Origin of the sequence: Halalkalicoccus paucihalophilus (assembly GCF_001593955.1) — an archaeon.
Lineage (GTDB): Archaea > Halobacteriota > Halobacteria > Halobacteriales > Halalkalicoccaceae > Halalkalicoccus > Halalkalicoccus paucihalophilus.
The window spans coordinates 115343-223249 of sequence record NZ_LTAZ01000012.1; the positions used below are offsets into that span (position 1 = coordinate 115343).

Sequence of the window (107907 nt, forward strand, 5' to 3'; positions counted from 1 at the left end):
AACTGCGGCACCGTAGGACCCGTCGGCCGCCACACCGAATGTCGACTGGTTCTGGAAGTCGAACCCGAGCGATGACACGTCGACGTAGGTCGTCCCGTCGAACGTCACCGTATACGTCGGCTGCCCATCGGCAAGGTCAACCGTTACTTCAATGCTCCCATCAGGCGACGCGACTGTCTGTACATTGTCGTCCTCGTCGTTCGCTATCTGTCCGGACACAGCCTCAGGTACACCTACCGTGTACGCTGCGGCAGCCATCAATCCGGTAACTCCACCTAAAAAACCCCGGCGGCCGAGTGCTGTGATTTCTCGCGCGTCCCTGTCTGCTCCTGCCTTCTCCATACTGCCTGAATCACGCGGCATGTATACAACAATCGATAATAGTCATAAATAATAGTTCCTACACTACTATTACAAAGGATTCGATTGCGTTCGAAACGGGGACTGAGACGATTGTTGTGCGACGCTGTTTTCAGACGGTGCTTTGCTACACTCACTCGAATATCCTCCTCTGCTTGTTGGCGTCCGTCCACTCCTACGGAGACTCTATGAGTAGGGAACCAGTTTAAGATACGCTCTCCATGGATAGCTATTGTCAAGAGTGGAACCTCCTAATCGGGTCTCTGGGTAGCGCCGTCACCAGCCGTTCACGGAATGTACCCACTAGTAATTGTACCGTATGAATAACCACGTTTGTGAGGTTTGGGTTGATTTTTGTTAGATGTCTAGCCAGTTCCCAGAGGGATTAGGGTCCGGGAACGTTACTTACTACCGACGTCAGCTGTCTCCGGGGCGTTCGTCTCAAACGGTGTCTCATCGGGAATCTCAGATTCCTCAGGAAGGACGATCCGACATTCCTTATACGAGATACCGTCCTTCCGATGATCCTTCTGTGTGACGTAGAGATGACCCTTCATGAGGTCTGTGAACGTGGCGATCGGCCGCCTAGCGCGCTTCTAGCTGTACTCCTTGTCATCTCCTGGTCCCTCGTGTCTGAACTACTGGGCGAACTCACTAACATCAACGTACTCCCAACAGATTCTTCGATCCAGTTGCACGCTCTCTACTCCGTTACTCCACTTGTACGCCAAGTTCGTCGGCTATCGCTTGCAACTCGTCTTTGAGAAACGGCTCACCGCTAGCGGCCTCTTGAGACTCACTCAGTCCCGTCTTCACCCGGATGCCCGCTCGCATCGTTGTCGTTGATGGCCGTGATTTCTTGTCGACAGCAAAGCCCACCTCATCCGCGATAGCAACGAGTTCCTCCTTGGTGAACGACGCACTCACCTCGCGCTCAAAGCGACCGACAGCTGTACGAATCGCGTTCTGCAGTTCGAGCACAGTTGGACTCATACCGAAGTCGACGGCGAATGCATCCGTATAGATTGGGATACCGTTCGATAACTGGTGTATCACAGCCCCACTGAGTGGGAGTGGTATCAGCGGGCTGTTGACGGGAACCGGCCTCAGGGCATTAGCAGGACTCTGTATTGGAGCCGTCAGCTGTGGTGCTGATGAAGGAGCTGATATATCGATTCTTGTCCAACAGTCCCTCCTAGAGAGCAACGATGTTGCACAAGGCACTGTCTGACCATTATATCGAGGTGGGAGGTACAATTACGAGTGAGACTTCGCTCCGAAAGGCTGCTTGGGTCGTTTCCAGTAGAAAATCTACGAAAACGGAGCTACAGTGGGAGTTCGTCTACACTACTTCGCTAGAGAATCGTCGGACTTAGAGGTCGCGGGGCTGAACGGTCTTGCGATCGTTGTCTGTGGCTCGTTGGGCTGCATCCTCGAGTAATTCTTCGACTTCCTCGTCGAGTGAGTCGTAGAAATCCGACGCGACGTTCTGATCATCGAGCGTCTCTTTGACCGCCGCCTGAATGATGAGATCTGCCATCAACTGCTGTTACAGAGGGTACTACTGTATGCTTTCTGTTGGGAGAGCATGAAGGGAGTGTCAGTAGAACTGTCCCGATAGGCGTGAATCATTGGAGCTGCCCACTCAAAACCGGCAGTACGTGCCCGCCGACTTCGACATCGATACCATCTGTTGAGTGGGATGCTCGGAGGCGAAGCAGTGAAGCACGATTCATCTCGTATCCTTATTCGACAGTCACCTCGATCTCATCTGACTTGAAATAGTCTTCTCGGACGAGGTAGGCGGCAAGACACCCGTTCGAGGAGCCAGTCGCAGGATCTTCCGGAACGCCTCCACAGTCGGCAAACACGCGGACGTTCAGGTCGTTGTCGTCGTACGTCTCGGGAGCGAATACGAGGAGGCTCACATTGCCGAGCGGATTGATCGACATGGCTCTTCTCTCTAACGAAAGTATTAGGGCCGATAGGAAGTTCGAACGGTCGGGAATAGTGGTCTGATCATACCGTGGTGTGATATGCGTTCGAAGGTAGAGCCAGCAAAATCGTTTCTACTACCTACACTACTACTGTACTTAACTAGGTTTGTTCGGAGTTGTTACTAGTACGGTCTTGCAGTCGTAGTTCGCTCTCGCGGACTATGTTGTTGTCCCGATGTTAGGACATCACGCCCTCTGTAGGGGGTTGCTCGAGATCCCGATCACAACGATCGTGATACCGGTCGGCTGCCTCTTCGTCAATGACGACGAGCTTCTTCCCGCGACGCTTGGTCTGTTCGACGTCGTCCTTCCCTAACTTCTCGAGGAAGTCCATGACACGAGCCACAGTTTGCGTGTGTGGCTTCGATCCTTCAGACGCGGTGAGAGCCTTCGTGATCATCTGGTTGTCGAGCACGAGGCCAGCAGGTGCCTTCTCGGTGTAATCACGCACGTCCGAAGGGTACTCGTCGTGGTCGTGGTTTCAGTCATCGGAAATGCGGTGTGTCGCGAGTGAGACGGTCGTGCCCGTTCCGTGGCTGGCGAACGATTCGACGGCGTGGCTATGTTGGTCGACTACACTCAGGACAAGGGATGCTAGAGGCGGGCTCTCAATAGGCGTGCGGCGCTGGCGTTATGCGAAAGCTCGCCCATAGATAGCGGGGGTTACTTCTGACGCTGATGGAGCGATGAGAACGAACACCGTCTGATATTTCTCGATAAAATCCAATATATAAGTTAGACGTCGATAGTATCGTTCTCAGTATCATCGGACGTAATACGAGACAGTCGCATTGCATTGCCCGTCACAGCAGTCGTCATCCCGGCATCGCCAGCGAGCACGGCCAGCCAGATCGGTACATAGCCGAAGGGCACCCCGAGCGCCAGCGCAGCTTTGATACCGAGACTGGCATAGATATTCTGTCGAATGACGCTATTGGCGTCGTTCGCGAGTTCGTACAGATAGGGGAGCTTCGACAGATCGTCAGCCATGAGTGCAATATCCGCTGTTTCAAGGGCCGTGTCAGTTCCTGCGGCCCCCATCACAACGCCAACAGTTGCCGACGCGAGAGCAGGTGCGTCGTTGATGCCGTCACCAACCATTGCCACACCCTCATGCTCCGCGACAAGTTCGTCAATTACCGCAACTTTGTCCTCGGGCAGCAGTTCCGCTTGATACTCATCAACACCAACTTGTTCGGCAATCGCGCGGGCGGTCCGTTCGTTGTCGCCGGTGAGCATAACGGTCTGCTTCACGCCGAGTTCCTTGAGTCGGGCGACTGTCGCCGTGGCTTCAGGCCGAATCTCGTCGGCAACACCGATGACGCCTTCGAGTTCGTCTTCAGTGCCAACTAGAACGACGGTCTTCCCCTCTGCTTGAAGCTGTGGAACCGTATCTTCAAGAAGGTCAAGACAATTGTTTCGTTCACACAGCTGGCGTGCGGTCTGCGTGACGACGCCACCGTCCGTCGTCGCGTGGACGTGCGAGAGTTCGAATCCGAGGTCTTCGAACAGACCTGGCTTGCCCGCGAAGTGGGGCGTCCCATCAAGGTCAGCACGGACACCTTTGCCAGTGATACTTTCGAAGTCGTCGATGTCACGCTCTGCGATCTGCTGTTGCTCTGCATGGGCGACGATTGCCTCACCAATCGGGTGCTCGCTGCGTCGTTCGAGCCCCCGTGCGCACCGAAGAACACCCTCTTCGGAATTGTTATTCAACGGGATGACATCGGTGACAGTGAGTTCTCCCTTTGTGAACGTCCCCGTCTTGTCAAATGCGACGGCGTCAACTTCGCCCATCGCTTCGAGATAGTTGCCACCCTTGATCAGCACACCATTCTTCGCAGCACTCGTGATTCCAGAGACGACCGAGACGGGCGTCGAAATCACGAACGCACATGGACAGGCCAGTACGAGCAAAGTGAGTCCATAGACGACGGCCGTTGGCCAGGTCGTCCCGAGTAGAGCAGGACTGCCTAGTGTGACAAGGACGGCGAACGCGACGACAACTGGCGTATAGTACGCCGAGAAGCGTTCGACGAACTGCTCACGCTCGGTCTTGTTCGATTGGGCGTCTTCGACCATTTCGACGATACGAGAGAGAGTGTTATCGCCTGCTTCAGAGGTGACCTCCACTTCGAGATAACCTCCCTCGTTGATTGTCCCCGCATATACCTCGTCACCGACAGTCTTGTCAATAGGGACCGATTCGCCAGTGATCGGCGCCTGATTGACCGCACTCTCTCCGTCCATGACCTCTCCATCCATCGGAATCTTCTCCCCGGGCTTCACGATCACAATATCGCCTACTGTGATTTCGTCAACCGGAACCGTCACTTCGTCACCGTCCTGCTTGACTGTGGCCTCGTCCGGTGAGAGATCCATTAGTTCGCGCAATGAGTTACGTGCGCGGTCCATCGAGTATCGCTCGAGGAGCTCGGCGATACTGAAAAGGAACGCAAGCGTGGCAGCCTCGAAGTAGAGCGCTTCCCCAAACGCCAGGCTCGCGACCAGTGCGCCGAGGATAGCAATCGACATCAGGAAATCGATGTCAAGATTCAGGTTCCGCGCTGAGTAGTACCCGTTCCGGATGATTTCTTGGCCGCCAATAGCAATGGCGATGAGGAACGTGATATCTGCAATGAATAGCTCGCGACCGACAATACTCGCTACCTGCGCATTCTGAGTGGCCAAGAAGAATTCAAGGAGAAGACCAAACGCGACAAAGACGCCACTAACCCATGTTTTGAGTGCACGAGGGCTCGTCCAGATATTGTCCTGAGAGTCGTTGCGGTCACCACCCTTAGTATTTCTAGCGGTAGTTTCGGTGACCTCATAGCCAGCACTCTCGATGGCAGCGGTGATATCTGTCGGAGTGATTGTACTCGGATGATACGTGACCGTCACCTTGCTAGTAGTTGGCTGCGTGTCGAATGTCGAGATGCCAGCAAGCCCGTCAAGTGCATTTTCGATCTTGCCCGCACATGAGGGACAGTCCATCTCGGGGACCTCGAACTTCGTCGTTTCTTCGCCGGTTGTTTCAACACGATAGCCTGCTTTCTCGATGCGACCGGTGATCTCGGATACCGTCGTCTGATTGCTGTCGTATGAGACAGTTAGTGTTCCGGACGTTACCTGTGAATCGACATCGTTGATACCGTCCAGTTTCTGGACGCTGTTTTCAACTTTTCCTGCACATGAGGGACAATCCATCTCGGGGACAGTAAACTGGGCAACGTCACCTTGGTCTATCGACATTCCACCTGACCCCTCATTTGGAGGCTCGTCGTGGTTGTGCGAGCGGGATTCATCGCCAGAGTTCTGTGAATCCCGATGAGACGAAGTCATTACCAGGAACTAGGCTATCCAGTTTTATTAAACTAGCTGCTAAAGGAGACCCCTATTTACGCTCTTCTTAACAATTTTTTCGAGATGAATTATTAACTCGTTCGATACCCACACGAATGATTATTTTTAAGAGATATGGTTGCTGATATCGTGCCGTTGAAGACGGCAATTCGCGGTCATCACTCCGATATCGATCCTCACTAGAAGCTGAAGGTCAGGAGAATCTCAAGATAGCTGTCAAGAAGGATTGATGCCACCTAAAGGCCGATGGAGACCCGTTGATAGTCAAGGCTGAGGTCATCCTCAGAAAGCCCATGTCCGTAACTCGGTCCAGGGCTCCTACAATTCTGCAGTAGAGAGAGAGATTGTGAGTCCTTCTAAAGTGACTATACCCTGGCTACAGCTAGCTAAGCTAGTTGAGACGACCACCGAGCACCTTCGCTGCGGTCAGCACGGGATCCCAGGTCGTGTTAAATGGCGGCGCATAGGCGAGGTCGTAGTCGGAGAACTCGTCGACGGTTACCCCTTCGGTCACGGCGGCAACGAGCGCATGACTTCGATGGACGGCTCCTTCACCGTATTCTGATACGAGGCTCCCACCTAAGACGCGTCCGGAGTCGCGATCAGCGGTGAGGGTTACCCGAACCGTCCCGCCTTCGGGGTAGTAGCCAGCCCGAGAGTTTGCGTCGATCGTCTCCGTAATCGGATCGAATCCGGCTTTCTGAGCCTCATCATGGTCGATGATGCCAGTTCGAGCTGCCTCGATGTCGAAGGCCTTGACTGCGGCCGTCCCCGCGACACCGCCGCCTTCAGTCGGAGTCCCAGCGATTGTCTGGCCGACCGCACGTCCGTGTCGATTCGCGGTCAACGCCAGCGGGACATAGGCCGGTTCGCCGGTGACGACGTGTTCGGCCTCCGCACAATCTCCTGCCGCGTACACATCCGCCAGATTCGTCTCCCGATATGAGTCGGTCGCGATGGCACCGGTTTCTCCGAGCGTGATCCCAGCAGCCTCCGCTAGCCCCGTTCGAGGACGGACGCCTGTTCCGACGAGGACCATCTCGACCGGCACGCAGTCATCGGTTGTCACAACCGCTTCGACCGCATCCTCACCGTCAAGCACTTCGACCTGTGCATTGAGGTAGACCGCTACGCCCTGTTCGCGGAGGTGTTCGACGACGGTTTCGCTCGTCGCTTCGCTGAACGTCTTGAGGATGTGGTTTCCACGCTGAAAGAGATATACCTCAAAGTCGTTCGCCGCGAGCGCTTCGGCCATCTCAACGCCGATATAGCCGCCACCGACGATTCCGACGGGTCCATTGCATGTTTCGAGGAACTGGCAGGCGGGTCCCCGATCGGGCTGTTGTAGTTCCCCTTCAGATCGCGCCCGGCCGACGTACTCGCGGAGCTCCTTTCCATCCGACATCGACCCGAGCGTGTAGACTCCTTCGCGATCGAGTCCGTCAATGGATGGCGTGACGGCTTCAGCTCCGGTTGCGATAAGAACAGAGTCGTAGTCCTGAACGGTCTCGCCGTCGGCACTGCGAGCGGTCACTACTCGTTCGTCGGGATCAATGTCGATTACTTTGTGACCGGTTCGCAGGTCGATATCTCGCTCCTCGCGAAACTCTTCTGGTGTCACAGAGACCAGATTCTCCAATGATTGAATCTCACCTTTGATGTAGTACGGTAAGCCACATGCACCGTACGAGACCCACTTGCCCTGCTCGAAGACGATGACGTCGAGATCCGGGTCGTCCCGTTTTGCTTTACTTGCGGCCGACATGCCAGCAGCATCACCGCCGATAACGACGAACGTATTCATAGGGAGAGATGGTTCGCGGCGGTAAAAAACCTGAACTTAGTGTAAGCTGCACGATAACATCGCCCAGGTGGATTCGCGGACGATTCGATATACATATGCTTCATGTGATATGAGAAAACTTGTGATTTCTCAGAACGAATCCGCGCGCGATGGCGGATATGCGTGAGTGGTCGAACTGTGGTGTTTTGACCGAGAAACCGCTTCAGGTTCGAGGTGACCTCGGAATCTCAATTCTAAAACGGATCGAAACGGGTACTCAGTCCGTCTCTTCGCTCATTTAGGTGTAGTCCGGTAGCCATCCTGCAGGAACTACAATCTTGTCAGAGACACCGTCTACAGCGTATCTGTTATTACCAGAAATTATAGATTTTCTGTACTGGTATCGTGGTTGCTTTGGCGGAGGATTGAGCAGGGTAACTCCTTGTATGACCTTAATTTCATATAGGTGTAGGATGCCAAGCGTTTTCCGTGTCTGTATGAATAATCATGTTAAATACGATGACCCCACCAGAACGGACGGATCGAACACGAGAACAGGGAATCGAGTTCGGGACTCTTGCAGAGGACCTCACCACAGTAGAGTACCCAGCAGCTTGTACGGAGTTGATCGATACGTATGGTGATGAGACTCTACTGCTTCCAAATGGTTCTCAATCGTTGCGAAACGTGCTTGAGCCACTTCAGAACGAACAGTTTGATTCATCCGCGGACGTCCGACAGGCCATTATCGGGTTAGTGAATAAGAAGGCGATCGGCCGCGAAGGGTACAGCGATCGAACACCGCCAGCACCCGGAATCGAAGATAATCGAGAGCCAGACTCTTTCTGAAGGGGCAGTAGTGGTAAAGGAGTGAAGCGGTATAAGCACCCGAGAGGCGTCAAAGCTCTCCTGACGTGTTGACGACGACTGGATATAAGAATTAGAGCGGCACGAAAACATCAAACAGTTACCCCGGTTACGTGTGAGCATGCGTCTCGAGGATTATTGGGGTATCGGACCCAAAACGCGAACTCTGTTGGCGGACACTATAGGTGTCGAGCGCGCGATTACAGCCATCGAAGCAGGCGAGGTCGGCACTCTCGTTGCGGCCGGTGTGTCTCGTGGGCGGGCTACACAGATTCTCCGCCGAGCCCACGGCAACGCAGGGTTAGCTACCCTCGTTTCTAGTGATGCACGCTCAGTCTATGATGACCTATTATCGCTTGCTGCGGAGTACGCCGTTACCGATGGGGCTGCCGACAGAATTCGTGTGCTGACGCCGTTGACCGATCCAACGGCAGCTACGGATCGGCTCGACGAAATACTTGCTGCACGCGATACCTGGGAATCACTCGATCAATCAGCTCGTGAGCAGATCCAAGAGTCGTTCACGACCTATGATGCGGCCAACGGGACAGATCGCGCAGCGGTCGAGACAGCAGTAGCGTTACAGGAGGCAGGACTGGGAGATGCATTCGACGTGCTTGCTGATCTGGACGTCGCTGAGCTTCAGGATGCCGCTGGTGCGCTTGGCTATTTCCGTGAAACCGATACCGGGGTCGAAGTTCTTGAGGGAGCGGACACGGAGCTCGATCGTCTCCGCGCCCAACTTGTAGCACTCAGAAATGAGGAGGGATCCGCGCTGGATATCATCGAATCGATCCGAGCGGCCGGTACACGTGATATCGAGGAGTTTCAAAGCGCCGTTATCGATTACATAGCCAACGAGACCGATATTGACCACGGCACGATCCGAACTGCGGCCATCAAGGATGCAGTCGACACCGCTGATTTCGTCTCTGGAACGCTCCGGAATCTGGGGGCAAAGCTTGAGGCCGACGTTGAGTCCCGTGAGAAGGCAGTAGCGAGTCAACTCCAATCAACTATCGACACCGCTGAGAACGATGTCACAACCGCTGTTGAGGCGGTTTCGGATATCGCGTTTGCCCTCTCACTGGGTCGATTTGCTGCCGAATACGATCTCCGGCGCCCCGAGCTCGGTGGCGACGGATTGGCCGTGCGAAACGCACGGAATCTATTCTTGTCGGGTGATGTCCAGCCGATTACATACGCGATTGGAGCTCACGAGATGCCGGCATCAGAGTCGGTCCAGCCACCGACAGACGATCGGGTCGCGGTGTTGACGGGGGCGAACTCCGGGGGAAAGACAACCCTCTTGGAGACGCTGTGTACGATTGTAATTCTCGCATCGATGGGACTACCAGTACCCGCCGACGACGCCCATGTCGGTTCGTTCGATCATATCGTCTTTCACCGGCGACATGCATCGTTCAACGCGGGGGTATTGGAGTCAACACTCCAGTCGGTTGTGCCCCCACTGGTCAAAGATGGGCGGACGCTGATGCTTGTCGATGAGTTCGAAGCGATCACCGAACCCGGTCGTGCTGCCGATCTACTGAACGGCCTTGTTGGCTTGACGGTCGAACGGGACGCACTAGGAGTATACGTGACCCACCTCGCAGAGGATCTCGCCCCGTTGCCAGCAGCCACGCGGATCGATGGTATCTTCGCGGAGGGGCTTACACCCGATTTGGAATTGCAGGTGGATTATCAGCCCCGATTTGGAACACTCGGTCGGTCGACGCCAGAGTTCATCGTCTCTCGGTTGGTAGCTAATGCTGAGAATCGGACGGTGCGCCAGGGCTTCGAAGAGCTTGCTTCTGCGGTCGGCCAAGAGGCAGTTCAGCGAACGCTGTCGGACGTTCGGTGGGCGCCGGAGTGAATCGGTTTCGAGATGTCTTACAGAAGAGTTCCAAGGTCGTCAATATCGACGAGCAGCCAATCGTCATTGAGCTCGTCATGCCGGTCGTAGAAAGTCATACTTTACATAATGATTACTATAATACTGATTTATCTGTCTGGTCCGAGGGGAGTGATCTCAACGGGATGACGAGACACCGAAGGCGGCTCGAACCACTTAGCCCCGAAGTAGTTCACTGACTGATATCTATGACGTCATACAGCGCACGCTCGGTGTCGATCGTCAACAAGTGCTCGCGGTACTCGGCGCTCGCCTGCACGTCCGAAACGAACGCTCCGTCGTCGACTGTTATACCGGCTTTGGCCGATGCCGCGGTGATCGTATCCTCGGTAATCGCTTCCCCCTCGAGCTCGTCCTCGACAGCCGGCAGTCTCGCGGGAGTCGTCGTCGCACCGGTGACGGCGACTCGAGCCTCCTCGATCGTCTCACCATCGGTTCGAAGCCAGACGCCGACACCGACCAATGCGTAGCCCGAGAGCGGATCTCGACGTTTGCGGTAGCCGCTTACTGCATCGTCGATGGTCGGTATCCGAATGCCAGTGACGATCTCGTCATCAGCGACCGCCGTCTCGAACGGCCCCTCGAAAAGGTCGGTCGCGTCGATCGTTCGCTTGTCATCTAACCCGCGAACCTCGAGCGAACCGTCGAGCGCGAGCAAGGCGGCCGGCGGATCTGAACGCGCATCGCCGTGGGCGAGATTGCCGCCGATCGTCCCACCGTTTCGAACCTGTGGGTCACCCAACTCGGCCGCAGCGTCGGCGAGTACGCTCGCACGCTGACGGACAGTCTCGGAGTCGGCAATTTCGGCGTGTGTAGCGAGTGCGCCGATCGAGAGGTCAGTTCCATCGTCATCCTCTTCGATCATATCGAGCCCACGCAGTTGGCCGATATCGACGAGCGCTGGCGGCGATTCGTCCCCCGTCTTCATTCGCGGTAACAGCCCGTGTGCGCCGGCGACCAGTTCAGCACCAGCGTGGTCACTGAGCAGTGTGAGTGCGTCGTCGACGCTATCTGCTCGGTAGTACTCGAAGTCGTTCGTGTACATTACTGATCACCCTCCGTGGCCCGCCAGACCGACTCCGGTGTGAGAGGCATGTCGAGGTGGTCGACGCCGAACGGCTCGAGCGCGTCCACGACAGCCGACACCATCGTTGGTGTCGCCGCAATGGTAGCCGACTCGCCGACGCCTTTCACCCCGATCGGGTTGTGCGGACTCGGCGTTACCGTGTTGTCCGTCTTGAATTCCGGTAGTTGCGTCGAGTGGGGGACGGCGTACTCATCCATTCGACGAGTCTGAAGGTGTCCATTGTCGTCGTAAACCGCTCCCTCATAGAGCGCGGCCCCGATCCCCTGTGCGATTCCGCCGTGGACCTGTCCCTCGACGATCATCGGGTTAATGATCTCGCCGCAGTCGTCCACCGCAATGTAGCGTTCGATCTCGATTTCGCCCGTTTCGGGATCGACTTCGACGACCGCGACGTGGGTTCCGAAAGGGTAGGTGAAGTTCTCCGGGTCGTAGAAGTTAGTTTCCTCGAGACCGGGATCCATTCCCTCAGGCAGGTCGTGACCGAGGTATGCCTCGTGTGCAATCGTCTGAATGTGAAGCGATCGATCCGGCGCGCCGGTGACGCGGAACTCACCGTCCTCGAACTCAAGGTCGTCTACGCTCGTCTCGAGCTGGTGGGCGGCGATCCGACGAGCTTTCTCCCGAACTTCGCGAGCACCGCGAGCGATGGAGCCGCCGCCGACCGAGGCGCTTCGGCTGCCGTAGGTCCCCATCCCCTGCGGAATCCTATCGGTGTCGCCTTCGACGACGTCGACGTCGTCAACGGAGAGTCCCAGTTCCTCGGCCGCGATCTGGGCGTAGGTCGTTCGATGTCCCTGTCCCTGGTCGGCGGTTCCAGCGAGGACTGTTACCGATCCCGTCGAATCGAAGCGGACGATCGAACTCTCCCAGCCGCCGGCCTGTGCGCCGAGATCTCCGGCGAGTCCGGACGGCGAGAGCCCCGCGGATTCGACGAAGTTACCGATCCCGATTCCGATGTACCGATCTTCGTCTCGAAGCTCGCGTTGGCGTTCGCGTAGTTCGTCGTAGTCGATGTGATCGAGCGCCAGATCCATCGCACGTTCGTACTCGCCGCTGTCGTAGACGAGCGCCGCCGCCGATTCGTAGGGGAACTCGTCGGGTGGGACGAGATTGCGCCGGCGCAGTTCGGCCGGATCTATCCCAAGTTCCCGTGCACCGACGTCAACGAGTCGCTCGATCACGTAGATCCCCTCGGCCCGACCCGCACCGCGATAGGCGTCGACGGGTGTCGTGTTCGTAAACGCGCCGATGACACGACAGTGAATCGCCGGGATGGTGTACTGGCCGGAGAGGACCGTAGTGTAGAGGTACGACGGTGTCGCCGTGCCGAACTGCGAGAGCTGTGCGCCGAGGCCAGCGTGCGTTTCGACTCGAACTCCACGGATCGTTCCGTCGTCGTCCAGAGCGATCTCGCCGGTCGTCACGTGATCTCGGCCGTGGCAGTCGGTCAGATAACTCTCCGAACGCGTCGCCTGCCATTTCACCGGTCGACCGAGTTGCATCGAACACCAAGCCGTCACGGCCTCATCCGGATAGTGGTAGATCTTGCTTCCGAAGCCGCCGCCGACTTCAGGAGCGATTACCTGAATCTTGTTCTCCGGAAGCCCCAGTGTGCCCGCTGAGAGCAGCATTCGGTGGAGATGGGGGTTCTGACTCGTCATCCAGAGACGAAGTTTTCCGGTTGCATTCTCCCAGTCTGCGAGGGCCGCACGCGGTTCCATCGCGTTCGGAATGATTCGTGGCTGTCGGAGATCAACGCTCGCAACCCGGTCGGCGTCGGCGAACGCCTCGTCGGTAGCGTCCACCTCGCCGAGTTCGAAGTCGAAGGCGACGTTGTCTGCTGCCTCGTCGTGAACCGGGGGCACGTCGCGTTCGACGGCCTCGACCGGATCGGTGACGTGCTCGAGTGGCTCGTACTCGACCGTGATCCGCTCGAGTGCGTCGTGGGCCGCGTGCGGCGTCTCCGCGATGACGGCGGCGATACCCGTTCCCTCGTAACGGACTTTGTCCGTGGCGAGCATGCGATACTGTGGTTGGACGAGACCGGGAAGGTCCCACGCGGTCGGAATCGTATTCGGAACGCCGCTTTCGACGACGTCTTCGCCGGTGTACACCGCGATAACGCCGTCCATAGCCGCTGCGTCGCTGGTATCTATACTCTCGATTCGTGCGTGGGCGTGATCGGACCGGCAAATAGCCAGATGAGTCATTCCACGAAGGGAGATATCGTCGGTGTACTCCCCGTCACCGGTTAGCAGTGGAACGTCCTCGCCGCGTTTGATGGCAGAGCCAAAAGTGCCACCGCTGCCGTCCCCGTCGGGTTCGGTAGCTGACTCCGTCGCTTCATTCGTATCCGCGTCGCTCATCGTTGTCCACCCAACTGGTCAGCTGTGGCCTCGATGGCATCCACAATGTTCTGGTAGCCGGTACACCGACAGAGGTTCCCCTCGATCGCCTCTCGAATTTCCTCACGGGTTGGATCGTCGTTCTCACGGAGGAACGTGTCGGCGGTCATGAGCATCCCCGGTGTACAGTAGCCACACTGGAGTCCGTGTTGTTCCTGAAACTGCTCTTGTAGGGTCGTGAGATCGCCGTTGTCGGCGATCCCCTCGACCGTTTCGATCTCCGATCCGTCGGCCTGGACGGCCAGGCGAGTACAGGACTTGATCGTTTTACTATTCTCTCTGACGGTACAGGCACCGCATCGTCCCGTTTCACAGCCGACGTTCGCCCCGGTATAGCCGAGTTCATCTCGAAGTGCCGATACGAGCAACGTTCGCGGCTCGACGGTCAGCTCGTGTTGTTCACCGTTAACTATTATCGATATATTGCATTCTGACATTCATAATCCTCGCAGTATGTGTTTTACTCATTCATGTGTATTGTTTCCAACGTTCGTGTTAGATGCCTACACTCCACACACACCATATCGAGGTAAATAGATTTGCAACAAAAATATTAGTTTTCAACGGTCAATGTTGCAAAATATTTCGCACAGCTCTATTTCTCAGTATCTGTTTCTCAGGGGAGGTCAGCAGGAGTATCGATGTCACGGACGACACCTGGATCGTCGGTCGCAACGAGAGCTGATCGGTCCCCTTCGAGCAATACCGCACATCCACCAGTGTCTCCTGAGACGTCGGCAAGTCGTTCGAAGTGGCACCTATCGAACAGCACTGGATTCCCGCGAGAGCCGTCGTATGCCGCCGCAAGCGCTGTCTCGGGTCCTGTTCGATATGTCGCGACGAGAGTATCGACGGTTTCTGGGCTAACGAACGGCATATCTCCGAGTGCAAACACCGCCGCAGCCACGTCAGACGTCTCGAGTGCATTGATTCCGACACAGACTGACGTGGCCTGGCCGCGAGCGTACTCGTCATTTTGAACGAGTGTGATCGGCTTCTCCGCGAGTGCGTCTGCAACTCGGTCAGCGTCGTGTCCGACGACGACGATTATCGGATCGACCTCGCTCGCAACCATCGTCTCGACGGCGTGAGCGACGATCGGTTGTCCCTCGAGGTCGGCTAAGAGTTTGTTCGCCGCACCGAACCGTGAACTCGTTCCGGCGGCGAGGACAACGCCAGCAATCTCGTTGGATCCGTCGCTTGGATCCTGATCGCCGGTTTGATTCGTCCGATGGTTTGTCGCCGGCTGACTACCTGAGAGCGGTGTAATGATTGGAATTCCGTTGTTACCCATACTGGCCTCCCTGCCGGTTTAGTCGGTTGCAGGGGATGCTTCCTCGGGTGACATCCTCCCCGCCGTGAACGGCGAGGCTTCCCACAGGATCGGTCCTGCTGAGTTGGGAGATTTACGGTTTGCATCCCGTCGTGATATGGGCCGTGCCACGCGGCCGTTACCTCTATCCGGAGAGGACTCGGGGTTACTTGGTTGTTTATTGACGGTATCCCACTGCGGTCGCCGAGGGGAATACCTTCGACCAACCGAGGGGAACCCCGGTACTGTCTCATTAGGGTGGGCGGCACGGCCGCCTCGGTTGGTATCACAGACAGACTGTATCCTCGTGAATCTACCGATGCGGCGATTCATCCCCACCCTAAAGGACGGGATTTTCTCGCCTAATTCAGATAACCACCGTCCATATGTTCATGCTATGGCTCCGGTATGACGGGCTGTAATCCATAGCAGTCTGTGTGTGATGCACTACCAAATGTGTCCCGACTCGAGTACTTGGCAACTGATTCGGATTATCAACATTTTTCTCCGAGTGAAGGTTTAGCGTCTGGAGCACTTCGGATGAGACAGACTCCGAATGGATGCGAGAATTATTGACCGTCGTTCGACCATGGCGCGACGATGGCTTCCCATAGCGGTGAGCGATGACTGAGCCGACCACTCTCTCGTTCGCGGCGTTTACCGAGTCGGATCTCAGAGAGCTCTTCGATCAGCAGGAGTACGTCGCGGCGGACGATATCGTCGTTCCAGTACTGCTTGCACTTCGGCTCGGGAAACCGCTACTCATCGAAGGAGAACCCGGAAGCGGGAAGACAGAGTTAGGAAAGGTCCTGGCGGCGGGACTCGAGACCGAACTCATTCGTCTACAATGCTATGAGGGGTTAGCGGCCGAGAACACTCTCTACGAGTGGAACTACACGAAACAGTTGCTTTCGGTGCAGGCCGGTGAACGCGGCGTCACCGACGATAGCACGGTATTCGACGAAGAATATTTGCTCGAACGACCGCTGCTCCGGGCGCTGTCGGACGATCACGAGCAACCAGCCGTCCTCCTCATCGACGAAATAGACCGTGCCGATCGGGAGTTTGAAGCACTGCTACTCGAGTTCCTCTCCGAGTTTCAGGTTACGGTGCCAGAACTGGGAACGGTCGAAGCATCAGTGCCGCCGATCGTCCTCCTCACATCGAACCGAACACGAGGGCTGGGCGACGCGCTCAAACGGCGTTGCTTGTATCTCCACCTAGATCCACCGTCGTTCGAGAAAGAACATGAAATCGTCCAACGAAAAGCACCGGGATTGGACGGGCCGACGGCCGCGGAGATCTGCGGTGTCGTCCAGCGGTTGCGCGAGGAACCGCTGTTGAAACAGCCCGGAATCGCGGAGACGCTCGACTGGTCCTGTGCACTCCTCAAGCTTCGATTCGGGACCGAGGCCGGCAGTACTGAACCCGATGATGAGAAATCCACCACCGCGCTTTCTCCCCAACTGATCGACCGCACGCTATCGTGTCTGCTGAAGGAGATCGAGGACGTATCTCGAATCGACGACGCCCTGCTCGAAACCCTCGTCCGTGCGGGCCGAGATGCGCGAGAGCGGACGGAGGACGCCGAAGCGTGACCGACCCGGTGTTATCCGGCGGACTCGAGACTGTCCGCGACCACGTTATTAGCGAGGTCGTGAGGTTTGCCGATGCGCTCCGCGACGAGGGTGTGGCCGTTTCATCGACGGCGAGCATAACAGCTGTTCAGGCCATTTCGGAACTCCCCGAACCCGATGAGTCGACCATCCGTGTCGCCCTCCGCACTGCTCTCATCTGCCAATACCCGGATATCTCCGTGTTCGAACGGCTCTTTCCACGCTTCTGGGTCAGACTCACAGAAGGCGATACCGACATCACATCGCTAGCCGCCAATAACACAACCCAGCCCTTTGCAGTGCCCCAAGCGGGTAAATCAGACTCGGAGGCTGGAGAGAACGACGATGCTGCGGAGTCGATCGAGCGGACTGAGCACGCGCAGTCACCTGTAGTAGAACCAAACGCACCCGCAGACAGAGATGACGAACGGAACACCGAGCCGGACGTGGGATACGTCTTTCATGCCCTGTCGACGCGAACAGGACGCTCGGAACCAGTTACCGTCGACGACGTTACGATACCCGAAACGGACGTTCGCGAGCCACTCAATCGAATCGGTCGATTACTGGGACAGAAGCGGGGACGACGCTTCGAAGACGCACGGACAGGAGACAGACTGAACGTCCGTCGGACCCTCCGACGAAGTTTCGGGACCGGTGGAACCGTCCTCGAGTTTGAGCGACGCAGCTACGATCGGACGGCGGCGAACGCCGTCGTTCTCGCCGACGTGAGCCGGTCGGTCCTCGACAGTATCGACCGCGGATTTTTGCTACGTGTCCTTCGACAGCTGTACGCCGACTGGCGATCCGTTCGAGTATTCTTCTTTGACACCAGCCTCCGGGAGGTGACGGCGCAGTTCGACGAACCGTCGTCCGATCGTGCCATTGCAGCCCTCGAGCGCGCCGAAACTGAGTGGGGCGGTGGGACCCGGATCGGAGAGGCGATTTTGACCCTTCGGACCGACTATCCGGATGCCGTCGACCGAGAAACTGCCGTGCTCGTGATCAGCGACGGCCTCGAGGTCGGGGAACTCGATCTGCTCGAACGAGGGATAACGTGGCTTTCGACACGAGCTGATTCCGTTCTCTGGCTCAATCCGCTGGCGATCGATAGCGAATACGAACCGACCTGTCGGGGAATGACGATTGCCTCTCCGTTCGTCGACGGTCTGTTCGGATTCGCTCGACCATCGGATCTCGAAGAAATCGCGAGACAGCTCTCGCTTCGTGGTGTTCACGGTCGAATCGGCTACGAGTATACCGGTAGCCAAACGTCGTTTGGAAGTCGATCACAGTCGATCGAACAGTGACACGGACCGTGAATTCCCCTCTGACAAGAAGGTATAATTGTGTAAGTGACCAACACACGGTATGTCCTCTCAAGAGTGGAGTATTCCCGAAACCGACGTTCTCGGGGCAATCCACGACGCTTGCCGATCGGATCGGCAAGCGGTCCTCGCGACGATCGTCCGGGTGAAGGGAAGTGCGTATCGCCGACCGGGAACGAAGATGCTCATCGATAGCGACGGCAACGGCGTCGGGAGTCTCACGGCAGGCTGTCTCGAGAATGAAGTTCGCTCGCTAGCGACGGCCGTCCTCGAATCAGGAGAGTCCCGCGTCGAACGATTCGACCTGAGTGGCGATGATGATGTGTGGGGGCTCGGCATCGGCTGTAACGGTGTGATCGATATCCTCCTTGAGCCGCTTACCGACACGTTCGAGCCCGCACTGAGAGCGTTCGAGGACGGCGAAAACGGGACGGTAATCACGGTTCTCGATAGCGAGACCGAGACGTTCGCCCGCGGTGACCGTACGTACTACCACGATGATACCAGCGAGTTCCACGATCTAGTTGGGGCGTGGCCCGACGACGTACTGAATCATCTCAAGGACCCGGCATCGACGCTCGCAACAGCCGGAAACGCGGAACCGGTCACCATCGACATTTCGGGATCAGCGGTTACGCTCTTCTGTAATGGTATCGCCGCGCCGCCGGAGCTCGTGGTCTTCGGGACGGGACACGACGTTACACCCGTCGTCAAACTGGCGAGGCTGGCCGACTTTCGAGTGACTGTCGTCGGATTTCGGAGCGCCGCCACAACGGGCGATCAGTTTCCGGATGCGAACCGTGTCATCTCGTCGTCTCCTGCACAAATCCGCAATGCACTCGAGTTGGATGAGCGGACCTACGCTGTCGTGATGAGCCACAACTTCGTCGACGACCGGCTTGCCCTCGAGGAACTCGTGCAGTCACCTGTTCCATATATTGGCCTAATGGGGCCGCACAAACGCTTCGAGGAGATGCTCGAGGCGTTCGCCGACGAGGGTCGAACGTTTACCGAGACGGAATTATCGAACGTCTACACACCGATTGGGCTGGATATAGGGAGTGGTGCACCGTATCAAATCGCGATGAGTATCGTGTCCGAGGTGCTCGCCGTGCACAATGACCGCTCTCCGGATCATCTCAGGAATCGAGATGCAGCACTCCATGACCGAATTGACATTGAACTCGATAAGCAATCACAGTAGTAACCACTACACCGCTGAGAGCGGCGAAACCTACTGTAGTCTCAGCTTCTGTCGTAGCCGCTGGGCGGGTGTGGCTCTCGACTCAGTTCGTCTGTGACGATTTCCACAGAGTGCAGAACCCGCGGTTAATAACTGACGGCTACTTCGATCTGGTGCTGAAGAAATACGACGAGTCAGTAGATCACCAAATCGATGACGAGCAAGAAGGAGAGCAGTAGACGAACCGTCTGTTTCTAATCACACCGTGGTGTGATATACGTCCAAAGTAGAACCAGCAAAACCGTTTCTACTCTCTCTACTACAATATTGGAAGAAGGCTGCTCGGAGTTGTGACTAGGTGAGGAGGGCTTGCCCGGGGTAGTTGTCGTCGACTATGCTCCTTGTTGTTGTCCCGTTGTTAGGACATCACGCTCTCTGTAGGGGGTTGCTCAATATCCCGATCACAACGATCGTGATAGCGGTCGGCTGCTTCCTCGTCGATAACGACGAGTTTCTTCCCACGTTGTTTCGTCTGCTCAACCTCGTCTTTCCCAAGTTTGTCGAGGAAGTCCATGACGCGGGCCACAGTTTGCGTATGTGGCTTCGACCCTTCGGCGGCGGTGATGACCTTCGCGATCGTCTGGCTATCAAGCACGAGCCCAGCAGGTGCCTTCTCGGCGTAGTCCTGTACGTCCCGAGCAATGAACCGAGCGCGTTGCTGATTCGTCGTAAGCTCCCGGTCGGCGATATGCTCGGGGAACGTACAGATCCGCTCTAATGGCGTCTCTGTGGTCGTGGTCTGGGAGGCTCCGTTCTCCTCGGCGGCGGTGGTCTCTGTGGGCGTTTCCTGAAGCGTTGTCTCGAGCTCCTGGGTCTGGTCTTCGACGTCGGTAATCCGCCCGCGAACGTCGGCGAACTCCGAGCCAGCAAAACGCTTGTACTCGGTGAGCTTCGCTTCGAGTTCGTCGATCCGGTCGTCCTTGCGTTCGACTTTGGCCTGGAGTTCTGCGACGCGATCGGTGAGCGCTTCGAGTTGTTCGGAAACGGATTCGAGGGTTGGGTTGTCGGTCGTCGCAGGCTGGTCAGTGGCGGTGCTCTCGGTCGTTGTAGTGTCGCTCATTGGAAACAGGATGATGGTGAGACGATCACAGGGCCCGTCTCGTGGCTGGCAAGCGTTTCGACGGCGTGGCTCGGCGGCGTACCTACACTCGGGATAAAGGGTGCTAGAGGCAGGCCTCTCGGTAGGCGTGTGTCGCTGGCGCTGTGCGAAAGCCCGCCCATTGCTGGCGCGGGTTACTCCTGGTGCTGGTGGAGCGGTGTACGAGCGCCCGTGCGGGTAGCCGGGCTCGTGGCGCGCTGAGTATCGGTATTGGTGATCGCGGGGTCGCCGTCGGGATCGGTCTCCTCGGCGGCGTCGGTCGGATCACCTGTACAGGCCCGGACGTGTTGGGGCCACGCGCTCATCCCAACCGGCGCGTTACAGTGCGGGCAGGGCTTGGTGGCCTGTTCGCCTTGGCGGGCGATCTGGCAGTTCTCACAACGTCGGGCCGTACTCGCCTCGGCTTCGGCGAGTGGGACCGGCGTGTATTGGGCGTTCGTTTGGCAGTTGCACAGTGGGTGGCCCTCGCCGTTATCGATGTGATAGACGGCACTGGCGGGGTTCTGAATGTGGGTGTCTCGGAGAAGCGCTGTCGGGGGTTCTTCGCTGTGGGCTTCGGTGCTGCCCTGGCTCGGGGCGCTTGCGTCGAGCGTCTGGATGGCGCCGAGTGTCTGGAACTCCCGTTGGGTGCGAACGTCCAGCGTTCGGCTGAGTCGACTCCGGAGGAGGTGTTCGCTCAAGCCCCGCGTCGGGTTGGTGAGTTCCTCGTGGGTGCACTCTCGACAATGCAGGCGTTCGATCGCGAACGAGGGGACGTCTTCTTCGCGGGCGGCGTAGATTGTGACCTGTTCGCCTTCTCTGAGCGTTCGGTTGCAGGCGGTGCAATCGGGATTGGTTTTCGAGAGTCGCGCGCCGGCGAATAGTTGGGTAACGTTGGTGCTGATTTCGGTCAGCATCGGTCGGCCACCTCACACTCGTCGGCGTGGAAGGCCTCGCGGTGGAGATCCTGCTCGCGGATGGATTCGCGTTCGCAGGCTTCGCAGCGCCAGTAGGTGGTGGCGTTGGAGACCGTTGGGGGTTCCCGGTAGGGGCCGGTGATTTGGTTTGGTTGTTCGGAGGCGATACTGTTTTCTGGGGGTGAGTTGCTAGTGCTCATTGCTTCTCACGGGTTGAGAAGCGCGGTCCGGTGCTCCACCACCGGGCCAATTCTCCTCATTGGCGATACCGTGCTTCCTACTTAGACATGAGTAGATAGCTTCTTAACTTTTACTATTGGTCAATGCTATTAGCATGGTCTAATAGTAGAATAAGAATATAGATGCGTTATCACTATGCAGAAGGTCGTGAATATGGGTAGTATAAATGAATGCAGAGGATCTTCAACAGAGTGATCGAGAAATTTTAGAAGAGCTTCGTAAAGGCCGTTGCACACCTGCTGCACTTACAGATTGGACGAGTATATCAAAACAAACTGTCCATAATCGTCTTAACATCCTTGTTGCCGCGGGTCATGTTGAAAAAATCCACGGGAGTGGCTTGTATCAGCTCGTCGATGACCCAGAGAAGTCAAACTGAGATTGAGACTACAGAGCGGATCGAACACATATATGAAACCCCAGTGTTTTGTCTGAGTCCATGCTAGACTAATCCTGTTTGAACGGCAAGCTGTTGTTTCTATAAACATTTGGACTTTATTCGAATGAGATTGATAGCCAAGAATTGATAATGGCCCAAACTCTCTTCACGGTTCAATTGAATATTTCAGTTGGACGCTGCCTGCGTCCCAGGAGGGGGAGGGTGCCTCTGACACATCACCACTTCCCCCTCCTTGCAAGGCATGAAACCTTGCAGTCACAACTAGGTCAGAACAATTTGTAGGCTTTCCCTTTTTACATGGAGCGCGTATTTCGAGCACTCGGCCGGAATTTGGTATCTGGGGGACTATGCACCTACTGTCCGTACATAGACTATAGTATGGCCGTTTTGCCGAGAATCCGAATTCAAAATTCCACAGAAAAATTCTGCACCCAGCTTTTGCCGCTGTCGAGAAATAAAAAAGAGGTTGGCGACGATTCGTTGATTACTCTCTATTCGTCCGGACAGTCGTTCTCAGGCTCCGGCTCAGGTTCTTTCTCAGGACAGTCATCCTCCGGCTCGGGTTCTGGTTCCTCTTCCGGGCAGTCGTCATCCACCGACTCGTCTTCTTCGTCATTCGATTGCTCATCCGAATTATCACTTGTTCCATCATCGGACTCATCAGAGTCATCCGAATCGTTGTCCTCGCTTTCATCCGCATCCGGTGGATACACCGTTAGTGATACGGTTTCGTCTTCACCATCAATCTCGACTTCTTCCTCGTCGGATTCCCACGTTTCGTCCGGGACATCATACGTTGCTGAGGCCGTATACGTCCCATTTTCGAGTTCGAAGGTCGCAAGAGTTTTGCTGTTATCGTCCTTGCCCTGGGGTGATGTTGTCTTCGTTTCACCATCAACTGTTACATCAGCACTGATGATTCCATTGTCTTCGGATTCGATGACAGAAGCAGTCAGTGTATACGTCTCTTTCTCCTCATTGTCATCTCCGCCTTCATTATCATCATCGTCCGAGTCCCCGCTCTCATCTGAACGGGCAACTTCTTCGTCCTCCGGCGAGAGCAGTGCCACCACGTCCGGGTTCTCATTATTCAGCACCTCACCCTCATATGGGTCCTCCAGAGAGACATCACCGCTCTCACCACCACCCGCTGCAACTGTCACAGACTCTCCAGCTCCAATAACAACCTCGCCGGACAGCGTTCGAATCTGATTGACCTCGCTATCCGTACCCGCTTCGAAGTTGATTTGATAACCAGTTAGGTCGACCTCACTCTCCCCATTGTTCGTAATCGTGACTGTCTCTGCCTCAGCATCCACCTCAAGAGACAGGTCCATCTCAGATTGAGCTAACCCAATTCCCGACGATGAAATCCCCACAGCAGCTGCTGAGACCGCAAGCCCCGTTTTCAGTACCGTTCGTCGGGTTGGTTTCCTCTCCTCTGACTTGTTCCTATTGCGTTGTGTCATATGACGTGACTGTTCCCACTCACTAACCACCATTAAAGATAGTGTTATCGGAACTTACCGCAAAAAATTAAACTTTCTGCTTCATTTTGTTCGGAATTATAAAATAATTTTTCATCAGCTATTCATCATCGCTATTTCTCAGAAACTCCTTAGTGGTACTGTCCCATTGTTTGCCTTCTCTGGCCTCTCACTGGCACGTCAATGGATACTCGTCCATCTCATGTCCTTTTCTATCATGGCGAACTAATTCTTCTTGTAGGGCCAACTGTTGGCTCTATGAGGAGGAATATAATTGCCTCCCAGTATCTAAACCCAATGGCTACATCGAACTCGGTAAAAAAGGGGTTGTATTATCAACCCTTCTTCTTTCACACATCAATTGATTACTGCCACTGGGCGTTGATAGCGCCCAAAGGGGAGGTGCCTCTGACACACCACAGCCTTCCCTTCCGCTCATGGTCATGCAAGGTTCAGGGGTTACCTTGCGGTCCTAGCTAGGGAGAAAAGGTTTGTAGTCTTTTCTATCGATAGACCCAGGACCATCGATAAAGAAATAATGATCTCTCAAGACCGCAAACCAATTCCTATCCTTAAGTAGGCTCTATACGGCTTGCTGTGTGGTCCTTTCACTCCATGATTGGGTTTTGTCTCAGAGAACTGCCGCAGCTCCTCACAACCCAAGCTCTTCCCGAACGTCGGCCTCAGTAAGAACTCCGCTCTCGACAAAGAAATCCTGCAATCCAACACCCTGATACCCACCAGGACCAAGCCGAAACTCTGGATCTCGAAGGGAGTTTTCAAGCAGCTCAATAACGGCGTTAGCCTCGCGCAACCGACCTTGCGAATCGGCGTCCGGATCTTCAGCCCACGATTGCTTCACGAGTCTCATCAATGAACGACCCCGAGATAACGGCGAAATAGTGTTATCGAAGCCTCGCCGTTGAAGCTCACCGATATGCTGATGGATGGAATCCTCGAATTGCCGTTCAGCTCCCGACCGTAATCGATAGGGCTCAGCACTCGATTTAGCATTGTAGATAACAGCGTAACTGCTGTCGTTCCCCCGGTAGGTGAAAATCCCATCCGGATTGCGCCCACTTCCTTGCTCAAGGTCCTCGACAGTGTAGCCAAGAATTCGGAAACACACTGCAAGCCGATTCTCGAACAATGACTCAACGGTCGTTCCGTTTTGCTCTGCCAGCGTCTTCTTCTGGTCCGTCCGAATCGCCAAGGCGGGAAGAATCGAGAAGATCGGTAAACCGAGATGGCATACTGTTCAGAGCAGCACCACACGACCGAATGGCGAAACAATCGAATCCGGTGACGTCGGTGACGATTCGTATGGTCAAGGTCGAGAAACGGGGTAACAGCAATGACTGAGAAGAGTGATCAGCAGGAACTTGCCGATACGCAAACTCCTTTGCCATCGTGGGTTTCGGATCGATACCTATGACAGATGACTCAAAGTACCGCCAGCTCGTGGCGGACATGATTGGTGGTATTGGGTGGCGCGACCTACGCAAGACGGATCAGCGCCGCGCGCCCGAACGCGACGTGGAGATCACGGATATCAAAACTGCAGTCGTAGAGGGCAACTTCCCGTGGGTACTCATGAAGGTCGAAACCGACGCCGATGTCTATGGGTTGGGGGAGGCGTTTCCTGGTCCGGCCGGCGAGTACGTCGAGTTCCTCAAACCTGGCCTCGTCGGACAGAACCCGTTCGATATCGACCGCTTGGTGGAGCACATGACACAACTGCTCTCGGGCTTGGGCGGATCGACTGGGTATTCCCAAGCGGCAGTATCAGGAATCGAAATCGCACTCTGGGACATTGCAGGTAAGCTCACCGGACTTCCAGTGTACCAGCTGCTCGGTGGGAAGTATCGCGACGAGGTCCAGATCTACGCTGACTGCCACGCCGGCGAGAACCTGGCGGAAGCCACATCAGTGGACCCACGCGACGTGTACTCGCCTGAGTCATACGCTCAGGCAGCGCGCGAGGTCGTCAACGAGGGATTCGATGCACTGAAGTTCGACCTTGATGTGAAAGTCGAGGAAGCCGACACCGCGACGCGACGGCTGTCCCGCCCTGCGATTCAACACAAGGTCGACATCGTGCGCGCGGTGCGCGAGGAGATCGGTTACGAGCCCACCCTTGGATTTGACCTCCACTGGAACTTCTCGGTGGAGACTGCGACCAAGGTTGCTCAAGAGGTCGAGGAGTACGACCTCGACTGGCTTGAGGACCCGGTACCGCCGGAGAGCGCCGAGACCCACCACAAGGTGGTCAAGAGCACGTCGACGCCCATCCTAGCAGGCGAGAACCTCACCCGTGTCGAGGACTTTCTTCCCTTTTTCACTCAGCAGGCGCTCGATATCGCCGCGCCAGATATCCAAAAGTGCGGCGGGCTGCTTGAGTTCCGGAAGATCGCGGCCGTGGCTGATGCATTCGATGTGCCTATCGCGCCGCACAACATATCGAGCCCCATTGGAACGATGGCGAGCGTCCACGTCTGTGCCACCGTTCCTAACGCATTCGCGCTTGAGTGGCACGCCCGTGAAGTGCCATGGTGGGACGACATACATACCGAGGACGAAGACGTTATCCAAGACGGCGTGATCCAAGTGCCTGAGAAGCCTGGTATCGGCGTCACGCTTGATCCCGATACGGTCGGGGAACATCTCGCGCCTGGCGAGGAGTTGTTCGAACTGTAACCTTGAAGGAAGTTCATCATCGATAACCTGAATAAATGTGTCAATTATTCGGTAATATATAATTTTATAAATAATAGTAAAATATTTAATATCCTAGTATGGGTATTGTTCTCATGAGGCGGAGACAGCTTCTGAAATCGATTGGGATCGGAACAGCCGGAATCGCGAGTAGTGGCGCCGTCGGTGCTGAGCCGAATCGGCTCTATTCAGAAGCAGATGGAGACATCGACTACGACGACACGTTCGCGAAAAAAGAATGGGGATACGTCCGCCACGATTGGAACCCACCGACTGGTACGGGTCGGCCTGTCGTATACTCGCACGATGGATATGTGGGTGCAAGTTTCGCAGCCAATGGCCCGACCCACTATATTCGAATGCCAGACGACACACTCATCGCGACGAGCGTTGGCGTCTATAGTGCTATTCCATCGCCGGATCTCGGCGGTGAGTACGTCCACGTCCAATCGAGCGTCCGAGCAACAGCACAATCATAGCGCCGAAGATCGTCATTACGATCGCTTTCGTGTTCCATGTGAAGATATTTCGATTCTCCATCAGAGAAGAAGAGGAGCCATGTCTCCTCGGGTTTAACGCCGAGCATGCACCCTACATTTATCTCTGGCTATAATATCACACCCTGTATGATCGCGGCAACAGTGCTTCATTTTGGACTACAATGCGAGCTGGACCGAATAGTACGACCGAGGACGTGAAGAGTGACGATGATGAGATATATAACCGTCGTCATATCCTTAGAAGACTACATACGATCAAACAACGATCAACAGATGCAAAGAGGTATCAGTGATCCAAGAGAGGTCTGGATTAATGACACACTCGTAGCGACACAGGAAGCGATACAGTATATCAATCTTCTTGATGACGAATCTGTTGTTGGAGTCGCACAGTTTAGAGGCGATGCTGATCAGCTCGCAACGATAGAAGACGAGATTCCGGAGATCATCTCGTGCACTGTAACAGGTGGTGAGACATGGCTGGCATATATGCACTACGAGCCTACCAACGTCGAAAAGACCCTTCTCAAGCGTATTGATACCGAAGCTATCAGCATCGACTGGCCGATGAGAGAGACCACTGACGGACTAGAAGTCACGCTCTTTGGTGAAAACACAGCCCTTCAGCAACTGATCGCTGGTTTCCCTGATGAGATAGATATCACTCTTGAACGCGCAGGAGAGTATCAGCTGAACATAGGTGACCCAGTAGGGCAACTCACTGATCGGCAAAAAGAAATCCTCCAGATAGCACTCGCCGCAGGATACTATGATATCCCTCGCCGTGTTACGCAGCGTGATTTAGCTACCGAACTTGGGCTTTCACGAGGGACGATTGGGAATCATCTTCGCCGGGCAGAAGCGAAGATCATCCGGTCGATAATTGTGTGAAATAGGCATTGTTTGTCAATAGTTGGCAATTTCTAGTAGAAGTGTTAGCGGCGTACCTACTGTCGGTTGAGATAATGATCGGCTCCTTCCAGGCTGATTCCTCACCCTAAAAAGAGTGTACGTAAGATCCCATCAGAGGGGTCTGTCATCCGTTGGCTGAATGGGTAGGACGGTACTCCAACCTGCCTAAGAGTTTATATCAGAAGACGGATTCACTAGGGCGTATGCCCGCCGGAGCCCCTGACGAATGGCTGTTCGAAGATTGGCTACTGATCGTTCGCGCACTCACGAATGCAAAACACGAAGACTGTCGGTGCTACGAGTGTGATACCATTGATGCCTTGCTCGGCGACATCGCTCACTACTGGGACCTCGACGACCGCGAATTAACCGAAGCAATGTGCTGAAGGCAAATTCACCTCCGGTATTGGGCCTGCGATTGCAACAGTCGTTCTCGCGTTTCACGATCCGATGAACTACGCAATCGGTGATCAATACATGATTGCAGCTCTCTTTGGTGAGGACCGAGCACTACGACTTTCTGACTAGCCGCGACTCCTCACTGCACTCTGTGAACGGAATCCAGGTGGGTTCGATCTCCGGACTGTCGAGACGGCGTCCTACCAGCAGTATCGACCAATAGACGATGTCGGTCGTCGATGAAGAGCGTATCCGTTGAGTAGAGCTAATAGAGAGTGCTCGCTCCTCAAAGACAGTCTCCCTTGTGCAACACGACGTCCTTGGATGCGAGGTGTTGCACAAGGCTGACCACGTCAAGAGAGGAGAGTCTTTCCACACAGCTGCAGCTGGTACAATCAGTACTCTGTTGCAATTCGCAGATCATGATAGGAATAGGGTGCTGCATACAGAGGATGAACTCAGGACAGCGACTCTGCTAGTTTCACGCCGAAGCCGATGAACCAGTTGCTCAGTAGACCGGCTTATTCTTTAATTTCAAATTGTGGATTCCACACGACTTCCCATACGTGATCATCTGGGTCCAAGAAGTGACCCGAATACCCGCCCCACTCACGGTCACGCGGTGGGTCAGTGACATCTGCCCCTGCTTCGTCCGCTGTTTTTAGTACGGAATCGACTGCTTCTTTCGACTTAACGTTATGACCCAGGGTAAACTCCGCAGGACTGGGCGCAGTTTCCTCCACGTTCGCATCTTCCGCGATTTGTCGTTTTGGGTAGAGAGCGAGCTGCAGGCCGTTCGATAACGGGAAGAAGGCAACGGCTCCTCCTTCAAATTCTGTGCCGATGATTCCTTCCGTCGACCAACCTAAGCCATCGCGGTAAAATTCGAGTGACGTTTCGAGGTCGCTGACCCCTAGCGTAATCACAGTAATTCGTGGGTCCATGGTGGGGTGAAGGACTGGTAGCAAGATATAGTCGCCCCGGCGATGTGGATATCGTCTGTCGTCTCGGCTGTCCGGAACGATTCGAGGTTCGTCTACCGCAACCCGTATGGAACACACGTTGCCAGCAAAATTAGAGCGGACAGCACAGTGAACGATTCAGGCTCAAACACAATGACACGGTTGTTCTGATGAAACGTTGCCTGATCGCCCGTATAGGACGCAAGTGAGCGTGACAATGTCGCTTCGCTCGCCGGCACGATCTATTTGACGCGTGCAACGTACGTGACGGCCCATTATCACCGGTGATATACAGTCCAGCATACTCTGGATTCTGCCCAACAGCGACGAATTCCCGGCAGTGTTCTCCTCGAGAAAGGGACTGCTATTCTCTCGGCAGAGAAAGATTGCAACCGTTGGGTTAGCAGCTCCAGCAAACTCGCGTCGAGAAATCCCGACGAACCAGCGTCCGGATCCTCAAGCCACGGATCACCACCGATTATAGAGATTGCAGGCGAAAATACCACGCCGTTTACGGCGTGGCTGAATCGCCGTCATCATCCGTTCAAACGCCCGAATGGGGAGGCTTAGGTGCCCTACGGACGTATATCCATCCGTCGACGAAACGACTTCCCGTTTGGTCTCGACATCCCGAAAATTGGGAGTTGACTCGGTGTTTGCCCCATCAAATAAGTAAGCCCTCGGGAACGCAGGCCGACAGAAAACAACCACGTAACTCCGAATCCTGTGCAGGATAGGAGTAACGGCGGTGTGGCACCGCCTCCGGTTCGTCGGACCGGTAACCGTAAACATCTCAATGAACCGCCCTTTTGGCGGACGTGGGAGGCCCGCGCCTTTAGGGACGGGAGGATGTCACACGGTAATAGTGGCTTCAGGAATTCTGACATGAAGACAGGAGCACAAAAACAATCGGAACTGCTGATACCCTCGGATATCCCCGTCACCAGGCTCCATTCGATAAATTACCCGAGCTGCTCAAGCACTGTCTCCAAGACATGGACTGTCGCTTCAGTGTGTAAATACTGGTTTTGATTCCTGCATTGAGAATCCATGATACATGCCGGACACCCGTTCGTCCCGGTACACTCACAGGAAGCGACCCGTTCGCGAGTTCGCTCAGCGATCGTGCCGAACTGGTCGTAAATTCGTTTACTGAACCCGAGACCTCCCTCAACGGCATCATGAATGAACCAGGTTGGAACGTCGGTCACGGCGTGCCTCGGCGTACTCAATCCACCGAGATCCGATTTGTCCATTCGGAGTTCCAACGGAGTGAGTTTGATCATGCCGTGTTCCGCTCCGTGCAACCCACCGCCGAACACCTCCATACGCTCTCCGTCCGACAGCGACGCTGGATCCATGTTGGTAGCCTCTTCAAGGATGGTCGTCTCGATCGATGGCGGTAATTCGATCCAAACAAGATGCGTATTGAGTTCAAGCGGCGGAAGGCCAGTCGGCTGTAACGAAGTCGTCGTTTCGCCGGTCCGAATGTCCTTACGCTGATGATGTGTGTAGTGTATTTCGATTATACCCGTCCCCCACGATAACTGATACCCATCACCGAGATCGCGTGTCGCCTCGGACTCTAAATCACGAATCGTCTTCTCGGAGCTCGTTTCCGTATACTCATTCGTTTGCACTTCTCGAACAGCGATATATGGGTTCGGACGGTCCTCTTCGAACTCGATGACTTCGTACTGTGCACCGCTATGGAGGAACAGCGCCCCTTCATGATGATCGCGATACGCTCGCTCTCGATCGACCGGCTCCATGTCGATCTCGCCGTCGGGACACCGCACATCGAACTGTGTGTTCGACGTGGCATACATCGATATCTCCGATTGCGGGCGTGGCGACCCCATATACCGCACACTCCGAGAGAGGTCACCGGTAAGCTTCCCAGCATCCGACCACATCCCGACAGCCCGATCGAGGCGCTCTCCATCGAACCATTCTCGATCAGCATCCTCTAGCGGCTGCTCGTGTGCAGCACACAGAACGTGTTGTGCGTACACGGGATTGTTCTCTAAACCGATCACAGCCTCCTCGACACCGTCCTTGAGAACGTACTCTGGGTGGTCGAGAATGTACTGATCGATAGCATCGGCTCGAGCAATGAACACCGAAAGTGCATCACTATCACCCCGACCCGAACGTCCGACTTGTTGCCAGAACGACTGACGCGTTCCTGGATACCCCGTGAGAACTGTCGTATCCATCGACCCGATATCGATCCCTAACTCCAGTGCATTCGTCGATGTCAACCCGTCTAACTGCCCGTTTTTGAACTGATACTCCGTGTTACGACGCGTCTCTTTGCCCAGCCCCGCGTGGTACGGTTTTGCTCGTAGCTGTCCAGACCGGGGGTGGGTACCTGCAGCATCAGTCGCGTATTTCGCACCCAGCTCCGCGTTCTTCCGGCTTCTGGTGAAAACAAGCGACTGGAGACCATGCAGCCCGAAATGAGCGAGCAGAGAGCCTGCCTCACGTACAGGGTTCGTCTGTGCGTTCCGGAAATCCTCGAAGGTCGCGTCCGCCTCAAGTACCGCCTCATCAAGCGGTGGTTTCCAGAATACGATCTCGCGTTTGCCCCGCGGTGACCCGTCTTCGTCGACGACCGTGAACGGTTTTCCGGTGAGCCGTTCGGCGTGTTCAGTGGGATTACCGATCGTCGCGGAGGTACAGACCAGTTGTGGATCACTTCCATAATGGGCGAGAATTCTTCGAAGCCGGCGGATCGTCCACGCGACGTGCATCCCGTGGACACCAGTGTATGTATGGGACTCGTCTATCGCGATGGTAGCACAGCTCGAGAAGAACGATGACCAGCGAGTATGGTGCCCGAGGTAGGCGTTGACGCCGGAGAAGTTCGTGATAATGACGTCGGCCGTCTCGCGGATATGCCTGCGGCGGTCTTGTGGAGTGTCTCCATCATACACTGCCACGGCGAGATCCAGTCCGAGCACAGCGAAGAACTCGGTGAGGGCTTGTTCCTGATCGCGTGAGAGTGCTTTCGTCGGATAGAGTAATAATGCCGTCGACCCCGGATCAGAAAGGTAGTTCCGAGCGATCTGGAGTGCATAGACGTACGTTTTCCCGGATGCAGTAGCGGTCGTGACACAGACATTGTTCCCGGCCGCGAGCTGGTCAAGAGCCCGTGCCTGGTGTGTAAACAGGTCCCCGATCGCTTCGCTGAACCGGACAGCGAGGTCACCCCGGAGGACCGTTCGTGAATCGACGTACTTGCCATCTTCCGCTGAGATAATCTCGGCGTGCTTTAGTTGTCCCTCGTAGCGAGGGACTGTTCGTTCGAGCGCCTGTGCTGTGATCGGTGAATCCGAGGTGTTTGAATCCGAGCTCATACTAACGTCGTCACCAGTCAGACAGTTGCCCCTGAGTCGTTGAGGCTCCAGTATCGCGTGAGGGTGCGTCAGTAGAAACAATCCGACTACTCGCCTTGAGTGCCTCATAAACTGTCGCAAGCCCTCGAACATCGTCCTCACAATAGATTTCGAACGTATTCCATTCGGGTTCAGTGGCCGACGATTGATTCGTCATCCACTGCTGGTAGATCCGAGCGACCATTTCACCGGTTATCTCTTCGGCCATGGGCTCATATCCAAGCGCGGTCGCCACGTCCTCTAGCTTGTTTGTACGACCGGGAAGGATCGCGTTACCGTCCTTGACGGCCCACTGATAAGGGTCAAACCGATAAATGCTGGTCCAATCGGTCTCGTACTGTGGACAGTACTCGATGATGTGATCCTGAATGACATCGAAGTCGAACTGCCACCCGTTATACGCAACGAGGGGGCGATGGCTCGCAGTCGTTGTATACCAGTGCATGAATTCCTCGAGTGCACCTGCCGGTTCATCCGGGTCCGTCTGCAGGAACGAGAGGTACTCTCCGTCGGCAGAGGATCCGTCGAGAACACCGATCAGCCACGTGATTGTGGGCGACAGGCCATCAGTTTCGATGTCGATATACACGGGCTTGCCACTCGGAAGAGGTTTCTCGGTGGTACGAACGACCTCGTTGTTGGCGATAGCTTGCGCACTCTGCTGGACGCGTTCTGCAGTCAACCGTCCGAAGCCACGAACCGCTGCAAGCGTGGCGATATCGGTTGTAGCGATCCGCTCTCGTGATGTGAATCCAGCATCGCGAAGTTGCCGTGCCCGCGTGCGACCGACGCCAGTGAGTGCCTGTAGTCCGAGACTGGTCGGCTGAAGTCGTTCGGTAAGCACCTGCCCATCAGTCCGGCACGAGAGCGTAACTAGTGGCGATCCTGCATAGCCGGCTTCGACACCGCCGCCGATGATTTCGAGGCCACCCCACTCACGGCGATACCCAGTTGGTAGCTGCGAGGAGATATGACAATATGTCCGAGCGACATCATCGTGTGCGAATTGACTACTGTAGGCGTCGTACCCGAGAAGTGTCGTCGAAAGCGTCGTCGTATCGACGTTCAGCTCCAGCAAATTACTGAGAACGTATGTCGGCGTACTCGGGTCGAGAGTGTTGCTTTCATACATGGAAAGGTCGTCAAGGGAAGTCCATGTCGGCGCTAAGAGGAACTGAACACCGTTGACTCGACAGGGACCGTTCGAGGGAGCGCGCCCAGCAGGATGAAAGACTACTGTATTCGACCCGGTACAGCGCCGGAGCGTGCTTGCGGCGCGGGGTGATGATGATGAGCCGGTGAGGAGAATGAGGTGGGGATCGACGTACGAAAGCCAATCGTCGAGCTCGCCCGGAGTCGCTTGCTCAACGAACGGTGGTGATGCACACGCGATCCGAGCGGTCGAAGACGATGACATGAGCAGAGTGAGTACCGGTTGCGGGTATGGTAGCTACGACCTTGAATGTGCAGTTAGAGGAGGAAATCCCACAGGTTGATCGACGGTGATATTCTTTCACTCCGATTGGCACCGGTATAACTCTCCCCGGAGTGAATAGATACCTGTTCAATGGCTCGGTCATCATTTCGACCCACCAGTGAAAAGAGAGACAGCACTGGTGGTACCATGAGATAGACAATAATGTCGTGATCGTGCCTAAAGACAATTCCACTGAAGACGGCTACGGACGTTGTAAGTAAATATAGCCCTCCTCGGTAACGACCGAGCACTGCGACGTTCTGACTAACCCGCGACTCCTCACTGTACTTCGTGACCGAAATCCAGGTGAGTTCAATCTCCGAACTGTGGAGAAGGCCTGCTACCAGCAGTATCAAGAGAGACACGATATCAGCTGATGGTAAGGGATGTATCCGTTGAACAAACAGAGAGTGGTTACTCCTCAAAAAGATCTGCCTTGTGCAATATCCTGTATCCAAGAAGCAATTTGTTGCACAAGGCTGACCGCGTCAAGAGAGAGAGACACGATCACAGAGAGTACTTCGAATCCATAGAACTGGCTTCCATAGACTGTGTAAACCGGTTCAACTGTCTCGAGCATGATTCGAGACGATGCGCACTGTTGGAACTCGATGTCTCTCTGCAAAACGTAATTGCAGGTCGGTGCGGATCGATCTGTGGTGGTGGTATTAGCTGATCAATGCCTGAATGTCCGCAGCGCGCTCCTCATCTGTGACGAGTTTCGAAAACTGCCAGTCTAAGTCGCCCAGGAGAAGTTCATAGCCCTCCTCGGTCAATTCGTATTGGTTCGTGCGCTTATCGAGCTCACTTTTTTCGAGCAATCCGTCCGTGATGAGGTCGTCGAGATTCGGGTACAATCGCCCGTGATTGATCTCGCTGTTGTAATACTCTTCGAGTTCGCGTTTGATCGCGAGCCCATACATCGGTTCCTCGCTGAGGATCGTGAGGATGTTCTGCTGGAAGGCGGTCAACTCGTGTGCGGTACGCTGGTTAATCGCCGGGGCTGCTTGTGCCTCTGACATGGCGGGTTATACTTCACGAAGCATCGTGTTAAGTTTGTGTGTGATTACATCATCTAGAAATTAGACAAAGGAATGACAATACAAGTGTTGATACATTCTATCGGCTATTCTTGAACTCACGCAATCTGCCCACTAGAGCCCGTCAGCTCATGAATAGATAGTGAGAAGAGAGTAGCAATTGAATAAGTCGTATATCTATTATCATTATTAATCCTAAAGAATTTGAAAATAGTTGACCGTAGTCTGAAGGGAAAAGAGGTGTTTGTAAACTATTTGTCGAATGATTCTGAGTGCGCAACATGCTCAGCATATTCTTCACGCAGTAGCTGGTAAGGATCACAGACGAGCTGCGCTCGCGAGTCGTAGTCGAATACGTGAAGGTGTGCTACCTGTGGAATTGCTCTTCAAATCAGATTGTTTGTTCTGAGCTATAAGGTGAGTACGTTTGGCGCATCTGGTAGGCTGAACAAACGACGAACGGACTGAGAGAGTGACGTCTGGTTCTCGACGTGGCTACCAGTCGAGTTTGTTTTCTTTAAACGCTGCATGCTCAACCCATTCCTCAAGCGACGGGTTTTGCCAGTAATGAACGGCATTCGTTCGCGGATCGTAGTTGATGACGTTTGCGTCAGCGAGTGTTGGAAGACACTGCTCTTGCAGATAGGGTTCGACAGGCTCGGTAGACGACTGATCGTCTGGCGCTTCTAACTGTGCGACGTGAGAGGCGGGTTCATCGAGATAAATACCGTCATTTTCTGTCTCGTAGAGGGCGTAGAGTGTGTATCGTCTTCGGCGCTCACTCAGAAGCTCGAAGATCGTCTCAAGCGAGAGCGTTATTGGACTAACAGGGTTCCTCTCCGTCACTGCTGCCTCCAAATTGGATCCAGTCTTACTGGCGATTCTGCAATCTTATTAGGCATATTTCTTCCTCCGGTGTATATTGAGCGACACGAAAGGATAAAAATGGGTACTAGTATCAGCTCGTACCTACATCGATGGACGTCTCTCCTTACGCCTGATCGGGAGTAGGTGGGGGTAAGCGCCTAGTGATCCATGAAGGTGGTCTCGTCAGGAGGCGCTTTCTCAAGGACAGTATGTCCGGTTTCACAGTGATGGCTGATGACTTGGAAATTACGCTCGTCTTGGGTGAGGTCGCTATCACGGTCAGTGCGTGGTCGCCAGTCGCAATCTGCACAGTAATGCATATCGGACTCCTTTACAAGTAGCCTCCATCGTCAGCAAGTGCTTATCTGTTTCTCCCTTTTTGTGAGCTAGAGAGTCTAATCCGTACAAGACTGGTTTCTGTCCTGAATAAAAGCAGAGGAGAAGGGCACGATGGAGAAGTTTGGTACACTCGAGTATTGGGTCAGACGGGACGATCGAACACCGTCGAATGGTTGTCTAATGGCGAGAACTCACGAAGAATGAGTTCGTGACAACAATCGCGAACCAAAAGTCTATCTGCGGTTTCAAAGAAAGAACAGGCCGTTCTCCCCGGGTCACTCGACCGGGGAGAACGGCCGTCATCTGCTGATTAGCCGGCAGATTTTCGTTCGGCGGTCCCTACAAATAGACAGGGCTCGGAAGCCAACAGTTGTCTCCGGGTACGGACCTCCGTCAACAGGCCCCAAAAGACGGATCGCCGACCCGTGAACACCCACCATGCGAGGTGGGCACGCCGCGGTGAGGTCGCGTCTAAGCCATGGGTCACTGACCCGTGGCAGTTGACGAACGTCGTCTGCCGTCTTTCGTCAGTCAGTATTCGAAGACCTCGTATCGGGGGTTTCCATCTATATTGAGACCATCGACATCAACTGAACCTGCGCCTTCCGTCACCGCGATACCGTCCCGGACTTGATTGCTCAAGTCCATCGAGACGTTCGAGATCGTCGCCGACTCCACATCCGGCAGTACACGAATCGCCTCCGTAACGGACGCATCCATCTCGATATCGACATTACGAACCTCGAGGTTCGAGCCTTCATCGAGTCGAATCGGTCGCTGCGAACCGAACCCATCGATCGATTCATCGACAATGAATTGTGCGCCATCAATAGTGCTGCCATCACCTTCCAGACGAACGCCCGCAACATTCGCATTCTTGAACGTGCCGCCTTCGACGTTGACCTGTCCTCCGCTACCCGAAACGTACAGACCGTTATCGGGGAACGGACCGATCTGTGCGTTGCGGATCGTTACTGTGCCTTGATGATACGTGCTCACGAGGAGTCCCGTCCCACCATTGCCGCCACTCGCATCTACTCCGCCGTCAGATAGATCGATATTCTCGACGATACCACTCCCAACGTTCGTGTGGAGACCCACGAGCATCGGCCCTTTGCTCGGCGTATCGTGTTGGCCAACAAAAGCGATATTACGCGCCTCGAGTCGGTCGTTCGCTTGAAGCTCTAAAGCTCGTCCACCAGTATTCGAACCGGAAATATCGAACGTGAGTCCTTCGACATGAAGATCGTCGATCGGACTTTGATACGTTCCGAGTTTGAACACATAGGAGTCGGTCGGTGCAACATCAATCGTCGCCTCACTTCCGGTCATTCCGAACTTACTGTAATCAGTAATCCGTAAGGTCCCGTCGACAAGATACGTTCCTTCTGGGAATTGGATCAGCGTATCATCATCTGCAACGTCATTGAGAACGGATGTAATCGAGGTGTTACCACTGTTATCAGCGCCGGCCTCAACGATATCGACGACAGTTGAATAGTCCGGGGAACTCTCACTTTCCTCAGTATTTTCGTCTCCTTCAGCTCCGCTTTCTCCCTCCGTTTTATCTACCTCATCTGATTCCTCGTCTTCGACTGATTTCCTCGGACAATCCACCTCTTCGTCTGCGCTTGCGGTTGCAGCAAGTACTGGTGTAAGAGCTACGCCAGCAATTGTTCCGAGATATGTTCGTCGGCTCGCATGAGATCTCCTGCGCTCTGGCATGTGAATCCAGATAAGAGCGCTAGTTCCACTACCATCTATTTGCTGATATATAACTCGACAGATTGAGAGATATGATTTAATTATGTGATATGTAATGATATAAAACACGAAAAATGAATCAGATAGAGAAAGTAGTGTACAGCTGTAAAATACTTTCTTGTCGGTGGGTACGTCTCTCTGGAGCCAGAAGATGTATTCTTCGTCATTTAATTTCGTATTCTTACTATTATTGTGTTTATTACTAATATTCTTCAGATATTTATTTAAATTGTGAGAATCTATTCTGACTACACATATAATAGACAGCTATGACGTTGTGAGCAATCAGTCTCCCTACAAAAAGTCGGGAAGAGAGCCATGACTTTAGCTAAATGCAGGCGCTATACCCCCTTCCTCAACGGCCGAGCGAAGCGAGTGAGTAGAGAGGGATACAGCGTCCCCAGAAATTGGATATTTCTGATGAATGACCGGGATACAAAGGATCTTGTTACCGCCGTCATCATCTGTCTTTCGTACTATGTTGTTGGCCCAAGGCCCACGTTATTGGTAGTATTTTAGCGATATCGTGAATGGATTGATGGGTCGCTTGCGGAACGCCTGCGGAGTATCGTCGTCACATCCTGATTAGAAATCGCCGACCTTGTCGATTAGGTGGCGCCACAGATCGCGCTCCTGGTCGTACATCTCGGATTCAGTATAGTTCCGCATTGATAATTTATGATTCACGAGGTGAACCAATCGTCAAGAAAGGCTACTTACTCGGCGGCTTCGATGGTCTCGGCAGCGACGTCCTCAACGGTATCCTGAGTCGCCTGAACGCCCTCGATGGTCTGCTGCTCGGCATTAGACTGAGCGTCGAGGAACGCCTCAACGGATTGCTCGACGAGGTCCTTCTGTTGCTCGCTCAGCTCCTCGAAGCTGGCGGCGAACTCGGACTCGAACTCGTTCCAGGTTTCAGTCTGGAGGTCGTTGAACGCCTCGAACTGGTTCTCGATAGTCGCACGGAACTGTTCGTCATCGAGCGCGGAGGTGAAAGCGTCGAACTGGGCGTCGAACAGCTGTTGGGTGAGTGCAGTGCCCTGCTCGTACTGAGCATTGAGCAACTTCTGGGTCTGCTCTGCGTTCTGTTCGAACTGCTGATCAGCTGCCTCTTTGATCTTCTCGGCATCGAGCGTGGACTGGAAGACCTCGAGTTGTGCGTTAAAGAGGTTCTGAGCGAATTCAGTGCCCTGTTGCTGGGCCGAGCGCTGGGCGCTGATACCGTTCTGGAGGAACGTTTCGAGCGAATTCTGCTGGAATTCGAGACTTTGTTTGACGAGCTGTCGGCTCTGTTCAATCGACTGGCGCTGAAACTCGAAGGCTGCTTCGATGGGTGCGGTTGTGTTCGTCATAGTTGTATTGAGTGGCGTAGTGAGCATCGAGCGATATCCCACAACGGATATGGGACCGTGCGATGCTTGATTCGCATATAGGGGAACGCCCCCGACAAGGATAAGCTTTGGCACCAAATGGATCTAGATACCATTAGATACCATTGAATACCAAAGTAATCGTAACCAGAATTCACCGATACCGGCTGTAGGGGTTGCTAGCAGCCGAAATTACTGTGTGTGCATTACGTCACTGTGCCCGTGCCCATCGCCGCCACCCGTCGACGGTCGCCTCCACATCGACGTCAATATGGGCCATATGCAAGCGATGCCGCCGCTCGTCCGTGACGTCTGACTGACCTACACCGGGAACGCGCTCTCCGCCATCGATCTTGGCGCTTCCCTCAGCAACCCTCCTGCGATCGACGCCGCCCATATCCGTCCATCTCTGGGCGAACGGCCAGTACGCAGTCGAGGCGATCAACCGAGCGATTGCAGTCGCCCTCGAACGCAGCGATCTTGGCGAACACGAGGGTGGGTACGCCCCTGCCGAGCCGGATACCTACCGTACGTACCTCTAGAGGCATTCATGGCCCGACAAGAATCCATTCGAAAACAGGAGCAACCGCATTCACGCATAGTCAACTGCCTTGTGCAACAAACCTTTCAGTACCCACCGATGTTGCACAAGGTGACGACATAGGCAGTTGCCTAGCTCATAGAGACGCTTCCCGACGATAATGAGATTTGCTCGTGTATTCATTGCAACCGGCTCCATCTCAGTAGCACTATGAAGGCAGAGACTGTAAAGGACTTATCGTGTAATCCGGGTTAATACACGGTTGTATGAAGCTCACTGATCGAATTCTGGACCGGATGTTCGGCCATCCAGAAGGGCTGTTGGGAGTGCTGGGCGGTCGGATTTTAGCCCGAGGAAAAGAGAATACAACTGAGTGGGTGCTCTCGCTGATTGGGCTGGAGCCCGATGACCATGTACTCGAAGTCGGGATCGGTCCGGGCGTCAGTATCCAGCACGCAGCGAGAAGTGTTCCCGATGGGTTCGTTGTCGGGGTGGATACGTCGGAAGTGATGCTCGCACAAGCGCGTGATCGGAATCAGCAAGCGATCGAAGCCGGGCAGGTTACCCTCGCTCACGAATCAGCTTCCTCGCTCCCCTATGGGGATGATGCATTCGATGCGGCGTTCACGATCAACTCGATGCAAGTGTGGTCTGACAAGCATGCTGGTGCTCGTGAACTGTGCCGCGTCGTAAAGGTCGATGGGACGATCGCAATTGCGTTCACAAAGCAGGCCCGAGCAGAGCAGCTCGCGGCTGACCTTCCTGACGTACTTGCAGAATTAGGCGTTAGTCGAGTTCGTAGCGAAATCCGAGAGTCGGATACCTGTGTAATTGCCACTGTGTAGACGGAACGGTCTCAACCAGTCAGCAGCGAACATCAATTATGCAAAATACGTTATGAGTTCTTGGTGACTTGGTATCGTCACAATTCCAAGGAACCAAGATGATACCCGAAGTGACCGATACGCGCTCTGTGTTCAGCACGACTTCTGAAACCTATCACCGCTTGAGGAGTTCCAATAATGCCAAATCGTCGTATGGCCCTGAACAAACCAACTCGCTCAACGAAAGAATGGCCAGCTCACAGAATATCGTCTGTCGTCTCGGCCATCCGGAATGACTCTAGATCGGTATACCGCAGCCCGTACGGAACACGCGTTGCCAGCGAAATTGGATCGGCCAACGCAGACACCGACTCGGACTCAAACACGATCATAGATGTCTTCAGCATCTATTTCGGCATTGTTGCCGAGGTCAAGAGCAACTTTCTCGCCAAGCGAGTTGACGAGAAAGTTAAGAAGCTGGTCCTCATGGATTTCACCGTCTGCTTGGTCGTAAACACACCTTCAGCAAGTGGACGTTTCAAATAATCGGCTTTGTGATGTATTGAGACTACATTTATCCAGATCTTGTGGTGGCAATACGGAACCAGATTCGGATCCTGATAGCGCGAACGCCGAGTTGATTTAAGCACGTATCACCAACCCCGCTGCACAAATGGCTTGTGTCGTCTACTATCACCATCCCCAAGCCGAGAACTTCTCGCTGAAGTATAGCTCGGCCTCTCAATCTGAGATTCTTTCCCGTCGTAAAGATTCGGACGGCGCGACGAAGCTTATCGGCTATCCGTTTGATACCCCCGTCTACAGATAGGCAAGGCGAGTGTCTCGGGGCATGACCCCGAGGCGGTTCACGTCCTCTATGCGAGCGACACGGAGATCAAAGATACAAACGAGATTGACTTCGACCAGAAGTGGCTCAGCGACCGAATCGCCGAGCTTCCCCGTGAGGGGCAGGTCGTCGCGTTTCGATTAGTGGAATTGCTCGAAGCGGCTGTAGACGTGAGAGAAGAAGAAGAGTTCCGCCTCTACAAGGAGTTTGAACCACAGAAGGTTCGGCAGGCACTCGACCACATCTCGTGGAGAGCACCACTTCCACAGGTCGCCGGCGAGATGATGTCGAATCTCATTCTCCGGCATTCGCTGCCGAATGCGAGCCATCGAACGGGGATTGCGATGCTGCAGTTCTGTATCGAGAGTGTGAATCCAGACTTCGAGATGCCTCGCACTCACTTCAATGATGAAACCTGGCAGAGTGGGTTGATCCCTATATCGTCGAGTCGAAGCGCCTCATCACTGTTCGCCGAAACATCATTCGAGTCAAGCAGCTGCAAGAGCTGGGTGTCGATCGCGTGGAGCGAAAAGATGGGATTCAAATTCAGTTAGACGAATTCGAGCTGGATATGCACTGTCGACGTACGCCACTCGGCATACATCATGGCTGAGTATGCCGCTGATGGTCGATTAGCAGAATATCCTGCGGCGTTACACAAGACAATGCGCCCTGAGTACTTGCTTGCACATATGGTTCGGGGGGTTCTTGAATCGAACCGACCATACCTGCTTGGCGAGATATTGGCTGCAGTTTCTGGCCTCGATATTGAGGATGTAGACTGAGCACCGAAGCACGTCCTTTTTCGACTACTTTGCCAACCCGTTGTGTTCGCTCGGTTGCTCTCAACTCCGTCGATACTTCCCCGCGTATACGACGCCTACACGAATGACTGGGAATATCGTATCCGAAAGTCCAGTTGATCAAGGAACTGTGGATGTTTATAGTTACGGTCTAAACTAGACGTCAATCGTATCATCAAGGACTCGTTGGGCGCTGCATCCTTTTTTAGGTTCCAAGCCGTATTCTCGCTCATGACGGGACCTCTAGTGTGTCTTCCGTCACTCATCATAGATGCTCCAGACACTGATTTCAGATAAACTATCAGAGGTTGGAGGCCAATGGTACTCTTAGAATCAGAAGCCTTGTTCTTCATCGGATTCGGATTCCTTGTGGGGATTCTCTTCGGATTCTTTGGGCTGGGTGGGAGTTTCTTTGTTACACCGGCGCTCCTCGTGCTCGGCCATCCCGCCGAAGCCGCTGTGGGCTCCGGTCTTGTGTTCGTCTTTGGAACATCGCTTGCTGCAGCCGTAACCCACCAGTCTGCCGGACACATCGATTACAAGCTCGGTGGTTTCCTTGTCCTCGGGATGGCAGCTGGCATCGAGGTCGGCAGGCGGATACTCTTCTGGCTCGCTGAGAGAGGACTTGCAGACGTCGTTATCAGCATCGCCTACGTCGTATTGCTGGCAGTGGTCGGCGTGATCATTCTCCGTCGAGTTCACAATGAACGACTCGTTGACTCCGTTGAACGACGTATTCCACCAGTGTTCGAGAAGTATGCTCTCAATCGACTGCCACCACTGATCGAGTTACGGTCTACCGTGCAGGTCTCCATGTGGCTCGTCCTCGTTGTCGGCATTGCTATCGGAACGCTCTCTGGCTTTCTCGGGGTCGGCGGTGGATTTCTGATGGTTCCGAGTCTCGTCTATGGAATGGGCATCTCGAAATCGGTAGCGGTTGGTACCGATATCTTTCAAATTGCGGGATCGAGTGCGTTCGGATCTGTTCGCTACTTCCAGGAAGGAGCCGTCCATCTCTCGGTTGTACTCCCACTGTTGGGAGGAAGCATCTTCGGGTCCTATATCGGGTCACGGCTAACAGATATCGTCGACGAGAGCACGCTGATGAGCTATTTCGCAGTGATGCTACTTCTCGATAGTGTCGCAGTGGCGAGCAAGACTATTAGTCACACGTACGATATTCAAATCCTCCATGATCTTAGTCTCACGCTCCTCTTCGGGACCGCGCTCGGCGTCGCCGCTCTCATCGTCTACCGGGGAGGACGAACTGCCTACCGTGACTCAATCGGATAATCGTATGTTCGAATACATTCGAATAAGTAGGGAATTGGTCAGATATTCAAGAGTTTGGATGGCAGAATAATCATCGTATCCCCACGTTAGATGTACGTATGAACAAAAATAAGAGGATAAGTACGACGACCATTCCAAGTAGCGAGTATGTAGAGTCCACTGAGACAAGAAGTGCGCTTCCGATGAGCGACGCTGCTGCTAGAATCGCATACCCGAGTGAATGTGACCCGTGTTGCTGAGTCGGGACCATGGCTTGCATCCGCTTCTCCTCTTGTGCATTCAGCTCTCGTTCGAGCTTCATGGGGAGTCGAAGGAGTGCCCAGAGCGAGACGATCTCCTCGAGAAAACGGGACCGACAAAGCAGGAGTTCATCGACTATCTGGAGTCTGGGCTCGTCGAACGGGATTTCAGAGAACTGTTTTGATCAGTCGCGGAGCTCTGCGACCGACTGACCGACCTCTCGGACGTGATCACTTCGCTCGAGGTCGAGTTCCTCTGCGAGGTAATCAACCCTCTCTTTGAGGCTCATACATGAAGGAAGCGCTCCGAGCGGTATAGACCTAGTGCTGTACCATAACACGGAAGAGGTGACCAGACTGCCTAAGGTCGTGAATATTGTTCTCGCCTAGTGAGCATCGGCTGCTAATTGCAATCAACTGGATGGAGTTATGGAACTACCGCTGCGAGAATCCGATCGCCAACTGGGGCGTATCCCGCCCTGAAGGGCGAGGCTTTGTGCCTGTTTTCACGTAATTTCTCTCCTCTCATTACCGGTAGAACAAGTCCAACGTGCTTTTATCAGCTGTCGTGGTATGCGAGGTAATGATTACTGACGGCCAATCCGTTGATGGCGCTCAGTGGTGGAAAGAAAGCGTCGTCTACCAAGTGTATCCCAAGAGTTTCAACGATACAAATGGCGACGGGATCGGTGACCTCCCAGGAATCATTGAGAAGGTCGACTACCTTGCTGATCTCGGGGTGGACGTTATCTGGCTCAACCCTGTCTATGCATCGCCTATGGCCGACAACGGCTACGATATCGCCGATTATCGGGCGATTCATCCGGCATTTGGAACGATGGACGACTGGGAACGACTGCTTGAGGAACTTCATGACCGAGATATGCGTTTGATCATGGATCTGGTGGTGAACCACACATCCGACGAACACGAATGGTTCATCCGATCGCGCGAAGGTGATCCTGAGTATGATGAGTACTACTATTGGCAGGATACTGATGAGCGCCCAAACAACTGGGAGTCGTTTTTTGGAGGCTCTGCGTGGAGCTATGACGAAACGCGGGACGAATACTATCTTCACTTATTTGATGAGAAACAGCCTGATCTGAACTGGCGAAACGAGGCCGTTCGTCAGGATGTCTTCGAGATGATGCGGTGGTGGCTTGAGAAGGGAATTGATGGCTTTCGGATGGATGTCATCAATCTCATTTCGAAGACTGAAGGATTGCCTGACGATACAGTAGATGGTGAGATGACTGGCGCAGAACACTTCGTTAGCGGGCCGAAGTTCAAGGCGTATCTCACTGAATTGGTGACCGAAACCGTCGGAAACTATGATGTGATGACTGTCGGAGAAATGATCGGAGTCGATGCCGAGGAAGCACAAGAGTACGTCGGTGAGGATGGTCTCTCGATGCTCATTCATTTTGAGCATATGGGTGTCGATACTGGTGACGATGGGAAGTGGGATGTCGCGACGCTTGATCTACTCGGACTTAAACGGATCATCACCGACTGGCAAGAGACCCTCGCAGACAGTGGGTGGAACTGCCTCTATCTAAGTAATCACGATCAGCCACGTGCAGTCTCACGGTTCGGTCACGACGAAGAATTCCGTCGTGAGTCTGCGAAAATGCTCGCTACGTTTCTCTTTACACTGCAGGGGACACCATTCATTTACCAAGGCCAGGAGATCGGGATGACGAACACCTCGTTTGCAGAGTCGTCACAGATCCGTGATGTTGAAGCGCGGAACTTCGTCGAGAATGCCTTAGATTCCGATGCGTACGAGTCATATGAAGAAGTTCGTCCGATCGTTGAATCTCGCAGCCGGGACAATACGCGAACGCCGATGCAGTGGTCCGATACTCGGAACGCAGGATTCAGTGAGGGTGAGCCCTGGATCGGCGTTAACGAAGATTACGAGACTGTTAACGTCGAGGCCGCCCGCGACGATCCTGAGTCTGTTTGGCATTACTACCGCGATCTGATCGACCTCCGTGAGGCTCTCGATGTGTTTGTCTACGGTGAGTACGACCTCTTGCTTCCTGATCACACAGAGGTATTCGCGTATCGACGCACACTCGCTGACGATGAACTCATCGTGGTCTGTAACTTCTTCGACAGTGAACTCTCCATCGACCTTCCCCAATTGACTGGTGATGAGACGCCCGAACTGCTGATTGGAAACTACGAGGATACTGATGCTCCTGCGGGGGACATTGATCTGCGGCCCTATGAAGCGCGTATTTACAAACGATAGCCGGATCGACTACGACCCCTCCATTCGTTCATACGTCGCTCGTTCACAGACAGGGCAATACCGACGATCTCCCTACTTCAATCTTATAGGTCGTCTCGGACTCCAAGTGCAAGCGTCACTTACAGTGAAGGATGAACCCGCCGTTGGCAGGTACATCGATCGAGAGTTCGATAGTCGACTCACAGACCACGGTTTCGCGAATTAGTTCCTCGCCAGTCCGTCCTTAACAAGCGTCACATCGAAGTCGTCGTCAAGGAAATCAAGTGGGAGTGTGACCGTGCATGGCGCACCAGCAGTGATACAGCCAATAAACCATTCGTCATCGCATCGGCGGGCGAACGTTGCTTCCGAACCGGGGTATCCACGCAGAAGCCGTGTCTCATCCCATGCAGCAGGGACTCGTTCGAGAAAACGCTCAGCGATAGGCTATTCGGCGTACGAATCGATACTGTCGGCGAAGTGCTGAAGCCCGGACTCACAGATCACCGATAGCGCGAGTTCGTGGCCGACCGTTGTGTGTCGCGTCTCGGCCGAGAACGTCACGGCGTATAGTCCATCGGTCCAACGACGTTGCGCGTGAACGGGATCGTGACGTTATTTTCCGGAGTGATCGTTCCGAACTTCAGATGCTCGGCACCGAGGACACCCTCGTAGGTGAGGACGTGGGGCCAGCGCCGACGAAGGCCAGTCGGGACGACGGAGCCATGGAAGTTGATCAGCAGTTCCCGCTCCGCCGTATCAGCCATCAACATATCATAGAACTGTAATCGACCCTGTTCATGTAAACTACCCCACCCTACTCCCTCGGCGCACACGCGCCTCGGTCCTTGAGGGTGGGGCTTTGATGTGGACTCCCGGCAATCAGTCGCCAGCAATAGGCTGGTGACTCTTGCCGTTCAACGTCCCACCATTCACACGCACGTCTACTGGTGCGTCTCCGCTCCCCGACGTGGGCGAGGAACGGAGTCTGTGGTGTCGCTTCCGAGCGTATCGTAGCCCGATATTCTTCGCGGCGTTGTAATCCGCGTTGACCTCGTAGCCGCACTTCTGGCAATGAAAGTGCTCACCGTCACGGTTCGCTTCGTGCGTGAACCCACAGTCCGTCCGAGAACAGCGTTGGGACGTGTGGTTCGGCGCAACCTGCTTCGCCATGACGCCGCGTTCCCGGGCCTTGTACTCGACGTATTCATACAGGCGTCGGAACGCCCAGATGTGGTGCCACTTCGCCTGCGAAAGCCGCTCGCGGATGTCTGTGAGGTCCTCGAACGCGATTACGTCGCACCCGTTCTCGACGGCTTCCGTGACGATTTCGTTGGCGACGATATGGATGTACTGCTTTCGCCACGCTTCTTCTCGCTTGCCGAGGCGAAGGAGCGCGTTGTGCGCGGCTTGCGTTCCGCGCTGTTGCATCTCTCCCCGTCGTTTCTCGAACTCGCGGCACCAATGGTCGTACCCGTCACCCTGCCAGAACGTGCCGGTCGAAGCCACTGTGAGGCTGTTGACGCCGAGGTCGATACCGAGGACTGTTTGTTTTTGGTGCTCGGTATCTTCCGAAACCACGGATTCATCAGAATCGTCCTTCCGCGTCGTGATGTGGAAGTAGAACTCGTCGGTCGCCTTGTCGTATTGCAGTGTACTCGCCCGGAACTCGTAGTCCTCCGAGAGAACGTATCTTTCGTAGGGGGTCGGACTGTCTGCCGGAAGTTCGAAGTCACACTCGACGCGCCCGTTGACGGTCGAGAGGGACACACGGTCGCGGTAGAAGGTCGCGCTCCGCTTGTCGTAGACCATGCTCCATGACGTGAACTCCGGCTGGCTCACCCGTTTACCTTGTTTCCACCGTTCGACGCACCCTTTCGTCGCTTGGACGGCGCGTCGGATGGCTTCTTGAACGAGGTTCGCGGTGAGGTCCGTTTCCTCTCGTAGTTCCGTGTAGAGCGTGCCCCGTGCTGTCGTGTTCGCCGTAACGCAATTCGTGTAGGAGTCGTCGCCCCAACAGAACTCGGCGGCGCGGTTCGCACAGTGAAGGAACTGTCGAGCGGATTCGTGGAGGTCATCGCGGTGCTCATCGGGAACGATTAGTTTGACCGGCGCGGTTCGACGCACCTCCAGGTTTCAGATTACCGCCCAACGGCATTTAAAGAAACTGATTGTATAGTGCGGAACAGACGTATGTGCCCAGCTTCGCAACGCGCTCCTCCCCTCCCTACTCACTCGCTCCGCTCGTTTGTTGAGGAAGGGGACTCCGCGCTTTCTGCTTTAGTCCATGAAGTCGACCTTGATGCCATCAATGTCCCACTCAGCCCATCGATTCAGTTTCTCGTGGCGTTCATCAGCGGGATGGAGATCACTCCAGTGTGCCCAGAGGAAGACGCCGACATCCCGATCGTGAGCCTACTTGACGAGCTCACGCATCAGTCGACGGATCGTACTCCTGCGCGTCATCGACCGAGGGTGCACCGATAGCGAGGACACGAACCGGTCCGTCTGCAGATTCGGGATTGAATGCCCGCTGTGGACTTCCAGGATCGACAAACAGCGCTTGATCAGCTTCAACGACGTACTCTTCGTCCGGTGTCTCGACGTGCAGCGTCCCATTAAGCACATAGAACGCTTCGATCTGTTCATCGTGATAGTGATAGCTCAATCCTGATTGCTCACCGGGAGAGAGTTCATAGACGCGAAGACCGAGTTTCGAATCCTGGTAGTCGTATCCAGCTGCGACGCTCAATGAACGGACGTCTGTCGGGCGGTCGTCCCATTGGTCGAGATCGGCAGCATCGATGAGATGATATCCCATATACTCCTCAACCGATAGTAGCTACTAAACTACTGGCATGAGGTATTGATGAACAACCAGACACGTATAGTACATATATTGACGGACTTAGCAGCAGTTGAGAGAAAGCTTGTAAATTTAAAACGCATGACGAACGTTCACTGAAGAAGTGCGCAACTACACAATGCTCTCCGATCGTATTTCTCAGTAGCCCTGAGCGTTCCCATCCTTGCGCGGCTCGGTCGCACCCGAAAGGACGCCTTGCTCGTTGCGGGCGATCTGGGCGCCGCCGAACATACCGGGTGAAAGGATACAGATGTCGTGCTCTTTCCGTACGAGCTTCGCAACCACGCTGGTGTCGAAATGCGGCTCAACTGCAAGTTGGCCGTCCTCTCGGTAGCGCCACCGGGGCTCGTCTAAGGCACGTTGTAGGGGCATGCCATAATCAACAATATTGCTGATCAGCTGGACGTGGCCCTGTGGCTGCATGTACCCACCCATCACACCAAAACCGGCCCAATCGTCTTCTCCGAACTGGACGAGACCGGGAATAAGCGTGTGAAACGGACGCTTACCCGGTTCGAGGCCATTAGGATGGTCCGGATCAAGCGAAAACGACGACCCACGGTTCTGTAGTGCGATCCCCGTCTCGCCGGCGACGACTCCCGACCCGAAGCCGGCGAACCGCGAGTTGATGTACGAAACCACGTTGCCCTCCTCGTCGGCAGCGGTCAGCAGGACTGTATCGGCGTCCTCCACGTTGGCATTCGGAATCCCGACCGAAACGTCGTTGTTTGCGGTCTCACCAACGGACTGAGCGCGACGTTTAGCCCAATTTTTCGACCCGAGCGGGGGATGGTCGGCGTACTCGGGATCCGTGATGTAGTGATGCCCGTCGTGGAATGCGAGTTTCATCGCCTCGACGAGGGCATGGATACGCTCCGGAGAGTTTCGCTTGTGTTCGCCTGCACCGAGCTCCTCGGCGATGTTGAGCGCTTCCAGTGCGATCAGTCCCTGATTATTCGGCGGGAGTTCGAATACTTCCGCCCCGTTGTACGTCGTCGAGACGGGTTCTGGCCACTCGACTTCGAAGGCCGCGAGATCATCAACAGTCAAGAAGCCACCTTCTTTTTGGACTTCTGTCGCGATCTCCTCAGCGATTTCGCCGTCATAAACAACGTCGGCACTCTCCTCAGCGATCAACTCCAGTGACGCGCCGAGCTTCGGGAGCGTAACGTGCTGACCGGTTTCCGGGGCGGAACCGTCGAACAGGAACGCCTCGCGAGCGTGGTCAGTCTCAAATAAGTCCTCTCCGTGTTGCCATTGAGCCGAGACAACCTCCGAAACTGGATATCCGTCCGTTGCGTACCGGATTGCGGGCTGGAGCAACCGACCAAGATCGAAGGTCCCGAAGCGATCCGCAGTGGCCTCCCAACCACGGGCGGTCCCGGGAACAGTCACCGCGTGCGCACCCGTTTCAGGCATCTCGACGCTCGCAGGATCCATAACCTCCGAGGAATCATCGTCGGCGACTGCCTCGCGAACGGCCTCGATCGTCGCTCCAGCAGGAGCGCCGCCACAGGCACGCATCGCACCGATATTACCATCGGCAGTTCGGTAGAGCGCGAACACGTCGCCACCTAATCCAGTCGAGGTTGGTTCGACAACGTTGAGTGCTGCAGCGGTCGCGACCGCTGCGTCAAAGGCATTGCCACCGTCACGCATGATGGCGATTCCTGCTTCTGCGGCGAGAGGTTGGCTTGTTGAGACGACACCACGCTGTCCGTAGACGGTCGACCGACGGGAGGAAAAACGATCCAGATCGGGATCCATAACCTGCTTTCTCGAACGCTCATAGTAAATCATAGTGATCGAAGCCCTTGCCCAGAAAGGGCTGATAGAACTTCTGTCGAACAGTCGCAACCGGGTATCAGCGTCATGGGAGTGTTCCTCCGGATGCCCAAATACAAGTGCGAACGCAAAAACGCACTTCGTCGCCGTTGATCCACGAGAAACGACTACAGAGTGTTCTGCCTCTGGCATCGAAATCGAGAAGTCACATCCCGGTGAGTTCGATCTCCGGACTGTCGAGAAGCCGTACTACCAGCAGTATCGAGAGACATACGATGGCGGCCGGTGGTGAGGAGCGTATCCGTTGATTAGCACTAACAGAGGGTAGTCGTTCCTCAAAAGGAGTTTGCCTTGTGCAACACCTCGCATTCGGGGTCGTTTCGTTGCACAAGGTTGACCGCGTCACGAGAGGAGTCCGTACGCACAGTCGCAGATGGGACAATCAGTACTCTATTCCTCAAAACGTGCTAGAGACGGGATACTGCATACAAGGGTGTATTCAGCGATCCTCTCCCGAAATTTTGCCACCTACTCGGTCTACAGTCGAGACCGTTACTCGAATCGGTCGGGCTTGATGCCGGCCAATCGGAGCGCGTTCGTCGTCACGCCGAGGCTCATCCCCATATCGCCGACGATGATTGCTACCGCGACGTTCACCAGCCCGAACGGCACCCCGACCGCGAGTAGCGCCTTCACACCGATGCTGGCCCAGATGTTCTGCCGGATAACCCCGTTCGCCGTCCCCGACAGCGCGTAGAGGTAGGGGAGTTTCGACAGGTCGTCGGCCATCAGCGCGACATCCGCTGACTCGACCGCCGTGTCGGTACCCGCCGCACCCATCGCGACCCCAACCGTTGCCGTCGCGAGGGCCGGCGCGTCGTTTACCCCGTCGCCGACCATCAGTACGCCGCCGTACTCTTTATCGAGCGTAGTCACCACCTCGGCCTTGTCCTCGGGCAGTAACTCGGCACGTACCTCGTCGACGCCCGCCGCCTCCCCGACCGCTCGGGCGGTCACCTCGTTGTCCCCGGTGAGCATTACGACGCGTTCGACGCCGAGGTCATGGAGTCGTTCGATCATCCGCTTTGCCTCCGGGCGTATCTCGTCGGCCACTGCCACGGCACCGACGAGTCGCTCCTCGGTGCCGACGAGGACGACTGTCTTCCCCTCGGACTGGAGTGATTCGACTGTCTCACCACTGACGGTCGAACCGCCACTGCTGTCGGACGGCTCGACGGCGACGCCACCATCTGAGGCAATGTGGCCGTCGAACGAGACCCCCAATTCCTCGAACAGTGCGGGTTTCCCGACGAAGTACGCCTCACCTTCTACGTCGGCTCGCACCCCCTTCCCGGTCAGGCTCTCGAATCCAGAAACGGTACCCGAGTCGATGCCCTCCGCCTCGGCAGTCCCCACGATAGCCTCCCCGATGGGGTGTTCGCTACGAGCCTCCAGACTCGACGCCACGGCCAGCACCGATTTGCGGGTCTCACCCTCCGCGGGGACGACGTCGGTGACGGTTAATTCGCCGTGTGTGAGTGTCCCCGTCTTATCGAATGCGACTGCACCGACCATCCCAACCGATTCGAGGTGCGTCCCGCCCTTGATAAGGACGCCGTTCTTCGCGGCGCTCGTAATGCCGGAGACGACGCTGACGGGCGTGCTGATGACCAATGCACACGGACACGAGAGGACGAGCAACGCGAGGCCACGCTTGAACCATGTCGCCCACTCGCCCGTAAATACGACCGACTGGCCGGCGAGGTTCAATGAGATGGCGCCGTCGATGATTAACGGTGGCACCACGGTGATGAGGACGGCCAGCGTGACGATCACCGGTGTGTACTGGCCGGCGAACCGATCGACGAACCGCTCGTGTTCGGTCTTGTCCCGCTGGGCGTCCTCAACGAGTTTGACGATACGGGCCAGCGTACTGTCCTCGGCTGCCGCCGTCACCTCGATTTCGAGGTACCCCTCTTCGTTGATAGTGCCGGCGTACACCTCGTCACCATCGGTCTTGTCCACGGGGACACTCTCACCGGTGATGGGTGCCTGATTGACCGCACTCTCGCCGTCGACGACAGTGCCATCGGCGGGAATGCGATCGCCCGGACGGGCGATAACGGAATCGCCGACACGTAGCTCTTCTACCGGGACGGTTATTTCCTCGCCGTCGCGTCGCACGGTTGCGGTCGTGGGCGAAAGGTCGACCAATTCGCGGAGAGAAGACCGAGCACGATCCATTGCGTACTCCTCCATCAACTCGGCAATGCTGAACAACACGGCAAGCATACCGGCTTCGAGGTAGAGTGCTTCACCGAAGACGACGCTCGCGGTCAGTGCGCCGATGATGCCAAGGCTCATCAACAGGTCGATGTCAAGCGAGCGGGTACGTGCCGAGTAATAGCCGTTGCGGAGAATCTGCTCGCCGCTGATGACCGCACCGGCGAAGTAGAGTCCCTCGGTGGTACCGAACCCGCGCCCGAGGACGGAGACAAGCGTCACGTCAAGGCCCGATAGCAAGAACTGGACGGCGAGGCCAACAAGCAAGAGGCTACCACCGACCCACGTCTTGAGCGCGCGTGGACTCAGCCATACGTCTCGCGCACGGCTCTCCTCGACGAGGGCGTCCTCCGCTGCGTCCGGTCCAGTTTCTTCGATCTCATATCCTGCACTTTCGATGGCAGCAACGAGGTTGGCCCGAGAGGTCTGCTCCGGGTCATAGGTCACAATGACGGTGCCGGTCGTCGGGAGCGTCTCACGGTCCTGAATCCCGGCGGTGGAATCGAGTGCGTTCTCGATTTTTCCAGCGCAAGATGCGCAGTCCATCGTCGGGACGTCGAATCGTTCGGTCTCCATGTCGTCGCGTGACTCGACATCGTAGCCGGCGGTCTGCACGCGTTCGATGACGGCATCGACACCGACCGTCTCAGGGAGGTACTCGACGTGGACGGTGCCGGTCATTACCTGCGGTTCGACGGTGACAATACCGTCGAGTTTCGAGACACTGTTAACGATCTTCTCCGCGCAAGAGGGACAATCCATCCCCGGCACCTCAAGCCTCACGGTTCGAGATATAAGATCGTCCGAACCGGGTGCGTTCGTATTCATTGTGTATACAGACACCTCCGTAGGACAAGCCCCTTCGTTTGGTGTGTACCAACTCCGATTAGGTGTCGGGGGAAGAGAGACGTGCAGACGAGGAATGGTCAGTCACGTAGGCTGCGGCCAGTCGCGCTTCGGCACGGCGGAGCCGATAGGAGAACGTCGAGCCGGGAATACCGAGCTCCTCGGCGAGTTCGTAGGTTTCGATCTTGCGGGGTGTCTGGTAGTAGCCGTGTTCGACGGCCGCTCGCACGGCAGCATCCTGTTCGGGCGTAAGCGAGGGTTCGCCGTCGTCCGGGGTGGCGTCGTTCGCGTCACCGATCCGAACGAAGGTGACACCGGTGGTATCGTCGATTTCATTCTCGATGGCGCTGCGGAAGGAGGTGTAGGTAGTAGTGTCGGGAGCGATGATGCGCCATTCATACCGGCGACCGACCCACGTCGTCTGGAAGATAAGGCCATCGCCAAAGTGGTCGAGTGCAAGGTGGGGGATAGAGGTACAAGAGGGAGTACGCGACCAATAGGAGTAGAGGACGAGTGCATCGTCGGTGCGGTCAAGAACTTGGGTTTCCCAGTCTGCTTCGCAGTCGCGGCGTGCCAGACAGTCGGTATAGTACTCGGTGTCGGCGACAGTATCGGCGAGTTCGTTGAGTGTGCTCCGGCCCCCAGTAACGTGGTCGACGCGCCAGAGATGGTCGGGTGAGACGTGACAGGAGAGCGAATGAATCGTCGTCTCTGGGTTGGCCGCGAGGATATCGGCGACCGCGTTGGTACTCGGGGCGTATTCGAGGGCAAAGACGAGTTCACGCATACGCCCGTGTAGCGCGGAGATGAATATGAACTCGTTGCCGACGACCGATGCCAAAGAGAATTCACCTTGTGCAACATCTCGCACCTAAGGACGTTTTGTTGCACAAGGCCGACCAAGTCAAGAGAGAGGAGTCCTTGTACACAGCCGCAGATGGGACAATCAGTACTCTGGTGAGACACTCAGAACGTGATAGGAATGAGGTGCTGCATACAAAGAATGGATGCAGCAGACGGACTTCGTTAGTTCCACTTGAACTGTGCTGAATCAACCGAGTAATAGACCTACATACGTACCGCTACGAACTCTATTGAATGGTGATACTGGCGAGTCAATCCCCTCGATGCTGACACGCTCTTCACTATCTGATCTGCGAAAATAGCAGATTTCGGCTGCATAAATGAGGTTTAAGTAATGGTATGTCGTAGTCAGTACTGCTTCGCTATCTCTCTGCAGGAGTAAGAGGGGTAGCGAGGGTGTCAGAGGCACCTTATTCTTCCTTTCCCAGCTTCCCCTGCAGAGAGATTGCGGTAATACTTCAACGTCAAGCACAATCAGTGTTATGAATGACCACGTTTTCCTGCGAATTCCGCGCTACCGGTAGATAAAACCGTAACTCGTCGGGTTCTATTGAGCGTTCGTTGAGGGCGGTTTCTTCGAGTTTTGCTCTCGGCTGACTCTCCTCGAAATAGTTTCGCTGTAGAGACCGATTACTCACCTTCACAGATCCCGTCTCAGTTTGGTCTGGAGGTGCGACGCAGCAGTCTTCGTCTAAGCCCCCGAATGCCCAGAAATTCCTGAATACGCTCTATTACAACGTACTTGCCGGCTGATTCGTCGTGCAGAGATACTGCTATTGTCTGCTCTCACGTTAGTGGGGATGTATGAGCGATAACCACACAGATGAAGTAAGCGGTACGCTCGTCATTGGAACGTTTCTTACCCTTGATGGCGTGATGCAGGCACCGGGTGGTCCTAACGAGGACCGCGACGGAGGATTCGAACATGGAGGGTGGTTGGTCAACTACTATGATGAGAGGATGGGCGAGATTCTGGATAGCCAGTTCGCCGAAGTCGATGCACTACTGCTCGGCAGGAAGACGTACGAGATCTTCGCCTCATACTGGCCCAACGTCGATACGGAGAACGATTACCTAGCGACGAAACTGAACAGCATGCCCAAGTACGTCGCATCCAGAACCCTCAACGCGGTGGAGTGGAATAACTCGACACTTCTCTCGGGCGACATTGCAAAGGCCATCGAGGACCTCAAGAAGGAACGCAGGGACACCATCCTAGTGCAGGGGAGCGCGAACCTGATCCAGACGCTGCTCGCACACGACCTCGTTGACGAGTTCCGACTTTGGGTCTTCCCGCTGGTCTTGGGTGAGGGGAAGCGCTTGTTCGGGGACGGAACTGTCCCCGCAAACCTCGAACTGACGGCTGCCGAGACGTCGAGCACCGGGGTCCAGATGCTCCACTACGACCGAGCAGGCGAGATTGAGTATGGTTTGGTCGGGTCGGATGATGAAACGGAGTGATTAGTGATATTTTCGCGAGTCTACCTTACGACGAGATCGGGACTGTGTGACCTGCAAGATACGCGCTCTGTATCCAACACGACTTCTGAAACCCATCACCGCTTGAGAGGTCCAACACGGCCAAATTATTCTACGACCCGAATCCAACCAACTCGCTCAACGAAAGAACGGCCAGCTCACAGAATATCGTCTGTCGTCTCAGCTGTCCGGAGCGACTTGAGGTCCGTCTACCGGAGCCCGTACGGAACACGCGTTGCCAGCGGAATGGGATCGGACAACTCATGCAACGACTCGGGTTCAAACACGGAGACACGCCTGCTCTGATCGACCGGTGCCTGATCACTAGTAGAGGACGCAAGCGGGCGTGACAACGTCGCTTCGCTCGCCGATACGATTTCTTCTATTCGTGCAACATACATGACGGCCCACCAGCACCGATAATATCCAGTCCAGCAGACTCCGGATTCTGCCCGATACGAACGAACTCCCAGATAGTGTTCTCCTCACAAAATGGAATGCTGTCTTCTCGAGACGAGAAAATTGCAACCATTGCGTCAACAGCTTCAGCAAGCTCGCACCAAGAGATCTCGCCGGCCACAGCGTTGCGCTTGCGTCTGGTGTCCACTCGCCTAAGTCTTATTCTTGTCTTGACTAAACCCCCAGCTGTGGCTCACGGGACTCTATTCTGTCTTAAACGCACCAGTGAGTAATCCCATCTAATTGTATCGAGTGCCAACAGCAGAGTGAGGATATACACGCCCAAACGGTTCTAGATCGGATTTCGACAGTATATCGTTGCCTTTGCAAGGGCCGCTGTTCATAAGGGACGTGTGAATACCAGCTAAGAGAGACAATGGCATGCAAGTGGAGAAGTACGTATCAAGGTGAAGACTCTCGTGGCCATAACCGCTCACTACTACCAATTCTAAGCCAAAAAAGAAGACCCGAGATGAGAGCTAGATGAACGCAATCGACTCTGCTCTCAATGCTGACCGCGAGCATGGGACCTTTGTATACGTCGTTGCCTTCATCGCTGCACTCAACGGATTGCTGTTTGGCTTCGACATCGGCGTTATTTCCGGAGCGTTGTTATATATCAACGAGACGTTTACCCTGACACCGTTTCTCGAAGGCGTAGTCACCAGCAGTATGCTCATCGGTGCAATGATCGGCGCGGCGATTGGGGGCCGATTATCCGACAGATACGGCCGGCGCCGAGTGACGCTTGGGGGCGCTGTTGTGTTCTTCGTCGGTTCGTTCGGCATGGCTCTCGCGCCAACGCTCGAGTGGCTTATCGCTTGGCGCGTGATCGAAGGTGTCGCCGTTGGCGTCGCGTCCATGGTCGGGCCTCTCTTGATCGCTGAGATGGCCCCGCCGGACATTCGAGGCGCACTCGGATTCCTTCAACAACTAATGATCACGCTCGGTATTCTACTGGCATATATCACTAATTATCTGTTCGCTCCCGAATTCTTGGGGATCATCGGGTGGCGTTGGATGCTGTTATTCGGAGCTGCACCAGCGGCCGTTTTAGCAGCTGGAACATACTTTTTGCCCGAAACACCACGATGGCTTATTGAGAAGGGACGAACTGAGGAGGCTCGTAACGTCTTATCACGCATCCGAGCGAAAGCTGACGTCAATGACGAACTCGATGAGATTCGCGAGATCAGCGAGATCGAATCGGAGGGAGGGTTATCCGAACTCTTAGAACCATGGGTTCGCCCGGCGCTCATCGTCGGGGTGGGGCTGGCAATCATTCAGCAGTTCGCTGGCATCAACACGATCCTCTATTACGCACCGACGATCCTCACTAACGTCGGGTTCGGTGATATTGCGTCACTGGTTGGAACAGTCGGAATCGGCATCGTCAACGTCCTCTTGACGCTCGTCGCTCTCCTCTTAGTGGATCGTGTCGGACGACGACCTCTGTTGCTTGTCGGAACCGGTGGAATGGCTGTTATGTTGGGTATTCTCGGCCTCGGATTCTTTCTACCCGGTCTCTCGGGGATCGTCGGCTACGTCACATTGGGAAGTATGTTCCTATACGTTGGGTTCTTCGCGATCAGCCTTGGACCGGTATTCTGGCTCATGATTTCGGAGATTTATCCGCTCCATATCCGTGGCACCGCGGAGGGCACTGCTAGTGTCGTCAATTGGGGTGCGAACTTTACCGTCGCACTGACATTCCTCCCATTGGTCGACCGAATCGGCGAAGGCTATTCGTTCTGGATCCTCGGTGGATTTTGTGTCCTGTCGTTCGTCTTCATCTACACGCGTGTCCCAGAGACGATGGATCGTTCACTTGAGGAGATTGAAGATGATCTCCGCTCAAGCACCGTCGTTGGCGCTGATACAGATCCTTCTGATTGAACACATTACGTAGTGAAGATGACGGCCAGTGCCTCTATTCCGAATTCGGCTCAAAGTAAATACTCTCCCTCCTCTTGGAAGACGTTAATGTAAAATCAGTCAGCCTGAGTCGTTGGTACCACTGTCCAGCGAATAAACGAAGCACCCTTTCTGAACAACGATTCTTGCTGTATTCTGCAGTAGCACTACGAACAGAGAGCGTCTTGTTCAAGTGCAATGGGAGAACTCACCAACGACGATAACGAGCTAGCGGAACCGAAAGAGAGTGCCCAGAAAGCATTCGACCCGATGTCGGAACCGGTAGTGCTTGCGGCGGTCGCATCGGTTGCTTTCTCCTGGTATCAGTTCTGTCTTAAAGAAGACAAAGTACAGGGCCTCTTCGTTGGCCTCTGGGCATCAACCCTTCTTGGTGCTGCAAGTTATCTCAAGAACCTCAGAATTACCAAAAAGATCGACAGTGGCCTCTCGTTCGAATAACAAATCTCGGGCAGCCTAAACAGTGGTTATCAGTCGATGGACTCCACATTAATCGCTGATGCTGTCTCATCGGCAAGCAGCAGTACGAGCTGATCCATCCGCGCCGAATCGTACGCAGTGAGATCGTATCGATTGTGATTGCTTCGATGGGTATAGATCCGTAGAATCTCGAGACCCGCGGCAGTACTCAGGAGCTGGCCGAAGAGCTGTGGTTCGAACGGCGGATCGTCCCATATGGAATACAGCTGTTTTGCCGATGCGTAGTTCCTTGCTGACTGTTCGAGAGCTTGCCTGAGGTCTTCTGCATAGCGTTCTAGTAGACTATAGCGTTGAGGCGCAGTATCGTGAAGCGCCTGAAGCTGCTCAGCAAGCGAAGAGTCTGCAGATTGCTCCAACGACATCGTATCGAGTGAAATATCGGAGACACGCAGCAAAGAACATACTTTAGCAGACATATTTGCCGAAAAAAGTTATATGGAGTGACGTACATGCGATTACTCACAATACGTACCAATGGTTTCAATCCCAGATCGTCTCCAAGCGCTCATTACGTCTCGTCTGACAGAGGAGAAAGGAGGACTGCAGCTCGAGATTCCACGAGAGGTGGTCGAACAAATGACGGTTGATCCAGGAGCAGTCTATCAGGTCGCCGTGCTTCCGACTGAGACTGAGGACACAGCAGACAATGGCCATGATACAGCTGATTCTGATGCATCGGCGTCTTCCTCCGCTGCAGAGGGTCCGGAGCCACCGGTCACCGAGGGTGAGGTCCGAACAGTAACGATCGACACTCGTGGTAATCGGGGAGATGGGATTACTCGTGTTGAACGAGGCTTTGTTGTAATTGTCCCGGATGCCGAACCCGATGAGGAGGTAACCGTTGAAATCGAGACCGTCCAGTCGAACGTCGCCTTTGCGAGCGTCCTCGAACGACAAGAGTAACGAACCATCGAGTGCCTACTTCTCGGGAAGTATCTCTTCAAAAGTACACAATCGACCAAGAGAGTGCTCAGCAACGCTCCCAGTCGACACCAATTGTAACCGCGAGTTCCTCGATCAAGGGTTCGGTGAGCGTGACTGGATCAGGAGCATCAGTCACAGAATAATCCGGCGAGACATCGAAGACCTCAACAGTAACGAGTCGTGCGTCCGCTAAGCCCCCGTCGTCGACTTCGAAATCGAAGATGGTGCGACTGTAGATCACGATCGTCCGTTCATTCGAGACTTCCAAGTGTTCGATCCGCGCTTGCTCAAAGGCCGTGAGCAAATCAACAGACTCATCAAATCGATAGTGGACTGCTGACTGTGTCTCATCACTCATCATACAAGATAATTACTAACTAATGGTATATAATTAGGTGCTCAGAGAGGAACGCATCGGATCGGTCAACTATTGGTTTCGAGTTCATCGCGAACGATCTCACGAATCTCCGATTCCGAATACCCTGTTTCATTTCGGGCTTTGGCCACCTCCTCACTCAGCGTCCCGACTACCTCTCGGAGGTGCTCAATCTGCTTGCGAACGTCTGTCGAAGATCCCTCGACGCGTTCAGGTGAGAGCACTGGGGTCGCTACCTCCGCATTTCGTGTCACTGGAATCGGCGTAAGCAATCGTGATCGGGTGACCTGCTCGACGTTTTCGACGTTGCGCGCGAAATGCTCGGCGAGTTGCGTCTGAGCGTAGTCCGGCCCGTGAATCAGCACGATCGTTTCGGGACCCACGTGGCGGGCATACTCGAGGAGTCGATCTTGGGATGCATGCGCGCTGAATCCGTGGATCGTCTGTAGCCACTCAGCAGGAATCGTTGCTCGCGTTACGCGATTGGGCCCATCGTCGGTTTCGACCGTCGTCCAGACAACGTTCTCGGCGGCTGGCCAATCAGTGCCAAATGGACTCGTTTCAGTCGTGTACGTGAGTTCCTCCTCGTTTGCTTTGACTTGATTCTGCAGTGTTCGTCCAATCGTGTTTTTCGCTTGGTAGCCAGTTAACAGGAGTTTCGCCCGATCGAAGCGAGCCGCGAACTCGGTGAGATAGCGCGGGGAATTCCCGCCGGTAAGCATTCCCGATGGAGCGATGACGATCGGAACGGTTCCAGTCGCACCACTCTCCTCAAGAATCGCTCGACGATCCGCATCGGTCGCGGGGAACTCAGCGACTGCCGGTCTGAATGGCGCCTCATGGCCGCTTTCAATGACGCGGTTAGCCATCGCCTCGTCCATAAACGTGGTATCGCGAACGTACTCGTGGTAGAGTTCGGTCGCCTCTTGAGCCATCCCATCGACAACGAGTCGAACCTTTTGTCGTAACTCTTCAGGAAGCGTGTGAAGGCGATCAGCGAACAGCAGCTGCAGGATCTGAGCCCGACCAACAGCGAACGTCGGGATCAATACTGGAGCCCCCTCACGGATAGCCTGTTCGACCGCCTCGAAAAGCGTCGTCTGGGCGTTCTTTACCGATTGATGGCTATGGGTCGCACCATAGGTCGATTCACAGAACAAAAGATCCGCTTGTGGCGGCGTCTCAATCGTGGGAAGGTGAGCGGCCCGTCCACCAAGGTCACCCGAGAAGACGGCCGTATAGCCACTCGTCTGGAGTGAAAGCCACGCTGAGCCAAGTAGGTGGGCCGCATTGCCGAACCGAAAGACGAGCGACTCGTGTTCGGGGACGTCAGCCACGCCGGCGACGAGCCCACCGCCGTAGTTGACCGGCTCGAACCGTTCGAAGATCGCTTGGACGTCGCGCCCGGTGAACTGTTGATCACGACTCGTTGTTTCGAGCTGGTGGATCTTCAGTGAATCCTCAAGCAAGAGCTTCGCGAGGTCGATCGTTGGGGGTGTCGCGACAATCGAGGCATCATCATCTAAGAGTCCGCGCGCTTCCAAGACCGGGAGGCCGCCGCAATGGTCGATATGTGCATGCGTGAGGAAGACTGCATCAATGTCCTCGGGTCCGAGACCACGCAGATCAGGAAACTGCTCACCACTTCCTTGATTGAGGCCACAATCAACGAGGTAGGTTGCATGGGCAGTATCGACTTGGTAGCAGCTTCGCCCGACCTGTTGTGCGCCACCACGAGGAGTTACGACAAGGGGAGTATCGGCGTCAGGTATGACATCGGCATGCTCAAGCGGGTCAAACGTTTCATCGATGGCGGCTGGTAACCATGGCTGCTCGGTGTTAATCGGCATCGGTATCAGTAGCAGTCTCAGTTGCTTTCCCAAGATACTCGCGTCGAACGGTATCGTCGTCGCGATAGGCCCGATACTTGTATGGGCCGTGTTTTGCACCGCCGCTCATACATGAGCAGCTCTCATCACCGCAGGTCCGATATTCGAGATAGACGGTGTCACTTGAGTCGTTTCCAAGAACCTTAGCATCCTCCGGTAGTTCATCTTCGGTAACTGGCTCGCTTCGACGCTGTTCGCGAGCTGCAAGCAGCTCGTCGATATACTTACGTGCATCCCTAAGGGCCTCGTCGTCTTGTTTGGGGAGCCCGTCAGTGAGGTAGTCCGGAAGCGAGGAAGGTGCAGTCGGTGGCATTTTCCTTGTGCAACATTCGTTCTCAAACCAATTAAGATTGTTGCACAAGGTGAGCTTTGAACAACGAGAGAGACTTGGGACTGGTTGTGAGCGGACCAACAGCCAGCGACCGTTAAGCTGTACCCCCTCCCTACAACCTCGCGCCTTCGGCATTCGTTGAGGAAGGGGCCTTAGCGCCTCAATTAAGCTAAACGGAGCTGAGTATCGTGGTAAAATCTATCATCGAGAAAACCCCTCAGTCGACTCGTGATGGCATCAGTCACGGGCCTTGAGCAACTCGTTGCTCTCAGATCAAATCATCTTTCGACGATTTTAATCAGGCGCTGGCGGGTACCCGCATCAATCGGAATGTTTGAGCAACGATCGTCTAACCCAATCGATTGAAGAAGGAGCCCTGCCTCATCCAACAACGATACCTCGAGATACGTCCCTTCTCTGTAGCCGTCACTAGTTCTCTTCATGTCGATGATTTTTAGTGTCTCGTATTCACGAAGTTGGTCCGTAATTCGCTTTTGACCGAGTACATTGACGTTGATCGCTTCTGCAAATTCCCGGTAGACACGGTACATCTCAGTTGCCTTGAAATGGGAATGGCCAGTGAATTCATCCATTGCGGCAAGGGCAGCAATCGCAATCTTCGCCTGTGTCGGGCAGCCACGAATCAAATCCTGAATCCGGGTGACTTCAGCATCGTCATTCGCAGCACGAACATGCTCTTCATAGACTTGGTCAGCATCACTATCACGAGCGACTTCCCCAGCGAGTCGAAAGAGATCGATCGCACGGCGTGCATCACCATGCTCCTGGGCGGAAAACGCCGAGCACAGGGGAATGACGTCATCAGTGAGAACACCCTCGTTGTAAGCATCACGGCGACGTTCAAGGATATCGCCGAGCTGGTTTGCATCGTATGCCGGGAAAACAATTTCGTCCGGCGCAAATGAGCTCTCGACACGGGTATCGAGACGGTCGCCATATTTGAGATCATTGCTGATACCAATGACTGTAATGCTGGCGTCGACATCGTTCTCCTCACCCGCTCGAGAGAGCTGCATGAGGAGTTTACTGTCATCTGCCTCCTCTGGTGGAACGTTTTGAGCGTCATTAGGTGGAGCAAGACGGTCGATCTCGTCGAGAACGACGATCACAGCATCATAGAGCTCGTCGATGACCGTCCAGAGTCGATCGTAGTAGGCGCCTGTCGCGATTCCCGAATGCGGAATCGTAACCCCCGTCTCCTGTGGATCATTCAGGCTTTTCGCGAGGTGTATAACCGTTTGAACCTCTGAGCGGCGCTGAGCACAGTCAATAATTGCCCGTCCGATACGACTGTCATTGTTGGCTCCGCGCTGCTCAACTTCACGGCTGACATATCGAGTAACGAGCGTTTTTCCGGATCCGGATTTCCCTAGGAGAAGAGTTCCTTTTCCCGAGCCACCAGTAATCGTTGGTTTGAGTCGCCGTGCAACGGTCTCAATCTGATCATTGCGGCCGACGATCTTGTCGTGGTTCGGAATATGATCAATTCGGAGGAGATCCTCGTTAGCGAAGATCGGATCTTCTTCATCAAGAACAGAGAGAGGGTCATCACGAGATACAGACCGAGAGTGGGCAACAGCCCCCTTACTGGCTGCGTACTCCCCAAGTGTTTGAACCACTTCCGTACTCGAAGCCATACACCGGATTTCAAATGAAATCGACTTAGTTCTTTCCCCACTATTTATACTCCTCTACCAAAGGTCGAGAAACGGCACTAGAGACCTACAACGAATACTCACTGCTACTATAGCGAAATCAGAACTGTCGGTAGTAGCTACCCGCACTAACACCGGATTTCAAATGATCTGACGAGCAGCCAGCTCCGTAGCGATTTCCCCCCACACCGAATTTCAAATGAAATGACGCTGTATGATCACAGTCATCTCGAATAGATAGACACCCACACCGGATTTCAAATGAATTCCTACGAAGATAGGCGTACTACAAAGTGCCCAAGACTAGTCCGGACGTGTGTGAGATGGTCCAAATCATGAGGAAGAGCGGTCGTACAGCCAATATCATTTGAAATTCGGTGTTCCGAGAGATCTACTGTGGCAACTCCGAGAAGATAATAAAACGACCTTACAAACCACCATCAAAGGCAGCATCGCTTATAATAGCAAGAGAATCGCGGAAGTACACTTCAGCGAAACTGTCTCTAATAGCTCAAAGGGAAGGATTCGTACTACTACTACTACTACTAGCTTACCGGTATAGTAATATATATAATAGAAATCAAGGAGAAGCGGTTTCCATCCGAAGTCAAGCCTCAACAAAACACGGAGTATGACCCTTCTATCCTTAGGGAAGCAGTTCTATCCCATTCTTATTGCGAAGATGCCTCAAGACCGTCGCCTTCACTTGGAACGGAATTCATTTGAAATCCGGGGTGGGGGTGTTGGCGCTATAATAGTGCTTATCATCTTACCACTCTCGCCACCTTGTACAATAGCTTCGTCCCATTCCTATATTGTTGCACAAGGTGGTGGTTAACTTCGCTCTCTTGGAAGCAGAAATCCCCTTTTCTGGACGTCTACGAATACATCTATAGAAGGCCCTGACTTTCTTACCAGCCAAAAGGGTGACCTGCTAGGCCTCGAGATCATATCCCCATTCTCTGAGGACTTCAGCGATAAGATCTGGATTCCGCTGTGCAACGATCATTGCTGCTTCCCTATAATCGGATTTGTAGACGGTTCCGCCCAGCATTTCCTCCAGAGTATCTTTGAGCTCATCTTCAGCGTTGATGACGTCTTCTCGAAGGAAGAACGGTACCTGTTCACGCCCTTCGTTTACCTTCTCTCGGCGTAGTTTGTAGGGAATCGAACTCATTGATGGGCGTTGTCTCCCTCGTTCCGAGTTAGAATCCGAACCTGATGCTGTGTCGGCTGTGGTACTATCTTCTGGTCCCGTAGTCGGTTCTTGATCGTGGCTCCCAGTATCTAACGTTGCTGTACTCGTACTGGTTGACTGCTGTTCGGTCGGTTGCTTATCGTCGTTTTCTGTCTCGGGGTTGTCTTCCGCTTCGGTTTCGTCAAGCCCCGCGTCACGTGATCCGGATTTAAGTCCCATTACGCGGTCACCTCCGGTATTTTGAGTCCTGCTTCCCGCTCTAGGTGGCGAGCAAGCTCGTCGAACTGCTCGAGTGTATCGATCTCATACTCTCGCTTTCGATTCCGGTGGTCCTCAACGTAGGTATATGGACTACACTGCTGTTTCCAACAGCCCTCCATCAACGACCCCCGTTCGCCGATGATAACTGGTACTGAGAAGCCACTCTCGCGAAGCTCACCGAGAATTTCTCGCTGGTCACGTGTATCTTTGTAGCCGATCGGAACAACAGCGAGAACACCGACATCAACTCCAATGCTCTCCTCAAGTCCATCGACAAGATCGTCAAGCCCTTCGATCGATTCTTGTCCTTTTGCTGTAGCCTCAAACGGAATCACGACGTTGCGAACGGCAACTAACGCATTATAGAGGATCGGGCCCGCTTTCCCAGCCGAATCAACAATGATGACGTCATAGTGATCACGGACATTTGCCTCCTGAAGCACACGATGGAGTTGGTGGTACATACTATAGGATTCACCCAAATTCTCGGCCTGGTTTTTTTCATTCAAGAGGAATTCATGGATATCCTCTAGCATATTGTGGGATGGGATCAGATCGACGCCGTCTTCGACTTCATGAGTGAGATCATGGAAATCACCCTTTGGCCGGCCAACCAAATGACGAACTAAATTATCGATTTGAGGATCTCCGCGGTTATACTCGGGCCCAAAAAAGTACGTCAGACTACCATTCTGTGTATCCATATCGATTGCCAGCACGTTATGTCCTGCTTGAGCATGACTGACGGCAAGTGTTGCTGCAGTCGTCGTTTTACCCACTCCACCTGCTTCTGAAACCGGGGTATAGGTCAGCATATTCCGAATAGTAATAGGCCATGACTATAAATTTGAGTCAGACGCTATAGTTATGGGGTATAGCTATACGATATATTTTTAGAGTATAGCTGTACTACAAAACTATACTATACAGCTATATTCTACAGTTCTACTATCGGCTTTCTATTTCAGCTTTATCTCACAACTATAGCCTATACCTATACTCTCTAACTATATCTATTAGTTATAGTATAGTCGTACTCAGCCGCCGGGACTCTTCTGAACCGATCTCGCTTACTCTTCCTATGAATGGACATACTCAAACGATTACACCAGCGCTTATCGCTGCGGTCGCTCGGCGTGAATCGGATGAGGATGTCGATGTCTATTCGAGCATCACGGTTTAGCTGAATTGAGGCGCTAAGCCCCCTTCCTCAGCGAGCGCCGACCGAAGGGAAGGCGCTAGCAGGGAGGGGATACAGCGACGCACGGTTTTCATACACTCTACGGTTACAGGCCCACAGACCCACGCAGTCGTAACGTTTTTTCAGTAGGGTAGCATAGTAATGACCGAACCCAATGGAATACGACCTCGACTCGGGAGCGCACTCGACGTTTTCCCTGCACTACCACCTGATACTCACCACAAAGTATCGGCGCGGAGTGCTAACCGAGGAGCGAACCCAATTCATTCGCGAGGTCATCAGCGGGTTCACTGACAACTACGGTGTCGAACTGACGAACCTCGACGGAAAGGACGACCACGTTCACATCCTGTTCCGAGCAAAACCAACCACAGACCTCGTGAAGTTCATCAACACAGTCAAGGGCGCAACCGCCCGCCGTATCCGCAACGAGTACGCGGACGTACTGAAGACCGACCTGTGGGGCGACTCGTTCTGGAACGACTCGTACTGCCTCATCTCGACGGGGCAGGTGTCGCTGGATGTGCTGCACCAGTACGTCGAGAACCAACGCGAGTAGAATGTACTACGCCTACAAGTACCGTCTCAAGCCGTCCGACGCCCACCATGAGGAGTTGGACCGCCACCGAGACATTTGTAGGCAACTCTACAACCACACGCTTTACCGCCTCAACGAGTACCAAGACGAACACGGCGAACTGCCGTCCATGACCTCCCTGCGGTCGGAACTACCCGACCTCAAGACGTGGTGGGACGGCCTCTCCGACGTGTATTCGAAGGTTCTCCAAACAGTCGTGGAACGCCTGTTCGACAATCTCAAAGGACTCTCCAAACTCAAGAAGAATGGCTACGGCGTCGGGATGCTCAAGTGGAAGCCACCACGAGAGTTCCGCAGTTTCACGTACAGTCAGTCTGGCTTCAAGCTTGACAAGAAGGGCGGTCAGACTGTGCTGTCGCTCTCGAAACTTGCGGACGTTCCGATTCGGCTCCACCGTGACATCCCTGACGACGCAAAGCTCAAGCAAGTCACGCTCAAGAAGGAACCGACGGGCGAGTGGTTCGCCACCTTCGGCGTTCAAATGGACCGAGAACCGCCTGAGCCGCCTGAGAATCCCGAGAAGTGTGTCGGTATCGACGTGGGGATTCTCAAGTACGCCCACGACACCGACGGCACGGCGGTCAGGTCGCTTGACCTCTCGAACGAACGTGAACGCTTGGAGCGCGAGCAACGGAAGCTCTCGCGGAAGCAACACGGGTCGAACAACTACGAGAAGCAACGTCGGCGAGTTGCGGAGTGTTATGCCGACCTCCGTCGGAAGCGCCGCGACTTCTTGCACAAACTCTCGGCGTACTACGCACGGGAGTACGACCTCGTGGCGGTCGAAGACTTGAACGTGAAGGGGATGCTGGAATCGCCGTCGAACAGTCGCAATACGGCGTCTGCGGCGTGGCGAACGTTCCTCTCGGTGCTCGAATACAAGTGCAAGCGAGAGGGGACGCACTGCGTGGCGGTCAACCCGAGAGGGACGACCAAAGAGTGCGCGTCCTGCGGCGTCTCAACGGAGAAATCGTTGTGGGTCCGTGAACACTCCTGTCCTGCCTGCGGGTTCGAGGCGGACAGGGACGCGAACGCGGCGTGGAACATTCTTTCTCGCGGCCTCGAAGATATAGGAGTGGGATACTCCGAATCAACGTCACCAGAACGCGAAGCGCTCTGGTTGGCGAACGAATCGCTTAGCGATTCGTCAACGCCTGTGGAGACTGCGCTCCCTGTGGATACACCTGTATCTGCAAAGCGCGTCGTGGAAGCAGGAAGCCCTACCCTCAAGGAGCGAACGGCTGATGCCGTGAGCGAGTAGGGTAGTTCACACGGCCTTGCTACCTCACTCGAATACGCAGATGAGTACGTCAAGAGGACAGTCAACCATCGAATCGCTGCCAGGCAACTCAACCTTTCGCCGCTTGAGGCTGAAATCATTCTACAGGCACTTGAGCTGGTCATTGCAGAGTACGCTCTTGAGGAGTAAGCTACCACTCCCTGAAGGACGTGGCATTCCGCGTGGACTCCCGTTCTAACCTGCTAGAGGGATAGGCGACTACTCACCATTCACGTTCATCATCCTACTGTTCAAGCGCACGCCTACGGGTGCGCCTCTACAACCAGACTTTTGCTGGTCGCGGAGATACTTCAGGCCGATATTCTTCGCGGCGTTGTAATTTCTATAGTAGATACTGAACGTTTCTTAGAATACGTTTTGTTCATGCTACGCAAAAATGAAGAAAGCACTTTACAGGCATGCTTGTCCTCGCCGTATCGACATCGCTTTCCAAAGTCACTATAAAGACTCATAGAACGATGATAAACACCTCTCCACGACACGAGTGGTCCATGCTCAACCTAGATGACCGATGAAAACACACGTCGATTATCGTGCCAGTTCCAGCCTCGTCGGCACCGTCCTCAAGTACATCGCCCTCGCGTTGCTGTTCCCCATCGCCGTCGCGATCTTCTATCGCGAGAGCGTTCTGCCGTTCGTCACGACGATCCTCGTGGCGATCGCCGTCGGCACCGCGCTCGAACGCCTCGACTCTGAACCCGATCTGGGCCATCGTGAAGGATTCCTGTTCATCGGTCTCGTCTGGCTTGCGGTGCCGCTCCTTGGGACCCTTCCCTACCTCATCGCCGGCGAGGGGACGGTCGCCCACCCGGTGAACGCGCTGTTCGAGTCGATGAGCGGCTTTACGACGACCGGGGCGACCGTCCTGGGCGATATCTCCTTCGAGACGCATTCCCGATCGATGTTGATGTGGCGCCAGCTCACTCAGTGGCTCGGCGGGATGGGGATCGTCGTGCTCATGGTCGCCATCCTGCCCCAACTCTCGGTGGGTGGAGCACAGCTCGTCAAAAACGAGGCACCGGGCTTCGGAATCGACAAACTCACGCCGCATATCAATCAGACGGCACGCGCGCTCTGGGGAGTCTATATCGCCTTTACCGCCCTCGCTTGCCTCCTCTACTACGGGCTTCATCTCACGGGAATGGCCCCACAGATGGACTTCTATAACGCGATCGCTCACGCGCTCACCACGATGCCGACCGGCGGTTTTTCGCCAGAAGCGAGGAGCATCGAGGCGTTCTCGCCGGCCGTCCAATGGATGGTCATGCCCTTCATGATTATCGCCGGTACTAATTTCGCCCTCCTCTGGCACGCCCTTCATGGCCGGCCCAACAGGCTGGTCGAGAACGCCGAATTCCGGACCTATCTCGCCGCAATGGGTGTCCTCGGCGCGCTCGTCGCGACCCTCCTGTTCGTCGGGGTTGGGCTCGCAGAGATCCCCGTCGAGATCCCTCCCCTTTCGGGTAACGTCGAACACTCGGCACGACAGGCGCTGTTCCAGATACTCTCTATCGTCACTACCACGGGTTATGCCAGCATGGACTTCAACACGTGGAGCCCGGTCACACAGTCGATCCTCCTGTTCGCCATGTTTCTCGGGGGGTCGGCAGGATCGGCTGCCGGTTCAATTAAGATCATCCGGTGGTACGTGATCGGCCGCTCGGCCGGTCGGGAGCTGTTTACGACCGTCCATCCTGAGGCGATACGACCGATTCGATTCGGTGATAAGTCGCTTGACGAAAATACGATTCGTGGCATCTACGTGCTCGCGCTTTCGTTCTTCGCGGCCTTCGCCCTATCGACACTCGTGATATTCCTCGATGCAATTCGAACCGGAATTCCGCTCTCGAGCCTCGAGGCGATGAGCGTTGCGATGGCCACGCTCGGGAACATCGGACCGGGATTCGGGGTTGTCGGTCCGATGGACAGCTATCTCCCGTTTTCTGCAGCGGCGAAGGTCTATATGGTGTTTCTCATGTGGATCGGCCGACTGGAGATCCTCTCGGTGCTAGTATTGCTGACGCCGTCGTACTGGCGGAGCTGACGGCGAATCTAGTTACTGGGTCTAGTCGATCTTCTCGTATCGTGCTGAGTCGTATCCCATTCAGGAAGGGAAATCTCTTCAGCAGTGTCGCGTTTCAGGTTGATTTCTTGAGGACGTGCAACGCTGCCCAGAGTACCCAGAGAACGACAACGATCCCGATGACAACGAGTTCCTGGCGAACGATCAAGTCACCCGTTATCTGGAGGACGATATACTCTACGAGGAGGTAGGCAATCAATGCCGCGAGAATATCCCACATCGATATCGGATCTCTAATGCGCGGTCGTCTCATTTTTTTCATTATTCGATTTGTGTTGCTTCTGTGGGGCGCGGAAGAACGAGTATTGGATGCTGGGTTTTGTTAATGAGCTTCCACCCGGGATCGCCCGATAGTAACGCGACCAATCGGCCCTTTGGGCGCGGGACGAATACGATACAGTCAACATCGCAGTCCTCTGCAGCTGCGAAAATCGTTGCGATGAGGTCGACTCCTTCCCGTAGTTCTGTTTCGACGGTGACTGTCGACCCAGCAAATTCCTCTTCGACAATCGCCAGTGTGTTTCGTCCGTGTTCTTCTAGCTGTTCAAGTGACGCTGCTGCTGGGCCTCCTTCTCGCCTCTCAACAACATACAGTGCGACTATCTCTGCGTTGTCTTCGCTTAGATGGGGACGTACAGCAGTACACGTCCTCTTGGCATCGTCTTCGTTCGCGACTGGAAGCAGTATTCGGTCAACGGTTGGGCGGGTTGTCTGGGTCATGATATCACTGAAAGGTTGAGGGGTGGTAGCTGGCAATCGATGTGCTACCGCACTGTGGACACTCCTCAGGCTTCGTGGCAAACCATGTACCACAGCGGCGACATTCATAGAGCATCGGATCATCCGCGGCTACAACTCGAATCAGCACGGAGAGCCGCTTTCGCAGTGGATCCAGTGTCATAATAGGATGGTTGACTATGGTTGGCTACGACGTTTCGTCGCCAAGAAACGCGTCGAGTGTTCCATCTTCGATGCCAGCCTGGGCGAAGACTGTCACGACGTCATCCGCCCAAATCTCCGTCTCGCCATGGGGCGTAAGGACAGTCCCATCACGCTCGATAGTAATAATGAGGATGTCGTCGTCAAGGAGATCCTGTTGACCGGCCTCTTGGAGTGTAAGACCGGCTATCGGTGCGTCAGTGCGGACGGTAACCTCGGTGACTTCGGAATCCCCGGCGAGACTAATGAAGTCTGTCGGTGGCTTGCGCGGTTGGTCGTCGGGTCCGAATGGCGCGTAGGGAACGTCCGATTCGTTTTGGACGAGTACCTCATCTTCGATCTCGACCCCTAGCTCCGTGATTGATCGCCCGATCCGATGGAGATCGTCCGTATCCCGTCCGACCGCAAGTATGTGAAGGTTCATCCGCCCTCCCATCAGCTCACGGACATTGATGACACCGGGAAGTGTCTGTACTTGCTGGGCGATTATTTCGCGTTTCTCAAATGGTGCATTACACATGAACAAATGCGTGAATCGGCCACCAATGCGTTCGAAATCGACCTGTGTGTGATAGCCTGTGAGAATATCGTTGTCTTCGAGGCGATGGATTCGATTCCGGATGGTGCCAGCGGAGACGTTGACTTCCTCTGCAATCATCGGAGCGGACGTATCCCGCGCGTTAGTCATCAACGCATAGATGATCCGCCGGTCAATTTCGTCGACCCGATACGCTGTATCTGTTTGTAATTCGTGAGCCTGCTTGTTCATACCTCACGGAGGCGATCCAGCAATAAATAGGTACTTGATTCATGAATCACCAACCACATACTAAAATATTGTGTATCCACTATTCAAATCGTCGTATTTATGCTTCTGTACTCACTCGACACGATTGTGACGGTCGTTGTCCCGCAGGGGACTACCCGTCTCATTGTATTGGTGTTGATATAATGTCTGACAATAATCAGGAACTCGCAAAAGACCTTGGACTGTTGTCCGCAATGACGATCGGTATCGGGACGATGATCGGCGCTGGGATCTTCGTGCTACCCGGTGTCGCCGCTCAAGAGGCAGGACCTATTGTCGTCGTTTCGTTCGTTGTTGGCGGACTAGTCGCACTCGTTAATGCCTTTTCCGTCGCCGAACTCGGCACTGCAATGCCGAAAGCCGGCGGTGCCTACTACTGGATCAACCGCGCGCTCGGCCCCGTATTCGGGTCGATTGCCGGTATGGGTGACTGGATGGGGCTTGCCTTTGCGTCGGCATTTTATTGTATTGGCTTCGGTGGCTATCTCACCACGTTCGTTCCGTTACCGACTGTCTTCTTTCTTAACGAGGTCCAACTCGGTGCGTTGCTTGCGGGGGCGACGTTCGTCGGTGTCAACTACATTGGCGCGAAGGAGACCGGCGGTGTCCAGAGCGTTATCGTCTTGGTTCTATTGGGGATTCTCGCTGTGTTCTCCATCGGTGGGTTCCTCACCTTCGATTACGCGACGCTCATCAGCGATGGCGGATTGGCACCCTTCGGATCGAGTGCGATCCTTCCAGCGACCGCGCTCGTGTTCGTCTCCTTTCTGGGGTACGCGAAGATCGCCACCGTTGCCGAGGAACTCAAGAATCCCGGGAGAAATCTTCCGATCGCAGTCATTGGTAGCGTTGCGATCGTCACTGTGATCTATGCCGTACTCGTGACAGTGATGGTCGGAGTAGTGCCATGGCCTGAACTCAGCCTTGAAACGCCGATCTCGCAAGCTGCGGATATCGCCTTCGCCGATGTCGGTCTTCCCGCCGCGATCGTCGCTGGAGTCGCCTCAATGATGACCCTCGGGGCGCTGCTTGCAACGGCCTCTTCAGCGAACGCCTCGATCCTCGCGTCGGCCCGAATCAACTTCGCGATGGGCCGTGATAAGCTGATCAGTGACGCACTCAACGAGATTCATCCGAGATTCGCTACACCGTACCGCTCGATCCTCGTCACTGGTGCGATCATTATTGTCCTTATTGCTGGACTCGGTAACGACCTTGAGATACTGGCGAAAGCAGCGAGCGTCCTTCATCTCATAGTCTATGCGCTAATGAACGTTGCACTGATCGTCTTTCGCCGGGCTGATATCCCCGACTACGAGCCTGACTTTACCGTACCGCTCTACCCGATCACACCGATTGTCGGGGCGCTCCTCTCGCTTGCGCTGATCGGTTTCATGGCTCCCGTCGAGATCGCGCTTTCGGCACTCTTTGTCGTCGTCGCGGTTGCGTGGTACTTCCTATATGCCCGAGCAGAGACTGAACATCAGGGGCTTCTCGGTCAGTACATCCTCTCTCAGTCGGAGGAAGTGCCCGGTATCGCAGTCTCCGCTGCTGAGGCGGTACGACCCGACACTGCGGACTACCGGGTGATGGTACCGCTTGCGAACCCCCGCACTGAGAGTAACCTGATCTCGCTTGCAAGCACGCTCGCGAAGGCAAACGATGGGATCGTTCATGCTGTTCACATCGTCCAAGTTCCCGATCAGACGCCACTTCAGCAGGGTTCGAAGCACATTGAGCGGATCGATGCCGAATCCAACAAGTTACTTGCTGCTGCCCGCGAGGACGCCAAAACGTTCGGCGCGCCCGTCGAAACGACGACGGTCGTCTCTCACGAGTCCTTCGAGGAAGTGTTCAACTCCGCTCGACGGACTGGGGCCGACACCGTCGTCATGGGTTGGAGTGAGGATCGCCCGTGGGCTGCTGGCCGCGCTGAGAGTGCCCTCGACGAGCTCACGCACAACCTGCCGTGTGACTTCCTCGTTCTGAAGGATCGCGACCTCAGTGTTGATCGAGTTCTCGTCCCCACGGCAGGCGGTCCCGATTCCGATTTGAGTGCCGAGGTCGCCCGCACGCTGCGCGATCAGGTCGGCTCGAAGATCGCGCTGTTGTACGTCGTCGACGGCGAGGACGAACGTGCCAAGGGCGAGGCGTTTCTCACGGAGTGGGCGGTCAGTCATGATTTATCGGACACGGAGGTCCTCATCGACGAGTCGGGTAATGTCGAAAGAGCGATCGACCGGGCCGCAGCGGAGCGCGACCTTGTGATTATTGGAGCGACCGAGCGGGGCCTGCTTTCGCGATTGCTCAGTGCCTCACTCGTCTTCAATGTCGTCGACGAGGTCGAATGTTCCGTGCTGCTCGCTGAGCGCCCCTCGAAGCGTTCACTCCGCGAACGGCTATTCGGCTCCAAGTAGACGACCGCGGCGGATCTTGAGGACTACTCGTTTTAGTTCACTCTAATCCTCTTTAATCGTGACACTCGGTCAGGAGAGAACAAGAGAAGAAAGGACTGAATGGGTACCGCAATAAGAGACGGCTATGCAAGCACGACTCGATGATATTGATCGACGTATTCTCTATTATCTTCGTGTCGACGCACGAAACACGACGGCTCCGATGATCGCAGAGGAGGTTGACGTGTCAGCGGCGACCATTCGAAATCGCATCGACCAGCTCGAAGAAAAGGGGGTTATCCAAGGGTATCACGCCGACATCGATTATGAGATTGCCGACGGAAAACTGATGAATATCTTTCTCTGTAACGCCCCGACGAATGTCGACGATATTGTCGCTCGTGTGCTACAGGTGCCCGGCGTAGTCCACGTCCGCTCGACGATGACTGGCCGTGAGAACCTCCACGTCCAGGCAATCGGCGACAATACGCAGGACCTGACCAGAATCAAACAGGAACTCGCAGAGCTCAAACTTGAGATTGAGGATGAGGGGTTGGTCAACGGTGAGTACTACCGACCCTACGATCAGTATGGCCCGGCCGAAACCCACGATCTGAGCCCGTTGATGGATTTCATGCGCCTATCAGGCGGAGCGGAGGTAATCGAAATCCCGGTCATAGAAGATACACCCATCGCTGACAAAATGATTAAGGATGCCGTTGCCGACGGAATCCTTGGTGAGGACGTCCTCGTAATTGCCGTCGAACGTGAGGACGAGGTCATTACACCCCGTGGCGAGACCTCCCTCCAAATTGGAGACGTCGTCACAGTGTTTTCGCGACAAGGGGTTCAAGATGAATTGCTTGAGGCGTTCACTGGGATTTCAAGTGCACGCTAATCAGATTTCTTCGAAAAACAAAATACAGGCCGAATATATTTTCGCTAGTTGATAGTGACTGCAGTGGATTTTTGAATCCGGATCTGGATTTTCACGCGTGGTAGAGAAAACCCGTACTCTTGACTTCAAGATCGCGTTCGCGCTCGGTCTCGGGACCATGATCGCCGCCGGTATCTTCTCGCTGTCGGGGCGAGCGGTCTACGAGATCGGCTCCAGCGCCGTCATCGCGTTCGTCATCGCCGCGCTCATCGCCAGCATCACCGCCGCCAGTTACTCCGAATTCGCCTCGATCTACTCCGAGAACGGCGGCGGGTACCTCTTTTCGTCACGTACCTTCGAAAACGAGCACCTCCTGTTCGGGATCGGCGCCTCGCTGTTTATGGGCTACTGTGCGACGACCGCCTTCTATCTCGGGACGATGGACCACTGGGTCGAGCAGTTCGTCTTCGCACCAGCCCTCGGACTACTAGGATTGGGGGAAATCCACCTCCCTGGCGGAGTGTGGGGAATCCTCACCGCGCTCTTGCTCGGTGGCCTCAACGCGCAGGGAACCGAAGAGAGCGGTACCTTCCAATTGATGGTCACCGGTGCGAAAGTGGCTGTTCTCTTCGCCTTCATCGGCGGCGCGGTCGCCTACGCTGGTCCTACCCAAGCGACGACCACGTTCGCTACCGGATTCGAGTTCGGCGACCCCGCTGGAATCGTCTCGATCGCCGCGCTGGCCTTTATCACCTTCTTCGGGTTCTCGGCGATCGCCGCAAGCGCTGGCGAGATTATCGAGCCCCGGAAAACCGTCCCGACGGCGATCGCCGCCTCGATCGTCACGGTCACGGTCCTCTATACGTTCGTCATCGTCGCGATGGTCAACGCCCCGGTCGATGACTCGGTGCTGCGGGCCGGCGAAACGGCGATGGGGACCGTCGCCGCTTCCTTCATGGGTCCAGCCGGCCAGGCGCTCATCGTCGCGGGCGCGATCTTCTCGATGGTCTCGGCCTCGAACGCTTCAATTCTCGCTGCCTCAAGTATCGGTGACCTAATGGGTCGACAGGGTCAAGGGCCGCGTTCGTTCTCGCGCATCCATCAGGAGTACAACACGCCCTTCTGGAGCATCACGGCTGTCACCGCGACCATTGTAACGTTGATTGCAGTGTTCGTCGGGCTGTTCCCCGCCGAAGGCGGGCTTTCGGGGACAGTTCCATTCACGCTCGGACTCGAAGGACTAACCGGCTTTGCGAACATGAACTTGCTCGCGCCGCTCGCGGTCGTCAATGTCGCGCTCATTGTCAGCCGGCGGCGCTTTCCCGACATCGATCGGCCGTTTTCGGTCCCGGCGTCGCCGTGGCTCCCGATCGTTGGTGTTCTCGCGAACCTCGCGCTGATCACCAACCTGCCGCCGATCGGCATCGTCGTCGCCGCGATCGTCGAGGCGACGCTGGTCGGTGCGTATCTCGTCTGGGGCGGCGCACCTGATCGCGAGGAACTGATCGAGAAGACTGTCACCGCCCGGCAGGTCACCGCGAATGGCAGCGGTCAAGCTCGTCGGATTGAAACGACCGACGCGCCGTCGATTGGCGTCGAAGGGACTGCAACATCGGAGGAGATCGATGGATCGATCACTGAGGCCGAGTCGGCCGACGAGGACCGATATGAGATTCTCGTCCCAGTCGAACGGCCCGATCGGGCGGCACACTACGCCCGTCTGGCGGCCGACGTCGGCCACCTGTACGGTGATGACCCGGTCGTTCGCCTACTCAACGTCACCGAGATCCCTGAACAGACCGAGAGCACCGCCATCGCGGAGACGGCAACTAAGCGCGTCGATCGAATCGAAGACGAACTGGGCGACATTCGGGAGGACCTTGATGTCACTGTCCTCGTTGAGGGCCACATCAGTCGTGACGTCGCGTTCGACATCCTCACGACTGCCCGCGAGGAGTCCGTCAATCGGATCGTTATGGGCTACCCGGAGAAGAGGCCCGATATCACCGAGAGTGTTGAGTACAAGGCGCCCTGTGACGTGATTTTCGCGAGCGCAATGGACGACGCGCTCGATCTCTCGACCATCACCATCGGGGTCGGTGGCGGCCCCCATCACGATCACCTGCTCGACGTCGCGAGCCTGCTTGCTCATCGTGGAACGACGGTTCACGTTGTCAACGTCGAACCGACCGGCACGAGCGGCACTGCAGAAGACGTCGAACGGACGCTCGAGCGCTTCGACGATCGGGATCGCGTCAAGGTACATACAACCGAATCCGAAGAGATCGCTGACGCACTGATCGATGTTGCAACGGCAGTTGACGGACCGCTGCTGGTGGGCGCATCGCGTAATCGGGTGTTCCGTCGGTTCGTCTTCGGGAGCAATGCTGACAAGGTCGTTCAGAGAGCGTCTGATCTGGACTTTCCGGTACTGGTTTACGCCAGTGAAACCGGACTGCGCGGTCAGCTGCAGTCCGCACTGTTCACTCCCTACAGGTACTTCCTGAAGCTTCAACGCAACTGAGACGGGACGAGTACAGAAACCGACAATGAGACGACTACGTATTAGAAACCCACAATCGATTTGGGATATTCTTACCGTGCTCGGTCTCTATCTCCTCTTGGAGTATATCGTGCTTCAGATAACGGGTGAGATGATAGTTCGCCAGGAACTCGTTATCATCGGGATTATCGTCGTTCTCTGGGTGATATGGGCCGTGTTTCAGATACTAAAAAAAGCAACTTAAAGTGAGAGACTAACGGATTCTGTCTATCTAATAATTTGATCGATGAGTACCATCTGAATATCGATGGTTTCATGCTCAAAGATGGAAGAGAGCTCTGAAAATCGTGGATTCTGGAAATAATATCCTAAATAATATAATTATGGATCATTGCTATATACTATAATTCTTTTAGTAGAAATATTGAAAGAGGTTGTGATCAATCTTAGTTATGAGATCAAGATCACTGATCGGATTCAGCCCCATGTTTCCTGTTATCTATTACGATCGTTAGGCGTGCAAGGCATACCATTTTTTAACTTGTGATCCCAGAATTTGGAGGGACTACCGTTGGATCTTTGCGAAAGTAGTTACAAATGACTCCCCAACTCGTTCAGATGAATTCGAGCCTCCGAAGCACTCAGTTAGTGCTCGGGTCGTAGAGAGTATCGAACGCGTTTGTGTCACTGGAGTTCGGGTATCGATTCCTATTTTACTTGTCTCAATGAGTTGTTTTTTGGTTATCTTTTTGTAGGATCTGTTTTCGTCTATCTCGGTCTCTGGTCCCCGTCGTATCCATTTCTCTCTTTGACTGGAGACATCTACTGTCATGGCTAGGGTACCTTGCTGGTGGAGCCTTCTGTCTTGGAACCAGTTCGTTCATCGTCCCCCGGCGGAAGAACTCATCGGAGGCCGGAACGTTGACGTAGTCGACCCCCCGTTCGAGACACGCCTCGAGAGTCATCTCCAACTGATCCACGCACATTTCGTCGGCCTCTTCACGAACACGAGCGTACGAGTCCGCCTCTTAGAGGTCAAACGCGATGCTAAAGACGTGGTCGACGAATTCGATAGCAACAGCGATCGGCTGCGTCCGTCGCGACCAGCGATGATCACTGCGCTCAGGTCGTCAGAAGCAGTGGCCAGTTCCCCCGCAATCGTATGACCGACCGACCCCTAGTCCCCGGACGATCAGTGTCGTCATGCCGAGAGATTGACCCCCTTGAGTCGTCGGGCGTTGATCGCGACGATGACCGTCGAGAGCGACATGAACACCGCGCCGATGGCCGGCGACAGGAGGATGCCGATGGGGGCGAGGATCCCTGCGGCCAGCGGTAGCGCGAACACGTTGTAGCCGGTCGCCCAGACGAGGTTCTCCTGCATCTTCCGATAGCTCGCCTTCGACAGGCGAATGAGCCGCACCACATCTAGGGGGTTGTTGTCGACGAGAATGATGTCACCCGACTCGATGGCAACGTCGGTCCCGGAACCGATGGCAATGCCGACGTCGGCTCGCGTGAGTGCGGGGGCGTCGTTAACGCCGTCGCCAACCATCGCGACCAGTGTCCCCTCTGACTGGAGCGCTTCGACCTTCGTGTCTTTCTCCTCGGGGAGCACCTCCGCGAAGTACTGGTCGATGCCGAGTTCCTCGGCAACGGCCTTCGCGACGTCCTTTGAGTCGCCGGTCAGCATCGCCACCTCGATACCCATCCCGTGCAGCGCCTCGATGGCCCGCCGACTCTCCTCGCGGATGACGTCCGCCAGGGCGAACGCCGCCACGACCTCGGATTCGTCCCGAACGAGGTAGATGACGGTCTGTGCGTTCGCGCCCGCCTCATCCGCGAAGGCGACGATGTTGTCGGGGCGCTCGATGCCGAGTTTCTCGATGAGGTTGGGTCCACCGAGGTGAACCGTCTCGCCGTCACTGGAACCCGGACCGGGTTCCGGCTGGTTCGAAAGCGCGTCGCCCGCTCGAACGTCGACGGTCGCCCTGACGCCGAGGCCGCGGAGGTTCTCGAAGTTCGAGACGCCCGCTCGCTGGACGCCCCGCTCTTCAGCGGCGTTCCGGATGGCGCGAGCGATCATGTGTTCGGAGTCGCTTTCGACCCCCGCAGCGATCTCGAACGCGCGCTCCTCGTTCCAGTCGCCCGCCATCTCGACGCCCACGACCCCCTGTTCACCCTTCGTGAGCGTTCCGGTCTTGTCGAACATCACCGTATCGAGGTTCCGGGCTTCCTCCATGGCGATGCGGTCACGGATGAGCATCCCGTTCTGGGCGGCAGTCGAGGTGTTGATAGCGACAACGAGGGGAACTGCGAGCCCGAGCGCGTGGGGGCAGGCGATAACGAGGACGGTCACGACGCGTTCGAGGACGGTGATATTGAACCCCGTGGTGACGACCCACGCGATGGCCGTAATGCCCGCGACGGCGAGCGCGATGTAGAACAGCCACCCCGCTGCGCGGTCGGCGAGCAGTTGGGTCCGAGATTTCGATCGCTGGGCTTCATCGACGAGGCGCATGATGCCCGCTAGCGCCGTCTCCTCACCGGTCTTCGTCACGCGAACGCGAAGGCTTCCGTCTTGGTTGACCGTGCCAGCGACGACCTCCGACCCCGGTTCCTTGTCGACAGAGCGGGACTCCCCGGTAATCATCGATTCGTCGACCGAGGACTCCCCCTCGGCCACTTCGCCGTCCGCAGGTACGCTCGCGCCCGGGCGAACGAGGACGACGTCGCCCTCGCCGAGTTCGGAGACGGGTACCTCCTCTGTGTCGCCGCTCTCAGTGACGCGCTCGGCGGTATCGGGCATGAGTTTGGCCAGCTCGTCGAGCGCGCCGGAAGCCTGCCGGACCGAGCGCATCTCCATCCAGTGGCCTAGCAGCATGATGTCGATCAGCGTGACGAGTTCCCAGAAGAACGGCGTCGTTCCCTCAAGGAACAGACTCACAATGGAGTAGACGAACGCGACGGTGATGGCCAGCGAGATGAGCATCATCATCCCCGGCTCACGGTTCTTGAGTTCTGTCCGGGCCATCGAGAGGAACGGCACCCCACCGTACGCGAAGATGATCACCGAGAGGACGGGCGTGATCCAGACACTACCTGGGAACGTCGGCGCGGTGTAACCGAAGACGTCCTGGATGAACTCGCTGAAGAAGATAACCGGAATCGAGAGGACGAGCGACACCCAAAACCGCCGGCGGAACATCTGTTCGTGGCCCGTGTGGTCCGTGTGCGCCCCCTGATCTTCCTGCCCTCCCCCGTGGTCGTGTGCGTTATGATCGTGTTTGTCCTCTCCAGTATAGGCGTGGTTGGTCTCGGCGTGACTGTGTCCGGACTCGGATTCGTAATCCTGATGTGTGTGTTCGTCGGTATCTCTGGGTTCCGTGGTGGTTTCGCCCATCCGGTCGTGGTTCGCGTACTCGGGTGAGTGAGATGGCTTTGTGGCGGGTGAGGAAACTGTCGCTTGTATCCCTTTATCTGCTTCTAACTGGCAAATACGGCAGCAGTAGACGGGTCCCTCGGAATGAATTTCCGGCAAAGAGACCCGGGAACGCTCGTGATCTGGGTGGTTGCTCATGGCTTGAGTATTAGTGTCGCTCCCCATTATTCTATCCGGGGCCTGATACTACGTGGTATGATCAGGGGGAAGCGGATCGGAGGAGATTGGCGGGGCGGTCGTTCGCGAACGCTCCCGGTGCTCTCAGGTGTGGGCGGTGTACCCAGTATCTTCGACGGCTTGGAGGAGTGCTGTGACGTCAGCATCGCCATTGACCCTCGCCTGTTCGGCCTCACGGTCGGCGGTGGCGTCAGTTACGCCAGACACGCCGTGAAGCGCCTCTTCGACCGTCTGTTCACAGTGGCCGCAGGTCATTCCCTCAACGGTAATGGTCGTCGACATACACGAGTACGTACGCACCCCTCTCTTATGCGGATTCTCCCTTCGAACCAGTGGGATACAGGCGACCTAAACTTTGGAAACGAATGTATTTCGTCAAGATCCTTTAGCTTTCGCGGTGCAGGCGGGTAAGTCTCTTTCTTCAACGAGCGGCGACGAAGGAGCCGCGAGGAGGGAGGAGATACACCCGCCGTTATCGTCTGAAGTCGTGAAATCGGCAGGCGTACTACCCCTGCGGCCGTATGGGGTAGGAAGACACTCACCACGGTTCCACCGTTGTTTAAATGCGACAACAAGCGTGCATCGGTTGGTGTGGCCGGAGTGTCGCATGCGGTAGAAGTGGTTCACTCTGAACCGCCCAGCGAGGGAAACGCCTGCGGAGTCTGGAACCGCTGTGCCTTCGGGTGCAAGTTTCGACGCAGAAACAGGAAGCGCCGACCTCAACGAAAGCGCGTAGCGCCGGAGTAGGTCGGAGTAGTTCACTCAGTCGTCGCCGTAGGTTCACTATGCGCGACCTCGACGAAACCGACCTCAAAATCTTCCAGATCCTGATGTCGAACGCTCGTCGGTTTGGCGCTTCTCGCGTTTCCGACGCTCGTCTCCGACCGATTCATCTGGCAGTATCTCTGGGCCCCAGTCGGCGCATCGACGCTGTCGGCCAGTCAGTCACATACGAGGGATTCGAACGGTGGCAAGCTGTGAATGAGAGAAGTACGCTGTCCCCGTCCAGACCGCCCCGTTGGGATAATCGATGTAGGGGAACTGACCGTGCAGGTCGGCCTACAACCTGGCGACTTCTTCGCGCTGGTGGAATGGCGCACTCTCGCACGGGCGGTTGTCGAGCGTGTCGTATTCGGGTCCGTAGTGCTCTTCGGGGCTGGCATCGATGACGATCTCCGCTTTGTCGGTGCCGTACATGGATGTCTCCATCGTCTCCTACCGCGCGAAGATATTGTACAGCCACGCGAAGGCGTACACGAAAACGAAGCTGCTGACCGCTGCCTCAACCATACCAGCCACGGTCCCGACGACGGTCGGCTCGAAGAGTAGGTGCCACTGTTCCATCATCGCGACCGCGCCCTCGTAGACGCCGATCGCACCGAACACGCCGAGCAGGAGCATGACGACCGTAGAGACCGCAGCCGCCGCTCCGGCGAGCGCCAGTGCATCGAGGTGCATCACACGACCAGTCGAGTCCATCTCATACGCGTCTTGGGCTATGGTAGTAGTACCCATGGTGAGAGATACGCCCGACTCGTTCAATCGATTTTCTCTTATTATTCGAAAGCAGGGGCCACTTCGCCTGAAATACGGGGATAGAATGGAAAAGGACGACACGGCATCCTGGTTTTTGCGCTTTCTCTATCAGAGGAGCTAGCAGCGGTCGATGACTGGAACCAGTTACTACCAGTGGTTGATACCAGAAACGCGATCTCCGATCGGTAGATCACAGCCGAGAACTGACTATACCCTCGAATCCACAGTTAAGAGTGGCTACAGCCCTATTTTATTAAGAACAAACGACAAAACAGATGGCTGCGATAGTCTACATATGCAAGCTCCCCTCGTCGACGGACTCCTTGAGTCGTTGTGGATCGGCGTCGGCTTCCTCTGGACCGCCGCGTGGGCGATCATCATGGGCCTGGTGATCACGAGCCTCATCCAGGTCTACGTTTCCAAGGAGCGGATGGCCAAGGTCCTCGGAGAGGAAAATCTGAGTGGACTCACGAAGGCGACGGTGTTCGGCGCCGCAAGTAGTGGCTGCAGCTTCGGGGCCGTCGCTATCGGGAAGGGCTTATTCAAGAAGGGGGCGCACGCGGTGAACGTCCTTGCATTCATGTTCGCCTCGACGAACCTCATCGTCGAACTCGGCCTGATGATCCTGATCCTCCTTGGCTGGGAATTCTTGGTGGCGGAACTCCTTGGCGGTGTCATTCTCATCGCCGTAATGGCACTGCTCGTCCATCTGACGCTCCCTGAGAACCTCTTCGATCAGGTTCGCCAAGAGCTGAACCAGCGCGATCATAATCAAGAAATTACCGAGGACCCGACCTGCGGGATGGAGGGCAAAGACGAGTACTCGCTGGTGACCGACGGAGGCGAGATACTGAAGTTCTGCTCGGAAGGCTGTATGGAGACCTATCAGCAGGAGGCCGCAAGTAGCGGCGGGTGGCGCGACGAACTGCTCTCGTGGGGCGGATGGTACAAACTCGGGAACCAGTACCGCAAGGAGTGGTCGATGATCTGGAAGGACGTCGTCGCGGGCTTTCTGATCTCGGGGTTCGTCATCGTGTTCGTCCCACAGTGGGTCTGGAATGCACTCTTCCTTCAGGGCGAAGGGCTGCTCGTGAGCGCCGAGAACGCGATTATGGGCGTGGCCATTGCTGTCATCAGCTTCGTCGGGAGCATTGGGAACGTCCCCTTTGCTGTCGCGCTGTGGGGCGGTGGCGTCAGCTTCGCCGGCGTCATCGCGTTCGTCTATTCCGACCTCATCACGATTCCCGTTCTGAACGTCTATCGGAAGTACTACGGCTGGAAAGTGATGCTGTACATCCTCAGCATCTTTTTTGTGACAATGGCATTCACGGGCTTTCTCATGGAGGAGTTATTCAACGCACTCAGTATTGTCCCGAACCTCGCTGGCGGACAGACGGCCTCCGAACAGACGTATTTCGAATTCAACTACACCTTCTACCTCAACATCATTGCGTTTGCTCTCTCTGGATTTCTCGTTTATGTCTATCGCCGAGGGTTGGGTGCACCCGGCCAGTATCGCGACCCGGTCTGTGGGATGCGGACCGACGATAGCGGGCCGAGTCTCACCCACGACGGCGAGACGTACTACTTCTGTTCGCATCAGTGCAAGCGATCGTTCGAGAACAATCCCGCCGAGTTTGTTCAGCATCATCCGCAGGTCTCAGGAGCGGGTTCTTCCCAAGGACATGAGCATCACTGAACACTGTAGCCGGTCTCCGTTCGCGTGGCAAGGCTGAACAGAGTCTTGTCTAAGAGGATCAAAGCGGGTACAGCACTGTCTCGCCAGCGGGGTCGACCTCCATCCCACAGACGGGGATTCTGGACGGTCGAATCGTTCTCGTCTCGGATGTTCTCTCGGGCCTGCTCGATAACCTCGTCGGGCGTGAGGTAGACGAAGCCGAACGTCATCAATCCGATCAGCATGAATCCACTGATGAGGTCCGCGACAATGAGCTGCCAGCCCAGCAGGATGCAGATCACGATGCCAATTTCGATGACGAGGTTCATCAACGTAAACATGAACGCGCCGATGGTCGCGGCCGCCGACCCACCCTCTTTGAAGAGGCTCTTCGCGATCGCGATCACGCTGTACGAGCACGACGACGAGACGACCCGGACAGCGACCCGTAGCCAACCTCGCGTCGTCCGTGGCCGCCAAGTGGGTCCGCGACCTGTTCGTTGGACGTTCAGGCCTCGACGCCGCCGCCAATGGCGAACTCGACCACGAGCACCCGTTACCTGATCCACGCCATCGCGGCCGTCGTCGTCAGAAACTGGCGCGTGCTCTCGACGAAGAACGGCCACAAGGGCTTCGATGTGTGAGGACACCGTGTACGATCGTCACGAGCACGATGACGGCGAGGACCGCGTATTCCTTACCCATATGTAGATATTTAGACTTCGATATTTTACGAATCTTTGGCTAGTATTCATCAATGTTCTTGAACAGATATTATTATTCAATATATTGTATCACTCGGGCCATTCCGGCCTCAAGATGATAGAGATTGTGACAGTGAAATAGCCAGCTTCCGGGATTGTCAGCAACGAAGTCGACCGTCACCTCACCCATATGGCCAGGAACCATAACTGTGTCCTTAACCGCGTTCCCGACTTGAAAGAAGTGTCCGTGCAGGTGCATCGGGTGAAGGACAGGACTGTGGTTTTCCATTCTAATCTGAACGTGTTCCCCTTCTCGAACGGAAAGTGAGTCGGCGTCGGGATATGCCTCTCCATTAATCAACCACTCGGCAGAGTCACGACTCGCCGACAGCGTCAGATCGAACGTTCGATTCGGCTCTCCATCAATACCCTCTAGCGGTGAGAGCGCCTGAAGATCGCCATACGTCAGTTGTCGTCCATCCGATGATGGAATGGTCGGTGACTGTGACTCACTGCTCCCTTCATACGAGAGAACGGCGGTTGCTGGCGGTTCATTGCCGTCGAGAGCAGTAGCGCGCAGTTCCCATAATCCGGGATTTTCGGCATTGACGATCGCGTCGTACCGTTCTCCGGATCCAAAGACGAACGAGCTGACGGTAACCGGCTCAACGGGGCGTCCATCAGCATGCGTAACCGTTAGAGGATGATCAGCGACCTGTACTTCAAAGGCTGTTGCACTGCTCGCATTGATGAAACGGAAACGAACACGCTCGTCTTCTTGGACGGTAAATGACTGCGGGTTTTCAGGTAAGCGCCCGTTGAGGAGAAGGCCGGTATAGTCTGGTCGCCTATCGGCCATCATACCACCACCCATTCCACCTGATCCACCACCCATTCCGCCGCCACCCATGCCTCCAGTAGAGCCCGTGTTGGAGAGTGGTTGCGGTTCTCCTTCCAGGTAGTCGTCGAGAACGACAGTATATTCACGGTCGTACTCGACGTGCGGTTCGGTCTCCTCGATCACGAGTGGTGCTAGAAGTCCACGATCGAGCTGGAGGCCTACGTGGCTATGATAGAAGAACGTGCCCGCTGGTTCTGCCCGGAACTTGTACGTGAATGAATCGCCGGGTTCGACTGGTTCCTGCGTAGCGTCCGGAACGCCATCCATCCCGTTCGCGACAGGGATTCCATGCCAATGGATCGTCGTCTCCTCGGGAAGGTCGTTGGTTAGTTCGACTTCGAACACATCTCCTTCGGGCAGCCGAAGTTCGGGACCGGGAAACTTATTGTTGTAAAGCCAGGTGTCACTGGCTGCGTCCTCGCTCGGTTGAACGGTACCAACTGTCGATCGCAACGTGGCGGTCGTATCGGCTGGCTCAGAGGGTGGTGAGCGCGGCGACGCCAGTTCAGGATCGCTTTCGGGCGTCATCCCATCGAATGTCGAACAGCCTGCAAGAGCGCTCACGCCCGCTCCGGTTAGAGCTTGGAGGAACCGTCGACGAGGAGCCGACCACCAGTCGCTCACAGTGAGTGGAGGACCCGCTCGAATCGTTCGGAGACATCCTCAGCGATTGGATCAAGGTCGGGGTTATTGGCTATTCCGACGAGTTGATCCGGATCGACTGCACTCACAGTAACTGTTCCCTCCTCCGTCTCGTAGACGATGACATTACACGGAAGGAGTGCTCCCAGCTCAATTTCGTCTTCGAGTCCCTCGTAGGCAAGCTCGGGATTGCACGCGCCGAGAATGCGATACTGACGAAACTGCCTGTCGAGTTTCTTCGCGAACGTCGCCTGGACATCGATATCACAGAGGACACCGAACCCTTCGTCTTCCAGAGCATTCATCGTCTTCTCGACGACCGTATCGAACTCGCCGTCGACCTTCTCTTGTATAGTATATCCCATACTATACATAACAGCCTCGGTAGTAATCACTATTGCGCCGAGAGGCGATTCGGAGTCGATCGGTTCGGAGCAATCGGTACTGTCATAGTTACCCGTTTTCGGCTTCTTCCGGAGGGATTTCGCTAGAGGGCCATTGCCGGGCATCCGAATTGATAAGGCCAAGCAATGTGCGCCGACGATTGGTCAGCGTCTCGAGCTCTGCAAGGAATGCCTCGTTGGTAGTAGTCGGAAGGCCGCTCTCACGAAGAGGCCCGAGATCCGGTGGCGGTGGAGCCTCATCTGCAGGATGTATGAACGCGCTGTGGAGCGTCTCGAGGTAGCTCTGGACGCTCGAACGGGCATTCGTGACAATCACATTGTTCGGTCGGTACTCTTTGGAAATACCGAAGCAAAATATCGTCAACGCCTCATCGAGGGCTGCAATCGCAACTACTGGTGACTGTTCGGCCCGCTGACTGTAGAAGTAATGAAGAACCGGGTAGGCCTTGTGGTTCGAGGTCAGGGTGTTCAGTTGTGAGACATACGTATCCAGCGGAAGATCGAGCCCGGAAAACCCCTCACCGTCCCACGCCGTGCGAACGAGAGCGTTGCTGTGTGTCCCGAGGCCGGTCACACCGCTGGCAAACGAGCGCTTCTGCGTGACCGCATCAAGGACCGACAACGTATACGAGACGGTTAGCGTGACCACGAGCATCCCGCTACCTGTCGCGAGGACGGTGACGAACTGCCAGATACCCTCTCGCGGAACGAAATCACCGTTCCCCAATGTAAACATCGTGTAGCCGGCGAAATAGAGGCGATCGGACCACGAGATCGGGCCCCTGTTCATCGTATCTATGACTGTGCTTTCTCCACCAGCGAAAACGAGTGTCCAACCACCCCAGAGGAGGGTAATCCAGACGAGAAGAGTGAGTACGAAAATCACCGGTCCAGCGAGTGCGAGGGCTCGCGAGTTCTGCCGACAGACTCGCCGAAACACTCGCCACGTCCAGGCCATCAATCGGGACGTGAGCGGACCAGCACCGCCTTCGACCCACAGTGTCGTCCACAACAAGTCGGACGCGGCGCTCACAAGAAGGACAATTCCGATGGCAAGAAAGAGCCACTTCATCCTGTGTGCCCTCTGGGGCAGTCTACGTATCTCTCTGTTAGGCTGTTTTCGCTGGGTTGCCTGGCGTTCATCCTTTGGTTCGGCGGCAGGGTTCGGGTTCCTCTATTCATGATCGAGCGATGTGCAAGTATCTGATCCGCCTCCAAACTGATTACCGCATCTCCTGCGGATTCATCATCCCTTCTTTTACACCCAGTGAGATCAGACCGACGTTAACCGGGTACGCTGCAATGAACCCGATCGACAGCGAGAACGCCATCGCCATCCAGAACAGGATACTCCCAATTCCAGCAGTACCCGCCAACAGCAGGTCAGTACCGATAGCCGCGATTTCCATGACTGTGATACTTGGCGTTTCGCTGAAGACGGCATCCTTCGTGGCCTCCCGGAAACTCTCGCCTTCCTGCATCAGCGGCCCAATATTGAGCCCGTAGCCGAACAGGTATGCGAAGCCGAACGTGATCAGAACGACCCAGACGGTATTCAGCGCGAGAATGCCCTGTGCGAGAGTAATACCGACGATCTCACCCGCACCACAGCCTGAATAACAGTGACTGGTTGAGCGAGACCCCCGTCGCCAGAACGAATCACGACTGATCTGAGTTCGGCCCGTGTACCAGTAGATGGCGAGTCCGATTGGTCCCGAATAGAGAACGGTGAGCGTCCACACGAACTTCATCATCGATGGGAGCGGCTGGTTGTTCGTCCTGAGATCCCACCAAAGGCCACCCAGCGATGTGATCACGAGGAGCGCCCAAATGGCTGCGACTACCGGATCCGAGAGGATTGGTTCGAGGACTACTCTGACCGGTTCGAACGCTCGTTCAATGCGCAGTCCAAACTCGAGGAGCCACTGTGGAAGCACTGACCCCTGAAGAAGGACTGCGACTAGCAGTTGGAAAAACATAGGGTGGTGAAACGTGCGGTTCGGAGTTAGTCCATCGCCTCGATCATCTCGCGGCAGGCGTCGGCGCACTCGGGCAGGACCTCCGCACACAGCTGGCAGTGATCGTGGTCGTGCTGTCCGCACTCTTCAGCACACGCCTCACAGGCCTCAGCACACAGCTCGGCAGTTTGGGTGTGGAACGCCGAGTCACGCGCACACATCCGCGCACACTGGGTCGCGAGGTCGGCAACGTCCCGACAGAGGCGGAGACACTCAGCCATGTCTTCACCATGATCAGCACACTCGTCGGCACACCATTCGCATGCTTGGGCGGCCTCGAGACAACTGTCGATACACTGTTCCATTTCGTCGGTGAGGTGGTCGATCTCTGAGAGTGCCATCGCATCTCTATAATCAACGTACTTCTTTTCCTGGTTTTCCCCTTCACTGCTGCTGGGAGCACAGGGGCGAAACTTATGAATATTAAATCGCCGCTATAAGTGCTTGTATCTCGGACGGAGGGATATTTATCGCCAAATAATATATATTATATTAATTGTTGGACTATAAATTAGTAATATCCTTCGTGTATTGGCAATTGAGTACAGAAATAGTCCCTAATCTGCTTCAGATATCGGTGATCAGGATCTATTTTCATTAGAAATCACAAGGCCCTACTACCATCTTGAGAACAAGAATTATTAGTTAGGATATTGACTTCTATATGATGGCAAACGATAGTTCGATTGTCCGCCTCTTCTTTCTCATTGGCTTTATCATACTGCTCGTGCCGCTTCTAATGATGGTGTTGTTCATGCCTATGATGTGGGGAATGGGTATGTGGGGTCAAATGGGGCAATGGGGTGGTCTGTCAGGGATGGGTTGGATGGGGCTTCTTATGTGGTTTTTCCTCTTGCTCATAATTATCGGAACCAGCTATATCATTTATAAGATATTCCTTGAAACGAATGATCAAGACACAGATCCCGCGCTCAGAGAACTGCGTATCTCATATGCTCGTGGGGAGCTCTCCGAAGAGGAATTTGAACAACGCCATGAACGTCTCCAGAGAGAAAACTGATTGATATCTTCCACGCTATGAACAATGTGGAATCTCGACCACCTTGAGAACCTCACCTCTTGGGTTGTCTCCCGTTCGTAGTTAGTGAGAGCGACAACGAGACGAAGGAATAGCGCGAGTAACACCTGCGCTCGTGCATCTAGGAGAGTGTCTGTATGTATATCTCATACTATGTGCGATACTCCCGACAGTGATCACTCTTGTCCCGATAGCCGGCACGGAATTGGTCGTCTCACTAGAATGGCTCCGATTACCCTTCTTCAGCTAATCGGTAGTGTGAAACCCCCTTCCTCAACGAGTGAGCGACACAAGTGAGTACCGAGGGAGAAGTGCTTGGTGTAGGTGGACGAAACCGGTAGAATAAATCGCTCACAGCGATGAAGAACAGTAATACTGAGAAAACAAGTATCAGTCTTCAGACTAACTTGGAGGCTAAGGGAGTTTCTAGGGAGCGTCAGGATACCTATCAGATACTCTCAGCGATCGATCTCAATATCGAAGGATGAGGTGATCAGGTTTCCGTCTGGTTTCGCTTGCAGGAATAGACGGTACCGTCCTGGTGTCGGAAATTGGGCACCGAACTCAACACGGCCACTTTCTGGATCGGTCTCTTCAGGATGGATATGGAGATACGCGAGATCACCGTCTCGAAGTGCAACAAGATGGCCGAATGCCCCAAGATATGGCTTAAGCTGTGGGACACGTTCATCGTCATCCCGAATATCAAACATTAACTGTGTATGTTCGCCAGCGGCAATTTCGTCTGTACGGAGTTCGATCCTATAGTTCTGAGACTGGGCCTGCCGTGAAGCAGCTGGCCGCGTCTTCGCCGGCATCTCCCCTGGGACAAATACGTCATGGCCGAGTGTTGTCGGACGACTATCGACGACAATATCAACGAATACTCGATACACACCCGGCTCAGAGAACTCCAGATTCTCTATTCGCCAGGTGCCATCCGTCTCCAGGGTCGGATGAAGATGCTGAAACTCAGTAAGATCCCGGCGAACTAAAATCAGATGCGCCAGTTCGCCGTGCGAGTCCTCAAACACGGTGACGATATCGCCGTTGTCATCGATAATTTCGAACGTCCAGGTGGCTGGAACACCCAGTTCAAACCATGTTTCAGCCGGCACGAACCGGAGGCCATTTGCAGCAAGCGAGAGTCCGCTGGGCATGGCGTGTTCTCCCCTACTATAGTCTGCTGCAGGAGACGCTGGTTTGTGATTTCCACGTTCAGAATGTTTCTCCATAGACACTCTATCTCTTGTTAGTAGCTTATCTTTTTCTTCGCGATCCGGATCTCATTACAGCGACCCACCGTTGGCTTTGGTCTCGAAGAACTGCGTGAGTCCCTCTGGGTGGGGTGTCTGATGTGGCGGATGGACCCTAGTATTTGGGGTCCGGAATAGGAATAGGAATGGATGAGCCGAGGGTGTGGGGGTAGTAAAATCCCTGTTGATTAGTTAGCAACCAATAATATAAATTCATTAATTAATATATTAATATCTATAGATTAATGCAGCCTGATTGGTTCCCGCCTGCACGCATACCCACCCCTAGCCCTTCCGTTCATGGGGCCTCTCCGATTCGGAGTGGTTTTCGAGGCCAAATCAGTAGACGAACAAGTTACCAAATAATCTTGTCATGATCGAATTCGAAGACGGGACCGAGTTAGTCGAACTCGCTTGTGATCGGTTCGCCGCGAAGTGGCCTCACGTGCCCAAAGCGGGTCCGGGTCGGTGGTACCGCGGCAACCTCTATGGCACCGGACCACCGTTAGAGAGTTTACTAGGGTTCCTCTAACGTTTTTTGAGGGTATATACTTATGTTGTTACATTGACTAATGTAGGCATGAGTATGAGTTACACAGACGTCCTCGCTGGGTTCGGCCTTGAGGCCGACGACGCCCCCGATCGCCCGCCCCGTGACGACGACGGTCAGCTAATCTGTGCGCGAGAGTGTCTTGACGGCTCGCCGTGTACGCAGGATGTTGGTCTGCCGGGCGTCGCCTGTCCGCATCATGAATCGACCGATCCCCCTCTATGGTAATATCGAGGTCAGATTATTTTACAGCCAAAATAGTGTAAAGACTACTCGTGGGCATTCGTGCCTTGTGCAACAGGCGGCCGGCCGGGAAAAGCGGTTATTGCACACGGTTTAATTGTGTAGTACTACACCAACCCGCGCTCCGTCAGAAATCCATCCCCTGCCGACGCGCGCCAAACCACGAGGCTCTGGCAAGACAAGGTAGTATTGACCTCTGGTGTCTGTAGTGTCCGGAAGGAAGGGGTTCCAAACAGGATAGTCAGGAGGTAGTGCTCGGTTGTGATCTTGGTAGGGTTGCCCCGTTGGCTCACATTACCGCGTATCGGCGTCAAGAATGACAACTCAGTAAGAGATCAGAGGACGGATTGTGATTCAGTTGGATAAGGGTAGATGAGTGACCGTGAATCGATTGTATGGTTGGAGTCAACATGATAATTGATTGCACTCCTTGCGATAGTCTCTCGTGACGTATACTCCTCCGTGCTCGCACTCCACTCGCAGTCGATACAGTAATTCTCAAAGTAATGCATTATCTGCGAATAGCAAGTCCAAACGGATAAGTCAGTGACTTGGGATACCAGCCGTATCTTTACGCCCGGCTTCCAAACACCCTCCTTGGATATACTCGGAGTAAAGAGGGTTGTCTGATCTGATGTGATCTCTTTCAGAGAACGGTAATTATGACATGTGCAGGCGAACTCTTCTTGTTCGTCTGTATCGTACCTCTATGCGTGATTAGACCGTATGAGTGTCATTCTTACTGTCGCACTCCCCGCGTCTCCCCGCGTCTGAATTCGATATTGGCCGCGTGATCGACGCGGTTGATGGAGTGCACATCGAACTCGAATCCATTGTACCGTTAGGTAATCAAGCGATGCCGATCCTCGAGGTTCACGACTGTGAGCACGAATCATTCGCCCGGCGACTCGACGAGCACGATGCAGTCGCCTCGGTCGTTGCTATTGACCAGTCCGAAGACATCGCTACGTATGCCGTTGAGTGGTCCGCTGACCTCGATTCGTTCTATCAGGCCCTGAGCGACCACCACGCCTCCATCTTGAAGGCGATCAAAGACGGTGGTCAGTGGGAGTTCGATCTTCGATTTCCGTCACATGAGTCGCTCTCTGCGTTTCATGATCAGATCAATGAGGATGAGATACGGCTTGATGTCCGCCGTGTCTCTCGGTCGAATCAGCCAGAGCTCGACCCGCAGAGTCGATTATCCCCGGCTCAGCGAGAGGCACTTGAACTCGCGATCTCGGAAGGATACTATTCTATTCCCCGAACGACAACGACCGCTGAGTTAGGTGCAACACTCGGCATTTCGGATCAAGCCGTCGTCGAGCGATTGCGCCGAGCGATGGCAGCGCTCGGCCAAGAGTATATTGCAGCGAGCGAAGAGACACTACAAGCGTGAGGAGGGCGCCCGAGTAGTCTATCCACTGTTCCACTAGAATCGGTTTGGTTACCTACTCGTGGTCGGCTGCTGGTGGCGCTTCATCCTGCGTGTGATCTTCTGAACTGAGGGCCCGATCAATGAGGTTGGCGTGGCCACGACGCAACCTCTCAGAGAGCGCTTGATGTGAGACGTCAAGTTCGTCAGCCAGTTCGGTTAATGAGACCTCCCGAGGAACGTCGTAATAGCCCATCTCTCTGGCTTTCATGACTGAGGTATGCTGTGATTCACTCAATCCGTGCGCTGACCCGTCCTTCCCGTCGAGTTCATATATCGAGTCAACCGTAAGCGAGAGTCCGTTCTCCGCACAGAAATTATAGACTACTGATAGAGAATCGTGCTCAGGACACATGACTTGGAACTCCCACGACTCGCCCGTTGTTTGTGCAGTGGTGATTGCGGCGTCCTTCTCAGTGAGGAGATGGATAGCGAGTTCGGCGTCAGCAATCCAGTCCATACGATAAAACTGTTCGCCATTACACTCGGCGAGTCGAGAGTACGACTCGACGGAGGGGTCGTCATCAACCGCGGTTTCGAACGCCTCGAAATCATCCGTCGTGACCCAGACGAAGGGCATGACTGAATCGGGATCTTGAGCGGCGAAGCGTTCGATCTCGACGTGGAGATTCGCCACCTCTTCGAAGGTGTGTGCTAACGCGAATTGTTCAATTGGGAGACGAAATTCGATGATTGAGGCCACTGGTACACCAAGGGATATCCATCCGTATAGTAGTAAGCAATTGACAAATAAAGAACCTGTGTTTAGCCAAAACAATATGAATAGGATTACGAGGAAGTAGTCTTGATAGGCGATGCTGGTAAGGAACTATTCCATTTATGAATGGAAAAGATAGAATATTGGGTGCTACCGCACGTTAGATCTGCGGCATATCTACTCCTTACCTGAGTACTCAAGTCTCTTTTTCTGTCAAGGTGGTAGATTTCTTTTTCTCTACTGAAAACCGACACGCCGTAGTATCCGTCCTATGATTGGATTTTATCAACGATTTCCTTTGCTTGTTCTTTCGCTTTCTCTTCACCGACATTCTTTTTGATCAGGACGCTTTGGACTTCCCAATCGTCACTATCTTCTGTCTGGCCCGTGCGCACCTCTGCTCCTTCTGAAACGGATTCAGCGGGTTCTTTTGCCCAATCCGGCGTACGGATGGTCTCATACTGGTCGGGGTCACGAAAACGCACGTGAATATACTCATCCTCGGTTTCAACGGATTGAATCTCAGTCATTGATTTCGAGTACGGTGCGCAGACGCTAAACAGTAAGGGTGAGTCGGTATCGGGATGAACTAATTAAGGAAACAACTGCCATCGCTTCTAGGTTATTCTTCTTTCCTATCCGTACCTGTAATCAATGTTGACTTGACAAGGATATTAGTGGATTGTCGCGTCTGTTCTGAAAACACGAATTGAGCACCTTCTCAAGAGTAGTACACTAGTAGAGAACTATTATTTGGGATGGGCGGAATATCAAAGCAGAGTAAGGGTTCAGTATATGTAGTCACTCCATATAACAGATTACTTACTGCCGGTTTTCTTTATATCTTATACGAGTATTCAGAGTTGTTCTTCTATTTCTTGTATTCCTTCTTCAAGTGATTCTCGTTCGAAGTACACCGCTTCGACAGTGAAGACTATCGCCGCGATGATGACAACGAGCCAGAACACCGACGGAAGCTGCGCATAGAGATACCAGGTAAGCATGATGAAGAAGGCGGCTGACCCGATTGTGCCGACAAGCGGCGGAATCACGTTGATGTCGCCCTCGTCGCGATGTGCCAGCGCAAGCGCGCTCATTACCCCGAAGACGACGATAAAGGCGAGCGACGCGAACTCCACGACCGCCTCGAGGCTCCCGAGGATCGTGAACGCTGCCGTGAAAAAGCCAATGACGAGAATGGTCCGTGTCGGAGCGGCATCTGCGTCGGGATCACCCATCCGCTCGGGAAGGATCTCGTCGGAAATAAGGTTCTTTGCGAAGATCGCCTCGCTGAATAGCGTCGAGTTGATCGCGCTCGCCGTCGAAATGAGGCCGGCGATCCCAACGGCAAGTGCAAGCCATTTTGAAATCACGAGCCCTCCATAAATCAACGCTGCCTCGGGCTGAGCGGCGACGACCTCTTCGGGAAGCAAACTTGTGATAACGAACCCCACAAGGATGTAGATGAACGCCGCGATCGGGATCGAGATGAATATTCCCTTCGCAAGCGTCTCTTTGGGATCGTCAAACTGCTCCTGATCATAAAAGAGCAGCTGCCACCCCTCGAAGGAAACGAACCCGACGGACGCGGCGAGAATCGGGTTGAAGTCGTAGCTCGTGATCGATCGCACTAACGACGAGAGGCCGACCTGCAGCATCTGGTTCGAGAACCCAAACCAGAGCCCGATGAGCCCGAAGGCGGCGATGATGCCTGCCTGGACGAAGACGAGATACCGCTCGACGGCCGCCGTCGAACCCGCTCCGAGGAGATTTATCCCAACGAAGACGGCGATGATACTGACTGAAAGGAACTGTCTGATTGGCAACCCCCAGACATACGCTACGCCGAGCATCATCTGTCCATACGCGCCGAACGCATAGGCGTACATCGCCATCGTGCCGATGTAGCCGACGACGAGCGTCCAGCCGACGACGCCCGCGGTCGTCGATCGACCGGTCAACTCCTCGATGTACGTCACCGAACCGCCCTTGTTTTCGGTGATGTCGTTGAGCTTCACGTACGAATAGGCACAACAGAGCACGACGATGGTCGCGAGCGAGTAGGCGAACCACGTCAACACGCCGGCGGCCGCCACGACAATACCGATGGCCGCGTAGATCCCTCCACCGACGATGCCACCAACACCAAGTGCAACGGCCGTCCCTACACCGAACCCTCCGCCCTCATCTTCGCTCATGATTGAATCCTCACGACGCGACCATCGTTTGTACTCGTCAGTTGGGGATTGACCTCCGCGATCGGGTGGACCCGGAAGTTCTGCACTCGGTCAGTTATCGCAAAGCTGTTTTGGAACGAACAGATCGGGAGGAAGGTCCGTTCTGAGAGCAACCTCGTAATGGCGGTCTCGTAGAGGGTTTGTCGGCGTGCTCGGTCAGTCGTCTCCCGTGCCTTCGAGAGCCGATTCATTACTTCGTCACCGGTATAGAAGATCCCATTGGTCTCTCCGAGCATGTTCTCGTGAAACGTAGGATAGAGGAACGAATCCGGATCAGGCATACCAGCGATCTCACCAATAAACACCGAATAATCACGTTCTGACCCCGAGACGTACGACTTGAGATAGCTCTTCCAAGACTTCGAGGTAACGAGCGCACCATGGCCGGCGTCACGGAGCCCGCCTGCAAGATCCTCACCGAGTTCCTTCCAAGTGGGATTCTTCGACGTCAGAATCTTGATCTGACCGGTCGTCTCATTTGCTTCCCTGAATAGGTTTTTTGCCCGTTCGGTGTTCTTTCGGTTTGGAAGCTCCTGCCACTCCTCGATCGGCATATCCCACTCTTCTGCCATCGATCTTGGAAGAGGACTGTACACCCGGTTTCCCATCGGTTCGATGAACTTCCGAACCGCTTCGTCCATATCGATACAGTAACTGATCGCCTCTCGAACTTCTGGTTTGGTCGTCGGGCCTTGATTCAGATTGAAGCCGAGATAGTAGGTCCGGTACCCGTCTCGCCGTTTCATCGAGGCATCCGTCACGTCACGAATGTCGTCAGCTACTTGCGGTCCAATCGGTTCGATCGCGTCGTTCCGGCCGGTCCGAAGGCTCATCATCTGTGTGAGCGGCGATTCGACGTACACCATCGTGAGCTGGGCGATCGCCGGTTTTGGTTGTCCCCAATACTCGTCCCAGCGAACGAGTTGTGCCTTCTGGTCCTCGCTGAATTTCCTGACCTCGAATGGCCCACTCCCGATTGGCTCCTTAGCAAACCTTTCTCGATCGTCTTCACGAGCTTCTTTGGGGACGATCGGCTGTGTGAGCATGTGTGAAAGCCCCGGAAATGGATGTTGTAACCGGAATCGGACTGTTTGGTCGTCGACGACCTCTACCGATTCGATCATATCGACTCTCCATGCGCTCGGGGCTCGCTCTTCGACCGGTGCCTCGAACGAGTATTGGACGTCTTCCGGTGTGATGGGTTGATCGTTCTGAAAGTGTGTCTGTTCTTTGAGGGTAATATCGATCTGGCGACCGTCGTCGGAAACTGTTGGTTGGTCAGTCGCGATCTGTGGGACGATATTGGCTCCCTCACCATAGGCGTAGAGACCATCGAAGATCCGGTTGATGGCCTGCTTTGAACCGACGTACTTTGCTGTGATCGGATCAAGGGTGACCGGTGGATAGAGAGTCCCGATCCGAAGGTGTGGCCCGGGAGGAGTCTGCGCAAGAGCGGAACAGCCTGCGAGCGTTGCCATACCTGTCGCACCAATTCCTGTGAGTAGGTCTCGTCTACGTAGTATACAACCGTTTTCTACCATATATCGTAGGACTCCGAGTGAGTGCTCTATGGATTGACTATCCACCAGCGATGTTAGGTCTCTCGCTTGCTATAGCCCGTATGCCGCCTGTTAGGTGTCGGGAATCGTGATCCGGATATCCGTTGTCAGCTGATCTCCGTTTGTACTATCCTGCAGTATTGCAAGGTCCGATACTGTAGTGACCCTGTTGAACGATATCTCTCTGTTTAAATTCCCCTCGGCGCTGATACCTCTCGTAAGGAGAGATCGGATACAGGGAACACATCCGAAAGAAGTATTCAATGCTTGCTTCATTGTTCATCGTCGTTCGAGCGGATCCATCGTCTGAGGAACGGAACAAAATCAGCGAAGTACCCGGTTCCCCAGATCGCTACGATCAACGCCCCTACCGTGTTGAACACCATGTCCGTCACAATATCGTCGATACCGAAGACACGAACGGGAGAGCTGATACCGAGTATTTGAGACAGCCAGACAGCCCCAAACTCGAAGACTTCCCAGATGACACCGAATGCGAGCACGAAGACGAGAATAAACACCACTCGAAATTTCGACGGTACGTCAATCTCACTAGAGTGGCACTCAAACGCCCGAAGAACGGCATAGCCGATACCGGCAACGAGGATTGCCGAGACTGTATGCGTCACTTCGTCGTACCACGAGAACCATCTGTAGGGACCGAGTGAACCGAGGACGTGAAGCACGACCGCGATCGTGATCAAAAGAACCAGTCCGGCATCCATCGAGTATCCATACTCTCGACGCAACACCGCAGGAAGGAATGTTACGGCCAGTGCAAGCCCCGCGTTTGCTGCCATCGCTACATGAAGCGTCACCAGTCCATAGACAACCAGACCTCCCAGAGCGAACTGTAAACTCCACGCAAGAAATCGTTCCTGAGACTTGGACAGGCCCAGAATGTCACTAAAAGTCATTATCGATAGGGTGCGCGTGCGATTCCACGTGTTCTACCTTCTCGACGTACCACTCGAAAACCACACTCATACTGATTCCGATGGCCGTGACAATGACTATGTCTACCTGTAGTTCTCTCTGCGAATGAAGGAATTGGGTTCCTAGCCAGAGGTCGGAATAGTACTGGGCAATCGTCCAGAGTCCCTGGATCGCAAGGGTCAGCAGGGCAGCAAAGGCGACTGCGAAGCGTTGAGTCATTTTAACGGGAGTGAACGCATCGAGTTCAATGACCACGATGAGTGCCAGCGCCGCGACAGCGAAATACCCCGCTACCTCCATGTACATCCCGAGCGTCCGACTGATCGTGGCCGTGGCCGCAACAATCAGGAGTGGCCAGGGAACCATCATAGTCCACTCTCCGGTCGTCAACGCGGGCATCGCCGCAATGAGTACGATGAGAAGCGCGACCCCACCCCAAAGGACGGCGTCTGAGAGGAGACTTTTCACGGCTGCGAGCGCTACGACCCCAGTCAGCACCCAGCTGATGAGAGCGTTCATCCACTCGTTGTGGACAACCGCTCGTAGTCGTACCATATCGGGCATATGTGAGTTGAACGGATAAATCAGGAACCACAGTGATCCTCGATTGTCGAATCCAGTATTCTGCCACGAAGACTCCGATGAGAAGCCTGTACACGAGTCATGCGATGATTGTTGCCCACGACTCAGCAATTTGGGCAATAATAGTATAATTACTTAACACAATATCGTCTATAAAGTAGTAATGAGGTGTATAATAACTCACGATAATTAGTACATATCTCTATTTAGGACGCCGTTTCCTCATTAGTGGTGATTTTGTTAGACAGGTCGATGAGTATCGTGAGTATATACACTTGTTGCGGATTCAAGTAGAGCGGCGATCAGGGATCGTCAGTGTCGGTATTAGGCCGAACAACAGCATCTGTGAGCTGTGAACTGAATGGGAACTTATCAGCCATTCGTTGGGCTATGATCGTCAATCGTACAATATAGGAACCCAAGAGAAGAAACGGCACAAATCCCGCAAGCAGGACAGCTGGAATAAGTACAGTCAGAGTCGCTGACGAAACCAACGGCACAGAGGCCGGAGCGGTATACAATAACATCACAATAACACTTGAGAGCTGCACCGGAAGTCCAATATAGAGAAGGAACCGTGAGAGTTCCGCCACTTCGGATTCGATAAACGTTGTCTGAAACATTCGAGTTGCGACGACGATATGCTCCAATCTATTAGTTAATTGATCGAGTTGTTCCGTAACTGGATCGGTAAACTTATCGGAATGTTCCATTTGAAGATACCATGCCTGATGGGCGTGGTTCTCGTAATCCGCATTTACCGAGGTAAACAATGCATGTTTCAATTCACTCGCTGGATGTTCAAGTAGATCAACTACCTGGTCTGTATGTGCATGAAACCCGGCAATGAGGTTCTCAAGTTCGTCATGAGCCTCTTTCGTTCGGGCTTGTGATGAGAGTTGCTCAAGAGATTCCAGATCGTCGCGTATATTTTCAAATAAAAATAAGAAGAAAATATTGGGTTTCACTGGCATGACTGATTGACTGATCGTTTTGCTAACATCGTTACGATACGAGATTGTTTCAGCCATCTCAGCTCGAATTTCGTTAGGGGATTCAAGCTCTCGTCCGAGAAGAAACTGACTGAGTGAAGTAATAATAGAAATAAGTGTGAAATTAGCCGTGATGAACGCGAACAGCAAGAAGAGAATCGGTGTCTCTGCCTGTAGTGGAATAAACCCTAACACTATGACTACTAGTAACGTACCAGCCAGGAGGACAAGCTGGAAGAGGCTTACTAGTAACCGATTTCCCGTCACTACGACCCACTCTCGGGGACCGTCCAAGAGTAAAGAGAACTCAAACACAAGCCATGATGTGAAGTCGGTTTTCGTTGACTGGGTTACTCTATTCATGATCTTCACGTTGGGGAACAGCTGAAAATACTAGCTGCAATTCAACCAGACTTTCGGAAAGCACCATTCATTGATCGTGCTAAGTTGTATTTAATAATGTAGTCTACCTGTGAATAATGTTCTGGATAGCCACATTGGTTTGAGTGAAACAAATACTATCACTGATTCAATATTGTTGATCGACGTTATTCCTGATGGTTTTTAATATCTCTACTTTGGTATCTCATTATAGAAAAATAAATATATTTTTGTTGATAATAAATGTATAATTTCATGATTGCAAAAGACGCAACGCTACTGAGGAGATGTACCACGTAATCCGGCCGGAATTCGATCACCATGAGCTCTGTTTAGGCGTTTGAGCCAGACCGGAACGGGGCAAACATGGACACAGGTGTACGAGCTATCTATACTTCTGAGCGGGGGTTGATCACCTCATTACAGCATGTAGCCGTGGTTGAACACCACGTCCCCTCTTAAGAAGATGAGCTAGAGACCAATGTGTTGTGTTTGCATAGCACTCTTACTATAACGGGGAAGATAGAGGCTTGCCGAGAAAAATACTATTCCCACCGCTGTTGGGGTAAGCCATTACTGAACGATAACGTATGAAGAAGCGATAGCTCTCGACTCTCATATAACCCCGACGAAACGTGGCCGGATTCGTTAATACGGTAATAGGTACTGACTGCTTCTATTGTTCTCATACCAAAAACGCATAGGGCTGAGAGATGGACAGCCATCGAACTATCGTTCATCCGGAGCGTAGCCGGGTGATTGAGCCTCGATTACTTTGGCAGCCTCCTCGAGCTGTTCAGCATTCGTTGCAATCAAATCATCGAGCGAAACGATGCCTTCGAGCTGCCCCTCGTTATTGACGACTGGGAGTCGCCGAACCTTCGTCTCACCAAACCGGACCGCAAGATCGTAGGCTTCGGTATCGGCCGATACCGTTTCGGGATTCCCGCTCATCAGTTCCTCAGCGGTCAAGCTCGCTGGATCGTCTTCCTGACCCACCGCAAGTCCAAGAGTACGGTCGGTAACGATCCCGATCGGTTTGGAGTCCTCAGTAACGACAACCGAGCCGACCCGCTCGTTATCCATTGTCTGAGCGATCTCTGTCGCTCCAGTAGCCGGTTCAACTGTTACGACATCCTCTTGTGCAAGGTTGTGAGCAGGCATTACACTCCTTGGGAGGATAACTCTCACAGTAAGTAGTTGGGTTGCAAGCGCTACCAGTTTACGAGCCGGCTGGTCTTCATCATTCTCGTCCGTTTCGACTACTATGTTCCGACTGAGGCAGACAGGGTCTTTAGAGGCCGATCATGGGTTTGGTAATAACAGCCGCGCAAATACAGGGTGCACTGATATTCAGATTAGCAGCGACTAGTAATCTACGATGGCAAGCCATTCACCAGAACCCTTCAAGCATGTCGCAGCTGATATCTCCCAAGAGGTGAATCAGTATCGATGGTATATCCTTCGCTATCTCAATCGATGTCGCTATCCTGCATCAACGACGGAACTGAGTGACTATATTAGTTCCCGAGTTACGTCCCAACCTGATCAGATTACACCTCTACTAGAGAATCGAGATCTGCCAGTATTAGCCGAGAGCGATGTAATTACGTATGATGCACAATCACAGCTGGCCTATCTCGAGACGAGTCAAACCTCGTTTGCAGACCATATTCGCCGGGCAATCAAAGCCGGTCTCATCACCCATATAAAACCACTTCCGCTCCCTACAAGTCCACACGTCGGTTCATCTCCTCCTCATCAAACGGACATAAATCGATAGCGCTTGCGTGATTTCCTCTCGATGTGTTGGTGGGTTTGTTGTGGTGGGTGAACCCTATATTGGAGGTTTAACATAAAGGTGGATGAGTCATAGCATGGAAGGGAGTGAATCCACTTTTGGTTGTCCCACTGATCCGAAGCCGAGGACAGAGGCGAAACCATGAGCGCAGCACCTCTATCCTAAAGGATGGAGAGCTCATCCAGCAGGGATACAGGATGATGGCGGAAGTGTCCTGTGTGTCCTTCTCCCTCTTTTGGACGCTTTCACGTCGTTGAACACGTTTATCAGCGCCTGCTTTGTGACGATTCTATACAGAAAGGCGTCTTGGGGCCAGCTAATAAGACGCTCGTCTGTGAGATACACCTCTGTTATAAGGGGAGAGCAGCCAACTAGTTGCTACAGAGCACATCCAAAGCTGACTTAGGGTTGATGTCAGAGGCACCCTGAGTCTTTCTCCCTGTGGACACCCACACGTCGACCATGAGCGTGCTAGTTGTGTCCAAGTACAGGGAATCACCTTCGCATCGAACCAGTTGGGTCGGCCCTTGCTTGCAGGCTAAGACGGGAGGTAACAGACAAACAGGCCTGTGATTATGGAGTACTCTGGCAGGAGACGGTAGTACTAATCTCAGGTATCAGCAGGTGTCCGAAAGGGAGCGGTTTCAGACAGGACGGTTAGGAGGTGGTGCTTGGTTGTGGTTTTGGTGGCGTTGCCTCGCTATCTCATATCACCGCGTATTGCCGTCAAGAATGCAATCTAGAAGGGGACACTGTGATCCAAAGAGCGTTAGTTACGGTTGGGGATGAAGTTCCGCAAGAAGCGATTGCCGAATACGAGGACAAGAAGCGCACCGACAAGATCAAAGACGAGATTGAGAAGGGTATCACGAGCACTGTAGGGGATGAGTACGGGTTGAAGACCGAGACGCTCGGTGACTCCGTGGATAGTATACTCCATGAGCTCCCACAGAACGCCACCACCGACAATGGCGGCAAGAACACGTGAGTTAGGGTTATGGCCACGGCGGCACGCAGCGACATGGACGAATCCGCCGAGGAGAGATGCAGAAAGGACATGCGTAAGGTGATCCCACCACCATGTGTCATCGTAGAGGCCGAGCATGCTGGCGGCGTGAGTAAGCATCGCCGTCGCCGTATACATACGTTGCCACGGCCGGAACGCAACGTTGTACCGATGTTCGATAAGACGAGGAAGGTAAGCCGCCGCGAATGAAAGGGCACCGTTTACTACTGCACCCGAATTCCGTCGTCGAACTCCCGCCATAATTACCGCCATAATCGCACCCTTGATACCGCGCTGAGCCGTTTGAATCACCGAAGTCTGCGTGATCTGCGTCATTGATATCGTTCCTTCAAAGTAATTGACTTCGCTTTATGTGACGAGACTCCCCTCGCTGCTCATGAGGTCATCTTCCCTCATCCTCAATCTTCTGAACATATACTCATATCTCATAGAGTGAGTTCCGTCATTAGTGAAGTAGAGCGTCCTGCCTATACACCGTTTAGACGAGAACCGACCCGGCTACCGACTCTTGGTCGTCCTCATACTCACTTCCCCACGCAGGCAGATGTCTTATTGAGCTATCAGGAGTGGGAATAGACGGCGATACACATGAGCGTTGACTCCACAGAAGACCTGTTCGTCGAGGGGCTACAGCACATCTATTACACCGAACAGCGGCTAGTCGATGCACTCGAGGAACTTGAAAGCACCTCCAGTGCTGATGAACTCAAAGAAGGGTTCTCCGAGCATCGTTCGGAAACACAGAACCACATCGAGCGGCTCGAAGAGGTATTTGAGGCCGTCGGGCAGGACCCGGACGGTGCAGAGGATCCCGTCGTCGAAGGCATGATCGAAGCGCACGAAGAGTTCGTCGACAAAGATCCCAGCGACGGGGCACTTGACCGCTTCAATATCGCTGCGGGCCAAAAGTCCGAACACTACGAGATCGCCTGCTATGGCAACCTCACACCGATGGCCGCTCAACTCGGTCTTGATGAGACTGCAGACCTCCTTGAGCAGAACATGCGCGAAGAACAGAATGCGCTAGACGAACTTGCTACGTTGGGAGAGGAGTTCGATTACGGTCGCCTCGAAGTGTAATATCGACGACATTCGAAATTTTTCTGCTGAACTAGTCCTCATCTACTCTGTAATCAACAGCAGGTATTGAGTCACCATTACACACCTCTGTGGAGAGTTATCACAGACGACTGTCCTAAGGCGTAGCCATTGCGCTTCGGGGACAGCGGCGACCCTGTCGTTTCCCCTGATGATTATCTCAGTAATCATAAATGAATGAATTCTTGCTCGTGCTCATAGTAAATATAACAGTTGATTGATATGTGGGTTGCTGAGAGCGACAGAATTTTCTCACCTTGAGGTGCTGAATAATGGCCACGAACAGTTATGTGGCTAGAGTGGGTATATGAAAATGGGTAATAGAAATGGGTACAAAAGAGAACGTAGAAACGGTGCGGGTGGATACTCGTGGACGGATTACGCTGCCGCGGCATATCCGACAGCGGTTTCGGATAGACGAAGGTGATGAGCTCGACCTCACGATTCGAGAGGGAAAAATTCACCTTGCAAAGGACCGGCCCGAGCTCCAGACGATTAGCGATGAGCGTGAGTGGGGCGAGGAAGCCTTCGTAGATGCCGGTGAAGCACTCTTTGGCGGCGAGCACGAATGACGCGATTGCTCATCGACGTGAACGCATTTGCCGTGAGCTTGGTTGAGTCTCATCCCGGTCATGAGTATGTCACGTCTCACGTGCATCCGGCACTGACTGGAGACAATACTCTGCTCGTCTATAGCTATCTCCCGTTTCGAGCACAGTGGGTGCTCACCACCAAGTGGGGGTATGACCGTGTAGATGCTCGGAATGCAGTCTCATCGTTTCTCCAGCATCCAATGGCCGTCATTGACGCGGACATTGATACGGTGCTCAATTCGTATGATATCAGTTCTGAGAAAAACCACGATGTGTATGACTCATTCTACATCTCGTTAGCCCGCACTCACAATACGGATGCGATTCTCACCACTGATCGGGGGTTCGAACAGTTGTGTGAGGGCGAGTCTTTTGAGTATCTTAATCCAGTACCGGATGACGTACTGGAGCGATTTAGCCGCATCAATTCGTAGCACCTTGTGCAACATTGGCCGTTCGTAGAAGGTGGTTGTTGCACAAGGTTCGATCGACTGTAGTACTACGGCGACCGCCGCCAACCACCACAATCCAGCCGTCGCGCCTCCGGCTCTCTGGCGGGAGAAGATACCAGCCCCGCTTCCCCCACCGCAGCGGAATGAACCTCACCGCCTCACAGTAAGGGGTTGGCCCGGTTTCGATACGGGGCGTCAATATTTCCCTGGGGGCGTGCTTAAGGGCACTCAATCAAAATACCACAGCCACCTTCGCAGAAGCGCGCGAAAAATCCGACCCGAAACGACGGCTCGCGCGACGAAAATCAGGCCGAAAAAGGTGCACATGATGATAAATCGGCTGGCTGTATCTATCGATCCTCCAGATACGAACTGACCTCTGATACGTGCCACAGCTGACTCCTGGAACCCTCGCTCGCTCGGGACAGTCGTCATACCGCATGCACGAAAAAACCGCCTGCTAGATGCTGAAGGGCCGAGTAGCGGGGAGAGTTACAACGAATCATAGCAGGACACCCCATGAGTCACCAACAACCTCCTACCAGACGAAGTATGCCAAGGGTGTCCCATTTCCTCTATACCGTCATATCCGTATTGTTAGAGGGAGCTTATGGAGACGGCCCCGGACGAGTGCTCACTCAAAATGCGTGTTACAATGCACACACACGGGATGGCCACTTGGGGAGAAATGGGCTCGTGTTAGTCGTCGGCGAGTGGGGGCTCCGCGATCGTATCAGTCGTGTCCTCGTCCTCCTGGTCGTCCTCGAGGTTGGCGGCCAGCTGCTCAAATTCCTTGCCGCCGTGTTCATCGGCAACGTACTGTGCAAACTCACGGCCGCTGTTCGGGTCGTAGTTGAGCAGCATGTCCTCGAAGGGGGATGATTCAACACGTATCGGGATCCACCCTTGCCGATCCTGAAGCGAGATTAGGCACTCCGAAGGGTGAGCCAATGCGTATTGGTAATCCCAGTCCCGATCGAAACAACAGAACGTGCCCCTTCTGCGAAAATCGCAGATTAGGAGGGGGTTAGTGAGGTTTAAGTAATATCATCCCCTAGTACTGATTGCCTCATCGAACCCAAATGGGCTGAGAGGGGGCAAGGTGTGTCAGAGGCACCTTTTCTGCAGGTTTCTCGCTGACCCCTCTCACGCAATAGTAACGCGATTACTCCTTATTAATGTTCTGCTCAATATCATGTTTAGTGTGAAATTCACA

92 protein-coding genes and 5 pseudogenes (1 of these 97 running past the window's edge) are annotated in these 107907 nt (G+C 54.6%); 35 read left to right on the plus strand and 62 right to left on the minus strand.

From position 1 onward, the window contains the following. The 7 genes from HAPAU_RS15095 to HAPAU_RS15125 all read right to left on the minus strand — a co-directional run. On the minus strand, window positions 1–258 hold the beginning of the coding sequence (locus tag HAPAU_RS15095; protein ID WP_368085893.1) for a glycoside hydrolase family 97 catalytic domain-containing protein. It extends 3423 nt beyond the left edge of the window; the window shows 258 of its 3681 coding nt (coding positions 1–258); the start codon lies at window positions 256–258; its stop codon lies off the left edge, out of view. An 813-nt stretch (window positions 259–1071) separates the two neighbouring features. Continuing rightward, window positions 1072–1353 carry a hypothetical protein gene (locus tag HAPAU_RS15100; RefSeq protein ID WP_066384455.1) on the minus strand — a complete coding sequence of 94 codons (282 nt, stop codon included), beginning with the start codon at window positions 1351–1353 and terminating at the stop codon, window positions 1072–1074. Between the two features lie 379 nt (window positions 1354–1732). Then, on the minus strand, window positions 1733–1900 hold the full coding sequence (locus HAPAU_RS15105; RefSeq protein ID WP_066384457.1) for a DUF1931 family protein: 168 nt from the start codon (window positions 1898–1900) through the stop codon (window positions 1733–1735). A 205-nt stretch (window positions 1901–2105) separates the two neighbouring features. Then, the gene (locus HAPAU_RS22380) at window positions 2106–2288 is read right to left on the minus strand and encodes a PhzF family phenazine biosynthesis protein (RefSeq protein WP_245634162.1); all 183 of its coding nucleotides are present in this window, start codon (window positions 2286–2288) and stop codon (window positions 2106–2108) included. Window positions 2289–2535: 247 nt separating this feature from the next. Continuing rightward, complete coding sequence (locus HAPAU_RS15115; RefSeq protein WP_066384459.1) at window positions 2536–2808, minus strand: hypothetical protein; 273 nt, start codon at window positions 2806–2808, stop codon at window positions 2536–2538. A gap of 284 nt (window positions 2809–3092) precedes the next feature. Beyond that, window positions 3093–5702 carry a heavy metal translocating P-type ATPase gene (locus tag HAPAU_RS15120; protein ID WP_066384461.1) on the minus strand — a complete coding sequence of 870 codons (2610 nt, stop codon included), beginning with the start codon at window positions 5700–5702 and terminating at the stop codon, window positions 3093–3095. Between the two features lie 412 nt (window positions 5703–6114). Then, entirely contained in the window at window positions 6115–7527 is a 1413-nt protein-coding gene (locus HAPAU_RS15125; protein WP_066384464.1) for an FAD-dependent oxidoreductase, read from the minus strand. A 498-nt stretch (window positions 7528–8025) separates the two neighbouring features. Here HAPAU_RS15125 and HAPAU_RS21810 point away from each other — a divergent pair, with 498 nt between their 5' ends. Both HAPAU_RS21810 and HAPAU_RS15130 read left to right on the plus strand, forming a co-directional pair. Beyond that, window positions 8026–8355, plus strand: coding sequence for a DUF5789 family protein (locus HAPAU_RS21810; protein ID WP_084383805.1), 330 nt, complete (start codon window positions 8026–8028; stop codon window positions 8353–8355). Window positions 8356–8494: 139 nt separating this feature from the next. Then, window positions 8495–10249 (plus strand): MutS-related protein, encoded by a 1755-nt coding sequence (locus HAPAU_RS15130; protein WP_066384466.1) that lies wholly within the window; start codon window positions 8495–8497, stop codon window positions 10247–10249. A gap of 211 nt (window positions 10250–10460) precedes the next feature. On the opposite strand, the gene HAPAU_RS15135 is transcribed toward HAPAU_RS15130, so the two are convergent. From HAPAU_RS15135 to HAPAU_RS15150, 4 genes are all read right to left on the minus strand, one after another. Continuing rightward, a complete protein-coding gene (locus HAPAU_RS15135) occupies window positions 10461–11333 on the minus strand; it encodes an FAD binding domain-containing protein (protein WP_066384473.1) in 873 nt (290 codons plus the stop codon). Further along, the gene (locus tag HAPAU_RS15140) at window positions 11333–13741 is read right to left on the minus strand and encodes a xanthine dehydrogenase family protein molybdopterin-binding subunit (protein WP_066384475.1); all 2409 of its coding nucleotides are present in this window, start codon (window positions 13739–13741) and stop codon (window positions 11333–11335) included. Before HAPAU_RS15140 ends, HAPAU_RS15135 begins: the two co-directional genes overlap by 1 nt. Further along, a complete protein-coding gene (locus tag HAPAU_RS15145; RefSeq protein WP_066384477.1) occupies window positions 13738–14217 on the minus strand; it encodes a (2Fe-2S)-binding protein in 480 nt (159 codons plus the stop codon). The genes HAPAU_RS15140 and HAPAU_RS15145 overlap by 4 nt, the downstream gene beginning before the upstream one ends. A 179-nt stretch (window positions 14218–14396) precedes the next feature. Beyond that, the gene (locus HAPAU_RS15150) at window positions 14397–15074 is read right to left on the minus strand and encodes a nucleotidyltransferase family protein (protein ID WP_084383781.1); all 678 of its coding nucleotides are present in this window, start codon (window positions 15072–15074) and stop codon (window positions 14397–14399) included. A 641-nt stretch (window positions 15075–15715) separates the two neighbouring features. On the opposite strand from HAPAU_RS15150, the gene HAPAU_RS15155 reads away from it, so the two are divergent. From HAPAU_RS15155 to HAPAU_RS15165, 3 genes are all read left to right on the plus strand, one after another. After that, window positions 15716–16690: an AAA family ATPase gene (locus HAPAU_RS15155; protein WP_066384479.1), complete on the plus strand. Its 975-nt coding sequence runs from the start codon at window positions 15716–15718 to the stop codon at window positions 16688–16690. After that, window positions 16687–18018 (plus strand): VWA domain-containing protein, encoded by a 1332-nt coding sequence (locus tag HAPAU_RS15160; protein ID WP_066384482.1) that lies wholly within the window; start codon window positions 16687–16689, stop codon window positions 18016–18018. Before HAPAU_RS15155 ends, HAPAU_RS15160 begins: the two co-directional genes overlap by 4 nt. Before the next feature lie 61 nt (window positions 18019–18079). Beyond that, window positions 18080–19240, plus strand: coding sequence for an XdhC family protein (locus HAPAU_RS15165; protein WP_066384486.1), 1161 nt, complete (start codon window positions 18080–18082; stop codon window positions 19238–19240). A 397-nt stretch (window positions 19241–19637) separates the two neighbouring features. On the opposite strand, the gene HAPAU_RS15170 is transcribed toward HAPAU_RS15165, so the two are convergent. From HAPAU_RS15170 to HAPAU_RS15180, 3 genes are all read right to left on the minus strand, one after another. After that, complete coding sequence (locus HAPAU_RS15170; RefSeq protein ID WP_066384490.1) at window positions 19638–20339, minus strand: hypothetical protein; 702 nt, start codon at window positions 20337–20339, stop codon at window positions 19638–19640. Between the two features lie 173 nt (window positions 20340–20512). Beyond that, on the minus strand, window positions 20513–21274 hold the full coding sequence (locus tag HAPAU_RS15175; protein ID WP_066384493.1) for a hypothetical protein: 762 nt from the start codon (window positions 21272–21274) through the stop codon (window positions 20513–20515). Next, window positions 21268–21474 (minus strand): hypothetical protein, encoded by a 207-nt coding sequence (locus tag HAPAU_RS15180; protein WP_066384495.1) that lies wholly within the window; start codon window positions 21472–21474, stop codon window positions 21268–21270. The genes HAPAU_RS15175 and HAPAU_RS15180 overlap by 7 nt, the downstream gene beginning before the upstream one ends. A 206-nt stretch (window positions 21475–21680) precedes the next feature. On the opposite strand from HAPAU_RS15180, the gene HAPAU_RS20000 reads away from it, so the two are divergent. Next, the gene (locus tag HAPAU_RS20000; RefSeq protein ID WP_084383783.1) at window positions 21681–21893 is read left to right on the plus strand and encodes a winged helix-turn-helix domain-containing protein; all 213 of its coding nucleotides are present in this window, start codon (window positions 21681–21683) and stop codon (window positions 21891–21893) included. A 512-nt stretch (window positions 21894–22405) separates the two neighbouring features. Here HAPAU_RS20000 and HAPAU_RS15185 read toward each other — a convergent pair. Together HAPAU_RS15185 and HAPAU_RS15190 are read right to left on the minus strand one after the other, a co-directional pair. Beyond that, on the minus strand, window positions 22406–23383 hold the full coding sequence (locus tag HAPAU_RS15185) for a lamin tail domain-containing protein (RefSeq protein WP_169802668.1): 978 nt from the start codon (window positions 23381–23383) through the stop codon (window positions 22406–22408). Window positions 23384–24053: 670 nt separating this feature from the next. Continuing rightward, window positions 24054–24614 carry a hypothetical protein gene (locus HAPAU_RS15190; RefSeq protein ID WP_066384499.1) on the minus strand — a complete coding sequence of 187 codons (561 nt, stop codon included), beginning with the start codon at window positions 24612–24614 and terminating at the stop codon, window positions 24054–24056. Between the two features lie 218 nt (window positions 24615–24832). Here HAPAU_RS15190 and HAPAU_RS15195 point away from each other — a divergent pair, with 218 nt between their 5' ends. The 3 genes from HAPAU_RS15195 (at window position 24833) to HAPAU_RS15205 (ending at window position 27914) form a co-directional block, all read left to right on the plus strand. Beyond that, entirely contained in the window at window positions 24833–26098 is a 1266-nt protein-coding gene (locus tag HAPAU_RS15195) for a mandelate racemase/muconate lactonizing enzyme family protein (protein WP_084383785.1), read from the plus strand. A gap of 725 nt (window positions 26099–26823) precedes the next feature. After that, a complete protein-coding gene (locus HAPAU_RS15200; protein ID WP_245634172.1) occupies window positions 26824–27507 on the plus strand; it encodes a helix-turn-helix domain-containing protein in 684 nt (227 codons plus the stop codon). Window positions 27508–27731: 224 nt separating this feature from the next. Beyond that, a complete protein-coding gene (locus tag HAPAU_RS15205; protein ID WP_066384501.1) occupies window positions 27732–27914 on the plus strand; it encodes a hypothetical protein in 183 nt (60 codons plus the stop codon). A 534-nt stretch (window positions 27915–28448) separates the two neighbouring features. On the opposite strand, the gene HAPAU_RS15210 is transcribed toward HAPAU_RS15205, so the two are convergent. The 8 genes and pseudogenes from HAPAU_RS15210 to HAPAU_RS15240 all read right to left on the minus strand — a co-directional run bounded on the left by HAPAU_RS15210 (window position 28449) and on the right by HAPAU_RS15240 (window position 39129). Then, complete coding sequence (locus tag HAPAU_RS15210; RefSeq protein ID WP_066384504.1) at window positions 28449–28871, minus strand: VOC family protein; 423 nt, start codon at window positions 28869–28871, stop codon at window positions 28449–28451. A 980-nt stretch (window positions 28872–29851) separates the two neighbouring features. Then, window positions 29852–32251: a DEAD/DEAH box helicase gene (locus HAPAU_RS15215; protein ID WP_066384507.1), complete on the minus strand. Its 2400-nt coding sequence runs from the start codon at window positions 32249–32251 to the stop codon at window positions 29852–29854. Window positions 32252–32261: 10 nt separating this feature from the next. After that, a complete protein-coding gene (locus tag HAPAU_RS22385; protein WP_245634164.1) occupies window positions 32262–32879 on the minus strand; it encodes a ribonuclease H-like domain-containing protein in 618 nt (205 codons plus the stop codon). Window positions 32880–32951: 72 nt separating this feature from the next. Continuing rightward, a pseudogene (locus tag HAPAU_RS22985) lies at window positions 32952–33707 on the minus strand (helix-hairpin-helix domain-containing protein); the annotation flags it as partial. 728 nt (window positions 33708–34435) lie between these two features. Beyond that, entirely contained in the window at window positions 34436–34789 is a 354-nt protein-coding gene (locus HAPAU_RS15225) for a PadR family transcriptional regulator (RefSeq protein ID WP_066384516.1), read from the minus strand. Window positions 34790–35302: 513 nt separating this feature from the next. After that, window positions 35303–35665, minus strand: coding sequence for a DUF7344 domain-containing protein (locus HAPAU_RS20015; RefSeq protein ID WP_084383787.1), 363 nt, complete (start codon window positions 35663–35665; stop codon window positions 35303–35305). An 879-nt stretch (window positions 35666–36544) separates the two neighbouring features. Continuing rightward, complete coding sequence (locus tag HAPAU_RS15235; protein WP_245634165.1) at window positions 36545–37738, minus strand: glycoside hydrolase family 55 protein; 1194 nt, start codon at window positions 37736–37738, stop codon at window positions 36545–36547. A 755-nt stretch (window positions 37739–38493) separates the two neighbouring features. After that, a complete protein-coding gene (locus tag HAPAU_RS15240; protein ID WP_066384519.1) occupies window positions 38494–39129 on the minus strand; it encodes a hypothetical protein in 636 nt (211 codons plus the stop codon). Between the two features lie 371 nt (window positions 39130–39500). Here HAPAU_RS15240 and HAPAU_RS15245 point away from each other — a divergent pair, with 371 nt between their 5' ends. The 7 genes and pseudogenes from HAPAU_RS15245 (at window position 39501) to HAPAU_RS15270 (ending at window position 45957) form a co-directional block, all read left to right on the plus strand. Beyond that, window positions 39501–39689 carry a hypothetical protein gene (locus tag HAPAU_RS15245; RefSeq protein ID WP_066384520.1) on the plus strand — a complete coding sequence of 63 codons (189 nt, stop codon included), beginning with the start codon at window positions 39501–39503 and terminating at the stop codon, window positions 39687–39689. Between the two features lie 265 nt (window positions 39690–39954). Then, window positions 39955–40533: a class I SAM-dependent methyltransferase gene (locus HAPAU_RS15250; protein WP_066384521.1), complete on the plus strand. Its 579-nt coding sequence runs from the start codon at window positions 39955–39957 to the stop codon at window positions 40531–40533. Window positions 40534–40725: 192 nt separating this feature from the next. Then, on the plus strand, window positions 40726–41058 hold the full coding sequence (locus tag HAPAU_RS21085; RefSeq protein WP_157078496.1) for a hypothetical protein: 333 nt from the start codon (window positions 40726–40728) through the stop codon (window positions 41056–41058). Window positions 41059–41185: 127 nt separating this feature from the next. Continuing rightward, window positions 41186–41942: pseudogene (locus HAPAU_RS22990) on the plus strand (hypothetical protein); the annotation flags it as partial. 22 nt (window positions 41943–41964) lie between these two features. Then, window positions 41965–42144: a hypothetical protein gene (locus HAPAU_RS21815; RefSeq protein WP_169802664.1), complete on the plus strand. Its 180-nt coding sequence runs from the start codon at window positions 41965–41967 to the stop codon at window positions 42142–42144. Between the two features lie 336 nt (window positions 42145–42480). Beyond that, window positions 42481–43455 (plus strand): sulfite exporter TauE/SafE family protein, encoded by a 975-nt coding sequence (locus HAPAU_RS15260; protein WP_066384523.1) that lies wholly within the window; start codon window positions 42481–42483, stop codon window positions 43453–43455. An 822-nt stretch (window positions 43456–44277) separates the two neighbouring features. Beyond that, window positions 44278–45957: a glycoside hydrolase family 13 protein gene (locus tag HAPAU_RS15270; protein WP_066384653.1), complete on the plus strand. Its 1680-nt coding sequence runs from the start codon at window positions 44278–44280 to the stop codon at window positions 45955–45957. Between the two features lie 201 nt (window positions 45958–46158). Here the strand turns inward: HAPAU_RS15270 and HAPAU_RS22395 are convergent, their stop codons facing one another. From HAPAU_RS22395 to HAPAU_RS15300, 7 genes are all read right to left on the minus strand, one after another. Continuing rightward, complete coding sequence (locus HAPAU_RS22395; RefSeq protein WP_368085896.1) at window positions 46159–46380, minus strand: glycoside hydrolase family 97 C-terminal domain-containing protein; 222 nt, start codon at window positions 46378–46380, stop codon at window positions 46159–46161. 116 nt (window positions 46381–46496) lie between these two features. Then, window positions 46497–46703, minus strand: coding sequence for a glycoside hydrolase family 97 catalytic domain-containing protein (locus HAPAU_RS22400; RefSeq protein ID WP_066384527.1), 207 nt, complete (start codon window positions 46701–46703; stop codon window positions 46497–46499). Between the two features lie 115 nt (window positions 46704–46818). After that, entirely contained in the window at window positions 46819–48069 is a 1251-nt protein-coding gene (locus tag HAPAU_RS15280; protein ID WP_066384528.1) for an RNA-guided endonuclease InsQ/TnpB family protein, read from the minus strand. 295 nt (window positions 48070–48364) lie between these two features. Continuing rightward, window positions 48365–48757: a cupin domain-containing protein gene (locus tag HAPAU_RS15285; protein ID WP_066384530.1), complete on the minus strand. Its 393-nt coding sequence runs from the start codon at window positions 48755–48757 to the stop codon at window positions 48365–48367. Between the two features lie 183 nt (window positions 48758–48940). Beyond that, window positions 48941–50569 carry a gamma-glutamyltransferase family protein gene (locus tag HAPAU_RS15290; RefSeq protein ID WP_066384656.1) on the minus strand — a complete coding sequence of 543 codons (1629 nt, stop codon included), beginning with the start codon at window positions 50567–50569 and terminating at the stop codon, window positions 48941–48943. Between the two features lie 570 nt (window positions 50570–51139). Next, window positions 51140–53698: a heavy metal translocating P-type ATPase gene (locus HAPAU_RS15295; protein ID WP_066384532.1), complete on the minus strand. Its 2559-nt coding sequence runs from the start codon at window positions 53696–53698 to the stop codon at window positions 51140–51142. A gap of 58 nt (window positions 53699–53756) precedes the next feature. Further along, on the minus strand, window positions 53757–54503 hold the full coding sequence (locus tag HAPAU_RS15300) for a helix-turn-helix domain-containing protein (RefSeq protein WP_066384534.1): 747 nt from the start codon (window positions 54501–54503) through the stop codon (window positions 53757–53759). Window positions 54504–55384: 881 nt separating this feature from the next. Between HAPAU_RS15300 and HAPAU_RS15305 the strand changes: the two genes are divergently transcribed. The 3 genes from HAPAU_RS15305 to HAPAU_RS15315 all read left to right on the plus strand — a co-directional run bounded on the left by HAPAU_RS15305 (window position 55385) and on the right by HAPAU_RS15315 (window position 58891). Then, a complete protein-coding gene (locus HAPAU_RS15305; protein ID WP_066384537.1) occupies window positions 55385–56041 on the plus strand; it encodes a dihydrofolate reductase family protein in 657 nt (218 codons plus the stop codon). Window positions 56042–57001: 960 nt separating this feature from the next. Beyond that, complete coding sequence (locus HAPAU_RS15310) at window positions 57002–58414, plus strand: sugar porter family MFS transporter (RefSeq protein WP_066384540.1); 1413 nt, start codon at window positions 57002–57004, stop codon at window positions 58412–58414. Window positions 58415–58630: 216 nt separating this feature from the next. Continuing rightward, the gene (locus HAPAU_RS15315; RefSeq protein ID WP_066384542.1) at window positions 58631–58891 is read left to right on the plus strand and encodes a hypothetical protein; all 261 of its coding nucleotides are present in this window, start codon (window positions 58631–58633) and stop codon (window positions 58889–58891) included. A gap of 29 nt (window positions 58892–58920) precedes the next feature. Here HAPAU_RS15315 and HAPAU_RS15320 read toward each other — a convergent pair whose 3' ends face one another. Then, window positions 58921–59346, minus strand: coding sequence for a hypothetical protein (locus HAPAU_RS15320; protein WP_245634167.1), 426 nt, complete (start codon window positions 59344–59346; stop codon window positions 58921–58923). Window positions 59347–59404: 58 nt separating this feature from the next. On the opposite strand from HAPAU_RS15320, the gene HAPAU_RS20030 reads away from it, so the two are divergent. After that, on the plus strand, window positions 59405–59833 hold the full coding sequence (locus HAPAU_RS20030; protein ID WP_084383788.1) for a TRAM domain-containing protein: 429 nt from the start codon (window positions 59405–59407) through the stop codon (window positions 59831–59833). A gap of 67 nt (window positions 59834–59900) precedes the next feature. Here HAPAU_RS20030 and HAPAU_RS15330 read toward each other — a convergent pair whose 3' ends face one another. The 6 genes from HAPAU_RS15330 to HAPAU_RS15355 form a co-directional block, all read right to left on the minus strand. Then, complete coding sequence (locus tag HAPAU_RS15330; RefSeq protein WP_066384659.1) at window positions 59901–60212, minus strand: hypothetical protein; 312 nt, start codon at window positions 60210–60212, stop codon at window positions 59901–59903. A gap of 65 nt (window positions 60213–60277) precedes the next feature. After that, window positions 60278–62080, minus strand: a complete 1803-nt coding sequence (locus HAPAU_RS15335) for an MBL fold metallo-hydrolase (RefSeq protein ID WP_211263597.1) — start codon at window positions 62078–62080, stop codon at window positions 60278–60280. Then, complete coding sequence (locus HAPAU_RS15340; protein WP_066384546.1) at window positions 62070–62432, minus strand: DUF6788 family protein; 363 nt, start codon at window positions 62430–62432, stop codon at window positions 62070–62072. The genes HAPAU_RS15335 and HAPAU_RS15340 overlap by 11 nt, the downstream gene beginning before the upstream one ends. Before the next feature lie 296 nt (window positions 62433–62728). Then, window positions 62729–64108, minus strand: coding sequence for a Cdc6/Cdc18 family protein (locus HAPAU_RS15345; RefSeq protein WP_066384549.1), 1380 nt, complete (start codon window positions 64106–64108; stop codon window positions 62729–62731). Window positions 64109–65060: 952 nt separating this feature from the next. Further along, entirely contained in the window at window positions 65061–65543 is a 483-nt protein-coding gene (locus tag HAPAU_RS21820; protein ID WP_066384550.1) for a hypothetical protein, read from the minus strand. Beyond that, the gene (locus tag HAPAU_RS15355; RefSeq protein WP_066384552.1) at window positions 65543–66400 is read right to left on the minus strand and encodes a ParA family protein; all 858 of its coding nucleotides are present in this window, start codon (window positions 66398–66400) and stop codon (window positions 65543–65545) included. Before HAPAU_RS15355 ends, HAPAU_RS21820 begins: the two co-directional genes overlap by 1 nt. Window positions 66401–66639: 239 nt before the next feature. Here HAPAU_RS15355 and HAPAU_RS22995 point away from each other — a divergent pair. The 5 genes and pseudogenes from HAPAU_RS22995 to HAPAU_RS15370 form a co-directional block, all read left to right on the plus strand. Beyond that, window positions 66640–66750 (plus strand): annotated as a pseudogene (locus HAPAU_RS22995) (ArsR family transcriptional regulator); the annotation flags it as partial. A gap of 190 nt (window positions 66751–66940) precedes the next feature. After that, on the plus strand, window positions 66941–67345 hold the full coding sequence (gene tnpA, locus HAPAU_RS15360; protein ID WP_066384553.1) for an IS200/IS605 family transposase: 405 nt from the start codon (window positions 66941–66943) through the stop codon (window positions 67343–67345). Between the two features lies 1 nt (window position 67346). Then, the gene (locus tag HAPAU_RS15365) at window positions 67347–68645 is read left to right on the plus strand and encodes an RNA-guided endonuclease InsQ/TnpB family protein (RefSeq protein ID WP_066384556.1); all 1299 of its coding nucleotides are present in this window, start codon (window positions 67347–67349) and stop codon (window positions 68643–68645) included. Between the two features lie 12 nt (window positions 68646–68657). Next, window positions 68658–68813: pseudogene (locus HAPAU_RS23000) on the plus strand (DUF7437 domain-containing protein); the annotation flags it as partial. 382 nt (window positions 68814–69195) lie between these two features. Next, entirely contained in the window at window positions 69196–70728 is a 1533-nt protein-coding gene (locus HAPAU_RS15370) for a TrkH family potassium uptake protein (protein ID WP_066384558.1), read from the plus strand. 94 nt (window positions 70729–70822) lie between these two features. On the opposite strand, the gene HAPAU_RS20055 is transcribed toward HAPAU_RS15370, so the two are convergent. From HAPAU_RS20055 to HAPAU_RS15375, 3 genes are all read right to left on the minus strand, one after another. Beyond that, window positions 70823–71020 carry a hypothetical protein gene (locus HAPAU_RS20055; RefSeq protein ID WP_157078498.1) on the minus strand — a complete coding sequence of 66 codons (198 nt, stop codon included), beginning with the start codon at window positions 71018–71020 and terminating at the stop codon, window positions 70823–70825. 8 nt (window positions 71021–71028) lie between these two features. Next, window positions 71029–71487: a universal stress protein gene (locus tag HAPAU_RS20060; protein WP_169802669.1), complete on the minus strand. Its 459-nt coding sequence runs from the start codon at window positions 71485–71487 to the stop codon at window positions 71029–71031. 205 nt (window positions 71488–71692) lie between these two features. Next, window positions 71693–72475 carry an Lrp/AsnC family transcriptional regulator gene (locus HAPAU_RS15375; RefSeq protein WP_066384559.1) on the minus strand — a complete coding sequence of 261 codons (783 nt, stop codon included), beginning with the start codon at window positions 72473–72475 and terminating at the stop codon, window positions 71693–71695. Between the two features lie 182 nt (window positions 72476–72657). Here HAPAU_RS15375 and HAPAU_RS15380 point away from each other — a divergent pair, with 182 nt between their 5' ends. From HAPAU_RS15380 to HAPAU_RS15390, 3 genes are all read left to right on the plus strand, one after another. After that, a complete protein-coding gene (locus HAPAU_RS15380; RefSeq protein WP_066384560.1) occupies window positions 72658–74931 on the plus strand; it encodes an amino acid permease in 2274 nt (757 codons plus the stop codon). Between the two features lie 124 nt (window positions 74932–75055). Then, window positions 75056–75808 (plus strand): Lrp/AsnC family transcriptional regulator, encoded by a 753-nt coding sequence (locus tag HAPAU_RS15385; RefSeq protein WP_066384561.1) that lies wholly within the window; start codon window positions 75056–75058, stop codon window positions 75806–75808. Between the two features lie 97 nt (window positions 75809–75905). Then, window positions 75906–78311 (plus strand): amino acid permease, encoded by a 2406-nt coding sequence (locus HAPAU_RS15390; protein ID WP_066384564.1) that lies wholly within the window; start codon window positions 75906–75908, stop codon window positions 78309–78311. Between the two features lie 1180 nt (window positions 78312–79491). Here the strand turns inward: HAPAU_RS15390 and HAPAU_RS15395 are convergent. The 4 genes from HAPAU_RS15395 to HAPAU_RS15405 form a co-directional block, all read right to left on the minus strand. Continuing rightward, complete coding sequence (locus HAPAU_RS15395; protein ID WP_245634174.1) at window positions 79492–81498, minus strand: heavy metal translocating P-type ATPase; 2007 nt, start codon at window positions 81496–81498, stop codon at window positions 79492–79494. A 495-nt stretch (window positions 81499–81993) separates the two neighbouring features. Next, the gene (locus HAPAU_RS15400) at window positions 81994–82191 is read right to left on the minus strand and encodes a heavy-metal-associated domain-containing protein (RefSeq protein ID WP_066384567.1); all 198 of its coding nucleotides are present in this window, start codon (window positions 82189–82191) and stop codon (window positions 81994–81996) included. Between the two features lie 777 nt (window positions 82192–82968). After that, entirely contained in the window at window positions 82969–83106 is a 138-nt protein-coding gene (locus HAPAU_RS22035) for a hypothetical protein (RefSeq protein ID WP_211263599.1), read from the minus strand. 18 nt (window positions 83107–83124) lie between these two features. Further along, window positions 83125–83367: a hypothetical protein gene (locus HAPAU_RS15405; protein ID WP_245634168.1), complete on the minus strand. Its 243-nt coding sequence runs from the start codon at window positions 83365–83367 to the stop codon at window positions 83125–83127. Window positions 83368–83740: 373 nt separating this feature from the next. On the opposite strand from HAPAU_RS15405, the gene HAPAU_RS15410 reads away from it, so the two are divergent. Beyond that, entirely contained in the window at window positions 83741–85144 is a 1404-nt protein-coding gene (locus HAPAU_RS15410; RefSeq protein ID WP_066384569.1) for a permease, read from the plus strand. A gap of 88 nt (window positions 85145–85232) precedes the next feature. On the opposite strand, the pseudogene HAPAU_RS22040 reads toward HAPAU_RS15410, so the two are convergent. The 6 genes and pseudogenes from HAPAU_RS22040 to HAPAU_RS15440 all read right to left on the minus strand — a co-directional run. Then, window positions 85233–85828: pseudogene (locus HAPAU_RS22040) on the minus strand (permease); the annotation flags it as partial. Window positions 85829–85900: 72 nt separating this feature from the next. Then, window positions 85901–87256, minus strand: coding sequence for a multicopper oxidase family protein (locus tag HAPAU_RS15420; protein ID WP_084383792.1), 1356 nt, complete (start codon window positions 87254–87256; stop codon window positions 85901–85903). Window positions 87257–87348: 92 nt separating this feature from the next. Continuing rightward, a complete protein-coding gene (locus HAPAU_RS15425) occupies window positions 87349–87735 on the minus strand; it encodes a DUF302 domain-containing protein (protein ID WP_066384577.1) in 387 nt (128 codons plus the stop codon). A gap of 88 nt (window positions 87736–87823) precedes the next feature. Beyond that, window positions 87824–88846 (minus strand): potassium channel family protein, encoded by a 1023-nt coding sequence (locus tag HAPAU_RS15430; protein ID WP_066384581.1) that lies wholly within the window; start codon window positions 88844–88846, stop codon window positions 87824–87826. A gap of 151 nt (window positions 88847–88997) precedes the next feature. After that, complete coding sequence (locus tag HAPAU_RS15435) at window positions 88998–89711, minus strand: DUF4396 domain-containing protein (protein ID WP_245634169.1); 714 nt, start codon at window positions 89709–89711, stop codon at window positions 88998–89000. Between the two features lie 68 nt (window positions 89712–89779). Next, window positions 89780–90133, minus strand: a complete 354-nt coding sequence (locus HAPAU_RS15440) for a four-helix bundle copper-binding protein (protein WP_066384584.1) — start codon at window positions 90131–90133, stop codon at window positions 89780–89782. A gap of 326 nt (window positions 90134–90459) precedes the next feature. Between HAPAU_RS15440 and HAPAU_RS15445 the strand changes: the two genes are divergently transcribed. Continuing rightward, the gene (locus HAPAU_RS15445; protein WP_066384669.1) at window positions 90460–90813 is read left to right on the plus strand and encodes an SHOCT domain-containing protein; all 354 of its coding nucleotides are present in this window, start codon (window positions 90460–90462) and stop codon (window positions 90811–90813) included. Window positions 90814–91289: 476 nt separating this feature from the next. Here HAPAU_RS15445 and HAPAU_RS20075 read toward each other — a convergent pair whose 3' ends face one another. Beyond that, a complete protein-coding gene (locus HAPAU_RS20075) occupies window positions 91290–91991 on the minus strand; it encodes a hypothetical protein (protein WP_211263600.1) in 702 nt (233 codons plus the stop codon). 682 nt (window positions 91992–92673) lie between these two features. Here HAPAU_RS20075 and HAPAU_RS21090 point away from each other — a divergent pair. Together HAPAU_RS21090 and HAPAU_RS15450 are read left to right on the plus strand one after the other, a co-directional pair. Continuing rightward, window positions 92674–92865 carry a hypothetical protein gene (locus HAPAU_RS21090; protein ID WP_157078499.1) on the plus strand — a complete coding sequence of 64 codons (192 nt, stop codon included), beginning with the start codon at window positions 92674–92676 and terminating at the stop codon, window positions 92863–92865. An 805-nt stretch (window positions 92866–93670) separates the two neighbouring features. After that, window positions 93671–94279, plus strand: coding sequence for a helix-turn-helix domain-containing protein (locus HAPAU_RS15450; RefSeq protein ID WP_169802670.1), 609 nt, complete (start codon window positions 93671–93673; stop codon window positions 94277–94279). Between the two features lie 52 nt (window positions 94280–94331). Here the strand turns inward: HAPAU_RS15450 and HAPAU_RS15455 are convergent, their stop codons facing one another. From HAPAU_RS15455 to HAPAU_RS15495, 9 genes are all read right to left on the minus strand, one after another. Next, window positions 94332–95018, minus strand: coding sequence for a helix-turn-helix domain-containing protein (locus HAPAU_RS15455; RefSeq protein ID WP_066384587.1), 687 nt, complete (start codon window positions 95016–95018; stop codon window positions 94332–94334). A 284-nt stretch (window positions 95019–95302) separates the two neighbouring features. Beyond that, a complete protein-coding gene (locus HAPAU_RS15460) occupies window positions 95303–95563 on the minus strand; it encodes a hypothetical protein (RefSeq protein WP_066384590.1) in 261 nt (86 codons plus the stop codon). A gap of 327 nt (window positions 95564–95890) precedes the next feature. Beyond that, on the minus strand, window positions 95891–97231 hold the full coding sequence (locus tag HAPAU_RS15465) for an APC family permease (RefSeq protein WP_066384592.1): 1341 nt from the start codon (window positions 97229–97231) through the stop codon (window positions 95891–95893). Beyond that, entirely contained in the window at window positions 97228–98748 is a 1521-nt protein-coding gene (locus HAPAU_RS15470) for an ABC transporter substrate-binding protein (RefSeq protein WP_084383796.1), read from the minus strand. The genes HAPAU_RS15465 and HAPAU_RS15470 overlap by 4 nt, the downstream gene beginning before the upstream one ends. Before the next feature lie 353 nt (window positions 98749–99101). Beyond that, window positions 99102–99746, minus strand: a complete 645-nt coding sequence (locus tag HAPAU_RS15475; RefSeq protein ID WP_066384596.1) for a hypothetical protein — start codon at window positions 99744–99746, stop codon at window positions 99102–99104. Further along, window positions 99736–100320 carry a hypothetical protein gene (locus HAPAU_RS15480; protein WP_066384672.1) on the minus strand — a complete coding sequence of 195 codons (585 nt, stop codon included), beginning with the start codon at window positions 100318–100320 and terminating at the stop codon, window positions 99736–99738. Before HAPAU_RS15480 ends, HAPAU_RS15475 begins: the two co-directional genes overlap by 11 nt. Window positions 100321–100649: 329 nt before the next feature. Next, a complete protein-coding gene (locus tag HAPAU_RS15485; RefSeq protein ID WP_157078500.1) occupies window positions 100650–101378 on the minus strand; it encodes a hypothetical protein in 729 nt (242 codons plus the stop codon). Window positions 101379–102449: 1071 nt separating this feature from the next. Beyond that, complete coding sequence (locus HAPAU_RS15490) at window positions 102450–102884, minus strand: CBS domain-containing protein (RefSeq protein ID WP_084383797.1); 435 nt, start codon at window positions 102882–102884, stop codon at window positions 102450–102452. A 1406-nt stretch (window positions 102885–104290) separates the two neighbouring features. Next, complete coding sequence (locus HAPAU_RS15495) at window positions 104291–104863, minus strand: hypothetical protein (protein ID WP_066384602.1); 573 nt, start codon at window positions 104861–104863, stop codon at window positions 104291–104293. A gap of 273 nt (window positions 104864–105136) precedes the next feature. On the opposite strand from HAPAU_RS15495, the gene HAPAU_RS15500 reads away from it, so the two are divergent. The 3 genes from HAPAU_RS15500 to HAPAU_RS15510 all read left to right on the plus strand — a co-directional run bounded on the left by HAPAU_RS15500 (window position 105137) and on the right by HAPAU_RS15510 (window position 106673). Next, entirely contained in the window at window positions 105137–105628 is a 492-nt protein-coding gene (locus HAPAU_RS15500) for a YciE/YciF ferroxidase family protein (RefSeq protein ID WP_066384603.1), read from the plus strand. A gap of 344 nt (window positions 105629–105972) precedes the next feature. After that, the gene (locus HAPAU_RS15505; RefSeq protein ID WP_084383798.1) at window positions 105973–106218 is read left to right on the plus strand and encodes an AbrB/MazE/SpoVT family DNA-binding domain-containing protein; all 246 of its coding nucleotides are present in this window, start codon (window positions 105973–105975) and stop codon (window positions 106216–106218) included. After that, the gene (locus tag HAPAU_RS15510) at window positions 106215–106673 is read left to right on the plus strand and encodes a type II toxin-antitoxin system VapC family toxin (protein ID WP_066384607.1); all 459 of its coding nucleotides are present in this window, start codon (window positions 106215–106217) and stop codon (window positions 106671–106673) included. The genes HAPAU_RS15505 and HAPAU_RS15510 overlap by 4 nt, the downstream gene beginning before the upstream one ends. Before the next feature lie 717 nt (window positions 106674–107390). Here HAPAU_RS15510 and HAPAU_RS21095 read toward each other — a convergent pair. Beyond that, window positions 107391–107555 carry a hypothetical protein gene (locus HAPAU_RS21095; protein WP_157078501.1) on the minus strand — a complete coding sequence of 55 codons (165 nt, stop codon included), beginning with the start codon at window positions 107553–107555 and terminating at the stop codon, window positions 107391–107393. Window positions 107556–107907 lie beyond the last annotated feature (352 nt).

Coding starts and splice junctions, on each gene's coding strand:
- HAPAU_RS15195 (WP_084383785.1), top strand. CDS start 24,833: ATGACAGATGACTCAAAGTACCGCCAGCTCGTGGCGGACATGATTGGT.
- HAPAU_RS15320 (WP_245634167.1), bottom strand. CDS start 59,346: ATGTCTGCTAAAGTATGTTCTTTGCTGCGTGTCTCCGATATTTCACTC.
- HAPAU_RS15155 (WP_066384479.1), top strand. CDS start 15,716: ATGACTGAGCCGACCACTCTCTCGTTCGCGGCGTTTACCGAGTCGGAT.
- HAPAU_RS15430 (WP_066384581.1), bottom strand. CDS start 88,846: ATGAAGTGGCTCTTTCTTGCCATCGGAATTGTCCTTCTTGTGAGCGCC.
- HAPAU_RS21815 (WP_169802664.1), top strand. CDS start 41,965: ATGGCTGAGTATGCCGCTGATGGTCGATTAGCAGAATATCCTGCGGCG.
- HAPAU_RS21090 (WP_157078499.1), top strand. CDS start 92,674: ATGAGTTACACAGACGTCCTCGCTGGGTTCGGCCTTGAGGCCGACGAC.
- HAPAU_RS15150 (WP_084383781.1), bottom strand. CDS start 15,074: ATGGGTAACAACGGAATTCCAATCATTACACCGCTCTCAGGTAGTCAG.
- HAPAU_RS15475 (WP_066384596.1), bottom strand. CDS start 99,746: ATGACTTTTAGTGACATTCTGGGCCTGTCCAAGTCTCAGGAACGATTT.
- HAPAU_RS15400 (WP_066384567.1), bottom strand. CDS start 82,191: ATGTCGACGACCATTACCGTTGAGGGAATGACCTGCGGCCACTGTGAA.
- HAPAU_RS22400 (WP_066384527.1), bottom strand. CDS start 46,703: ATGGCTGATACGGCGGAGCGGGAACTGCTGATCAACTTCCATGGCTCC.
- HAPAU_RS20060 (WP_169802669.1), bottom strand. CDS start 71,487: ATGACCCAGACAACCCGCCCAACCGTTGACCGAATACTGCTTCCAGTC.
- HAPAU_RS15285 (WP_066384530.1), bottom strand. CDS start 48,757: ATGGGATATCATCTCATCGATGCTGCCGATCTCGACCAATGGGACGAC.
- HAPAU_RS15470 (WP_084383796.1), bottom strand. CDS start 98,748: ATGGCAACGCTCGCAGGCTGTTCCGCTCTTGCGCAGACTCCTCCCGGG.
- HAPAU_RS15375 (WP_066384559.1), bottom strand. CDS start 72,475: ATGAACAAGCAGGCTCACGAATTACAAACAGATACAGCGTATCGGGTC.
- HAPAU_RS15315 (WP_066384542.1), top strand. CDS start 58,631: ATGGGAGAACTCACCAACGACGATAACGAGCTAGCGGAACCGAAAGAG.
- HAPAU_RS15130 (WP_066384466.1), top strand. CDS start 8,495: ATGCGTCTCGAGGATTATTGGGGTATCGGACCCAAAACGCGAACTCTG.
- HAPAU_RS20075 (WP_211263600.1), bottom strand. CDS start 91,991: ATGCCCAGCGGACTCTCGCTTGCTGCAAATGGCCTCCGGTTCGTGCCG.
- HAPAU_RS15445 (WP_066384669.1), top strand. CDS start 90,460: ATGGCAAACGATAGTTCGATTGTCCGCCTCTTCTTTCTCATTGGCTTT.
- HAPAU_RS15105 (WP_066384457.1), bottom strand. CDS start 1,900: ATGGCAGATCTCATCATTCAGGCGGCGGTCAAAGAGACGCTCGATGAT.
- HAPAU_RS15330 (WP_066384659.1), bottom strand. CDS start 60,212: ATGAGTGATGAGACACAGTCAGCAGTCCACTATCGATTTGATGAGTCT.
- HAPAU_RS15175 (WP_066384493.1), bottom strand. CDS start 21,274: ATGCTGACCGAAATCAGCACCAACGTTACCCAACTATTCGCCGGCGCG.
- HAPAU_RS15425 (WP_066384577.1), bottom strand. CDS start 87,735: ATGGGATATACTATACAAGAGAAGGTCGACGGCGAGTTCGATACGGTC.
- HAPAU_RS21820 (WP_066384550.1), bottom strand. CDS start 65,543: ATGGGACTTAAATCCGGATCACGTGACGCGGGGCTTGACGAAACCGAA.
- HAPAU_RS15355 (WP_066384552.1), bottom strand. CDS start 66,400: ATGCTGACCTATACCCCGGTTTCAGAAGCAGGTGGAGTGGGTAAAACG.
- HAPAU_RS15290 (WP_066384656.1), bottom strand. CDS start 50,569: ATGGATCCCGATCTGGATCGTTTTTCCTCCCGTCGGTCGACCGTCTAC.
- HAPAU_RS15170 (WP_066384490.1), bottom strand. CDS start 20,339: ATGAGCGACACTACAACGACCGAGAGCACCGCCACTGACCAGCCTGCG.
- HAPAU_RS15380 (WP_066384560.1), top strand. CDS start 72,658: ATGTCTGACAATAATCAGGAACTCGCAAAAGACCTTGGACTGTTGTCC.
- HAPAU_RS15100 (WP_066384455.1), bottom strand. CDS start 1,353: ATGAGTCCAACTGTGCTCGAACTGCAGAACGCGATTCGTACAGCTGTC.
- HAPAU_RS15250 (WP_066384521.1), top strand. CDS start 39,955: ATGAAGCTCACTGATCGAATTCTGGACCGGATGTTCGGCCATCCAGAA.
- HAPAU_RS15270 (WP_066384653.1), top strand. CDS start 44,278: ATGATTACTGACGGCCAATCCGTTGATGGCGCTCAGTGGTGGAAAGAA.
- HAPAU_RS20055 (WP_157078498.1), bottom strand. CDS start 71,020: ATGAGACGACCGCGCATTAGAGATCCGATATCGATGTGGGATATTCTC.
- HAPAU_RS15335 (WP_211263597.1), bottom strand. CDS start 62,080: ATGCCGATTAACACCGAGCAGCCATGGTTACCAGCCGCCATCGATGAA.
- HAPAU_RS15370 (WP_066384558.1), top strand. CDS start 69,196: ATGAAAACACACGTCGATTATCGTGCCAGTTCCAGCCTCGTCGGCACC.
- HAPAU_RS15125 (WP_066384464.1), bottom strand. CDS start 7,527: ATGAATACGTTCGTCGTTATCGGCGGTGATGCTGCTGGCATGTCGGCC.
- HAPAU_RS15480 (WP_066384672.1), bottom strand. CDS start 100,320: ATGGTACGACTACGAGCGGTTGTCCACAACGAGTGGATGAACGCTCTC.
- HAPAU_RS15440 (WP_066384584.1), bottom strand. CDS start 90,133: ATGGCACTCTCAGAGATCGACCACCTCACCGACGAAATGGAACAGTGT.
- HAPAU_RS21095 (WP_157078501.1), bottom strand. CDS start 107,555: ATGCTGCTCAACTACGACCCGAACAGCGGCCGTGAGTTTGCACAGTAC.
- HAPAU_RS15490 (WP_084383797.1), bottom strand. CDS start 102,884: ATGCCTGCTCACAACCTTGCACAAGAGGATGTCGTAACAGTTGAACCG.
- HAPAU_RS21810 (WP_084383805.1), top strand. CDS start 8,026: ATGACCCCACCAGAACGGACGGATCGAACACGAGAACAGGGAATCGAG.
- HAPAU_RS15500 (WP_066384603.1), top strand. CDS start 105,137: ATGAGCGTTGACTCCACAGAAGACCTGTTCGTCGAGGGGCTACAGCAC.
- HAPAU_RS15510 (WP_066384607.1), top strand. CDS start 106,215: ATGACGCGATTGCTCATCGACGTGAACGCATTTGCCGTGAGCTTGGTT.
- HAPAU_RS15145 (WP_066384477.1), bottom strand. CDS start 14,217: ATGTCAGAATGCAATATATCGATAATAGTTAACGGTGAACAACACGAG.
- HAPAU_RS15460 (WP_066384590.1), bottom strand. CDS start 95,563: ATGACTGAGATTCAATCCGTTGAAACCGAGGATGAGTATATTCACGTG.
- HAPAU_RS15210 (WP_066384504.1), bottom strand. CDS start 28,871: ATGGACCCACGAATTACTGTGATTACGCTAGGGGTCAGCGACCTCGAA.
- HAPAU_RS15235 (WP_245634165.1), bottom strand. CDS start 37,738: ATGCCAGAGCGCAGGAGATCTCATGCGAGCCGACGAACATATCTCGGA.
- HAPAU_RS15300 (WP_066384534.1), bottom strand. CDS start 54,503: ATGCGTGAACTCGTCTTTGCCCTCGAATACGCCCCGAGTACCAACGCG.
- HAPAU_RS20030 (WP_084383788.1), top strand. CDS start 59,405: ATGGTTTCAATCCCAGATCGTCTCCAAGCGCTCATTACGTCTCGTCTG.
- tnpA (WP_066384553.1), top strand. CDS start 66,941: ATGGAATACGACCTCGACTCGGGAGCGCACTCGACGTTTTCCCTGCAC.
- HAPAU_RS15340 (WP_066384546.1), bottom strand. CDS start 62,432: ATGCCACCGACTGCACCTTCCTCGCTTCCGGACTACCTCACTGACGGG.
- HAPAU_RS22035 (WP_211263599.1), bottom strand. CDS start 83,106: ATGTACGGCACCGACAAAGCGGAGATCGTCATCGATGCCAGCCCCGAA.
- HAPAU_RS15185 (WP_169802668.1), bottom strand. CDS start 23,383: ATGACACAACGCAATAGGAACAAGTCAGAGGAGAGGAAACCAACCCGA.
- HAPAU_RS15310 (WP_066384540.1), top strand. CDS start 57,002: ATGAACGCAATCGACTCTGCTCTCAATGCTGACCGCGAGCATGGGACC.
- HAPAU_RS15410 (WP_066384569.1), top strand. CDS start 83,741: ATGCAAGCTCCCCTCGTCGACGGACTCCTTGAGTCGTTGTGGATCGGC.
- HAPAU_RS20000 (WP_084383783.1), top strand. CDS start 21,681: ATGAATGCAGAGGATCTTCAACAGAGTGATCGAGAAATTTTAGAAGAG.
- HAPAU_RS15295 (WP_066384532.1), bottom strand. CDS start 53,698: ATGAATACGAACGCACCCGGTTCGGACGATCTTATATCTCGAACCGTG.
- HAPAU_RS15465 (WP_066384592.1), bottom strand. CDS start 97,231: ATGAGCGAAGATGAGGGCGGAGGGTTCGGTGTAGGGACGGCCGTTGCA.
- HAPAU_RS15345 (WP_066384549.1), bottom strand. CDS start 64,108: ATGGCTTCGAGTACGGAAGTGGTTCAAACACTTGGGGAGTACGCAGCC.
- HAPAU_RS15365 (WP_066384556.1), top strand. CDS start 67,347: ATGTACTACGCCTACAAGTACCGTCTCAAGCCGTCCGACGCCCACCAT.
- HAPAU_RS15495 (WP_066384602.1), bottom strand. CDS start 104,863: ATGACGCAGATCACGCAGACTTCGGTGATTCAAACGGCTCAGCGCGGT.
- HAPAU_RS15305 (WP_066384537.1), top strand. CDS start 55,385: ATGAGCGATAACCACACAGATGAAGTAAGCGGTACGCTCGTCATTGGA.
- HAPAU_RS15205 (WP_066384501.1), top strand. CDS start 27,732: ATGCCCGCCGGAGCCCCTGACGAATGGCTGTTCGAAGATTGGCTACTG.
- HAPAU_RS15180 (WP_066384495.1), bottom strand. CDS start 21,474: ATGAGCACTAGCAACTCACCCCCAGAAAACAGTATCGCCTCCGAACAA.
- HAPAU_RS15395 (WP_245634174.1), bottom strand. CDS start 81,498: ATGTTCCGCCGGCGGTTTTGGGTGTCGCTCGTCCTCTCGATTCCGGTT.
- HAPAU_RS15120 (WP_066384461.1), bottom strand. CDS start 5,702: ATGACTTCGTCTCATCGGGATTCACAGAACTCTGGCGATGAATCCCGC.
- HAPAU_RS15505 (WP_084383798.1), top strand. CDS start 105,973: ATGGGTACAAAAGAGAACGTAGAAACGGTGCGGGTGGATACTCGTGGA.
- HAPAU_RS15165 (WP_066384486.1), top strand. CDS start 18,080: ATGTCCTCTCAAGAGTGGAGTATTCCCGAAACCGACGTTCTCGGGGCA.
- HAPAU_RS15200 (WP_245634172.1), top strand. CDS start 26,824: ATGATGAGATATATAACCGTCGTCATATCCTTAGAAGACTACATACGA.
- HAPAU_RS15485 (WP_157078500.1), bottom strand. CDS start 101,378: ATGGCTGAAACAATCTCGTATCGTAACGATGTTAGCAAAACGATCAGT.
- HAPAU_RS15225 (WP_066384516.1), bottom strand. CDS start 34,789: ATGTCAGAGGCACAAGCAGCCCCGGCGATTAACCAGCGTACCGCACAC.
- HAPAU_RS15405 (WP_245634168.1), bottom strand. CDS start 83,367: ATGCACCTCGATGCACTGGCGCTCGCCGGAGCGGCGGCTGCGGTCTCT.
- HAPAU_RS15385 (WP_066384561.1), top strand. CDS start 75,056: ATGCAAGCACGACTCGATGATATTGATCGACGTATTCTCTATTATCTT.
- HAPAU_RS15215 (WP_066384507.1), bottom strand. CDS start 32,251: ATGAGCTCGGATTCAAACACCTCGGATTCACCGATCACAGCACAGGCG.
- HAPAU_RS15135 (WP_066384473.1), bottom strand. CDS start 11,333: ATGTACACGAACGACTTCGAGTACTACCGAGCAGATAGCGTCGACGAC.
- HAPAU_RS15260 (WP_066384523.1), top strand. CDS start 42,481: ATGGTACTCTTAGAATCAGAAGCCTTGTTCTTCATCGGATTCGGATTC.
- HAPAU_RS15420 (WP_084383792.1), bottom strand. CDS start 87,256: ATGACGCCCGAAAGCGATCCTGAACTGGCGTCGCCGCGCTCACCACCC.
- HAPAU_RS15240 (WP_066384519.1), bottom strand. CDS start 39,129: ATGACGAACACAACCGCACCCATCGAAGCAGCCTTCGAGTTTCAGCGC.
- HAPAU_RS21085 (WP_157078496.1), top strand. CDS start 40,726: ATGGCCCTGAACAAACCAACTCGCTCAACGAAAGAATGGCCAGCTCAC.
- HAPAU_RS15140 (WP_066384475.1), bottom strand. CDS start 13,741: ATGAGCGACGCGGATACGAATGAAGCGACGGAGTCAGCTACCGAACCC.